Origin of the sequence: Oleidesulfovibrio alaskensis DSM 16109 (assembly GCF_000482745.1) — a bacterium.
Classification (GTDB): Bacteria; Desulfobacterota; Desulfovibrionia; order Desulfovibrionales; family Desulfovibrionaceae; genus Oleidesulfovibrio; species Oleidesulfovibrio alaskensis.
On the sequence record NZ_KI519494.1, the window covers coordinates 288,358 to 379,333 of the forward strand.

Below are 90,976 nucleotides of genomic sequence, written 5' to 3' on the forward strand. Positions count from 1 at the left end.
AGAGCCTCGGGCGCATCGAAAAGCTGGATGACGGTCTGGGTGATGCCGCCTGTGCTGCAGGCAGTCCGCAGCCGCGGCTGTTTTTTGTGCAGGCTCTGCTGGACAGGTGCAGAAGTAACGGTACCAGACCTTTTTCCGTTGTGGCGCGCTGCGCCTTTATTGCAGAAGCCCAGCTGCGGGGGCTGGTGCATTGCGGATGCCTTTCGGCCGGGCGTGCGGCGGCCTTCAGAGGTTCGGTTCGCACGGTGCTTTCGGCATTTCTGGATGATCTGGGCAGGTGTGCTTCCAGCCAGCTTTCCAGAGACGATTTCATGCGGCAGTACGGGCACCTGCGTCCCAGTTCGTACGATATTCTTTCGCTGCGTTATGATCAGCGCATTACACAGCTGACCCCTGCCGCAGCACCCGCGGCAGCCTGCACTCCTGCTGATTTTGTGCTTACGCCGCAGGAAGTCCGGTCTGTGGACGCCGTGCTGGAGGCACACGGCTACGGTTGCGACGCCGCCCGTCTCTTCAGCTTTATGCGACGCGCCATAGCCGGCAGGGAATATGCCAAGTTCCGTTTTTCAAAACACCTGAGCGATTCCATCGAGAGCATTGCGGCATGGGGTGAAAGCATGGGACTGACCCGCGACGAACTTGCTCATCTCGATATCCACGATTTGCTCCGGTGTCTTTCCGAAGTGCCCTGTGCAGAGTCAACAGAGGAATATCTGCGTGGCAGGGCTCAGGCCAATGCACAGGAATTCGAGGTGACGCAGGCTCTCAGAATGCCTTTTCTGGTGACATCCCCTTCGGACATCGATGTGGTTCCGCTGCTTAAATCACGCCCCAACTTCATCACCACAAGGTATGTGCAGGCCAAAGTCATCCTGCTGACAGGACAGGAGATAAGCGCGCGCAACCTGCACGGCAGAATAGTGCTCATCGAGGGTGCCGACCCCGGGTTCGACTGGATTTTTGCACACAATATCGCGGGGCTGATCACAAAATACGGCGGAGCGAATTCACATATGGCCATACGTTGCGCGGAAATGGACCTGCCCGCCGCCATAGGATGCGGCGAGCAGCTGTTCGATGCGTTTTCGCAGGCGGCCGAGCTGAAACTTGACTGTGCTTCCGAACACATAACCGTCCTGTAGGTACGCGTATGGTGATATGGATTATCGGGCTGTCCGGAGCGGGCAAAACAACGCTGGCGCAGGAAACCGTGAGGCTTATGCGGCGGCAGATGGATAATGTGGTGTTGCTGGACGGCGACGCGGTGCGCAGCATGCTCGGAGATGATCTGGGGCATACGCTGGCGGACAGAAAGAAAAATGCCGACAGGCTGTGTCGCATGGGCCGGTTTCTGGACGCGCAGAATATTCATGTGGTCTGCGCCGTGCTGTCTGTTTTTGAGCAGTCGCGCCGCTGGAACAGGCAGAACATAGAAAATTATTACGAAGTATACATTGATGCTCCGCTGGACATGCTTGAGCAACGCGATCCCAAGGGGTTGTACGCGCGGGCGCGGCGGGGAGAGATAGCCGACTTTCCCGGTGTGTCCATGGAGTTTCCCGTGCCGCGTCACCCCGACCTTGTGATCAGCAATGACGGGACGCTGGAGGGACTGCTTTGTCATGCTCCGGCGCTGGCGGCTCTTGCCGGAGGTGCGCGCTGATGGAACTGTATCCTTACGCTTCTGAAGACCGCATGGCGGCACCACATACGTATATGTACACGCCGTTCGCGGGAAGCGGTTTTTTTGCGGCGTACGCCGCCAGCCGCGATATTGGTCTCGGTTTCTGCGCCGGCGCGGTGTCGCAGACGGCATGCTGCCTGACACCGCAGATGCTTGCTCTGTACCATGACTGTACCGCTGTACTGCAGCAGGCGCGTGCTCCGTTTGTTCCCGCGCATGTTCCCGCGCTGCCGGCGGCCTGTCCGGCGGTGTGTGCGCCGTTGCAGGAGCCGCTCCGGGGCCGGTTCGATACCGTGGAGTTTCTGCGGTCTCTGCTGCGGTGCGATCAAGACGCCGGAAAAGACAGGCTGCACCACTGGCTGGAGTGGTTTGTGCACCGGTTTGAGGTCAGCAAGGCGCTGAGGGTCAGCTATTGCCTGCCGGGCGGCGCTGCGGATGAAAAAGCTATGCAGGCGGCCCCCTATGCGCTTCTGGCGGCTTTGCTGGCCCGGTCCTGCGGCAGCGGAACCGATCTTAAGCACCTTAATGCCTTGCTCAAGCTTGGCGACCTGCTCTGCTCCGTGACCGGCAGTGTGCATTTTTCAGCTGAGGATGCCGTGCTGACGGCTTTTGCCCTTATGGTCGAGCGCAGAGTTGTTCACGATATGTGCGCAGAGAGGAACATACCATAATGCGGATTTTGAACGATATAGGCATGGTGCTGGGCGACACGTCGCGTTCGCGGGTATATCTGCAGGCGCTGGCTGCCCACGGCTTTGTGGTGGCTCATGCCTTTCTGCTGCCGGCCGGAGAAAAAGGCCGTCCGGGACAGCTGTGTGACCTGCAGGCTCAAACGCACGATACGCACGAGGCGCCGTGGGGCACGGTGGACCTGACTCTCGGCGTGCAGGGGCTGCTCCGGACGCAGGCGGCTGCCTGCACTGTTCTGCCTTCGGGTGATATCAATCATCCCGATGTGGTGGACATACTGGCGCAGGCCGCGCAGCCGGTGATGATCTATTCAGGCTTCGGGGGTGTTATTCTGCGGCAGGCGGTGCTGGGCTGCGGTAAGCGTTTTCTGCATGTGCATGGCGGGTACCTGCCGGACTATAAAGGCAGTACGGCAAATTATTACAGCTATCTGGCAGATGGCTGCTGCGGGGCGTCATCAATTTTCATGTCGGACAGGATAGATTCCGGACCGGTGCTGGTGCGGCAGCGTTTTCTGCCGCAGGGAAGCCTGCGGCAGGTGGACCATGTGCTTGATGCCTGCTACCGCGCGCAGGTGCTGTGCAGCACGCTGCAACTGTATCTTGAACACGGCAGCTGGCCGGATGCCGGATGCCGGGGCGAAGGGCGGGTGTATTACATAATGCACCCTGTGCTGCGCCATATAGCCGTATGCAGCAGCATGAAGGAGAACCATGCGTAAAACCTACCGCAGCGAAGACACCCGCAGCTACTGGCAACGCCGCTGGAGTGCCATTCCGGCAGATGCTCCCATGGAAAATGAATCCGCGTATCCTTTACGGTATGCGCTGGCGGCTTCGGCCATGGTCCGCGGCCGTATGCTGGAGGCAGGTTGCGGTGCAGGAAGATTGCTCCGGTATTTTTTCAATCGCGGGCATGACATTGTGGGCATGGATTACATCGCCGAGGCCGTGCAGAAGCTGAAGGAAACAGCCCCGTCCCTGCCCGTGGAAGTGGGGGATATCACCGGCATGCGGTTTGCGGACGGTGAATTTGACTGTGTGCTGGCATTCGGGCTGTATCATAATTTCGAGCCGCAGCAGCTGATGGCCGCTTTGCAGGAGACTGCGCGTGTCATGCGCGATGGCGGGGTGCTGTGTGCTTCGTTCCGCGCTGACAACCTGTGCAACAGAATCAACGACCGCCTTAAACAGCGCGGAACAGCCGGAGGGCGTGCTTTTCACAAACTTAATCTGCGTGAAGACGAGTTCCGCCTGATGCTTGAGGCGGCAGGATTCTGCGTGGAGCGCTTTGAATATGTGGAAAACATGTCGCTGTTGTACAAATTTCCCGTCTGGCGGGCAGCCGGAGGCAAGGTGATGAACGAGAATGCGGCGCGTTCTGGCGGATATCGCCTCAATGCGGCAGGGCGGTTTATACAGGCTGCGCTGATGCGGTTTTTCTCCGCTTCGTTTGCAATTTCTATGTGGCCACCGCCCGGCTGCGGAGTTGATTTATGACGGTCCAGACGGTGCTTATAGCCATTTCGCAACGGGTGGAGCATGTTGCCGGACGTGCGGAAGTGCGCGACTGTCTGGACAGGTCCTGGTCGCTTTTTATGGATCGCTGCGGGTGTGCGCTGTTTCCTGTGCCCTCGCATACGGCAGATGTCGGGGCTGCGCTTGATGCAGCCGGTGTGTCCGGAGTGATTCTGTCCGGAGGAAATTCGCTGTCGTGCACCGGAGCTCCGGATGCCGATATGGTTCGCGACAGGCTGGAGGCCGGATTGATCGGTTATGCGCAGGCGCGCGGGCTGCCCGTTGCCGGTGTGTGCCGCGGTATGCAGATGCTTTGCCGGCATCTGAGCGGGGTGGTGCCCGTTCCTGTGACCGGACATGCCGGCACACGGCATGCCCTGCTGTGCTCGCCGCAGGCGTTGCGGCACGGCATACACCGGACCGAGGTCGCTTCGTACCATGACTACGGCATACCGTCCGCGGCGCTGGCTGGGCATTTTCATGTACTGGCGCAGTCGCAGGACGGCATGGCCGAGGCGGTGCTGTCGTTGTGCGGCGGCATGCTGGGTATCATGTGGCATCCGGAACGCGGACAGCCTTTTGACGAGGGCGATGTGGAGCTTTTCAGCAACTTATTCAACGCAGGCGGAGTGCGATAGATGAAAGCTGTTATTCTGGCCGCCGGTAGCGGCACACGACTGCGTCCGTATACGCAGGACAGGCCGAAATGCATGGTACAGCTGTGCGGTGCGCCCATGCTGCATACGCAGATACAGGTGCTTCGTTCCTGCGGGATAGACGATATAACAGTGGTTGGCGGTTACCTTGCAGACCGTCTGGACCCGTGCGGCAGCCGCGTGGTTGTGAACGGGGACTACGCGGCCACCAATATGGTCTGGACACTGAAGTGTGTTGCCCGGGAACTGGGCGACGACGTGATCGTTTCTTACGGAGACATACTGTACCACCCCGATATTCTGGCAGGCATATGTGCCGGCGACGCTTCTGTGGCGGTGGCTGTCGACGCCGCCTGGCACGGATACTGGCAGCAGCGCTTTGATGATGTGCTGGCTGACGCCGAAACCCTGCGTCTTGAAGGTGACCGCATTACGGAGATCGGCCGCAGGCCGCAATCACTGGCCGACATTCAGGGGCAGTATATAGGTCTGATGCGTTTTTCCGCAGATGGCGCACAGCTATTGCGCGATACGTTGTGCGGTCTTGCAGGCGATTCACCCGTTGCCGGAAAACCGGCCCGCAGCGCCTACATGACTGATCTGCTGCAGTCGTTCATCGATGACGGGCACCCCTGCACCGCCGTGCCTTTCACCGGCAGCTGGTGCGAGGTGGACACCGTGCGTGATCTTTCCGTCGCAGAGGGCAGAGTGTGCCCGTGGGTGCGCGGACTGGCAGAACGGGGGGGTGCCTAGTGTGCGGCATATGCGGCATGTTCAATGCGCCGGCGACGTCGCGCCGCGTTCTGGAAAGAATGCTTGAGGCTCTGGAACACCGGGGACCGGACTCCTGCGGCGTGTACAGTGACGGCAGCTATCTGGCGGGAATGCGGCGGCTGGCCATCAACGATGTGGCAGGCGGCGGGCAACCGCTGTTCAATGCTTCGGGCAGCGTGGCTTTGCTGTACAACGGCGAGATTTATAATTCTCCCTCGCTGCGCCGGATGCTGCAGAAAGAAGGCGTTGTTTTTGCCACCAGCTCCGACGGCGAGGTGATCTGTCATTTATATGACCGGCACGGCGAGGCGGCGTTTCAGATGCTTGACGGCATGTTCGCCTGTGCTCTCTGGGATTCGGAAAAATGCCGTCTTGTCCTTGCCCGCGATATTCCCGGAGAAAAGCCGCTGTACTACGCCCGTACCCGCAGCGGCGGGGTTGTTTTTGCCTCGGAGATAAAAAGCCTTGTGCGGCACCCTGATGTCAGCCGGGAGCTTGATTATCAGGCGCTCTGGGATTTTCCTACTTTTTTGTGGATTCCCGAACCGCGGACAGTACTGCGTGATGTGCGCGCTGTGGAGCGTGGCAGCATACTGGTGTTTGACGGGCAGACCATGCGCAGCACGGCCATTGCCAACACATTCGGTCCTGCAGAGGATATGGCCGCTCTTTCGGATGATGATGCGGCGGGGCTGGTGCGTACCACCGTGGAAGATGCCATCCGCACGCGGCTGCTTTCGGATGTGCCGGTGGGCAGTTTTCTGAGCAGCGGGCTGGACAGTTCCATAATATGTGCCGTGGCGTCGCGCGAGCTGCCTTCGTTGTCCACGTTTACCATCGGGTTCGAGCAGTGCGCGGATCCCTACCACGGTATGGCCGATGAATCGGCAGGGGCGGAAGAATTCGCCGCGCTGCTGGGCACCCGGCATACAACCATCCGGGTTACGGCTGAAACGTTCCGCCGGAGTTTGCATGAATTTTGCTTGTATGGAGATCAGCCCTTTGCCGTTTCTTCGGGGCTGGGTGTTTTTGCCGTTTCCAGAGCTGCCCGCGAACAGGGCATAAAAGTACTGCTTACCGGCGACGGCGCCGACGAGGCTTTCGGCGGGTATTCATGGTACGCCCATCTGCAGGGGATTGACTCTCTGGCTGCGCAGACTGCGGGAGAAGCAAGCGTTTCCTTTCAGAATACAGGCATGCCGGTCGAGCAGCGTCTGCGGGTGCTGGCGGGGTACGGGGCGGCGCAACGGGCATGGGCCTGGCACTACTATGCCTCGGAACAGGAAAAAACAGCGCTGTTCGCCGCGGCACCATTTGAAAATGTTCGTCCGTCACTGCGTTTTTTTGAAAGATTTTTTACCCGACGCCCGCAGCCCGAAGATTACATACGGCAGGACAGAGCATTTTATTTTCCGTTTGAGATGCTTCGCAAAGCCGACAGGATGACTATGGCGAATTCTGTGGAGGGGCGGGTGCCTTTTGCCGCTCCTGCGGTGCAGCAGCTGGCCGAAGGGCTTTCACTGCGGCAGATGGTGCACGGAACGGAGCTTAAATGGCTGCTGCGCAAAGCCTTTGCCGATGTATTGCCACCTCAGGTGGCGCGGCGGCCCAAGCACGGCTTCAATGTGCCGGTGGACAGGTGGCTGCGCGGAGAATGGGCAGACATGGTGTCAGATACGTTCCGCTCGGGTTCGCGTCTGGCAGAGACGCGGTTGCTGGCACCGGATGCTGCTGCGCGGGCACGACTTATGCTGGAAGACCCGCAGAGGCTCAATGGTCATACGCTGTTTTGTTACATTATGCTTAACCTGTGGCTTGAGGAGTTTGCATCATGGAACTGATTGTGGAGATAGGGCAGAACCACAACGGAGATATGAATCTTGCGCTGGATATGGTGCGCATTGCCGCCGAAGCCGGTGCCGATGTGGCTAAATTTCAGGTGTATGATGCCAGGGCGTTGTTTCCGCGTGAAGGTAACCCGTGGTTCGAATACAACTGCGCCACAGAGCTTTCGCGCGACGATGTGGCCCTGCTGGCTGATGCATGCCGCAGGTACGGCATTGAATTCATGGCTTCTGTGTTCGACGAGGAACGTGTGGAGTGGCTGGAAGATCTGGGTGTGCGGCGTTACAAGGTTGCCTCCCGTTCCGTAACCGAAACTCCGCTGCTGCGGCGTCTCGCGGCCACGGGCAAGCCGTTGCTTGTATCGCTGGGTATGTGGCGGGGAGACGGCTTTCCGCAGATTGCCGGTGCAGACCGTGTGGAATATCTTTACTGCGTTTCGGAATATCCGACACCGCTGGAGCACCTGCATCTGCAGCACTGCGATTTTAACGCCTATGCAGGATTCAGCGATCACAGCATAGGTCTTACCGCGGCCATGGCTGCTCTTTCCCGCGGGGCGCGCATCATCGAAAAGCATTTTACCATCGACAAAACCATGTACGGGCCGGACCACGAAGGCAGCATGGATGCAGAGGAACTGCGCAGGCTGGTCCGGTTCAGGGATGAGCTAGCGCTATGCCTGAAGTAGCACCGAAAGTAACGGTATACATATCGTCGCACAACTACGGAGAGTATCTGGAGCAGGCTGTGGAAAGCGTGCTGCGTCAGAATTTCGACCGGTGGGAGTTGTTTCTTGTCGACGATAATTCTTCGGATAACACCCGCGACATTCTGCAGTACTACAGGGGAGCCGGACGTATCCGTATTCTGCAGGGTGAAGGGCGGGGGCTTATCCCCGTGGCTAACACGGTTCTTGAGCTTGCCCGCGGAGAATACATCATCCGGCTGGATGCCGATGATGTGTTTGACGAAAATATTCTGCTGGTGCTTTCCAACTACCTTGACCGCAATCCGGATGTGGCCATGGTATTCCCCGATTACTATCTGATGGATCAGGACGGGGTGCTGTATTCTTCGTTCCGCAAGGAATCACTGGCGGGCAATGACAATGTGCAGGACATGCCCCCTCACGGTGCCTGCACCATGATACGCACCTCGGTGCTCCGTGAAATAGGCGGCTATGACGCATCGCTGCCCGCGCAGGACGGCTTTTATGTATGGAGCCGCATACGCGATAAATACGGGGTGCATAACATCAATCTGCCGTTGTTCTGCTACCGCCAGCACGGCTATAACCTGACCCGCAATGCAGCTCGTATAACACTGGCCCGGCAGGCTGTGAAAAAAAGTGTCTGCGACGGCATGGGCACCTGTGAGCAGCCGGTGGTGGCGGTCATCCCCTGCCGCAGTTGCTACGACTTTGTGCCCGATGTGTGGAAAGAGCGCATCGGCGGGCTGTCCCTGCTGGATATGGCCGTGGGGAAATGCGTCGATTCCGCCTTGTTCAGCAGTATTGTGGTTACTTCCGATACCACCGAGGTGCTGGATACGATTGGCGGTGTCAGTGACCCGCGACTGCGTTTTCTGCCGCGTGAGCATGCTTCGACCTACAGGTCGCGTCCCATGACGGATACGCTCAAAAGTGTGGCGGCTCAGCTTGCTTTACCGGATTCTGCCATTATGCTGCTGTGTTACCCTCAGGCACCGTTTACCACAGTGGAAACACTGGAAGAGGCCGTGCATACACTGCTGATGTTTGATGCGGACAGTGTATTTACGGCGATACCCGTGGACAAGCCGCTGTACCGGAGGGGCCCCAACGGTATGACCTGCATCAATCCGTCCACATTTTCGACCAGTGATTTCAATACAATTTTTCAGGAATCGCGCAACGTGTTCGCCCTTAAGGTTGGTAATCTGAAAAAGGGCAGCATGACCGGCAATAAAAGCATCTGCTATCCCATTGCCGGTGAGGAGGTGCTGTACATCAACAGTGCGCAGGACCTTGCAGCGGCACGTTCCTTTTTACCCTAGCTGCGGAAAAGTGCATGAAAACGTATTATTCAAAATCACTCAGCGCCACCTTCGGACGTCAGGCATCTTTTCTGGCAAAAAACGATGAGCTGGTGGCCCGTGCCGCACAGGCCACTGCCGCCCTGTGCGCCATGCCGGCAAGAACCCACTGCCCCCTTTGTGCCGGTACCGCACCGCAGGCACAGGATTTTGTGCACCGTGGTGCGGCATATTTCCGTTGCCCCCGTTGCGGACATATTGTTTCCTGCAACGACCCTTCTTTTCTGGAGCAGGACGAAGAACAGTTTGCCAAGGTGTATCCTGCATTGCGGGGAGAGGAACGCGAAGCCCGCAGACTGAATGTTTATCAGCCCAAGCTCGACTGGGTTCTGGAATCGTGCCGCCGCGAACTGGGCCGCGACAGGCAGCATATGCTGGCCTGTCAGTGGCTTGAGATAGGCTGCGGTGAAGGTTTTTTTCTGGAGGCGCTGCAGCGCAGCGGAGCGGAGCATGTGAGCGGGGTGGAAGCTGACACCATCATGGCAGGACGCTGTGCCGGTCTGCTGGGGGCTGACTGCGTGGATATTTCCCACCGTCCGTTAGCCTGCGAGATCAGGGAGCGGCGTTTTGATGTTCTGGCTGCATGGTATGTGCTGGAGCATGTGCCTGACCTGCATTCAGTGGCTCAGGCTCTGGCTTCGGTGCCGGCCGGTACGCTGTTTTGCTTCGCGGTGCCCATGTTCAGCCTGTCGGTTGTGCTGGAAAGCGCCTGCCACGGGCACTTTGCACGCACGCTGGATAACGACATCCACACACAGCTTTTTACCGATGATTCCATTGATTATTTTCTGCATAGTGCGGGGTTTGAAAAAGTGTCCCACTGGGTTTTCGGGCAGGATGTCATCGACCTTGGCCGGATTATCAGAAACGGTATAGCCGGAAGCTACTCAGAAGATATGGCCGCCGGCGTGTGCTCCATGCTTTCGGAAGCGTATGAAGAACTGCAGGGTGTTGTGGACAGGCATTTGATGTCCGACTCGCGCCATGTGCTTGCCGTGAAAAGGTAGTGCCATGAAATACTGCTCGAGATGCCTGTATCCTGCCAACCATCCGCTGCACATCATATTTGACGGGCAGGGGGTGTGCAGCGGGTGCAGGGTGCATGAAGAAAAAGATACCCTGGACTGGGCGGAACGCTTTGCCCGTCTTGAGCGCCTTGTGGCACCGTACAGAAGCCGCAGCGGCAGGTTTCACGACTGCGTGGTTCCTGTTTCCGGTGCGGGTGATTCCTATTTCATAGTGGATGTGGTGCGTAACAGGCTGCGCATGAATCCTCTGCTTGTTTCGTACAACCAGCAGTACAATACCCGGACGGGCATCCGCAATCTTGCGTATCTGCGTACTTTTTTTGACTGCGACTATTTTCAGCAGACGGTTTCTCCCGCATCGGTGAAAAAAGTCACCCGTGCCACTTTGCGGCTTATGGGCAGCATGCACTGGCACTGCATTGCCGGGGGCACTGCTTTTCCGGTGCAGGTGGCTACACGGTTCAAGATTCCGCTTATTATCTGGGGGGCACATCAGGGGCTGGAACAGGTGGGCATGTTTTCGCACCTTGACGAAGTTGAGATGTCGCGCAGGTACCGGCACGAGCACGACCTTATGGGATACGAGGCCGAAGACCTGCTGGCGGCGGATGCCGGCCTGAGTGAAAGGGATGTGGCTCCCTATATGTATCCGCATGAGTGTGATGTGGCCGGCGCGGGGGTGCGGGGTATCTATCTGGGCAATTACATACGGTGGGATACCAAAGCCCAGCATGAGGCCATGATTGACAGATACGGCTATGAAACAGCTCCGCAGCAGCGCACCTTTGATGCCTATAATCATGTGGATAACTGGCATTATGCCGGTGTGCACGATCTGATAAAATATCTGAAGTTCGGATACTCCAAGGTTGTTGACCATGTATGCCGTGAAATCAGATTCGGCAGACTTTCCCGCGAGAAAGGGCTAGGGGTTGTGCGTGCGTACCAGCAGGTGGTTCCCGGCGACCTGCCGTTGCTTCTGGAATGGCTGGATATGAGCGAAGCGGATTTTTTTGCCTGCATTGACGCGCATCGCGACCCCGCCGCGTGGGAAAAGCGCGACGGCGTATGGGTGTGCAGGTCGGAACTGTATGCCGGCGGCGATACCGCGGGCGGCGTTCCGCCTGCGTGCGGGTATGCAGATGACAGCTCGCGGTGCGGTGAACAGGCAGAAACCGGGGGATACACGCTTATGGGACGCGGATGGGTGGATGCATGGCACAGAAATCCGTGATTTCCGGTCAGGCGGCGCGTCTGGCTGAGAACTTCCAGACATTGAACAGCCGTCTGAACCTGATTTTTGTCTTCGACCATGTGGGCAGATCGGGTAACGGCTTTGTGCTGGGCATTTTTGATCAGCATCCGCAGGTGGCCACAAGCCACTGGGTACATTATGTATATTCGTATCTGATCACGGAATTCGGTGATGATCCGGAGCTTGACTCGGAACGCGCTTGTGAATTCATCATGCGCAACAGCTACTTCCGGTATGTGTTCAGCGATCTGGATGACGAGATCGCGGCCCATATATACAAAGCCGGCGGCGATCCGGACACGCAGTATGACAGGCGGCTGTGTCGCGATGTTTTCCGGGCCATTGTGCTTGCAGGGCCGGTCATATCACGCCGCGATCTTGTGGCGGCAGCTTATTACGCAACTCTGGCGGGTATGGGACGCGATACGGCTGAACTGCGCTACATTATGGTGGCCGATTCGGTAAGCCTGCGCACAGAACATGTGCTGCAAGGTTTCAGCGGAAAAGTGATGCAAGCCGCACTGCATGATTTTCCGCAGATGAAGGCAGTCAGCCTTGTGCGTGACCCGCGGGCCATGTTTGCATCCAACCGGCACCAGTTTGTCAACGTGCTGGGTAATATGTACGCCGTGACGCCTGCCAGCGCATGCCGCAGACTGCGTGAATTGTGGCGTTGTGATTTTCGCATGTATTCCACTGTATGGCCTTTCTGGCTGACATACGGCGCCGCCACCACCCGCTGTATTTACCGGCTTCGGCGGCAGTACGGCGCGTATTTCCGTGTATTGCGCAATGAAGATCTCAATCTGCACTTTGTGCCCACCATGGAGCGGGTTGCCGGCTGGCTGGGCATTGACATGCTTCCGCAATGGCATGCAGCTTCATATGTGCCCACTTCCATGGGGATGCCGTGGAAAGGCACAGGAGCCTATAACAGCCGGTATCAGCCCCGTACCAACGGCATGCTGGCCAATGACCCGCAGCATGTGGCGGAAGGCTCTGCGGGGCCGAACAGCCATGTAACCACCCGTTGGCGCAGCAAGCTTGCTCCGCATGAGATACGTCTGCTGGAATTGCTGTTTGCAGAGGAACTGGAAGAGCTGGGATACGATTCCGCCTGCGGGAAAGCGGCCCGCCTGTCTGTTCGCAGCTGCCTGCTGCGGCCTTTCCGCGGTGAGCTTCCCTCGGCGTCATGGATAGTGAGGGGGCTGCGCGAAAGCCTTGCCGAAGGCGGACGACGTCTGTTTTATGCCGTTGTCTTTCCGGTGTATTATGCTGTGGCCCGCGTGGCGGTCTGGCGGTTGTACCGCAAGGGTTTTTTCAGTGACATCTCAGGCGGCGAAGTGCGTGAACGGCTCAGTCTTTTTCTTTCTCCGGTACACAGGACAAAGCCATGATGCGTTATTGTACAAAGTGTGTGCAGCCGGACACCCGTCCGGGCATAGTTTTTAATGAGCAGGGTGTATGCCCCGCGTGTACTTTTATGGAGCAGGCCCCTGCGGTGGACTGGGAGCAGCGCAGGCGCGAACTTGAAGCCATAGCGGAATACGGGCGCAGTCACAGCTCGCACGGGTATGACTGCCTTGTGGGGGTCAGCGGGGGCAAAGACAGCACCCGGCAGGCCATGTATGTGCGTGATGAACTTAATCTCAATCCTTTGCTGGTCAACTGCGGGTATCCGCCGGAGCAGCTTGTGGACAGGGGCGCGGAGAATATAGCGAACCTTGTGGAACTGGGGTTCGATATGATCAGCTACTGCCCTGCGCCGCAGACCTGGAAGCGGTTGCAGTGGGAGGGATTGCAGCGATACGGCAATTTTTTAAAATCGTCCGAGATGGCGCTGTATGCCAGCGCTCCGCGTGTATCGCTTGCCTACCAGATTCCTTTGGTGTTTCTGGGAGAAAATCCGGCAGTCACAGTGGGTGAACTGTGCATAGGCACCACTGACGGCAATGCCAACATGGTTAAAAACGGCAATACCATAGCCGGCGGCCCTGATACTGTGATGCCGCCGGACATGCCGGTGAACAAGACAATTCTCTACAGATTCCCTTCAGATGAGGAAACCGAGAACTCTCTGATGCGCATCGTGTATCTTGGCTATTATATAGAAGATTTCGGAAAGGTGAAAAACGCGGAATTTTCTATGGCCCACGGCATGAAAGTGCGTACGGACCCGCCGGAAGATATCGGTGATATCACCGGGCACGAAGCGCTGGACGAAGATTTTGTCATCGTGAACCAGATGTTCAAGTACATCAAACTGGGTTTCGGCAAGGTTGTGGATCAGGTGAGCGAAGAGGTACGCCGCGGCACCATGACGCGCGATGAAGCAGTGCGTCTTGCCCGCCTGTATGACGGAAAATGCGCCCGGCGCTACGTGGACAGTTTTTGCCGCTATTTTAAAATTTCGCACGAAGAATTTGACAGTATCGTGGAGCGGTTCCGCAACAGGGATATCTGGAAAAAAAAGAACGGTCAGTGGTGTCTGGCCGTGGATTTTGACAATACGCCCATCATATAGGACACGGTGATGAATGCTGCCATAATAACGGCGCGGATGGGGTCTTCCCGTCTGCCGGGCAAAGTGATGCTTGATCTGGCCGGAGCGCCCATGCTGCAACGCATGGTCGAGCGGGTACGCCGCGCTGAACTTGTGGATAAGGTGGTTGTGGCAACCACCGGGCATCCTGCCGACGACATCATTGCAGACCTGTGCCGGCGCATGGGGTGCGGCTGCTTCCGCGGGGCGGAGCATGATGTTATGGACAGGGTGCTGCGTGCCGCCCAAGAGGCAGAGGCTGCGGAGGTTGTGCATCTGACCGGTGACTGCCCGTTTGCAGATGCTGAACTGATAGACGCCACTGTGGCTTTTTTTCGTGCAAACAGTTTTGATTATGTGGGCAACAACCTGAACGGAACGTTTCCCATCGGGCTTGATGTAAGAATGTTTGCAACGCAGGCTCTGCGTGATGCTGCGGCGCGGACCAGTAATCCCGTGGACAGAGTTCATGTCACTTACTACCTGTACATGCATCCGGAGCGGTATGCCGTGGGCGGCTGGGATGCCCCGCAGGGAATGCACGCCGGTTACAGGCTGACGGTGGACGAGTTTGCGGACTACCGTCTTGCCCTGACTGTTTTCCGGGCGTTGAGCAGGCAAAGCGCCGCGTTCCCCTCGTTTTCCGTCAGCGAGCTTATGGCTTTTCTGAAGGATAATCCCGCCATCGCGGCTTTGAATGCCCATGTGCGGCAGAAAGCCCCGGAAGAAGGCTGATGGTGGAGTTGCCCCGTAAGCTTCCCCGGCTAAACCGGACACTCGGCGGTTGGTAACAGACGGATAAATTCTCTTTGCGAGCACATCCGCAATCCTTTATGCGGGGCGTTCCCGTTGCAGCCTTCGATCCACGCGGAGACGTTTTTCATAACTGTCGGGTGTCGGGGCAGACTCTGCAGCCGACATAATCACACTTGAAGGTTTTGACGGAGGCCTCCGCCATGCCGTTGCTGTCCGGACTGCGTACGGGCCAGTTTTTTCCGGCAGCAACGTGACGGCCTCCGCCTGCGTGCAACAAGAAAAGCCCTCTGCATACATGTATGCAGAGGGCTTTTCTTACAAGTGGAGCTCTCAAGCAGAATTGAACTGCTGACCTCATCCTTACCAAGGATGCGCTCTACCTACTGAGCTATGAGAGCACCGTATATGCTTTGGCTATCTTTAGCGTTAGCGCCGTATATTTCCGGCACGCTCAACCTGCCACGGCCTTTAAGCCGGCGGGAGCTTCGTCGAAAGCCTTAGCGACGGATACCGTCGGTCGGGTGCTGTGCGGCACGGCCGCAGCAGACTAAAAACCAGCCCCCCGAATTTTCATTCGAGGGGCTGAGGGGTTTAGGCGATAATGGTCGGGATGAAAGGATTTGAACCTTCGACCCCTTGAACCCCATTCAAGTGCGCTCCCAAACTGCGCTACATCCCGACGTCGCGAGAACAGGTGTTTACGTCGGGAGCGTTCCGGTGTCAACATAAAAAATGAAAAAAAGATATTTTTGTCTGCGCACCTGACATGGACGGGCAAATAAGGCGCTGTTACTGTATGCGGCAGGTGTGCCGGTGCAGCGCAGTGCTACAGCGCATCGCAATTCATAACCGGCCGGCAACGGCCGCAACCTGTCGGAGAAACAATGCATTCACAGGAAATAAGAGCTGCGAGGGTATCTGCAGAGGGGTTGCGGCAGCTTATGGCCCGTCGCCGCGAAGGCGAGTACACCATTGTGGACGTGCGCAGTGCCGACGAGTACCGTCAGGGGCATATTCCGGGTGCGGTGCATATTGCCGTTACCGAGCTTGAACAGCGCATCGGCGAGCTGGATGCCGCTCAGGAGCACGTCTTTTACTGCCACAGCGGCAGCAGGTCTGCCGCGGCAGCGGTGCTGGCGGCAGAAAGCGGCAGGCTGCGGGGGGCGCTGTACAATCTGGACGGCGGCATACTGGCATGGGAAGGCGCATCCGTGGCGGATGTGCCCCGCATTGCGGTATTTGACGACGTGAAAGATATGCGGGGGCTGCTGCTGCGTGCCATGGACATGGAGAAAGCGGCGTTTCTGCTGTACTCCCGCGTACGCGGCGCGGTAGCCCATGCCGGAGTGTGTTCGCTTATGGACAGGCTGGTGAATATGGAAGAAACCCATGCGCGGGTGGTGTACAGCTATCTGAAACGTCAGTGGGATGACATTCCTGATTTTAAGGAACTTTTTGAAAGCCTTGAGGGGCGGGTTCTTGAGGGCGGGCTGACCATGGACGAGCTGGAGCCGTGGATCCGAGGTGCCGGTACCGGTGACTGCACGGAAATAGCCGATCTGGCGCTGGAGGTTGAAGCCAACGCGCTTGACCTGTACCGCACTCTGGCGCACAGAGCCGGCCGCGGCGGACAGGATGGCGGCACTGCATCGGATGAAGCGGTCAGCGCTTTTACCGATCTGGCACAGCAGGAAAAGCAGCACGCCCGCCTTATACTGCAGCATATGGAGGCATTCGGCGGGCAGGATTGAGGCTGCGCCGGATGCGGAGACACGACTCAATGACATTTAGTGCAAAGAATGCAGCCGGAGAAACCACCGGCGGAGTTTTTACTGTGGCGCTGGACCGCTGTGCCGCATACGGGCGTGCGTCATCGGGGACGGTTTGCGGTTCGCTGCTGGAATCTGCGGGCTGGCGTCCTGCCGCAGGCAGCAGAGTGCTGGTAAAGCCCAACCTGCTGCGTGCCCAGCCGGACGGCCTGTGCTGCACACACCCTCAGGTGGTGCGGGCTGCGGTGGAGTATGCGCTGGACTGCGGTGCGGTTGTGACAGTGGGCGACTCTCCTGCCTTCGGTTCGGCGGAGCGCGTGGCGCAGGCAGTGGGGCTGACGGACGCGTTGCAGGGGCTGGGCGTAAGGGTGGTTACACTGGATGATCCTGTGGACTGCCGGTTGCCTTCGGGGCTGCGTGTCGGGGTGGCCCGCGCGGCGTTGGAAGCAGATGCCCTGCTTAATGTGCCCAGAGTCAAAGTGCATTGCCAGATGCGTCTCACACTGGCAGTGAAGAATCTTTTCGGCTGCGTTTGCGGTGTACGCAAGGCGGTTGCCCATACCCGCCACGGCGACAGGGGAAGCCGTTTTGAATCGCTTATCGTGGAACTGGCGGAGCGCCTGCCGCCTTCCGGTGTGCTGCTGGACGGCATAACCGCCATGCACCGCACCGGTCCTTCCGGCGGTGATCCCTACCTGCTGGGCCTTCTGGGGGCTTCATGTAGCAGCGTGGCCATGGATACCGCTGTCGGCACACTGCTGGGCGCGGCTCCTGAAACAATACCTTTGTGGGCTGAACTGAGGCGCAGAAAGCAGCCCGCAGCGTTTGTGGAAAACCTGCATTTTCCTGTACTGTCTCCCGCCGACTTCAGCCCGCAGGGCGTGACGCCCGACGGGTTCTGCATACCGCAGGTGCTGAAGCCGGTCAGTTTTCGCCCCGCAACGTTGCTCCGCAGTCTGGTGCGCCGGATGTGGCACCGCTACGGACCGTCCGCGTAACAGGCCCAAAGGCGGCAGACGCGGCATGCAGGGCACAGAACAAAGCGGCCACCCCGAGGTGGCCGCCTGAATTGTGCGGTGTGCAGGTGCGGACGGCTTCTGCTGCGGACAGCGCCGTACCGCCGTGTGCCTGACCGGTCCGGAAACAGGTTATTTTTTAAGCTCGTCCACAAGGCTGCGCAGCGTGACTGCCTGCTCGGCCAGCTGCCCGATGTCCTGCACCGATTCTGCGATCATACGCCCGTTGTCCTGGGCAAGGGTGTTCACTTCTTCCACACTGCGGGCTATTTCCTCGCTCGCTGCGGACTGTTCTTCGGCTGCGGTGGCAATGGACTGCACCTGACCTGCGGCATCCTGCGCCAGACGGACTATTTCTGAAAGCATTTCACCGGAAGATGCCGAACGGGCTACGGCCTTGTCGATGGCCTGAGAGGCTTCTGTCATGCCGTCCACGTTTGTTTTTGCCAGTTGCTGGATAGCCACAATGCTGTCACCCACTTCCTTGGTGGCATTCATGGTCTTTTCGGCCAGTTTTCTCACCTCGTCGGCCACCACGGCAAAACCGCGTCCGGCATCACCCGCGCGGGCGGCTTCAATGGCGGCGTTAAGCGCCAGCAGGTTGGTCTGGTCGGCTATGTCGTTGATCACACTCATCACATGGCCGATGGATTGCGACTGGTCGCCCAGACGGTGCATGTTTTCCTTCAGCCCGTCAGCGAGCGCTTTCAGGTCATTCATGGCATTGATGGTGGCAGATACCGCCTCGGCCCCTTCCTGCGCCTTTATGCGCGAAAGATCGGTCTGTTCCGCTGCCTCGGCGGCGTTGCGCGCCACTTCCATCACGGTGGCGTTCATTTCTTCCATGGCTGTGGCGGTTTCATTGATGCGCGCCATCTGCATGTCGGTGCCGTGGCTTATTTCGTTGCTGCGGGTGTCCAGGTCGCCCGTGGCGGTGGTAATGGCGGCCACCACACCCTCCAGACGCTGTGCCGCGGCATTCATGCCGTCGCGGGTGGCGGCCTCTGCGCGGGCCATGGCTTCCTTTGTCTGTTCGGTTGCCTGATGCGCGGCTTCGGCCTGACGGTTGGCTTCCGCTTCCTTCTGCTTCACAGTTTCTATGGTGGCCACAAGTTCGCGTACCATGCTGTTAAGCGAGCTTTGCAGACGCGCCACTTCATCTTTGCCGCTGTCGTCCAGCGTGATGTCCAGATTGCCCTGTGCAATCTGGTGCGCTGCCTCGGTGGCGCTGCGGATGGGTCTGACAATGCTGACAATGATAAGCGCGCACACAGGCAGCACCAGCAGTATCAGGGCTGCGGCTATGGACCCCGTCAGCGTGTAAACGGCGCTGCTGACCATGTCGCCCGTGGCTGTTTCCAGCCGTTCTCGTTCCGCGTCAATATTGTCTATGTATACTCCGGTCCCTATCCAGTACGGCGTACCGGAAATGGGGCGGGCGTAAGCCAGCTTGGGCTGCAGGCCCTGCCCGGGTTTGTCGAAGACATAGCGGACAAAACCGCCGCCCGAACCGGCGGCCTTGCTGAGCTCATGAACGTAACGCACTCCGTCACTGTCCGTGACCGAGCTCAGATCCTGCCCGATGACGGATTTTTTGATGGGCAGTGCGACTACCGTTGTCCCTTCGTACACAAAAAAGTAGCCGGACTTGTCATCCTCAAAGCGGACGTTTTCCACCGCGGTGCGGATGAATTCCAGCTGTTCTTCCTTGCTTGCGGAGTCACTCAGTATGTCGCCTATGGTTGTGGCTATGCTGTCCGTGGCGACTTTGAGTTTGGTCCGTTCGCCTCTGAGCATCACGGCTTCAGTTTCTTTGATGTTGTACGCAACGACTGAATCCTGCATTTTCAGCGAGGCTAAAAAAATGCCCACGATGCACAGCACCAGCAAGGCGACAAGAGCGATTACTCGCGTTCCTATAGAGTATTTTCTGAGCATAGGTCCTCCGCAGGGACTGTATGATAGTGTATGTAAGTGTTAACTAAAGAATATCTGCAGTGATTTCCAGTGTAAATAAAATAATAGGCCGGAAAATAATAAAAAAGGCCACTACACTGTAGTGGCCTTTGTATGTTTGGCAGTGACGCGACTATTTAAGCTTGTCTGCAAGCAGCTCGGCTACGTGGCGCACTTCAATGTCGCGGCCGGACGATTTGCAGCCGCCGCGCAGCTGCATGATGCAGCCGGGGCAGTCGGCGACCATTTTTTTGGCGCCGGTGGCTTCAATGTTGGTCAGCTTTTTGTCCAGCAGCTTTTCGGAAAGTTCGGGGAACTTGACCGAGAAGGTGCCGCCGAAACCGCAGCAGACCTCTTCTTCTTCCGCCTTGGCGTAATCGGCGGCCATGTTGATGAGGTTGCGGGGCTGTTCGGTGACATGCAGGCCGCGGCACAGGTGGCACGAAGCGTGGTAGGCCACTTTTTCGTCCGACTTGTTGAACTCTTCGGCCTTTACGCCCAGTACGTCATGCGCAAAGGAGCTGAAGTCGATGACGCGCTCGGAGAACTGCTTGGTGCGGATGGCCAGCTCGGGCTTGTCTGCCAGAATGTTGGGGTACGATTCCTTGAGCTGGGAGCCGCAGGAAGCGCACAGCGTGACGATGTAGTCATACTTGGCAGGATCGAACGCCATGACGTTCTGTGCGGCCACGTCAATGGTTGCCTGACGCTCACCCATCATCTGCACGGGCAGACCGCAGCAGCTCTGATCCATGGGGAAGTCCACATCCACTCCGTGTGCGGCGAAAAGCTTAACGGCGGCTTTCATCTGCTCGGGGTAGACAAAGTCCTGCACGCAGCCTGCAAACAGCGCCACGCGCAGCTTGGCGTTGGCCACTTTGGGCTTGATGGATTCAAACTCGTCGCGGAATGCCTTTTCGGCCACGGAGGGGAACCGGCGGAAGCCCTGATCCTTCATGAACATGAGGGGCAGGTGACGCAGGAAGGGACCGTCCTGCACCGGCTTCTGAGCCCACTTGCCGAAGCGCAGCAGGGTGTGGAAGAGCTTGCGGTTTTTCAGCACCTTGCCCAGCAGGGTGGTTTCGATGGGCATGTCGCCTTCTTCGTTCAGGCGTGCGCGGATGTCCTTGATCAGACGGGGCAGGTCGATGCCGCCGGCGCAGATGTTTTTGCAGGCTTCACAGTTGATGCAGTTGTGCACCAGGTTCTTTGCCTTGTCGGAGCCGTGGAAGAAGTAGGTGAGAATAAGACCGATGGCGCCGATGTAGATATGGCCCATTTTGTGTCCGCCGACCAGACGGTACACGGGACATACGTTGGCGCAGGCGCCGCAGCGCACGCAGCGCAGTACCTGCGAGTACAGCGGGTCGTCGGCCATGGCGCGGCGGCCGTTGTCCAGAAACACGATGTGCATTTCTTTTTTGCCGTCAGGGCCGGTGGCGCATTCGTTGGCACCTGTGATCCATGTGACGTACGAGGTGATGGCCTGACCCGTGGCGTTACGGGGCAGCACCTTGAGCGTGCGCAGAGCGTCGTGCATGGTGGGCACCAGCTTGTCCAGACCTGCCAGAGCCACATGTACGCGGGGCAGGGTGGAAACAAGGCGTGCGTTGCCTTCGTTTGTCACCAGACCGATGGTGCCGGTGGAAGCCACACAGAAGTTGGCGCCGGTGACGCCCATTTCGGCGGTGGCGTATTCTTTGCGCAGTTCGCGGCGGGCCACTTTGGTCAGCTTCTGCGGGTCGTTGTCCTGCTTCTGCTTGGTCACGTCGCTGAACAGATCGGCCACCTGATTACGCGAAAGGTGGATTGCGGGCATAACCATGTGAGTGGGACCTTCGTGGCGCAGCTGGATGATCCATTCGCCAAGGTCGGTTTCCACCACTTCAAACTCATTTTCAACCTGATGGTTGAACTGAGTTTCTTCACTGGTCATGGATTTGGATTTGACAATTTTTTTCACGCCGGCATCGCGTGCGATCTGGGCGATGATTTCGTTGGCTTCCTGAGCTGTCTTGGCCAGATGCACCTTGACGCCGCGTTTTTCAGCTTCGGCCTTGAACTGGGCGTACAGCTGATCCATCTGCTTTGCTGCGGCGTCTTTGGCGTCAGCCACTTCGGCGATGAGCGACTGCACGTCCATGCCCTTGAACGCATTGGCGCGGCCCACGGGGTAGGCAACGGCAAATTTGTCCATGGTGGAGCGCAGAAAATCGTTATCCAGCGATTCGCGCAGTTCGGCGCGGTATTCTTTCAGATTCTTCGCGTTCTGCATTGATTAATCCTCCAGCAGCAATACGTGCAGTTCAAGGGGACCGTGGGCGCCCAGTGCAAGGGTGCGTTCGATGTCTGCGGTACGGCTGGGACCGCTGATGAATGCGGTATAGGCCGGGCCCTGCATCAGTTCGGCCAGCAGCGGTTCTGCATCGTACGAGTCGGCCACAATGCGCGACTTGGGCAGAACAGCCACATGCACTTCGCTCACCATGGTGGCGAGACGCACTTCTTCGCTGTCGGATTTCAGAACGATGGTGCCGGTTTCGGCGATGCCTGCGTCACAGAACGTGAAGCCCACATCAATGCCGGCAAGGTGGTTGCGCATGCCTTCTTTGATCAGACGGATGCCGCGTTCTTCAGCCATGGCAGCCAGCTTGGCGAACTCGTCGTCAGCCAGCGCAGGGGCGGCCATGATTTTTTCCTGCTTGGTTTCGCACAGGGCTTCCGCCTCTGCCGAAAGATTCTGCTCGCAGCCGGAGATGAGCAGCTGGCATGCTTCTTTTTTGTCACACAGATCCACGGTGTAGGCATATGCCTCTTCGATGGATTTTACCTCTGCCACCGTGGCAGCCACCAGTTCGGCTTTCTCACGCATAAGCCGGGACAGGTCTTGGGACATGTGGTGTTCTCCTGAATTAGAAGCCGAGTTGAGCCTTCAATGCGGGGTAGTCCATGGTGTTATCCACCATCTGGGCGGCACGGCGGATTTTTACAAGTTCCCGCAGTTTCTGGCTGTTAAGGATTTCTTCCATTTTGCGGGCAACGGTGTATGTGTCTTCGCGGACAACGATAACCGGTACCCCGCGCGCCTCGGATCGGGTGCGGATGATTTCATCGGGGGTGATGTTGCCGGTCAGAATAAGGCAGGGACACTGGTCTTCCAGTGCCACCAGCTGCAGATCCGTCCGGTCGCCGCCCACGATGGTGGCCGAGTTTGCGTGCTGTTTGAAATGGGACATGAAGTTGTCCACCTGCATGGTGCCGATCAGGAAGTCTTCCACAATCCGGCCCGATTCCCTGTTGCCGGAAACTATCCTGCCGCCCAGCCGCCATGCCAGCTCCACCGCCTTGATGGCGTTGAGCAGCCTGTCACGCGGCACAATGCCGAGGGCCGGTATGCCGTGCTCGGAAAGATAAGGCACAAGCATTTCCTCTGCATCACGCAGGTAGTCTTCGGGAACATCGTTGAACAGCACGCCCGCAAGGGCGTCTCCGAGGACTTCACGGTATCCCAGCAGCGCGTCGTAGTGCAGCGCGCCGTCGTATCTGTCCACCACCAGAGCCTTAAGCCCCAGCCGGCGCACAAGTGCGGGACCGCTTATTCCGGCGTGTCTGCCGGAATGCAGGAATTCTCCGCAACCGCCCACGAGCATGATGTCCCGCCCCCGGGACAATGTCTCGTACGCTTCGCGGACGCGTTCCATTTCGTTTTTCCGGTCTGCCAGCGAGCAGGTGCGCAGGTTGGCAGGGGTGATGACGGGAGTGACCAGCGCGGGATCGTCTTCCAGCCCCAGCACCTCCTGTACGAAAAAGGCGTCTTCATCGCCGACTATTTCGTCCACGGTCTTGGGGCGGGCGCCCAGCGGTTTCATGTAGCCCACACGCAGACCTTCACGCTGCAGCCACAGCCCGACGGCCATGGCAGCAAGGTTTTTGCCCGCCCAGGGGCCTGTGGAACCGATGTACAATCCCTTCATATGTGTCTCTCTGCATCCGTTGCCGGAAGAAAAAAGGGGGCGGAGTTGCCGGAGCCCCGCCCCCGCGTCTATGTCATGCCTTGCGGCACAGGTCCGGTTGTTAGCCTTTGAGCACGTTCACAGCAGCCTGAGCAATTTCCAGCTCTTCGTTGGTGGGTACCACCAGCACGGCCACTTTGCTGTTTTCTGCGGCGATGTTGCGGGGTTCGCCGGAGCGGATCTTGTTCTTTTCCGCATCCAGAGCGATGCCGAACACGTCCATGTTTTCGCATACTTCGGCACGGACGATGTCGTCGTTTTCACCGATACCGGCGGTGAATACCACGGCATCCACACGGCCGAGGGCTGCATAAAAGGCACCGATGTATTTCTTGATGCGGTAGACAAACATGTCCAGCGCCAGTTTGGCTTTTTCGTCACCTTTTTCCACGGCGGCGTGTATGTCGCGCATATCATTCATGCCGCATACACCCTTAAGGCCGGACTGCTTGTTCATCAGCGTGTCGGCTTCTGCGGTGGTCAGACCTTTCTTTTCCATCAGGAAGGGCACGATGGCCGGGTCGATATCGCCGCAGCGGGTGCCCATCATCAGGCCTTCCAGCGGGGTGATGCCCATGGTGGTGTCTACGCACTTGCCGTTTTTAACGGCAGCCATGGAGCAGCCGTTGCCCAGATGGCAGGTGATGATATTCACTTCATCCAGCGGCTTGCCCAGAAATTCCGCTGTCTTTTTGGTGACGTAGCGGTGCGAGGTGCCGTGAAAGCCGTAGCGGCGGATTTTCATCTCTTCGTACAGTTCCAGCGGCAGGGGGTACAGGTATGCCTTGGCGGGCATGGTCTGATGGAATTCGGTGTCGAAAACGCCCACGGAAGGCACGCCGGGGAACAGTTCCTCGGCCACTTCGATACCGGCAAGGTTGGCAGGGTTGTGCAGGGGGCCCAGCGGAATGTAATCGCGGATGACGCCCTTTGCCCATTCGTCAATCTTGACGGATTCCTTGATTTCTTCGCCGCCCAGCAGCACGCGGTGGCCGATGGCGTAGATTTCGGACTTGTCTTTGATGACGCCCTTTTCAGGGTCGGTGATCAGCTCGACAACCTTTTTCATGGCTTCCACATGATTGGGGAAGGGCTGTTCCAGCACGATCTTTTCTTCGGAGTCGGTATCGGGGGCGATTTTGTGGGCCAGCTTGCCGGTGGCTTCGCCGATGCGTTCCACCAGACCGGCGCACAGCACGCCTTCGGATTCCATATTGATCAGCTGGTATTTGCACGAAGAGCTGCCAGCGTTGATAACCAGTACGTTCATTCTGCTATATCCTCTTTTACTCTATGAAATGGCCTAGCGAAGGCCTTTTTCCGCCTGAGCCTGAATGGCGGTGATGGCGACGGTGTTGACGATGTCAGGCACCAGACAACCGCGGGACAGGTCGTTGACGGGTTTGTTCAGGCCCTGCAGCACGGGGCCGATGGCCACGGCGCCTGCGGCGCGCTGAACCGCCTTGTAGGTGTTGTTGCCGGTGTTCAGGTCGGGGAAGATGAACACGGTGGCCTGACCTGCCACATTGCTGTCGGGCATTTTGGTGCGGGCCACATCGGCGTCGATGGCGGCGTCGTACTGCAAAGGCCCTTCAAGTGCAAGTTCCGGTGCGCGCTCTTTGGCGATGCGGGTGGCTTCGATGACCTTTTCCACATCTGCACCCTTGCCGGAAGAACCGGTGGAGTAAGAGAGCATGGCAACCTTGGGCTCGATGCCGAAAATGCGTGCCGTATCCGAAGAGTTGAGAGCAATCTCGGCCAGCTGTTCGGCAGACGGGTTGGGGTTGACCGCGCAGTCGCCGAACACGTGCACTCTGTCTTTGAGGCACATGAGGAACACGCTGGACACGATGGAAGCCGTGGGCTTGGTCTTGATGAATTCAAACGCGGGGCGGATGGTGTGCGCGGTGGTGTTGATGGCACCGGAAACCATGCCGTCTGCGTCGTTTTTATGCACCATCATGGTACCGTAGTAGGTGGGGTCGGACATGATGTCGCGGGCCTGTTCCATGCTGATGCCTTTTTTCTTGCGGGCTTCGTAGTACGTCTGCACATAGTCTTCGAAGTTGGGTGCAAGTTCAGGCTGGATGATGGTCACGCCGTCAAGGTCCAGTCCCAGATCGCCGATTTTTTTGCCTACTTCGTCGGCATTGCCCAGCAGAATCAGGTCTGCCACGCCGCGGCGCACGAGAATGTCGGCTGCACGCAGAATGCGTTCTTCGGCACCTTCGGGCAGCACGATGCGCATTTTGTGTTTTTTGGCCTGTTCGATGAGATTGTACTCGAACATTTTGGGCGTAATGCGCGAAGAGCGGCGGCTGATGATGCGGTTGCTTATTTCGGCGGTGTCCACGTTCTGTTCAAACACGCCGAGAGCCGTGGCTATCTTGCGGTCGTCTTCGGGGTCTATCTTGCCGTACAGATCGTTGAGTATCTGCGTGGTCAGGTAGGTGTGTTCCTTTGCGCACAGCACGGGCACGGGCACACCGGTCCAGCCTTCGATAAGGCGGTGCACATTGGCCGCAGGCTCCAGCCCGCCGGTCAGCAGAATGCCGGAAATGTCGGGGTAGGAGGAAGACAGGCGCGAGGCAAGGCTGGCCAGAATGATGTCGGACCGGTCGCCGGGAGTGATGATGAGGGTGCCCTGTCCCAGATAATCCAGGAAGTTGCCCACCTGCATGGCCGCAATGATGTAGTCGTCAACCAGCGTGTCAAGGCGGCCGTGGCCGTACAGCACAGAGGCTCCCAGCCACTTTTTCACGTCGCCCATGGTGGGTTTGCCGAGGGTGGGCTCTTCGGGCACCACGTACACGGCCAGCGGGTTGGCGCAGTTCACCTTGCACTCAAGGCTTTTGATGATGTTGTCTTTTTCAGCGGGGGTAACGCTGGCGCGGTTGACCACGGCGGCCACCACGTCAAGGCTCTTTTCGTCCAGCTGGTCGATGGTCAGCTGGGTGGAGCCGATGATTTCCTCGCTGTTTTTGTCCAGACCGTTGGCCACCACCAGCACAGGGCAGCCGAGGTTGGCGGCGATGTCGGCATTCAGGTCAAACTCGAATGCCGCGTCTTTGCCCAGAAAGTCGGTGCCTTCGCACAGTACGAAATCGTACTCTGCTTCAAGGGCTTTATACTTGTTGAGAATGTTCTCAAGCAGGGTGGCGTGCTGCCCGTTGTTGATCAGCTCTCTGGCTTCGTGAAGCGAGTAGGCGTAGGTCTTTTCGTAGGGAATATCCAGACCGAAACGCGTCAGAATCAGATTGATGTCGTGGTCGCGGACTTCCTTGCTGGTGTTGTTGATGATGGGGCGGAAAAACGCGACTTTGCGGACATCGCGAAGCAATAGCTGCATCATTCCCAGCACGATGGCGGACTTGCCGCTTTTGGACTCCGTCGCTGTGATGTACAGGTTTTTGGACACGTTGGACTCCTTGCATATCCATTTCATCTGCCCCGGGTCGGGCATCCGGGGAGTATACGGCCTGACGGAACCGCTCCGCCACAGCCCGAAAGGCCCGCCCAACGGGCGGGCCTTAAGATACGCTGTGCACGGCGCCGAGACGCCTGCAGTATATCTCTAGCCGAGGGTTTCAGCGTAGAGTTCGATGCAGTGACGCACCTGTACGCTGTCGTTGTTCTGCGACAGCAGGTCGGTCATCTGCATCATGCAGGCGGGGCAGCCGGTGGCTACAACCTGTGCGCCGGACGCGACGATATTGTCGCGCTTGCGCTGGCCGATCTTTTTGGAAAGATCGTAGTGGTAGAGGTTGAACGTACCGCCGCAGCCGCAGCAGCGGTCGGCTTCGCTCATTTCCACCAGTTCATAGTTTTTGTTCATGCGGATGAGGTCGCGGGGCTGCTTGAACACGCCCAGTGACTTCTTCAGGTGACATGAATCATGGAACGTCACCTTTTTACCGCCGGTGGAGACAGACTCGGGATTCACGCCCAGAACGTCCACCACAAATTCGCTGATGTCCATTGCCTTTTCAGCAAAAGAGGCGATTTTGCGCTTCAGTTCCTCGGGGTAGTCGTCTCCCATGTGGCCCCACAGCTCCTTGATGGTGGAGGTGCAGGAACCGCAAGGCGAGATGATGTAGTCGAACTCGCCCTTGCTGAACAGCTCCACATTGTACTTCACAAGTCTGTCGTAGGCTACCCTGTCGCCGGCAGAAAGTGCGGGTATGCCGCAACATGCCTGAGCGTCGGGCATGTACACGCCCACGCCGTGGTGTCTGAACACCTTGAGGCAGGCTTCCGCCATGGATGTGTACATCTTGTCACCCACGCAGCCGGGGTAGAACAGCACGCGGATGCCGCTCTTGCCGGTGGGGATATCCAGACTGCCGTACTTGCTGTGCAGCGACTTTTTGGCCAGCGGCGAGAAGTGCCGGTCACCGATGATGGGCGACATGATTTTGGAACACGAGGAACCAAGCAGTTCGTTGGCCTGAGAAGTGAACAGACCCTGAAACTTGGAACCGATGTCCAGAAGCATGTTGAACAGTCTGGGGTTTGCCACCATGCCGCGCAGGATTGCCTTTTTGGCAGGCGAAAGGCCCACATACGTGTTCACGATGACGCGCGCACGCAGGAATATGTCCATGATCTGCACGCCGGAAGGGCAGTTGGCGGCACACGAGCCGCACAGCAGACACTTGTTCACGCGTTCCTGCACGCTCTCGGGATCCTTGATCATTTCATGAGCAAGGTTTTCCAGCAGCGCAATCTTGCCGCGGGTCACGTCTGCTTCGCGCATGGTTTCGGCAAAGACGGGACACACAGCCTGACACATGCCGCATTTCATGCAGGCGACCATCTGGTCGTCCAGTTCCTGCAGCATTTTGGCAAGTTTATTCAGATCGGCCATTGCATTAGCCTCCGATGATCTTGCCGGGATTGAGAATGTTGTTGGGGTCGATGGCCCGCTTCATGTTCAGCGAGAAGTCAATGGTGGCTCTGGAAGTTTCCTTTTCCATCCATTTGGACTTGGCCATGCCGATGCCGTGTTCGCCGGACAGCGTACCCTTGAGCGACAGTGCCACGTCGAAGATTTCGTCCACGGCGTGTTCCACGCGTTCGAATTCCTTTTTGTCTCTGCGGTCGCACAGAATGGTGGGGTGCAGGTTGCCGTCGCCGGCATGGCCGAAGGTACCGATGTTGATCTGGTACTTGGCGGCGATGTCGTTGATGGCCTTGACCATGGCAGGAATCTGCGACCGCGGCACGGTGGCGTCTTCGAGTACGGTGGTCGGTTTGGCACGGGCGAGGGCGGGCAGCGCATTGCGGCGTGCTTCCCACAGCTTGAACTTTTCTTCGGCGTCCTTGGCCACCTGAATTTCGGCACCGGTGCTCTTGAGCACCTGTTCCACGCGGGCGGCGTCGTCTTCCACCTGACCGGGGTGACCGTCCACCTCGATGAGCAGGATGGCTTCGGCGTGTACGGGCAGTCCGGCCTTGGTGTAGTCTTCCACGTAGCGGATGCTGGCCTGGTCCATGAACTCAAGGGTGCAGGGCACAACGTGCGCGGCAATGATGCCGGCAACGGCTTCGGATGCTTTGTTGATGTCGTCGAAAACAGCCATCATGGCCTTGGAGGCGCGTGGCGGCGGAACCAGCTTCAGAATGATTTCGCTGAACACGCCCAGGGTGCCTTCGGAGGCAGCCATCAGGCCCGCAAGGTTGTAGCCGGTGACGCACTTTACAGTGCGGGAACCGGTTTTCACCAGACCGCCGTTTACATCGTAGAATTCGATGCCCATGACGTAGTCTTTGGTCACGCCGTACTTCAGACCGCGCAGACCGCCGGCATTTTCCGCCACGTTACCGGCGATGGTGGAAACAGCCTGCGAACCCGGGTCGGGCGGGTAGAAAAGGCCGCGTTTGGCCACTTCGGCAGCAAACTTGGCGGTGACCACACCGGGCTGAACAACGGCGTACAGGTCCTGCTCGTTGATTTCCAGAATTTTGGTCAGGCCGTTGGTCAGTACAACCACGCCGTCGCGCGGGTCGGGAATGGTGCCGCCGGACAGGTTGGTACCTGCGCCGCGCACGGTGATGGGCAGACCGTTTTCGTTGCACAGCTTGACCACCTGACCGATCTGAGTGGTCTCGGTCGGGCGCACAACCAGTGCAGGGACAACGGCGTCAAGCACGGCAGAGTCGTACGAATAGCACTGGCGGTCTGCTTCGTTGTCGAAAACGTTCTCGTCACCGACGATGGTTTTAAATTCCTTGATAAGGGATTCACTGAGCATGGAGATGCTTCCTCCGAAAGGGGTTTCTTCCTCTGCACCGGGGCGGCGTGACCCGCGCCCTGTGAGACAAAAAACGGAGCAGGTACCGTAGTTCGCTCCGTCGCCTATATGGTTTCATGCCGCAAAAAAGGGGGCGGAATTCGCGCATTCCGCCCCCTTGGTGCGGGTTAGAACAAGTTGGGGAACATCACGAAGGTGAGGACGGAGGCAACAACGCCCACCACCAGACCGTACAGCAGGAAAGGCCATGCGGTACGCTTCAGGATTGTTCCTTCCATGCCGGACAGGCCGACAACTGCGCAGGCTGCCACGATGTTGTGGATGCAGACCATGTTACCCATGGCGCCGCCCACAACCTGTGCTGCGACAATGATCTGACGCGGCATATCAAGCTGCTGTGCCACGCCCCACTGGAATTCTGCAAAGAGCAGGTCGGAAACAGTGTTGGAGCCGGTGATGAACGACCCGAGGCCACCCACGAACGATGCGAACATGGGCCATGCGTTGCCGGTGATGGCGGCCACTGTTTTGGCCATGGCCAGCGGCATGGAGGGGTAGCTGTTGGGGTTCAGTGCGGCATCAACAATGCCGGAACCGCGGAAGATGGAAACCAGACCAACGGCAAAGAACAGCGCGATGGCGGGGTTTTTCATCTTGGCGATGGATTCGGTCCAGGCGCGCTTGGCTGCGTCGCCCTTCATGCCGTGAATGAAAATGGTCAGCACGGCGATGAGTACAAAGGGAATGGTACCGGGCAGGTACAGGTAGGCGATGCTGGCGTTGACGCTCTTGTAGCCGAGGATTTCAGTGAAGGAAATCTTCTGGCCGGCCAGCAGTCCCTTGAGGCCCAGTTCGGGAATACGGGTGATAACAAGGATGGCGCCGATAAGGATGTAGGGCAGCCATGCCTTGAACTGGCTCATGTGAGCCTTGAATTCCGTGGACTGTCCGCCCTTGATTTCACCGGTCCACTCAGGATCCCACTTTTCAGGATCGCCGAAGTCCCAGCTCTTTTCAGGTACGCAGAAACCGCGCTTGGCGCCTGCCACAACGATGCCCAGACCAACCAGACCACCGATCAGCGAGGGGAACTCGGGACCGACGTACCATGCAAAGATCAGGTAGGGGATGGTGAAGGACACGGCAGCGAAGATGCAGAACTTCCATGCGGCGAAACCTTCGGACCAGCTGCGGTTGGGGCCGAAGAAACGGGTGATGAAGCCCAGCATGAAAATGGGCAGCACGAAGATCATGATGAGGTGCATCACGGTGGCCCACTGACCGATAACCAGGTTGAACGTGTCAAAGCTGGTGAAGTTCAGTGCGGCGCCGTTGGTGGCTATGGCTTTTTCCACCAGCCCCTTGAGCGGGGTCATGCCCAGTACGATGGGGGTACCCACAGCACCGAAGGACACGGGAAAAGAGTTGAACACAAGGCAGAGCACGGCGGCTGCCAGCGGGGGAAAGCCCAGCGAAAGCAGCAGCGGGGCGGCCAGAGCAGCGGGCGTGCCGAAGCCGGCGGCACCTTCGATGAACGCCGCGAACAGGTAGCCGATGATGATGGCCTGAACGCGGCGGTCACGTGAAATATTCTGCATGCCGTACTGGATGGTTTCCATACCGCCCGAGTACTGCAGCGTGTAGAGGATGATGATGGCACCGAACACGATGATCAGAATGCCGATGGCCGTAATGAAGCCCTGCAGCGTAAGAGCTGCCACATAGGAGGCAGGCAGCTGCCATGCGAACATTGCGCCCAGCGCGCAGACAAGCCATGCAAGGGGCATGGCCTTGGTGGCGGGCCAGCGCAGGCCTACCATCAGAACAAGAGCTACCAGAATCGGCAGGAGGGCAACAAGTGCCAACAGTTCCACAGACATACAACGCTCCTCTGAGTTTGCGGTGTTGCAGCGGCGAACCACATGCCGCTGCGGTTAGCGGTTATGGGGTGCCGGAAGGGCTTCCGCTCCCTTCCGGCACCCCGGCTATGCACAGGCCGGAGGCTTATTTGCCGTTACGGCCGTCGTTGCAGGCTTCACCCGCGGCAGCATCATGTGCGTGCTCGGGGGTTGCGGTCACTTCGCAGGCATCGCCGGCGTCGGGACCTGCAGGCACGGGTGCGGATGCTTCGGCCTTGAAGCCGGGCATTTCAGCCAGTGCCTTCATGTATTCATACCGCTCCTTGTATTCTTCCTCGATCTGCATGCGCAGACGCTTGGATTCTTCGGGAGCCATCTTTTCGAGCAGGGCGTAACGGTTTTCACCGGAGAGGAACTCCTGGATTTCGCCGTTGGGAGCCTTGGATTCGAAGATGAAGGGGTTTTTGCCTTCATCAGCCAGCTCGGGGTTGAAGCGGTACAGAGGCCAGTAGCCGGTTTCCACGGCCAGCTTGCCTTCTTCCATGGACTTGCCCATGCCCTTGCGGATGCCCTGGTTGATGCAGGGTGCGTAGGCAATGATCAGCGAGGGGCCCTTGTAAGCTTCAGCTTCCTTGAAGGCCTTGAGTACCTGCTGCTTGTTGGCGCCCATGGAAACGCTTGCCACGTAGACGTATCCGTAGGTCATGGCCATGCGGCCCAGATCCTTTTTGGACGTCTTTTTGCCGGATGCGGCAAACTTGGCAATGGAACCGAGGGGGGTAGCCTTGGAAGACTGACCGCCGGTGTTGGAGTACACTTCGGTGTCCATGACCAGAATGTTGATGTCTTCGCCGGAAGCGAGCACATGGTCCACGCCGCCGAAGCCGATGTCGTATGCCCAGCCGTCACCGCCGAAGATCCAGACGGACTTCTTGGTGAACATGTCGTGCATGCCGTAGACTTCGTCCACCAGCGGGCTGTCGCCCAGCTCGTCGATGTAGGCCAGCACTTCTTCGCCGAACTTTCTGGACAGTTCTGCGTCGTCCTTGTTTTCCAGCCAGCCCTTCAGAGCGGCCTTCAGTTCTGCGGATTCAGCAGCCTGCAGAGCTTCTTCGCACAGCTGAGCCAGTCTGTTGCGGCGCTGTACGTAAGCCATGTTCATGCCGTAGCCGAATTCGGCTGCGTCTTCGAACAGCGAGTTGCCCCAGGTGGGACCGTGGCCGTCCTTATTGACGGTGTAAGGCGTGGTCGGAGCGGATGCACCCCAGATGGAGGAGCAGCCGGTTGCGTTGGCAACAACCATGCGTTCGCCGAACAGCTGGGTAAGCAGCTTGACGTAGGGGGTTTCGCCGCAACCTGCGCAGGCGCCGGAGAATTCCATGAGGGGCTGATGGAACTGCGAACCCTTCAGGGAGTCGCGGCTCATCACGTTGTCCTTCACGGAGATGTTTTCTTCGGCAAAGGCAAGGTTGGGCACCTGTGCTGCCAGCTGGGTTTCGATGGGCTTCATCACCAGCGCCTTGTTCTTGGCGGGGCAGACGTCTGCGCACGAACCGCAGCCGAGGCAGTCCTGAGAGTAAACCTGCATGCGGTACTTCAGGCCCTTGAGTTCCTTGCCCTTGGCGTCCACGGTCACAAAGGACTCGGGTGCGCCTTCCAGTTCTTCTTCGGTGGCCAGCACGGGGCGGATGGCCGCGTGGGGGCACACATAGGAGCACTGGTTGCACTGGATGCAGTTTTCAGGCAGCCACTCGGGCACGTTGATGGCAACGCCGCGCTTTTCAAAAGCTGCGGTGCCCACGGGGAACAGACCGTCCGGTTCAAAAGCGGAAACGGGCAGCTTGTCACCCTGCTGCGACAGGATGGGACGGACCACATCCTTGATGAAAGAAGGCACGTCGTGACCGTTGCAGCAGCAGCCTGCGTCGGCGGCTTCTGCCCACGATGCGGGGTACTGCACTTCGGTCAGAGCGTCCATGGCCTTGTCAACGGCGGCAACGTTCATGTTGACGATCTTGTCGCCCTTCTTGCCGTATGCCTTTTTGATGGAGTCTTTCAGCAGGGCAATGGCCTGCTCAAAGGGCATCACGTTGGCCAGCTTGAAGAACGCGGTCTGCATCACCATGTTGATGCGGCCGCCGAGGCCTACTTCGCCGGCAATCTTGACGGCGTCGATGTTGTAGAATTTCAGCTTTTTGGAAGCGATGGTGCGCTTCATGGAAGCCGGCAGTTCCTTTTCCATGTCTTCAAGCGACCAGTGCGAGTTCAGCACGAACACGCCGCCGTCCTTGATGCCTTCCAGCACGTCGTACTGGTTGACGTATGCGGACTTGTGGCAGGCCACGTAGTCGGCACGGTTGACAAGGTAGGTGGACTGGATGGGGGACTTGCCGAAACGCAGGTGCGATACGGTGAAGCCGCCGGACTTCTTGGAGTCGTACGCAAAGTAGCCCTGAGCGTACATGTCGGTGTTGTCACCGATGATCTTGATGGCCTGCTTGTTGGCGCCCACGGTGCCGTCTGCGCCCAGACCGAAGAACTTGCACTGAACGGTGCCTTCGGGAACGGTGTCCAGAGCGGCGCCCACTTCCAGAGAAGTATTGGAAACGTCGTCAATGATGCCCACGGTGAAGTGGTTCTTGGGACCTGCCACCTTCATGTTGTCGTATACGGCAACAACGTCGGCGGGGGTGAATTCCTTGGAACCGAGACCGTAGCGGCCGCCGAGGATGGTCGGGGCTTCGCCGTGTTCCATGAAGGCGGTGCACACGTCGAGGTACAGAGGATCGCCCAGCGCGCCGGGTTCCTTGGTACGGTCGAGCACGGTGATGGTGTGCGCGGTGGCGGGCAGTGCTGCCAGCATGTGTTCGGTGGAGAAGGGACGGAACAGGCGGACCTTGATCAGACCCACGCGCTCACCCTGCTTCACAAGGTGGTTGACCACTTCTTCAATGGTTTCACAGGCGGAGCCCATGGCGATGATGACGCGCTCGGCTTCGGAGTGACCCACATAGTCAAACAGCTTGTACTTGCGGCCGGTTACGCCTTCAACCTTCTTCATTGCAGCCAGAACCTGCGTGGGAACCTGCTCGTAGAAGGGGTTGCAGGCTTCGCGGGCCTGGAAGTAGATGTCGGGGTTCTGGGCAGTACCGCGGATGTGCGGGTGCTCGGGGTTCATGGAATTCTGGCGGAAAGCTTCCACCTTTTCCATGTTCACCAGACCCTTGATGTCTTCGTAATCGATGACTTCAATCTTCTGCAGTTCGTGCGAAGTACGGAAGCCGTCGAAGAAGTGACAGAAAGGCACGCTGGTTTCAATGGCGGCCAGATGAGCCACCAGAGCCATGTCCATTGCTTCCTGAACGGAGTTGGAAGCGAGGAAGGCAAAGCCGGTCTGACGGCAGGCCATCACGTCCTGATGGTCGCCGAAGATGGACAGTGCGTGGGAAGCAAGGGCGCGTGCGGAAACATGGAAAACACCGGGAAGCAGTTCACCGGCGATTTTGTACATGTTGGGAATCATCAGCAGCAGGCCCTGCGACGCCGTGAAGGTGGCGGTCAGCGCGCCTGCGGCCAGCGAACCGTGCACAGCACCGGCGGCGCCTGCTTCGGACTGAAGCTGACGCACGGAGACGGTCTGGCCGAAAATGTTCTTTTTACCGGCGGCGGCCCAGTCGTCGGCCACTTCGCCCATGTTGGAGGAGGGGGTGATGGGGTAGATGGCGGCGGTGTCGCTCAGCGCGTACGCGATGTACGCGGCGGCGGTGTTACCGTCCATCGTCTTCATCTGCTTGGCCATGAGTATAAACTCCTTTTTCTAACCTTGAAGCATGATGTTATTGAGTGATCGTCAAAGCGGATTCGGGCGTCCGTGACAACCTCATGCGCTGAAGAATGACCGTGCGGCCTGCGGCCCTGAGCGGTCTGCTTCAGCCCCTTTGTTAAACAAAAAGTATGCCATGTGTGTCTTGTGGTTCAAAGCATGTGTTTACAGCCGGTTACCTCCTTCTCCGGATATGGTGCGTGTCCGGAGGATCGTACAGTGTCTGAAAAAAAGGACAGCGGCGGAGCCTGAATGCAGCGCCTCTGTCTGGAAAACGTGTGCGTGAACGTGATGAAACTGGCTTGCGGCGGGCGGTTGCAGTGTCTGAAAAAGCGGACTGGTGTCGTGTCTGAAAAACAGGACAGCGCATGTTCACGGGAACGTCCGTCAGGTACAGCATACAACAGCATGGCGCCAACAATCAAAGCACAATGTTGTTCTTTTTCAGCAACGCATAAAAATGCGAACGGGACAGGCCGGAAGTCTCCAGAATCGCGGGCAGATCACCTTTGTGGCGCGCTATGACGCTTTCCAGATATTTTCGTTCCATCATGTGCTTGAACGACCGCATGTCCGGCAGCGGACAGGGCAGCCCGTCGGCATCCTGCTGATTGCGGGCGCAGCCGGTCTGTCCGCGGGCGGGCAGTTCGTCCGGCTGTTCGCGCAGCAGGTGCGCCTTGGCCGCCTTGATGCGCAGGTCCTGCGGCAGATGCATGGCGTACAGCATGCTTTCCAGCCCGGAAGCCACAAACGCCCGCTCCAGCACGTTGAAAAGCTCGCGGACGTTGCCCGGCCAGTCATGGCGTGCAAGCAGGGTGAAAAAGTCGGAGCTGAAACCCTTGTTGGGCACGTTGTACTGCTCGCACAGTTTGTCGATGTAGTACATGGCAAGGGGTTTCAGGTCGGTCAGGCGCTGTCGCAGCGGGGGCAGCACCACGTGCAGCGTCTTGAGCCGGAAAAGCAGGTCCTTGCGGAACTCTCCGCGTTCCACCATGGCATCCAGATCTCTGTTGGTGGCCGAAATAAGCCTGAAGTCGCTTTTCACTTCCTGTGTGCCGCCCACCGGTCTGAAGGTGCGTTCCTGCAGAAAACGCAGAAAGGACCGTTGCAGCGAAAGGGGCATTTCCCCTACTTCGTCCAGAAAAAGAGTGCCGCCGTCGGCCAGTTTGGCCAGCCCTTCCTGATCAGCTTCGGCCCCTGTGAAAGCGCCTTTTTTATGCCCGAACAGTGTTGATTCGATGAGGGTTTCCGTCAGTGACGCGCAGTCCACCACCACGAAAGGGCCGCCGGCACGTCCGCAGTTTCTGTGTATGGTGCGGGCGAAAAGCTCTTTGCCGGTGCCTGTTTCGCCGGTGATAAGCACATTGGTGTCAGTGGATGCGGCACGCGCCACAATGTCGAACGATTCGCGGATGCGTTCGCTGCTGCCCACCACGCCGTCCAGATTAAGCGCCACGGGCGGCGCCGCCTGCTTGTTCAGTTTTTCCTGCCGGTACTGCAGCGCCCTGTTCAGGGTAAGGGTGGTCTGCTTGATGGGCGTGGGTTTGACCAGATAGTCCCACACGCCGCCCTGTATGGCCAGCTCCGCTCCGTCGGGGTCGCCTTCGCCGGTCAGTATTATTACTTCCGGGCTGTTTTCGTGACTGCGGATTCGCGGCAGGGCTTCCAGTCCGTTACCGTCGGGCAGGCGCACGTCCAGAAACACCACGTCAAATTCTTCCGCGGCAAGCAGCTGCAGACCCTGTTCCAGCGTATGGGCCGAGCGGCTTTGGTACTGCAGGCGCGAAAGCAGGCTTTCGATGGTTTCGCAAACGATGGTGTCGTCGTCTATGACCAGTATTCTGGGCATGGTGCGTTCCGTTGATTACCCGAGAACCTTGCGGATGGTTTCGGAAAGGATGTTGCGGTTGTACGGCTTGGGAACAATGGCTTTGATGTTGGGAAATGCCAGCGCGCCTTCTGCGGCCACGTCGCGGCCGGAGACCATGATGACGGGAACTCGGGGGGCAATATCGCCGATTTCGTCCGCCAGTTCAAGGCCGTTGGTTTCCGGCATGTCAAAGTCGGTTATGACCAGATCGTAGGCCGAAGGATTTTCGCGCAGCAGCTGTGCGGCATGCGAGGGGCTTTTCAGCGCGCGCACGGTGAACCCCAGCGATTCGAGCACACGGGGTATGGTGTGCAGCTGGTCGTCGTCGTCTTCCACAAACAGAATGCGTTCATCGCCCCCGCGCAGGTCTCCCGCGTCGGAAATGGGCAGCGGGGCACCTTCGGCGTCAAGCATGGGCAGCCAGACCTCGAATGCAGTGCGCCGGAAGGGGTCGGAGCTGACGCGCACAGCGCCGCGGTGCGCTTTGACAATGCCGTGCACCACGGCCAGTCCCAGACCTGTTCCTTCGGTTTTGCCTTTGGTGGTGAAAAACGGATCAAAAATTTTATCCAGAATTACCTGCGGGATGCCGGGGCCGTTGTCGCTGACAGTAAGCTTGAGGTAGTTGCCCGCTGATATGGCCAGTTCCTGCGCCGTTTCTTCCGGTACCGGTTCCTGTTCCAGATTGATGTCCATGGCGCCGCCTGTTTCGCGCAATGCCTGAAACGAGTTGGTGCACAGATTCATGATAACCTGATGTATCTGTGTGGGGTCGGCATGGATAAACGAGGGGCGGGGCGGTACCGCGAGGCGTATTTCTATGTTGCGGGGCAGTGATGCCTTGATCAGCCCCACGGCTTCGTTCAGGGCTTCGTTGATGTCGGTGGTCACAAAACCTTCCACAGACGGGCGGCTGAACGTGAGAATCTGTTTGACCAGATGGCTGCCGCGCTGTGCGGCCTTCAGGGCACGCATCAGGTCGTTGAATGTGATGGAAGCCGCCTCGACATCACTCAGTGCCAGTTCAACGGAGTTGATGATCGAAGTCAGTATATTGTTGAAGTCATGGGATATGCCGCCTGCAAGCGTACCTATGGCTTCCATTTTCTGCGACTGCAGCAGCTGGCGTTCCAGATTTATCTTCTGGGTTACGTCTTCCGCCGTGGTCAGCAGGCCCACCACATGGCCCTGTTCGTCATGCAGCGGCACGCGGTTGGTTTCCAGCCATACACTTTTTCCGTCGGCCGCCGTGGTGGACCATTTATAGCGGTAACGGGGCGTGTTGCTGCGGATGACTTCCTCGTCCTCTTCACGCAGACGCAGCGCCTGCGCTTCATCGGGCAGAATTTCCACGTCGGTGCGGCCTATGGCGTCTTCCAGTTCGGCAATGCCGAAAAACTGGGCAAAGGAACGGTTTGCGCCGATGTACCGCAGCGAGGCGTCTTTCCAGCTTACCAGCTGGGGAATGTTATCAAGCACCAGCTGCAGCATGCGCTGTGATTCGCTGAGGGCCTGTTCCGCCAGTTTCCGCTGGGTGACGTTTTCGGCGTATCCTTCCAGCAGCACGATATCGCCGTTGCGGTCGCGTGCCACACGCAGGGTTATGTGGGCGGTTATGGCTGTGCCGTCGCCTCTGGTGAACGTGTGTTCAAAGTCTATCACATCGCCGGAAGATGAGCTTGTGGCGGCCATCTGCTCCAGCAGCCGGTCGATATCCTGCGGCAGGGTCTGCACAAGCTGGTCCGGATTTTCAAACCCGGCCATGCGCGCCAGCGCAGGGTTGAGATCGATGAAGCTGTCTCTGGGGCGGATGCGGAAAATACCCAGCGGCGAGCCTTCAAAGATGGAACGGTATTTTTCTTCCGCGGCACGCAGGCTGTCTTCGGCACGCCGCCGGGCCGTGTAGTCAAAAACCACTCCCACCAGTCCCACCACTTCGCCGCGGGCGTTGTTGTGCGTCGCCTTGTGCAGGATGATGTTGCGCGGCAGGCCGTCGGGGCCTTCGATGGTCTTGTCGTAGATTTCCACGCTGGGTCTGCGCAGCATGTCCACGTCCACAGGATCGGTCAGAGCGCGTACCGCCAGATTGTCCGGATTGCCGGCAAGGCCCAGCAGGCTCTGGTGGTCCACCCCGAAAAAGTCTTCAAACGCTTTGTTGCACTGCAGAAAACTGCCCGTGGTGTCCTTGGTGAAGATGGGCAGGGGAATGGTATCCATAAGCAGCCGCAGAAAAGACAGCTGATCTTTGATTTTCTGCTCCACACGGCGCTTTTCCAGTATGTTCATCACCAGCACCACCAGAATGACGGAAAGCAGCACCATGGAGATGATGATGGTCCAGAAAACCTGCTTGTTCAGCTCGTAGAAGCGGCTGGGCTCGTTGATCAGACGTGCGCCTGCGGGCAGCTGTTCCTGCGTGATGAACAGACGGCGCAGCTCATTGTAGTCAAAGATAAATGCTTCGCTGTCTGCGGCTTCGGGGTCGGACATGATGGGAATGTCGTCCACCGGTGTGCCGTCCAGCACCTGCATGGCCATGCGCGCGGCCACCATGCCGTGGCGCACGCCGGAAATCAGCTTGCCGCCCACAATGCCGTGGCCCAGCAGAAATTCCCAGTTGGAATAAAGGGGCGCGTCGGAATTGGCATGAACTTTTTCCAGCAGTTCCTGCGCGGAATAAAACTGGCCGTCGATGTCGCGGTACATGGGGATGAAGTAGAAAAATGTGTCCGGCCCCTGATGACGCACTTTGTTCAGCATGTCTTCCAGCCGGTACTCGTACCAGAATTCAACTTCCAGCTTGTCCTGCACCACGGGCAGTGCTTTTTTGATCTGGTTGCTGATGGCCACGCCGGTTACCGACGTATCGCCGATGACGACCATGCGTTTCATCTGCGGGTGCAGCCGCATGGCCAGCTCAAGGTTGGCGGCCACGTCGTATTCTTCTGTAACGCCGGAATATCCTTTAAGAGACAGCCCTTCGCGGTGGAAGTCGTTCAGTCCGCTGAAAATCACGGGAACCCCGGGAAAGAGCGTGTCGCGGAACTGCTGCAGAAAGTTGAATGAGATATTGTCGGAAGATATTATGACATCAAAATGCTTGCCGCGGAATTTATCGCGGTACAATCTGAAGAGGGTCTGCACGGTGTCTTCATAATGAAACTTTTTCGAGTCCATGTATTCGACCTGCAGCACGATGTTGTATCTGTCCTGCGCAGCAAAGACATCCTTGACCCCTTCCAGAATCTTGTCCGACCACGAATACCCGTTGTGGTATGAATTGAGAAAAAGAACGTTGCGCCGTCTGTCCTGCTGGGCACAGGCGGTGGAGACCCAGAATACGGTAACAAGCAGGAACAGCACAAACACCGCCGTTGCGCAGACTGCACGGCGCGGCGTGGCCGGCTGGCATGGTGCGTGCCGGAAAACATGGTTTGCGGTTCTGGTCATATGGAAAAATATGCTGCATGCCGCAGGCGTTCTGGGGTATTGAGTGGGGAACCAATCTACGTGCGGGCGGGTTTCCCGTCAAGCACAGCAAAAAAGGTCACTTGCAACCGGTGATGATATTCCTGTAGGAACTGGGTTATGTTTGGAAAAAACTCTTCCGATGTCTTTCCTGCGGCCATCAATGTGCTGGATATCGACCCCGATGCCGACTCCATCCGGCAGGAGTACGAGTACATGCTGAGCGTGCTGGAAACAGGCGCAGAGGTGTGGAAAAGCCTGCAGGGGCAGTTTGCCGTGCTTAACCAGCGGACACAGTCGGTGTTTGCCATCGGGGCGCTGCTTATTTCGGTGACGGGCTTTTCGGGCCATCGCATGGTGGCGGCCGGAGTGCTGAGCGGCATTCCCCTTATCATCGGATTACTGTTTGTGCTGGCCAGTCTGGGCACGGCGTTGTTCGGGGTGACGCGCCTGCACTGGATATCGGCCATGCGACGCGGCACCCGTGCGGAAAGCATGCGGCTGGTCATTGCCATGCGTAACAGAAAAACACTGCTTTTTCTGCGTTCGCTCAAATGTATGCTCATCGGCATGGTCTGGTATGTCTGCGCGGTCATCAACTATCTGTATCAGGCTTCAGCGGGCACAATGCCCCTTTTGTAACGAACTGCCCACGCACGGAGATCAGCGTGAACGAAACCACACACTCTCTGGAATATGAGGCTTTTATCGAGGAAGCGCGTCATGTGGTGGAGGCCCGTTTCGGCCACACGGGGACAACCGGCGAGGTGCCCCGTCTGCTGCTGCGTCACGGCACGGTGCGCATGGCCAGAGACATGGCCCGCGGAATACGTCCCTGTCAGGTGAAGATGCCTGATGTTTCCGGCCTGCAGTACGGCGATTTTGCCCCGCTGGACCCGCTGGCGCTGCTGCGTGACGAGGTTAAACTGCCGTCGCTGCCGGCGGTGGTTGCCGAACTGCGCGATGTGCTTTCCAGCCCGAACAGTTCCGCGGCTGACGTGGCGCGGGTGATCAGCCGCGATGCGGGGCTGTCGGCATTTCTGCTGCGCATGGTCAACAGCGCTTTTTACAGCTTTCCTTCGCGTATAGACACGGTATCGCGTGCCGTGGCGCTGGTGGGGCGGCAGCAGCTGTCAACACTGGCGCTGGGTGTCATGGTCATAGGGGCCATGCGCGATCTGCCCGTGGCGCATCTTGATCTGTCGCTTTTCTGGCAGCACAGCATCGCCTGTGCCGTGGTGGCCGGCCAGCTGGCAGAGGCTGCGGGCATGGAGGAGCCGGAACGCTTTTTTGTGGCCGGTCTGCTGCACGATATAGGCAGACTTGCGGTGTTCAGCCTGTTACCCGACCGTGCGGCGGCCATTCTTTCCATGTGCAGCGATTACGGTATGCCGGCGCAGGACGCCGAACTGCGGGTGCTGGGTTTTGACCATGCCACGCTGGGAGGCATGTTGCTGCGCAAGTGGAATTTTCCCATGTCGCTGGTTTTTTCCACCCTGCATCATCATGTGCCGGAACGGAGTGTCCGCCATGTGGAGCCTGCGGTGGTTCATGTGGCGGATGTGGTGGTGAAGGGACTGGGCATAGGTGTAAGCGGCATGCACCAGCTGCCGGGATTCAAGGAAGATGCATGGCAGCGTCTGGGGGTCTCTGTGGCGGTGCTGGAACAGCTTATTGACGGGCTGGAAGAGCGTCTGCGCGATACTTCGTCGCTGCTGCTCGAATAGGCGTCGGTTTTCCGGCACATGGTGAAGGGTCTTTTTGTTACTGCGCTGTAAATATTGAATTAAATTGAATGGCAGAACCTTTGCATAGCAACGGGTACGAATACAATACTGTACCCGCCGCTGCGGCAGAAGCGGAACGCGGCGGTGTGAAGGAGGCCTTTCATGTTGTTTCTGCTTGGCGGTAATGAAAAAAAGAGCAAAAAGCCCGAGCCGCGCTGTGTCGAAAACGTCGAGGTTGTCAAGGAACTGTTCCGCAACGGGCGTTTTCCCGTGGTGACCACGGAAAGTATGGAAGGCCGGACCATCGGCAAGGTGCTGGGATTGGTGGCCTGCCGCGCCTATGACTCCGAAGAGGCTTTTTTCGGTATGGCTGCGCGTGCCGTGAACAAAGGAGCTCAGGCCATTGTGGGCTATCAGGAAAACGTGGCCTTTCATCCCGACGGCAGCAAATTTTTTTCCTGTTACGGCACTGCGGTACAGTTTGAAAAAGGCAGAAGAGCCTAGCGGGTATGTGCGCCGCAACGCGGGGCGACATGCCGGTGCCGGAGTTTCTGCCGGAATTTTTGCCGGTGCCCCACGCGGCATAAAAGCCGCCGGTCAGATGACCGGCGGCTTTTTTTTTATATCATTCCGTGGTGCGTTCACCGGCTGTTTTTCCGGACGCGTATCCGGCCGCAGGTTCTGCGCCAGCTGCCGCAGGATTTATGCGGTATGGGCGCTGCCGACCACGGTTGTCAGACACGCTTCGGAAATAATATGGCCTTCCATGGCGCGTACCAGCTGCCCCCGCGCAATGCCCGCCTTCAGCGAAAGGCGGCTGTCAAGCGCATACAGCCTGTAGTATACCCGTCTGGGATGACAGGATGGCTGCGGGGCATCGTATCTACAGTTGCCTCTGGTGTTGATACCGTGAGCGGCCCCTTTGAGCGGGGCAAAATCGTCGGCGATGCCGGCCTCAAGCGACCGCAGGTCTGCGGGCAGATTATACAGCATCCACAGCGTGGCCGTGCCGCCGTCGGCATCGGGGTCGTCGCACAGCAGCACAAAAGATGCCGTGCCTTCCGGCACATCTTCCCACGCAAGAGGCGGTGATTCTCCGCCGTGTTGCGGGTTGGCCGCGGGCAGCAGTTCACCTTGTTCGAATATGGGACTTTTCAGTTTCATCTGCCGTGTTCTCCCAGTGCGGTACCGGCCTGCATGACCTGTCCGGTGAGTGTTGTCTCGTATCCGCCCAGCGCTTCTATGCGTGCCAGAAAAGCGGGCGAGCCCAGCAGCTGCATGACGGCCATGACGCGCGGGTCTTCCATGAACTGTTCGGGGATAAGCAGGTCGTAGCGTTCGCGCGCCAGCGGAACAAAATCCAGCCCCAGCGCTTTGGCGGCGGCCCGTATGCCCAGCCCGCAGTCGGCACTGCCGGTCAGCACATTGGCTGCCACGGCCATGTGGGTGTATTCTTCCTTGCCGTAGCCGCGGATTGCATCGGACTGCAGCCCGCATTGCTTCAGGTGCCAGTCAAAAAGTATGCGGGTACCTGCGCCGCGCTGTCTGTTGATGAAGCGCAGCCCTTGCCGGGCCACGTCTTCTATGCCGCGGATGTTGTGGGGGTTGCCCGCCGGTACGATGAAACCCTGATGCCGTATGGCAAGATTGATCAGTACGGCGGGTGTTTCCGGCAGGTATTTGCGGATGAACGGCATATTGTAGTCGCCCGAATCGGGGTCGAACAGATGCACTCCGGCCATGTGGCACGAGCCGTTTTTGACCGCCATGATGCCGCCCATGCTGCCCACATGGCTGGAGGCGAGACGGCATGGGGTGTCCAGTCCCATCAGTTCATCGGCCAGCGCGTCCAGCGTGTTGTCGTGGCTGCCCACACATACCAGAGTACGTTCCAGCGCCGTGCGCGATACCATAAGCTCGGCAGGTACGGACTGCCCCTGTTCGAGACCTTCGGCGTTGGCGGGTATGCGTGTGACGGCCTGTGCCCGCGACAGCGTGGTGATGCAGCCTGCCCCGCGTCCCAGCGGAGTGGCCATGTATTTGTGTCCTACGCGTCCCACGGAAAGGCGCAGAAATTCTTCCACTCCCAGCTTGGAGGGGACTTTGCGCGTCATTTCCACGGTGACGCTTTCGCGGCGGGGTGCCTCGCCGCGTCCCAGCCAGGCTATGAGCGGGGCGAGCAGTTCTTCAAAACAGATGACCGAGCTTACAGGATAGCCCGGTGCACCTGCCACCAGCCGTCCCTTGCACAGCCCCAGCAGTGAAGGTTTGCCGGGCATGGCGGCTATGCCGTGCACCAGCACTTCACCCAGTGCCGCAATGGTGGCGCGTGTGTAATCCTTGCTGCCTGCCGACGAACCGGCACAGATGACCGTCAGGTGCACGTTGTCGTCCAGCGAAGCGGTAACCGCCTGCCGGATGACTTCGGGAACGTCGGGCACCGGTGCCACCCTTTCCACTTCGCAGCCCAGGCCGCGCGCCAGAGTGGCCAGCACCTGTGAATTGCTTTCAATGACCTGCCCGGGACCGGGTTCCGGACGTGCCGTGAAGTCCAGCACTTCGTCTCCGGTGGGGATAATGCGGACTCTGATGCGTTCATACACCCGTACTTCCCATATGCCGCCGGAAAGCAGCGTGCCCACGTCGTATGCGGTCAGGGTGTGCCCCTGCGGAAAAAGCAGTTCCGTCGCCACGATGTCTTCACCGATGCGGCGTACATGCTGCCACGGAAAGGCGGGTGCTTCTATGGAGATGCTTTGCGGGGCGGTGCTGTCGGGCAGGGCGGCAACCACATTTTCAATCATGATAACGGCATCGGCACCTTCGGGCAGCGGGTGTCCCGTGTTGACCGCCACGGCGTGTCCGGCCTGCAGCGGCCCTTCGGTCCGGGCGGTCTGCACCTGCAGCGTCACCGCCGCATCTTCGCGCGCGGCAAAGGTGTCGTCGGCGCGCACGGCAAAACCGTCCATGGCTGCGCTGTGAAATGTGGGGGAGGAAAAACGGGCGTACACGGCTTCGGCAGTCACCCTGCCCGCGGCCTCGTGCGAGGCGACGCGCTGTGTGCGTACGAGCGATTCGCGGTCGAGCGCCCCGCGTACGGTTTCCACAGCCTGCGGTATGGGAACTGTCTTCAGGTAGACATTGCGCTTGAAGGAAGACATGGCATTACTCGCTTGTGTGCTGTTGTGTGCGTGTTTACATCCTTACGGGTCAGCGACAATATCCTGTTTATGTTTGCGGAACAACCCGCGAAACTGGTGGTAGGTCAGGCCCAGCAGCTCTGCGGCCTGCCGCTGATTGTGGCGTGTGCGTTCCAGCGCGGCGCGCAGGTATTCCTGCTCCAGTGCATGGGCGGCCCGCTGCAGCGGTATGGAAAGATCGGGCACGGAAGAAGGAAAGGGCGCGGTGTCCCCTTGCGGGCAGGGCGCCTGCGGACGTTGTGAAGGAGGGTCCGGATTTTCTGTGCCGTGGTGTTCCGGATATGGTGCCGCAAGCCCCTGCCGCCAGGGAGAGACAAAAGGGTCTGTTTCTATGGTATCTATGAGAGCGCCGTCAGAGTGAAACACGGCGCGCTCGACTGTGTTTTTCAGTTCGCGCACGTTGCCGGGCCAGCTGTGATTTTTCAGGGCGGCTTCGGCGTGCGGGGTAAACCGCGGCGTTTCCGGTCTGCCCAGTTCCGCGGCCATGGAAGCGGCAAAACGCCGTGCCAGCAGCATGATGTCTTCACCCCGTTCCCGCAGCGGGGGCAGCGTGAGCACCTCAAATGCCAGCCTGTCCAGCAGATCCCGTTTGAACCGGCCTGCATCGGCCATGCGCGCCAGATCAACATTGGTGGCGGCCACTATGCGCACGTCTGTCTCCACGGCGTGTGAACCGCCGACGCGCTCGAAAACGCCGTATTCGACAACGCGCAGAATTTTTTCCTGCATGGCCGGCGGCATGTTGCCTATCTCGTCCAGAAACAGGGTGCCGCCGTGCGCCTGCTCGAATCTGCCCCGGCGCTGTCTTTCGGCGCCGGTGAAGGCACCGCTTTCGTGGCCGAAGAGTTCCGATTCTATGAGGGCAGGTGATATGGCCGCACAGTTCAATGTGACCAGCGGCCCCTGCCAGCGCGACGAAAGGTAGTGCAGCCGGGTGGCGGCCAGTTCCTTGCCGGTGCCGCGTTCGCCCAGCAGCAGCACGGGCCTTTCCACCTTTGCCGCACGGGATACATGTTCCTGAAATGCCAGAAACACATCGGAACTGCCCAGTGCTTCCACGTGGGCGGCATGTGGCTGTGTACGCCTGCTCATGGTTTTTTATGCCATAATATGGTTTAAAATGCTACTAAATGGTTTTGCATACCACATTGCGTGTTCGTGCCCGATATAAAATAAACTGTAAAAACAGAATGATGTGTCAGTTGAGCGCCTCTGGCACAGAAGGTGCTTATTTACTGCCAACCAACCAAGGAGGATGCCATGGGTATTTTTTCCCGGTTCAAGGATATCGTGAGTGCCAACATGAGCGCCATGCTGGACAAGGCAGAAGATCCTGAAAAACTGATCAGGCTTATGATTCGCGAGATGGAAGAAACGCTGGTCGAGCTGAAGGCCAACTGCGCCGGTACGATGGCTGAAGCCACTCGTGTCGGACGCGAGCTTGACGTGGTGGAAAAGGCCAGAGAGCGCTGGGCACAGCGGGCTGAACTGGCTGTCAGCCGCGGGCGCGAAGATCTGGCGCGCGAAGCGCTGCTGGAAAAACGGCGCGAACAGGAACGTGCGGATGCGTTGCTGCGCGAGATGGCCGGCTGTGAGGCTCTGGTGGCCGAGGCGCGCAACGATATAGCCACGCTGGAAGAAAAGCTGGCATCGGCACGTGAAAAGCAGCGCCTGCTCATGCAGCGCCATGCGCATGCCAGAGTGCGTACGCAGGCTCGGCGTGATGTGAACCGCGCTGTTTCGCTGGACGCCATGCGCCGTTTTGACGAGCTGGAACAGCGGGTCGAGTTTATGGAAGCCGAAGCCGAGATTGAAGTCCCGCAGCGCAAGCCCGACCTTGAGGACCGGTTTGCCCAGCTGGAAGGTGCGGATGAAATAGAGCGTGAACTGGATGCCCTGCGCCGCAAGGTGAATCCTTCCGCGTAAAAAAACGGGCAGGGCGTGCGGGGGCTGGTGGTTGTATGCCGCGCCGTGCTGGGGTAGCATGGCTGGCCTGTATGTTGCCACCCGCTGCCGCGGCTTTGTCTGCCGTTTTTCAGATAACAGGGAGTCTACGTCACCATGTTTCCGCACACTGCTTCTTTTGGCATGTTCTGGTTTATGATACTGCCGCTTATAGCCATAGCCGTTGTACTGGTGCTGCTGCTGCGCCTGCTGCGCGACAGACGCCCCGGTGCCGATGCGGACGCCGCCACGGATGAAGCCCGTATGATTCAGGAATTGTACAGGGGCATGAACCGTATGGAACAGCGGGTTGAAGCATTGGAAACGCTGCTGCTGGAGCGTGATGCGCGGTCCGCCCGCAGGGAGGATGAGCGATGAGAAGATTTGGTCCTGCAGGCTGCCGCGGCGGCCGCAATCACAATTCCTGTCCGCCGCCGGAAGGCAGAACGCTGTACCGCGCGCGTGACGGAAAGATAATGGGTGTGTGCAAGGGGCTGGCCGAATATTTTGAAGTCGAGCCGGTCTGGATACGCCTGTTTACCATTCTCGGTGCGCTGGCGACAGGTATCTGGCCTGCGCTGGGAATTTATATTCTGGCCGGGCTGCTGATGAAGCCTAAGCCCGTCATGCCGGTGCGCGATATCCACGAGGGAGAATTCTATTCTTCGTATGTATCTTCGCGCAAGGCGGCACTGGCGCGGCTTAAGGAACAGTTTGCACGTCTTGACAGGCGTATCCGCCGTATGGAGGATGCTGTGACCAGCCGCGATTTTGACTGGCAGCGGCGGTTTGACGACAGACGCTGACCGCCCGGCGCGGTGTGGCGTCTTTTCGTCCGCAAAAGTGTTTTTCCGTGATTTCTCAGCGTTGTCCGGCGGTGCCTGCATGCTGCGCGGGCAATACCTGCTGCCGTCAGCCGGCAGATGAATTTTGTATGCAGCAGAAGGTGCGGCCGTAAGGCCGCATTTTTTTCCGGCCGGTCGTCCTGCGTGCGGCGCCTGTCTGGTCCGTCGTTTCCGGCCTACAGGCCGGAGGCCTGAACACGGCGGGGGGCAGGGGGCCGCGGCAGATTGGCGATGGCGTTGGGAGTAAGCCCGTACCGCAGCCGGATGCGGTCGTAGCAACCGTCGCGGTGCATGATGGCCAGCCCTTCTTCCAGCGCGGCAAGCAGCTGCGTGCTTCTGTCATTGGTGGCAAGCAATGCTGCAAAGACAGGGCGAGAAGCAAAAGGCGGACAAAGCAGACGTATACCCTGCTGTTCAACGGCGGAAAGTCTGTTCAGCGATTCCAGCAGGGTGGCCTCGGTGTCCAGAATGGCGTCCACACGGCCGGTGAGCAGCTTTTTCATGTTGCTGTCTTCATCGGGAGCCTGTTCCACGCGGGAAAAACCTCTACGCAGTAATTCCGGGCCGAACATGCTGTCTTTCACCACTCCCAGCGTATGCGCGGCTGTGGGGCCGGGCGCACCGGCCGGCGAACCGGCAAGCACGGCAAACATGCTGTCGATGCGCAGCAGGCCTGATGAGAGCGTGTAGCGTTCGCGGTTGCGGGGTGAATCGTACACGGCCAGCAGCACATCCATGGAGCCGTCAGTCACTTTGCTGACGGCCCGCTGCCACGGCAGCACACAGGTGTGCGCGACATAGCCGGCATGCTCGTAAGCCTGTGTGATGATATCAATAAGAATGCCGGAACCGGCAGCGGAAATATACGGGGGCCATTCGCCGGCGGCTATGCGCACTTCGCGCGGCGGTTCCTGCGACATTGCCGGAGGCCCCCATGCTGTGAAGCATGCGGCCAGAGAAAGAAAAATAACGGCAGCTCGCATAGATACCTCCGGTGTCGGCCCGATGGTACACTCACTGCCCCACCAAGTCCATAGCGCCCGTGCCCCGTTGGCGGGACACGGGCTGCGGGTCGTCAGATGCGTTCGTTGACAAGGTTGCCCATGGTGTTGCATCCCACCAGCGTGCCGCCCTGATCCATTATGTCACCGGTGCGGTAGCCGGCTTTAAGTACCTGTTGCACGGCGCCTTCGACGGCTTCTGCTTCTTTTTCCAGCCCGAAGCTGTGGCGCAGCATCATGGCTGTGGAAAGAATGGTAGCCAGCGGGTTGGCTTTGTTCTGCCCGGCGATGTCGGGGGCGGAGCCGTGGATGGGTTCGAACAGTCCGGGCCCTCCGGCACCCAGCGAAGCCGATGGCAGCATGCCAATGGAACCGGTGATGACCGAAGCTTCATCCGAAAGAATGTCGCCGAACAGGTTGCCGGTCACGATGACGTCAAACTGCGATGGGTCGCGCACCAGCTGCATGGCCGCGTTGTCAACATACATGTGCGAAAGCTCCACGTCGGGGAATTCATCGGCGTGGGTGGCTGTGACTATCTCGCGCCACAGACGCGACACGGCCAGCACGTTGGCCTTGTCCACCGAGCAGACCCTGCCGGAGCGCTTGCGGGCGGCTTCAAAAGCCACGCGGGCGATGCGGCGGACTTCTTCTTCGTTGTACACCATGGTGTTAAAGGCGGTCCGCAGGCCGTCACGGGTTTCTTCACCGGCCGGAGTGCCGAAATAAATGCCGCCGGTCAGTTCGCGTACCACCATGACATCAATGCCGTTGGCAACTATGTCGGGCCGCAGAAAGCAGGCGCTTGCCAGTTCGGGAAAAAGTTTTGCGGGGCGCAGATTGGCAAACAGGCCGAGAGCTTTGCGGATGCCGAGCAGACCGGCTTCGGGTCGTTCGGCGCCGGTCAGGTTGTCCCAGCGGGGGCCGCCCACAGCACCCAGCAGCACGGCATGGGCCGCTTTGCAGGCTTCCACGGTTTCCTGCGGCAGGGGATCGCCTGTTTTGTCAATGGCCGCTCCGCCGATAAGCGCATCGGTAAATTCCATGTCGTGGCCGAATTTTCCGGCCACGGTTTCCAGCACCCGCACGCCCTGTTCCATTATCTCCGGCCCTATGCCGTCACCGGCAAGCAGGCATATGCGCATTTCCATGATATGGTCTCCTTGACCCTGTCCGTACCGGAGAGTTCCGGCTTACGGTTGTTGAAGCAAAAACATCGAGGTGCCCTGCGGCACGTCCAGCATCTGTGCCACCACGGCGCATTTGGCCTTGAACGCGAACCATACGGGTCGCAGGTGGCCCCGCAGGCCTTCAAAATTGCCCTGCCCTTTGGCCAGCACCACATCTGCCTGCATCAGGGTGTGTGTGAATCCGGCGGAAAGCGATTCCGGATATGCTCCGGGGCTGTCCGCGCCGGAATCAACCACACGGCACAGCTGTGTCATGCCGCAGCCAAGAGCGTCTTCCATGGTGGCGTCGTTGAGCACCGGTGCCCCGCGCACCGCGTAGGTCACGTCAAGACCCAGTGCGTTCAGCTGTTCCACCAGCAGGGTGTCCAGCACTATTTCGCCGCAGTTGTCGCCCAGTATGACCACCGTGCGTGCGGTCTGCAGGGCCGTGCGGAAGGAAGGATACCAGCGGGCGGACCAGTCTGCCCGGTTTTCGGTTTCCAGCGCGCCTTCCCAGTCGAATTCTATGCCTGTGCCCGCATCCATGTAATTGCCTATGATGGCAATGTTCAGGGCGGTATGCAGCGGATCGGCCGCTGCCGAAACCCTGCTGCGCAGACCGGGCAGCAACTGCGCCGCCCGCCTGTTGGCGTGTTGTTTTACCTGTGCAAAAGGGTCTGCGGTGCCTGTAAGCCGCGGCACTGCGGCATACAGCGGACGCAGCATGGCCGGCGGACTGCCGGTCAGGCCGTGCCGTGCCACATGGTCTGCAAACACCCTGACCACGTTCTGCTGCACGGCTTCATCGTCCGGGGCGGCCAGCCGGGCTACCCTTACAGCCTGCGCCATCATGCAGGGCAGGCACTCCATGGCGGCCTGCATTTATGCGTCTCCGGCGGCCAGACGTTCGCGCACGTAGGGCACCAGTCCGCCTTTGTCCAGAATGTCGTGCATAAAGGGCGGCAGAGGCGGGCAGCTGATCACATCGCCCGTGGTGTGATTGGTGATGCGCCCGTTTTCCACATCCACGCTCAGAACGTCGCCGTCGTGTATTCTGTCCGCGTCGTCGCCGATTTCTATGAGGATGAGTCCCATGTTGAAGCCGTTGCGGTAGAATATGCGTGCAAAGCTGTGCGCCACCACAACAGGCATGCCCGCACCGAGTATGGCAATGGGGGCATGCTCGCGCGACGAACCGCAGCCGAAGTTTTTGCCGCCCACCATAATGTCACCCTGCTGCACGCGGGACACCCACCCGTGTTCAAGGCCTTCCATGCAGTTGGCGCCCAGCTGCGCGGGGTCTGTGGTAACCAGAAACCGTGCGGGAATGATTGCGTCTGTGTCTATGTGGTCGCCCACCTTGCGGGCGGTGCCGTTGTATTGCATCGTTGTCTCCTTGCTGCTACAGGCCGCGCGGGTCGGCTATTTCGCCTGCCACGGCGGAAGCCGCGGCCACGGACGGGTTGGAAAGATACACCTCTGATTCGAGGCTGCCCATGCGGCCGCGGAAGTTGCGGTTGGTGGTGGCTATGGCGCGTTCTCCGTCGGCAAGAATCCCCATGTGCCCGCCCAGACAGGGGCCGCAGGTGGCGGGGCCCACTATGCAGCCTGCATCCATGAAGGTTTCGATAAGCCCTTCGCGCAGGGCCTGCTTCCAGATGCCCGGGGTGGCAGGCAGCACGATGCAGCGTACGCTTTTGTGCACCTTGCGCCCGCGCAGCACGGCTGCCGCCTCGCGCAGGTCGCTTATGCGGCCGTTGGTGCACGAGCCGATGACAGCCTGATGTATCTGCACGCCCTGCACTTCGGTAACCGGGCGAACATTTTCGGGCAGGTGAGGGCAGGCTATCTGCGGTGCAAGGTCTGAAACGTCGAATGACAGACTGCGTTCGTATACGGCGTCCTGATCGGCGCTCAGCTTTTCGTCGTTGCGGCCTCTGGCGGCGGTGTAGGCCAGCGTCAGGTCATCGGAGGGAAACAGCCCGCATTTGCCGCCGGCTTCAATGGCCATATTGGCAATGGTCATGCGGCCTTCCACGCTCATGGCGTCCACCACGGGGCCGTCAAATTCCAGCGCCTTGTACAGCGCTCCGTCAACGCCGATATGCCCGATGAGCTGCAACACAAGGTCTTTTGCTCCCACGTGGGCAGGCATGGTGCCGCGGTAGGAAACGCGTATGCTCGGCGGCACCTTGAACCAGGTTTCGCCCAGCGCCATGGCTCCGGCCACGTCGGTGGAGCCGAGACCGGTGGCAAATGCGCCCAGCCCGCCGTAAGTGCAGGTGTGGCTGTCTGCGCCCACCACAATATCGCCCGGACCCACAAGGCCGAGTTCGGGCAGCAGGGCATGTTCCACACCGGCCTCGCCGCCTTCGTAATAATGGGTTATGCCCATCTGCGCGGCAAATTCGCGCGTGTTTTTTACCTGAATGGCCGAATCGATATCTTTCTGCGGGGTGAAGTGGTCCATGACAAGGGCCACTCTGTCTTTGTCAAACACCTTGCCGGCACCCATTGCCCTGAAGGACTTGATGGCCAGCGGAGCGGTGATGTCGTTGGCCAGCGCCATGGAAACGCGGCAGCGCACTATCTGCCCTGCTTCGCCCACCTGCTGGTCTGTGTGCTTCTGCAGTATCTTCTGCGCAAGCGTATGAGCCATCTATTTGTCCTCCTGTTCTTTTTTGGCAAGTCTGTTCAGCGCATTGAGATACGCTTTTGCACTGGCTGTGATGATATCAGCATCGGCACCGCGGCCTACCGCGGCACTGCCGTTTTCCTGCAGCTTGACTGTTACCTCGCCCTGCGCGTCGGTGCCGCCGGTGATGGCGTTGACCGAATAATGCCGCAGCTGCGGGGCACGTCCCACTATCTGTGATATGGCATTGAATACCGCGTCAATGGGACCCACGCCGAAGGTGGTGTGCTGACGGCGTTCGCCGCCCACTTCCATGACAATGGCGGCGGAAGGGGGAACTCCCGTATCGCTGGCCTGCACGCTGAGGTGCACAAGCCGGAACATGTCGGGTATGCGGAACACCTCTTCAAGCACCAGCGCTTCCATATCTTCGTCGTAGATCTGTTTTTTTCTGTCGGCGAGCTTCTTTACGGCATCGAACACCAGCTGGGTCTGTTCCGGAGTCAGGCGGTAGCCGAGCTCTTCAAGCTTGCCGTTGATGGCGTTGCGGCCCGAGTGCTTGCCCAGAACGATTTCCGTCTTGGTGCGACCCACGGATTCCGGCGTCATTATTTCGTATGTCTCGCGGTTTTTCAGCATGCCGTCCTGATGGATGCCTGACTCGTGCGCAAAGGCGTTGGCCCCTACAATGGCTTTGTTGGCGGGTATGGGCTGCCCGATGATCATGGAAAGCAAGCGGCAGGCAGGGAAAAGCTGCTCTGACTTTATTCCTGTTTCCATGTCGTAGTAAGCATGCCGTGTCCGCAGGGACATGACAAGTTCTTCCAGCGCGGCGTTGCCGGCACGTTCGCCTATGCCTGATACGGTGACCTCTGCCTGCCGTGCACCTGCTTTGAGCGCGGCCAGCGTGTTGGCCACCGCCAGACCGAGGTCGTTGTGGCAGTGGACGGAAAAGACGGCCTTGTGGCTGTTGCGCGCGTTTTCCATGACATAACGCACCAGTGCGCCGAATTCGTCCGGTTGCGCATAGCCCACGGTGTCGGGAATGTTGATGGTGGTGGCACCGGCGTCAATGGCGGTTTCCACAACGCGGGTAAGAAAATCCCAGTCGGAACGCGATGCGTCTTCGGCGCTGAATTCCACATTGGAGCACAGGCCTGCGGCATACCGCACTGCGTCGCGCGCCATTTCCAGCACCTGTTCGGGCGATTTGCGCAGTTTGTACTGCATATGCACCGGCGAGGTGGCGATAAAGGTGTGAATACGCGGATGTGCTGCGTTTCTGATGGCTGCCCATGCGTGGTCGATGTCGGGCTGCACGGCGCGGCACAGACCGGCGACCTGTGCATTTTTCACGGTGGCGGCTATGGTTTTCACAGCTTCAAAGTCGCCTTTGCTGGCAGCCGGAAAGCCGGCCTCCATAATGTCCACACCGACCATTTCCAGCTGGCGGGCCAGCTGCACCTTTTCATGAATGTTCATGGTGGCGCCGGGCGACTGTTCGCCGTCGCGCAACGTGGTGTCGAAAATGTACAATCTGTCAGCCATGGGATACTCCTACGGCTATGCGGCTTTATGTGCCGCTATTTCAGGGCTTGGAGGAGTCGGGTTCGTCTTCCCTGCATCACGTGGCCTGCGGGCTTATGATGCGCGTAGAGTCCCGGGAAGACTCCGCTTCCGGGTATCTGACGATGCGCTTGCTATCGGACAATCCTGATTAGGATAGGTCGCGTAGCAGCTTGGGATGACGGCGGGGTAGGATAATGAGAGTGTATACGGGGCCGGAAATGAGATAGCCCGCGAATACGAGGAACCCGAGGAGTTTGGGATCCGAAATAATGAGAACGAACAGCAGAATGGCCGAAACCATGGAGCTGAACGGATGAGCCTTGATAAGGCCGTATTCTTTGAATGATGCGTACCGGAACCGGCTGACCATCAGGAAGCCGAGAACGAACGTGATGCCGAGGCAGAATGCGGGGAACGCAGCTGCAAAGGTCTCGGGCACGTAGATGCTGAAGAATACCAGCGAGGAAAGGGTGCATCCGGCTGCGGGTATGGGCAGCCCGATGAAGAATTTTTTGGGTGTGACAGCCGTGGAAATATTGAAACGGGCAAGGCGCAGCGCACCGCAGGCCGCAAAAAGAAACGCCACGGCAATGCCGAGCCGTCCGTACGCGTGCAGCTGCCATGAGTACATCATGAACGCGGGCGTGACCCCGAAAGCCACAAGGTCTGCCAGCGAGTCGAACTGCACGCCGAATTCACTGGCGCTGTTGGTCAGGCGGGCAACCTTGCCGTCCAGCCCGTCCATAAGGGCGCTGAAGAGAATGGCCAGAGCACACATTTCCACACGTCCTTCCGCAGCCCACAGAATACCGAGGAAGCCGGCGAACAGGCTTGCCGTGGTAAACAGGTTGGGAAGAATGTACACCCCTCTGCGGGTGGGAGTGGTCTGTGTGTCCATTGTCTCGTTATTCCTTGCGGGGTGTTGTCCGGCGCATTATTCCGCCGGTTGCTCCTTTTTTGCGGCCAGTACTGTCTGCCCTGCAAAAACGGTTTCACCCACTGTGACCTTTGGTTCATACTCTTCCGGCAGGTAAACGTCAACCCGCGAACCGAACCTGATCATGCCGCAGCGTTCGCCGCGTCTGAGCGTGTCGCCTTCTTCCACCCTGCATACTATGCGTCTGGCGATGAGTCCGGCTATCTGCACCATGCTCCAGCGCAGGCCGTCGGCGTCCACTATGTCATAGGCGCAGCGTTCATTGTCAGTCGAAGCTTTGTCCCACGACGCATTGAAGTACTTGCCCGGATGGTAGGCAATGCTCTGCACGGTGCCGCTGACCGGAAAGCGGTTTACATGCACGTTGAAGACATTCATGAAAATGCAGACGCACATGCGCGGTTCTCCGGTGAAAGGGTCGGGCATGGGCTGCACTTTTATGATGCGGCCGTCTGCGGGGCTTACCCCTGCGCCGGGGGCCGAAGGCACCACCCTTTCCGGATCGCGGAAAAAATGCACGCTGAACCAGCACAGCAGCAGAAACACAACGGCCATGAACCAGCAGTCGATGATGGCGAAGACCAGTGCGGCAAGCGCGGTCAGACCGATGACGGGAAAACCTTCAGGCGTTATGGAATGGGTAGCTTTCTGCATGATGATGTTCCTGCCGGAACCTGTCTCCGGCACAGCTGTGTGAGGTTGAACGGTAGCAATCGGTATGTCAAAACGCGGCAAAAGGCAATGCGTTATCGTGCGCAGGCTTCCAGCCGCAGTTCCGGTATATGTGCGGTAAGCCCTTTGTAAAACGCCTCGTAGCTGGTATACAGCAGGGTGTTGAGCCCGCGTGATGCCGCTCTGCCGATGTGCCCTGCGTTGTCGTCGATAAAGAGCGCGCGGTCCGGCCGTACACCGGTGCGCTGGCAGATGAAGTCGAAAAAATCTGTGCTGCGCTTGTTCATGCCCACACGGTATGAATTGAATACCAGATCGAACTGTGCGTAGATGCGGTGTGCGGCGTCCAGTTCTTCCAGCCAGTTTGTCTGGTCGCTGGCGATGACGGCGCGTATGCCCGCGCAGCGCACTGCGTTGACGGCATCAAGCATGTACAGGCGGATGAGAAACCGCGAGAGTATGGCCTCGCGCAGCTCTTCGTCCGGTGCTTCAATTCCGGTGCGGCGGCGCAGTTCCTGCCAGAATCCGGCCTCTGTCATCTTGCCGTTGACGTAGCCGCCGTTGTAGCAGATGTCCGTGGCATGGGCGAGCAGCTCTCCGGAGGCTATTCCGAAACGGTTTTCCAGCGCATGCAGGCCGTTGACGAAACCCTCTTCGGCAATGACGCCCCCGAAGTCGAAAAATACAACATCAAGGCCGTGGCGGGTGGTATGGTCTGCGCACATGGTGCATGATCTCCGCTTGCTGGTGGTTTTGCCCCAGTATAACCCATAGCAGGAAAAGCGCAACATGACTGAACGCATACGCATCGGTATCAGTTCGTGCCTTCTGGGCAACAAGGTCCGGCACGACGGCGGACATAAGTTCGACTCGTACATAGTGAACGTGCTGGGGCGGTATCTTGATTTTGTTCCCGTGTGTCCCGAGGTGGAATGCGGGCTGCCCACCCCGCGTGAACCCATGCGGCTGGCCGGTGATGTGCACAGTCCGCGTCTGATGACCAGCAAGACATGGCAGGACAAGACGGAACAGATGCAGACCTGGGCGGACAGCAAGGTGCGCGAACTGGAAGAACAGGGCCTGTGCGGATTCATATTCAAACGCGGCTCGCCTTCTTCCGGCATGGAGCGGGTCAAGGTGTATCCTTTCACCGACCCGCGTGAGGTAAAGAACGTGGGCGCGCCCGTGCTCAAAGGCTCGGGGCTGTTTGCCAGAACGTTCATGGAGCATTTTCCGCTGCTGCCCGTGGAAGAGGAAGGCCGGCTGAACGACCCCGTGCTGCGTGAAAACTTCATAGAACGGCTGTTTGTGGTGCGCCGCTGGTACGACCTGCTGGAATCAGGCATGGCACCCGGTGCGGTGGTGGAGTTTCATACACGCCATAAACTGCTTCTGCTGGCACATTCCACACAGAAATACCGCGAAATGGGCAGGCTGGTTGCCGCCGTGCGCGAATACAGCCCGGAGCAGTTCCGCACGGAATACCGCAGGCTGCTTATGGAAGCTCTTTCGGTACGTGCCACCGCGGGCAGGCATGCCAATGTGCAGCAACATATAATGGGCTATTTCCGCAGGCAGCTTACAACAGATGAAAAGCAGGAACTGGTCGAAATCATAGACCGGTACCGTAACGGTCTTGTACCGTTGATAGTGCCTGTAACCATGCTGAATCATTATGTGCGTAAATACGGTGACGAGTATCTTGCCGGGCAGTACTATCTTAACCCGCATCCGGTGGAACTGAAGCTGCGTAACCACATCTGACGGGTGCCGGAAAAAAAATGCACCGGAACGCTTATAGTTTCACTATCCTTCTTGTCATGAATACTTGAACCATGTATGTAGTTTATAGTGGTACTTGCGGTAATTGACTCTTAGGAGGAACCTTGTGAACAAGAGCGAACTGGTAAAGACACTGGCTGAGGACTACAACCTGTCTCAAGATGAGGCCGTGGCGGTGGTCAACACCTTTTTCGACTCCGTGCGCGAAGCACTGGTAGCCGGAGACAGGGTTGAAATCCGCGGCTTCGGTTCCTTCAAGGTCAAGGAATACAAGGGCTATGTGGGGCGCAACCCCAAAACGGGAGACAGCGTGAAGGTGTCGCCCAAGCGTCTGCCCGTATTCCGTGCCGGTAAAGAAATGAAGGAACTGGTCAACCCCTGATTCCGGCCTTACTCCGCGCGCCTGCCGTTTTGCGGTGCGTGCCGTGTCTGTCCGGTCCGGTATCGGGAAAGGGCTTCCTGTCATGTCCGGATACAGTGCGGAACAGCGCGCCGCCATGCAGTGCATGTCGCTGGCCCGTCATGGTTTACCCCATGCGCTGGCCGACTGCGGACTGCCTCATGTACATCTGAAGATAGGCGAGGGCATCGTCACGCGGCGGGCATTGCTTATCTCCACTGTGCTGGGGTCTTGTGTTTCGGTCACGTTTTTTAGCCGCAGACTGCAGCTGGCGGGCATCTTTCATGCAATGCTGCCGGTGATCACGCAAAGCTACCGGCCCTGTAACGAGCCGTGCCGGTTTGTTGATTCGGCCATAGAGGCGGTGTACGGCAACTTTGAAAAGCGCGGCCTGCATCCCGAAGAGGTGGAGGTGAAGCTGTTCGGCGGCGCCTTCAGCATGGGGCTGCGCGAAGAACATCCTGACCGGTGCATGATAGATGTGGGCGGGCGTAATGTGCTGACCGCGCGTGAGGTTCTGGCCGCCAAAGGGCTGGAGATACGCAGCGAACAGGTGCAGGGCACGCGTGGCCGCAAGCTGCTTTTCAATACGCGTACGGGCGAAGTGTGGGTGAAGCTGCTGAACAACGCGGCCAACCAGCTTGCCCGCAGGCAGGAAGAACAGGCCAGAGCGCAGAGCGCCCGCGGATGTTCTCTGGACTGACGTGCGGCTGGCGCGCGTATTATGCGACAGAAATACGAAAGCCCGTCCGGAGTTTCCGGACGGGCTTTTTGTGTACGGCAGCGGGCATTGCCGGAGGTTCGGGTATGCAGAAACCGGCCGTGTACCGGTGCTGCGCCGCAGGCGGGGACTGCCTGTTCTGCCTGCGGGCGTATGTCACCGGTAGCGGGCGGAATGATTTTACGGGTGGTTGTTGTATTTGTCCTGTGTGTGTTCGCTGCCGGAGTGGCAGGGAGCACAGTCCATCTTGCCTTTCACTATGGGCGATTCTTTGCCGGCACCGTGGCAGCTGCCGCAGTATTCCACCGATTCAGGTGTCTTATGCTCGACCACAAATGCGCCTGTCTGTTTGGCGTTCATTATTTCAACTGCTTTTTTGGCCACGTCGGCAGTTATGCGTGCACAGCGTTCGCTGCGCTCTTTGCTCTTTTCGGCTATGCCGGTTTCGTAGCACCATTTGCTCACAGAAACGTGGCACAGCGGCGAATGGGCTATGCTGGTGGGCAGGTCGCCGGCAAAGCCTTTGGCTGCGGTGCCGGGGTTGTAAATGGGGAACGCGGTCTGCTCGTACCAGCGGTACAGTTCGGTCACCATGGGGTCGCGTTCCTTGCGTCCCCAGAACAGAGCGTATGCGCTGGCACCGCCCAGAAGGGCGCCGCAGATGGTTGCCCATCCTGAAATTCCGCTTTTGCCCACTTCGAGCATGCTGAAGGGGAACTGGTTATACGGTGCGCCGTATTTTTCGGCCATCATGCCTACAATGCCGTAGAACACGCCGTAACCGCAGCCGAAACCTTTGTGCCAGTAACCGTCGTACGCGGCAACGGCGCATTCTTCAGGGTCAAGAATGTGCGGCTGCCACGAAAACGGCTGTTCCTCGAACTGAAACCGTGCCGCGGTGCCGGGTGCCGCCGCATGCGCCTGTCCGGTCATGCCGCCTGCCACCAGCGTTCCGCCTGCCACTGCACCAGCCATCAGGCTGCCGCCGACTACACCAAGAGCCTGTCGTCTGCTTATTTTGGTCATGTTGAGTCTCCCTTTGCTCTGAATCAGCTTCCGGCGGGCACCGGAAGGTAGTGATTTGTGCAAGGGAATGTGCAACGTGCGTGCCAGCTTGTGAAAAATGTGAACAAGCACGGTATTTCATGCGGTTAGCGTATATTCTTCGATACAGAGGCGTTTTCCGGTGCCGTGTTGCCTGCATAGTCAGTATGACACATGTAAACAGTTGTTTGCATTTCAGGGGTGAAGCCGTGGTATAATCATCATAAATGGTGCTGTTTTCTGTCGTAGAGAGGAAAAGAGGCAGGAGTTGAATCATTGTGCAACGAATATGTGCAATCTTGTGTTTGCAGTGTGTGCTTTTTTCGCCGCATGTGCTTGTGAAAAAGGTAAAGATCGGTACGCTGAATTGGGGGCGGCGCCATTATATCCGGCAGGCGGACGGGGCGGTCCGGTCCGGAAATAGCGCATGGCGGTCAGACGGGGGCTGCGCCGGTTCCGGCTGCTGATGCGGCGCGGCATGCCGCACCGCATCAGCGGAAGTTATTCATGGCAGGACGGAGTATCCGGCAATACCGGTAAAGGTCAGAAGGTAAGCTGCTTCCAGTCAGACTGAAGCATGTGCGTCACCGCTTCTCCCACATACAGTACGTCCAGTCCCAGAGTTTCCAGCCTTCCTGCTATTCCGTAGCTTTCTGCGCAGGCGCGGCAGGCCCACAGTTCTACTCCCGCATCCTGCAGACGCGGCAGTTCTGCCTGCACGGAAGGGTCTTCCGCCAGCAGGCGGGCACTGGGGCCCCAGGCTATGAGACGCACGTGGTCCCACCAGCCTTTGCGCAGACTGTTGACCGCGTACATAAAGACAAGATTGTGAGCTGTTTCCGCATTGCAGCTGCTCCAGATGATAAAAAGTTTTCTGCCGGTATCCATGTGTTCTCCCTGTGGGTGCGACATGCTGCCTGTTGTGCTGTCCGGCGGCTGTGCATGGCCTTTTTGTCCTGCCGCATGGCCGCCGGAGCCGCGGAAAGAGTATGCGGTCAGCAGGTGCTGTCGGCGGATGTGTCCGGGGCTGCGTCGCGCGGAGTAAGGCGTGTGCCGTCCAGCGCCATGTCAAAGTGGTAGATGTCTTCATCAAAGTCTTTGGTGACGGTAAAACCGAGAGCCCGCGCCAGTTCCGTCATGCCTTTGTTGTCCGCCAGCGCTTCGCCCACTATGCGGCCTGTGCCCCGGCTGTGCAGATAGCGGATGATTTTATCCATCAGCAGCCTGCCCAGCCCTGCGCGCTTCAGGTCGGAACGTACGGCCACTGCGAATTCGGCGCGGGAGTTGTCGGGGGCTATCATGGCACGGGCCACTCCCAGAGTTTTCAGCCCGCCTTCCGGCGCCTGTCCTCTGGCAATGAATGCCATTTCACGGTCGTAGTCTATCTGTGTCAGCTTGACCATCTCGGAACGGGGCAGGGTGCCCACGTTACCGAAAAAGCGGAACCTTCTGTCCTGCGGGCTCATATGTTCAATGAATTCCCAGTGGTCAGGTTCATCTTCCGGCCGGATGGGCCGCAGGTCGACCACCGAGCCGTCCTTGAGACGGGCACACTCCTCCAGTTCGCGGGGGTACGGGCGGATGGCCAGCTGTTCGGTGCCTGTGGCGGTAGACCAGGCTATGCGCACATGCGCATCCAGCGCCACCACGCCGTCTTCATCTGCAAACAGCGGGTTGATTTCCATTTCAAATATTTCGGGTATGTCGATGATGAGCTGCGAAACCTTGACCAGTACAAGGTGCACGGCATCAACATCGACAAGCGGACGGCCGGCGGCATCGTGCAGACGGGCGGCCACTCTGGTGCGCGAAACCGCCTCGCGTGCCAGATTCATGTTGAGCGGCGGCAGAGCGGTGCTGACATCCTGTGCCAGATCGGCGCCTGCGCCGCCCTGACCGAAGCGGACCACCGGTCCGAATACGGGGTCGGTGGCGGTTTCGACCATCAGCTCAAGGGCGGTGGCCCTGCGGCACATGCGCTGCACCGTGTAGCCGGTGATGCGTGCGGCGGGCATCTGGGTTTTCAGCCGCTGCATCATGGCCGAAGCAGCCTCCAGCACATCACCGTCGGACTCCAGATCAAGCGCAACGCCGCCGGCCAGTGTCTTGCGGCGGATGTCCGGCGATTCCACCTTGAGCGCAACGGGATAGCCCATCTCTTCCGCGGCACGCACTGCGGCGTGTACGTCGGGCACGGTGCGTGTTTCCGGTATGTTTATGCCATACGCTTTCAGAATGCCGGTAGTTTCGGCTACTGTCAGTACCTGACGCTGCTGGTCCAGAGCTTCGTTGACCACCAGACGCGCGCGTGAAACGTCAGGCTGGAATGTGTCGGGCAGAGAAGGAGGCGCTTCCACAAGCAGGTCCTGGTTGCGGCGGTACTGTACCAGATTGAGAAACGCACGCACGGCGTTGTCGGGCGTGAAAAACGAAGGCAGCCCCGCCTTGCGGAAGGTGCTGCGGGCCCCTGCTGCATCATCTATTCCCAGCCAGCTGGTGAGCACGGCTTTTTTGGTTCTGCGGCACGCGCGCACAACGCCTTCGGCCACCTGTCCGCTGTCGGCGTAAATGCTTGGCACGTGCATGACCAGCACTGCATCCAGACTTTTGTCATCCAGCAGCACTTTAAGGGTGCGGGCGTACATGTCGGCGTCGGCGCCGCTTTTGATGACCAGCGGGTTCCAGTACGACCAGTCACCTTTCAGTTCGTTGTCCAGTGTCTGACAGGTTTCTTCGCTCAGTTCCGCCAGACGCCCTCCGCCAGCCAGCAGTGCGTCGGTGGCCAGAAATCCGGGCCCGCCCCCGTTGGTCAGTATGGCCAGCCTGTCACCTTTCAGCGGTGCCGCACGGGCCAGTGTCTCCACGGTGTCAAACAGGCTGTCGATGTCGAACACGCGCAGCATGCCCGCTCGGCGGAAAGCGGTGTCGTATACATCGTCCGAGCCGGGAGGCATGCCGGAATGTGCGGCGGCCGCAGTGGCTGACGCTTCCGATTTGCCCGACTTCATCACCAGCACGGGCTTGTTGCGGGCCAGCGCTCTGGCGGCGGACATGAAACGGCGCGCTCCCGATATGGTTTCAAGATACAGCAGAACGGCACGGGTGCCGGGATCGTTGTTCAGGTAGTCGAGAATATCCGCGAAGTTGATGTCGTACCTGTCTCCCAGTGAAATGAAATGTGAAAAACCGACGCCTTTCGAGGTCGCCCAGTCCAGCACCGAGGTGAACAGAGAATCGGATTGCGAGACAAAAGCTATTCTGCCGGGCAGCGCTTCGCGGTGGGCCAGACTGGCGTTGACGCCTACGGAAGGGTTGATGAAGCCCAGACAGTTGGGGCCCAGAATGCGCATGCCGTGAGCCTGCGCAATATCCATGACGGTGGCGCGCTGCACCTCGCGTCTGTCTCTGTCGAAACGGAAATACCCGTGCGAAAGCAGTACGGCAGCCTGTGTGCCGCGTTTGCCGAGCTCCGCAAGATAAAAAGGCGTGCTGTCTGCGTCTGTGCAGATGATGGCCAGATCGGGGGTGATGGGCAGCGTGTCTATTTCGCTGTAGCTTTCCAGCCCCATGACCGGCTCGCGGGTTTCATTGACAGGCAGCACCGGTCCCAGAAAAGCCCCTTTGAGCAGGTTTTCCATGACAATGCGGCCGGGCTGTCCGGGAGTGTCTGTGGCGCCGATGACAGCAATGGATGTGGGCTTGAACATCTGCTCCAGAACGGAAGAATTCACATCTCACCCCGCGTGCGTAGAAGGTTGCGCCGCCGGCTGCGGCGTAAGGACCATTCACGGGCCATATTTTCACGGTGAAAGGCATAAAGTCAATTTGAACGGGCGTAATCGACCGTTCACCGAAAAGAGGGTCTGTCAGTCTTCGCACACAAGCACAGGCGGTGTATACGTTGAGCCAGCGGTATGTTTTTTTTGCCGTAAGAAAAACCCCGAATACATAGTCAGGCAGAAGGAGACCCGTATGAGCCAGACCAATATTGAAAGCATGCTGGATGAAAAAAGAGTGTTCGAACCGCCTTTTGCCCGACGCGACAACGCGCACGTACGCAGCATGGAACAGTACCGCGAACTGTGCAGCAGGGCCGACGAAGATCCCGAAGGCTTCTGGGCCGAAAGAGCGGTGAAGCTGCTGGACTGGTTCCGGCCGTTTGATTCGGTGCTGGACGCCGACATGCAGCAGGCGGACATACGGTGGTTTTCCGGCGGCAGGCTTAATGTGGCATACAACTGCATTGACAGGCACCTGACACGCGGCAGACGCAACAAGGCGGCAATCATCTGGCAGGGCGAGCCGGAAGAGGACGTGCGTGTGTACACGTATCAGATGCTGCATGATGAAGTATGCCGTTTTGCAGCGGTGCTGCGTTCTCTGGGGGTTAAAAAGGGCGACAGGGTGTCGCTGTATATGCCCATGATTCCCGAACTGGCCTTTGCCATGCTGGCCTGTACGCGTATCGGGGCAGTGCATTCTGTGGTGTTTGCCGGGTTTTCGGCCGTCAGTCTGCAGAACCGCATTCAGGACTGCGAGGCGAAAGTGCTGGTTACGGCCGATGCCGTGCTGCGTGCCGGACGTCGTATTCCGCTGAAAAACAATGTGGACGAAGCCCTGCGCCAATGTCCCAGCGTGGAAAAATGCATTGTGGTACGCCGTGCGGGTGTTGATATTCCCATGGAGGCAGGCCGCGACCTGTGGTGGGACGAACTGGCTGCCGACCCCGAACTGGATGCCGTGTGTCCCTGTGAAGAGATGGAATCGGAAGACCCGCTGTTCATTCTGTACACCAGCGGTTCCACGGGACGGCCCAAGGGGGTTGTGCACACCACCGGCGGGTATCTGACCTATGCCGCCCACACCACGCAGTGGGTGTTCGACCTGCAGGATGACGATGTTTACTGGTGCACGGCGGATGCCGGCTGGATTACCGGACATTCCTACATTGTGTACGGGCCGCTGGCGCTGGGCGGCACGTCGCTGATGTTCGAAGGCGTACCCACATGGCCGTCACCGGACCGTTTCTGGCATATCGTGCAGAAATTCCGCGTCAATATTTTTTATACCGCTCCTACAGTTGTACGCTCGCTCATGCGGGAAGGCGTGGAGTGGACACAGAAGCATGATCTTTCATCGCTGCGTGTGCTCGGCTCGGTGGGCGAGCCCATCAACCCCGAGGCATGGATGTGGTACCACAACTATATCGGCGGCGGAAAACTGCCCATTGTGGATACCTGGTGGCAGACAGAGACGGGCGGCATCATGATTTCCGCTCTGCCTTACGCCACGCCGCTCAAACCGGGGTCTGCCACGTTTCCCCTGCCGGGCATTGACGCCGCGGTGGTGGATGCCGAAGGCAATGCCGTGGAAGCCAATCAGGGCGGCTATCTGGTTGTCCGCAGACCGTGGCCCGGCATGCTGCGCGGCGTGTACGGCGATCCGGAACGCTTCAGACAGACATATTTCGAGCGTTTTGCAGGCATGTATGAATCAGGCGACGGTGCACGGGTTGATGAAGATGGCTACATATGGGTCATGGGCCGCCTTGATGACGTGATCAATGTGTCCGGTCACCGTATGGGAACGGCAGAGGTCGAGTCCGCTCTTGTGGCGCATCCCGCCGTGGCGGAGGCAGCTGTGGTGGGCATGCCGCATGCTGTGAAGGGCGAAAGCATCTATGCCTATGTCACTCTTGCGGCTGACGAGGATGAGTCTGAAGAACTGCGCGCCGAACTGCGTACATGGGTGCGCAAGGAAATAGGTCCCATCGCCACGCCGGAGGTCATTCAGTTTGCCGACGGGCTGCCCAAAACGCGCAGCGGCAAGATCATGCGGCGTATCCTGCGCAAGATCGCTTCCGGTGAAACCAGTGAATTCGGCGATACTTCCACGCTTTCGGATCCCGGTGTCATCACCGACCTCATCGACGGACGTCTTGAACTGACGGGACGCTGATGTGGTATGCCGCCGGCAGACGGCGGTCCGGCACTGCACATATCAGGGCCCGCGGCAACATTGCCGCGGGCCTTCTTTTGCCGCTTGCGGTCTGTATTGTGCTGTGGCGCTGTGATATGCTGGTGTCACGGTCACAGACCGGGGTGCCGAAAAGGAAGGAGGATTCCCGTGCTGCCTGCCAACCCGCTTTTTGTGGAGACCATTCTGACACGTATGCCCGTGGGCCTGATGATTCTGGACGGTGACGGAAACATAGCCCGCACCAATCCGGCGCTTTCCGCCATGCTGGGCATCGCACCGCATGAACTGCAGGGCCGCGGCTGGGCGGAAGTGTTCATGGCGGAGGGCAATAATCTGGAATTCAATCAGGTCATAGTGGACGTGGTGCACAATGAACTGGAATTTCTCAGCCGGTCTGTGCCGTTTGTCGATCCGGCGGGCAGTCGCCGCGAGCTTGGAGTGCTTTCCTGTTTCATCAGACAACAGGATAGTGTTGCCGGTATTGTCCTGCTTTTTCAGGATATGACCGAACTTGCGCGCATGCATGATGCCGAACGGCGCATTTATCGGGAAAAGCTGCGGCTGGAGCGCGAGCGCGAGGAAGCCCTGCGCCTGCTGGCTCAGGCTGTGGCGCATCAGGTGCGCAATCCGGCCACGGTCATAGGGGGCGTTGCGGGTATGCTCATCCGTCAGCATTCCGGCGAGCCTGCACTGGGCAGAATGCTGGATGTCATCCGGGAAGAAACTCTGCGGCTGGAAGCCATGGTGGCGGAAGTTTCCTCTTTTGCGGCAATCTCCGCCGGAGTGTTGCACCGCGTCGACTGGCATGCCCTGCTGCATGGCTGGGCGGCGGACAGGCTGGCAGAAGCGGACGAGGCGGACATTGTGCTGCATGCCTGTACAGGCATGGGCGTTGTGTATCCCGATCTTGTGCGCCTGCTGCTGGACGAGCTGTATGACAACGCCCGCCGGTTTGCGCACACGGACAGGGCGCTCAAGGTGACGGTGTCCGTAAGCCACGAAGACGGATGGACGCGGCTGGTCATGCAGGACAACGGCAGGGGTATGGGGCGGGACTCGCTGCCGTATGTGTTTGATCCGTTTTTCACCTCGCGCAGCGACGGAGTGGGAATGGGCCTGTGCAAGGTGAAACGCTGCATGATGCTGCACGGCGGAACTGCCGCGGCGGAAAATGTTCACGGCGGCGGGGCGCGGTTCATCATGCGCTTTCCTCCGCGCAGCGCTTCGGCGGAAAACGGCGATGTGCCGCCGCCCGAAAACGGGCTGCGCTGACGGCCTCCATTCCCGCACGGGCTCCATGCTCCGGCGGATGGCGCACCGCGGGCTGATGCGCGTTACTGCCGGAGCAGCTTTTCTGCCCGGCTGGCGTTTGTTTTCCGGCAGTTCCTGTGCTGTCCGGTATGCCTGCGTGCTTTTCTGTATCAGGTGCGTGCGGGCATAAAAAAACGCCCCGCGGTGCGGGGCGTTCTGTTGTTTAAAGGTGCCGGACTAGTAGGCGTGGGGCGATTCCAGATCCTTGTCGGTGATCTTGAAAGAGAACACCGAGAACACCCATGCCTGATAGCCTATGACCACAGGTACACAGGTCAGCGAAACACCCAGCATGATCTTGAGCGTCAGCGGACTGGATGCCGCATTGGCTATGGTCACGCTGTAAGCCGGATCAAGGCTGGACGGAATGAGTGCGGGGTACATGCCCAGCACACCGAACAGCGTCACGCACACTATAGTCACAGAACTGCATATCCATGCCATTCCGGCCGATTCTCCGTGGATGAAGAAGCGGGTGGTGAGCATCATGCCCACGGCGAGGAAAAGCACCACCAGCAGCGGCGGGAAGCTGAGGTAGTTGCTGTACAGGTCGGTGTATACGGCCGTGGCGGCCAGAAAGGCCACCGCAGCGATGAGCAGATAGGGCCACAGACCCCGTGCGGCGGCGATGGCGCGGTCATGAATCATGCCGGTGGACTTGATGGCCAGCCACAGTGCGCCGTGTACGGCAAACATAAGCACAAACAGCACGCCGCCCAGCAGTCCGTAAGGATTAAGCAGCGTGAACAGTGTGCCGTGGTACACGCCGTCCGCATCCACGGGAATGCCCATGAACAGGTTGGCAAAGGCCACGCCCAGCAGCAGGGCGGGTACGACGCTGCCGAGGAACTGGAACACGTCCCATACCTTGCGCCAGCCGTCGGAATCTATCTTGTTGCGGAACTCAAACGAGACTGCGCGGAAGATAAGTGCGAAAAGCAGAATGAACAGCGGGGCATACAGCGCGCTGAACATCACCGCATACGCTTTGGGAAATGCGGCGAAGGTAACCCCGCCGGCCGTGATCAGCCACACTTCGTTGCCGTCCCAGAAAGGACCGGCCGCATTGTAGATGGTGCGCCGTTCAGTTTCATTTTTTGTGATAAAGGGCAGCAGCGTACCCATGCCGAGATCGAACCCGTCCAGCATGAAGTAGATGGCCCAGAGAACACCCCAGATAACAAACCATGTGGTTTCCAACATATTCTAATTCCTCTGGTGTACTGGTTCTTCAGGTTATCCCTTCCGCCTAGGCGGGCTGGGGGCCTTTCCTGGCGTATTTCTTCAACAGATAAATGTCGAGAATGCCGAGGAATGAATAGATGATCACCATGGCGATGACGGATGTGGCCACTGAAGCGGCAGGTACCGGCGACACCGCGTCTGATGTGCGCATCATGCCGTAGACAATCCACGGCTGGCGGCCCACCTCTGCCACGTTCCAGCCTGCCATGATGGTGATGTACGGCAGCGGAATGGTGTAGATGAGGGCTTTGAGCAGCCATGTCTTCTGTTCCAGTTTGTTGCGCCACAGCCATGCAAGACCGGCCAGAATGGGGAACAGCGTACCCAGACCGACCATAAGCCGGAACGAAAGGAAGGTCAGCAGCACGGGCGGACGGTCTTCCTTGGGGAATTCCTTCAGCCCCAGCACTTCGGCATTGGGATCATTGAATGCCAGCAGCGAGAGCACATTGGGAATGCCAAAGGCTTCGATGGCGTTCTTTTCGTTTTCCTGATCGGGCAGTACCAGCAGGTACATGGGAGCGCCTGCCTTGGTTTCCCAGTGCGATTCCATGGCTGCCAGTTTGGCCGGCTGCAGTCTGGCCACGGTGTTGCCGTGGTTGTGGCCCTGTACAGCCACCAGCACGGCGAACAGCAGGGCAAACACTGCGCCCAGCCGGAAGGAGCGGTTAAAGAAATCAAGCTCGTTCTTGCGCATGATGTGCCATGCGGAAACACCCAGCACAAAGAAACCGGCAAGCATCCATGAGGCGAAAATGGTGTGGAAGTACTGGCCCCACGCAAATACGTTGGTCAGCACTTCGTAGAAGCTGTCCAGTTCTGCACGGCCGTTGCGCAGCACATAGCCCACGGGGTTCTGCATCCAGCCGTTGGCAAGGATGATCCACAGGGCGGATATGTTGCTGGCAATGGCCACGGCCCAGATGGCGAACAGGTGAACTTTTTTGGATACTTTTTCCCACCCGAAGTGCCATACGGCAAGAAAGGTGGATTCAAGGAAGAAAGCGACGGTCGCCTCGATGGCCAGCAGCGAACCGAAAATGTCGCCGACATATTCGGAATAGCGCGACCAGTTGGTGCCGAACTGGAATTCCAGCGTGATGCCGGTGACAACTCCCAGTGCAAAGTTGATGATGAACAGCTTGCCCCAGAACTTGGCCATACGTTTGTACACTTCATTGCCGCTGCGCACGTACATGGTTTCCATGATGGCAAGCATCACGGAAAGGCCCAGAGTAAGCGGCACGAAAATGAAGTGGAAAAAAACGGCTATGGCAAATTGCAGCCGTGACAACAGGACGACATCCATACGAGCCCCCTTTGCGGTTTGCGGGTCGTGGCGTAAAGCCGCAGCCGCCAAGGTTAAAGGTGAAAAAAACAGCTCCATGAAGAGCAGGCAAACTTTTATTAAAATGAGTTATTATTAGCAAATAACTTCTGTTGCAAGCTCTTTCGGAGAAATTCCGGATATTCCCGCACAAAGAAAGGAATAACTTTTGTAGTTATAACAAGTTTTCTGAAAAGTGCTAATAAAAAAAGTGGCCGCAAGGGCCACTTATGATCAGAGGATAACAGGCAGAAGAGAAGGGATTAATGGTCGCAGGTGTTTGCTCCGGCAGTCAGCGAGCCCTGCATCCATGCGCTGACCACCTCATGGGGCGAGCCGCCGCTGATGCCGGTAACCACGTTGATGCCCTGTCCGGTGAACAGTGACTGGGCGCGGGCGCCCATGCCGCCGGCCAGCACCACGTTGACGCCCTGTTCGGCAAGAAAACGCGGCAGTACGCCCGGTTCGTGCGGGGGCGGGGTGATGTTTTCGGTACCCAGCACGGTTTTTGCCGTGGTGTCAGCCGTAACAATGGCAAACTGTTCGCAGTGGCCGAAATGCTGGCACAGGCTGCCGTTGGCCAGCGGCAGAGCCACCTTTACGGTGCCTTCGGCCTGCGGTGCCGGCACTGCGCCTTCGCGTTCATGCAGGGTGCCCGCGTGCGCCAGCAGCGGTTTGACAATGCGGCCTATGGCCTCGGCCACGGGATTTTCGGGCTGTGCCTGCACAAATACCAGACCCTTGTCGCCGCAGCGGCTCATAAGAGATGTGGCAGGCACAGCCCCCAGGAACGGAACATTGGTTTCTTTTGCCAGCGCTTCGCCGCCCCCCTGCCCGAACAGCGGTTCCACATGGTCGCACTGCGGGCAGGCAAAGCCGCTCATATTTTCGACAACACCGGCAATGGGGTTGCCCAGCTCGCGGCAGAAGCCGATGGAGCGGCGCACGTCGTCCACGGCCACCGCCTGCGGGGTGGTCACAATAACGGCGCGGGCGTCGGTGCCCAGCAGCTGCAGCACGCTCAGCGGTTCGTCGCCGGTGCCGGGAGGGCAGTCGACAACCAGAAAGTCGAGATCGCCCCACGCAACTTCTGAAAGCATCTGTTTGATGAAGCCCATTTTGACGGGGCCGCGCCAGATGACAGCCTGCTGCGGGTCGGGAATCATGAAGCCCACAGACATGACGGACAGGTTGGCGTTCCACGGCACGGGCAGCAGCGAGCGTTCTTCCATGCGAATTTCGGCTTTATCCAGACCGAGCAGACGCGGAATGCTGGGGCCGTGTACGTCCACGTCCAGCAGGCCCACCTTCTGACCGGCCAGAGCCAGCGAGACGGCAATGTTTGCGGCAATGGTGCTTTTGCCCACGCCGCCCTTGCCGGACATGACCACAACTTTGTTGCGGATGCGCGACACCGAGCTTTCCAGCCTCAGATCTTCAGGCGATTTGTTTTCATGGCATCCGCCGGAGGAGCAGTTTCCACCGGCGGAGCAACCGCAAGATTCACTCATGGGTTTCTCCTTGGAGTAATGAATACGCAAGCCGGATGTCTAGCCCGCCACCCGCTGCATGACGGGGATGTGCGTCTCTGCGCGGGGGGCCGGATTTTCAAGCATATCCAGCATGGTTGTCCACAGATTTTCAAACACCGGCCGCCATCGGTCGGGGTCGGTTTCGGTTATGCTTCTGCCCTGCAGCTGCGCCTGCGTCACGGCGGTGTCGTAGGGCAGTTCGGCCAGTACGGGCACTTTGTGTTCCAGACAGAAAGCCCGTACCTCATCGGCCGTTTGCCGGTGCACGTCGCTTTTGTTGAGCACGCAGGCGCATGGAAGCGAAAAATGCCGCGCAAGCTGCACCGCGCGTTCAAGATCGTGCAGTGCCGAAACAGAAGGTTCCGTCACCAGCAGGGCCATGTCGGCATTGCTCATGCAGGCAATGACCGGACATCCTATGCCGGGAGGTCCGTCGGTCAGCAGTACCTGAGCGCCTTCCTTGTGCGCCATGGCGGCGGATTCGCGGCGTACGGTGGTGACCAGTTTGCCGGAATTTTCCTGCCCGATACCCAGTGCCGCGTGCACCATGACCCCGTGCCGCGTGTCCGAAACGAACCACTGCCCGCATTTGCGGTCGTTCATGGTGACCGCCTGCGCGGGGCAGACGTGCAGGCATACCGCACAGCCTTCGCAGAATTCGGGCCGTATCTGCCATTTGCCGTCGGCTGCCACCGTTACGGCATCAAAGCGGCAGTGGTCGGCGCACGACCCGCAGCCGATGCACAGCAGAGGGTCAACGGAAGCCAGCTGTCCGGCATAAAAATCGACAGTGCGCCGCACTTCGGGCTGCAGAATCAGATGCAGGTCTGCGGCGTCCACATCGCAGTCGGCCAGTACTTTGACCGGCCCGGTGGCGGCCAGCGCCGCGGTGACGGATGTTTTTCCTGTGCCGCCCTTGCCGCTGATGACTATTATTTCCTTCATGCGGTCTTCTCCTGTCCGTGCTGCGCCGCGTTGTGTGCATGCCGCAGCACGGTATGCAGCAGTCTGTCAAAGCAGCCTGTCATGCCGTCCACGGCATCAATGAGCAGCCTGCCCGAAGAAACAGCCTGTGCCGCCTGTGGCGAGTGAGGTACGGTGCCCAGCAGGGGAATGCGGTGCCTGTCCAGATATTCGCGCACGCGGCCGTCGCCCATGCCGTCGCGGTTTATGACCACGCCGAAGGGTCTGCCGAGCGTGTGCAGCGTTTCCACCGCAAGGCGCAGGTCGTGCAGTCCGAAAGGCGTCGGTTCGGTCACCAGCACGCTGTAGTCGGCGTTTTCCACGGTGGATATCATGGGGCAGGATGTGCCGGGAGGGCTGTCCCAGAAAGTGAGTCCGTTGGGGGTGCCGGCAGAAACGGCGTGGGCCTGCTGCTTTACTTCGCGTATGAGCGGCGGTGCCATGGCTTCTGAAATTCTCATTCTGCCGGAAACCAGCGTAAGGGCGGCCGCACCGGCGGAGGCACCGGCGGGTACGGGCAGCTGCGGTGTGCGTATTTCCACGGTGCCCACGGGGCGTGTGGTTTCCGTGATGGCGCCGGAAGGGCATATCATCATGCACAGCCCGCAACCGTGACACAGTTCTGAAAAGGCCATGACACCCTTCATCCATGTAAGAGCCTTGAACCGGCACTCTTCGACACACTTGCGGCAGCTGTCGCCAAGGCATTTGGCCTTGTCCACGGCGGGTACCGGCAGCGAATGCGTCAGTGTCATCACAGGTTCGCCCGGCATGAAAAGGTGAGCGTTGGGTTCTTCCACATCGCAGTCGGCCAGAACCGTGGGGTGACCGCTGCGGGCGGCGTGCACGGCCAGATTGACCGCAAGGGTTGTCTTGCCGGTGCCGCCTTTGCCGCTGGCTATGGCGATATGCATACTTTTCCTCGTCATGGCCCCGCCGGCGGAAATGCGGGGCCGTATTGTGTCTGATGTGCGGAACGGCTTCATGGCTGTTCCGTGTGTTTCATTCCGGCATGCGGCATGCGCCGGATGTCCGCCGGTGTCGTGCCGGTTCAGCCTGCATCGTAAAATGGCGGCTGGCGGCGTTGCATGCTTCCCTGTGCAGAACGGTTCTGCCTGCCGTATCCGTTGCGGCACATGCCGCCGCGGCCGTTGCCGGCAAAACGCCCTCTGCCGTATCCCATGCCGCATCCTGTGCCGCCGGCACCCCGGCAGCCGGGCTGCAACGGGGCGGCTGTTTCCTGCTGCATGCCGTCCTGAGCGTACAGACCTCTGCGGCCCATACCGCGGCCCATGCCGCGTGCGTCAATGATGGTTGTCATGATGACCTCCTTGCGGCGGCCGTGCGACCGCCGGTTACCAGTGGCCCTGTTTGTCGGCCTGATCGGCGGGGCGGAGCATACCCTGCCGGAAAGCCTCCAGAGCATCATGCACGGTGGGGCTGTCGGTCAGGTACACCGCCACGTTGCCCTGCTGCAGAGCCTGAAATGCCTTGGGGCCCACATGGCCGGTGATGACAGCCGAAGCTCCGGCATCGGCCACGTTCATGGCGGCCTGAATGCCTGCTCCCTGCGGGGCGTTCAGATTCTGGGTGTTGTCCTTGTAGCTGAACTGTCCGGTTTCGCTGTTAAACAGCACAAACCCTGCGGCTCTGCCGAAACGGGGATCCAGTCCGCTTTCCGGAGACTGTCCGGAAGCGCTGATGGCAATGATCATGTGGTGCTCCTTTTTACGGTTTGTTTTGTCTGCCCCTGTCTGGCGCGGCAGCGCGGCTGCTGGATGCGCGGGCAGCCGGGCATGATGTGCGGCCCTAGATTGTCATGCATCCATGCGCGTATGATGTCCTGCACGCCGCCGCACAGCCACGGCACAACGATGATGCCAGCCTGCGAAAGCTGCCTGCGGTGACAGCCGCATATGCCTCCGCACAGCAGGTGGGTAACATCTGCCCCGGCCAGAATGGAGGCACGTTGGAGCATGTCCTGCGCGGGCAATGGAAGCATTCCGGCCGGAGTGCAGATGTCACCTTGAGGGAGGAACAGGGCACACTCGGGTGCCGATTCGAACAATGCGGCCAGACGGGGGCCATATACAGCGAGTGCAATCATAACCAGTACGGGCGCATAGGGCTGCAGCGTCATTGCCGCAGGTGCTGGCGCCTGCACTGTATTAGGCAGGAATGATGCCGACTTGTTATAGTTGTTTTATAACAGCAGCTTGTGTGTTTGTGTGGAAGGCGGCAGCAGATTTTCGGGCGCGAAACGCGCCCTGTGATGGCGTATAATACGCCCCATGCGGAGCGCTTCAGGCGCGTTTTACGCCTTGTCAGGCTGGTTCAGAATGCGGCGCAGCGTGTCTTTGCTGATATCAAGGTCGCGGCAGGCGGCCATGCGCCGTCCTCCGTGCCGTGCCAGCGCCTGCAGCACAGCCTGCTTTTTTATGTCCCGCATGGTCATGGTCCGGTCAGCGGCGTTCTGCGGTGTAAGCGCCTCCTGCGGGACGGATGGCGGGAAGGCCGCATGCCGGTGCGCGCCGTTTACACTGTCGGGAGCGGATGCAGCGGGGGGCAGCGAGCTTGTCGTGCCGGGGGTACGCGGGGCGGGGTGTGCCGCGCTGTCAGGCCCGATACCGCCCGAAGCCGCGGTGCCGTGCTGCAGGTAATCAGGCAGGTGCTCCATCTGGATGAATCCGGAGGAGCAGAGAATGAATGCGTATTCGATAATGTTTTCCAGCTCGCGTACGTTGCCGGAAAATTCGTGCCGCATGAGGGTGGCCAGAACGTCTTCGGACAGTCCCTGAACCTGTTTGTTCTGCAGGGTATTGAACCGCTGCACGAAATGGGCGGCCAGAAGGGGGATATCGCTGCGCCGTTCACGCAGGGCGGGCAGTTCCATGCGCACTACATTCAGCCTGAAATACAGGTCACGCCGGAAGCCGCCCTGTTCAACAAGTTGTTCCATATTGCTGTTGGTGGCGGCGATTATGCGAACGTCGGCTTCTTCCGGTGCAATGCCCCCCAGAGGATCAAATTTTTTCTCCTGCAGCACGCGCAGCAGTTTTGCCTGCAGCGGCAGAGGCATGTCTCCTATTTCATCCAGAAAAAGCGTTCCGCCGTGTGCCAGCGCCAGCCTGCCGGGTTTGTCCTTGCGCGCATCGGTAAATGCGCCTTTTTTGTAGCCGAACAGTTCAGATTCGAGCAACGCCGGAGGCAGTGCCGCGCAGTTTACCGCAATGAAGGGCTGCTGTGCCCGTTCGCTGTGGTTGTGCAGTGCGCGGGCGAACAGTTCTTTGCCGGTGCCGGATTCTCCGGTCAGCAGCACGCTGCTGCCGCTGCGTGCCACGGGGGGCAGAATGGCAAAAATCCGCGAAAGTGCCGGACTTTTGCCTACTATGTCCTCAATGCCGTACTGGCTCTGCATTTCCTTGCGCAGCAGAGTCACTTCAGAAAGATCGCGGAATGTTTCTACCCCGCCGATAAGTTCTCCCTGCGGGTCGCGCAGCGGGGCGGCACTGATGGATATGGGCACACGGGTACCGTCGCTGCGGACGATGAAAATGGACTTGCCCGACACGTTGACATTGCGGTGCATGCAGGCATCAAGCGCACATTGCCCGTCGCACAGGCTGGAGCGCAGAACTTCCCAGCATTTACGGCCCACGGCCTCCTGCGCGCGGATACCGGTTATGGATTCCGCTGCGGAATTGAAAAAAGTGATGTTCCACTGAAGATCAACCGTGAAAACACCGTCCGCAATGGACTGCATGATGGTTTCGCACGGTATGGTGAGCGGGGCGGTCACGGGTATGGTCCTTGGCCGGTGCGGCGGTATGAAGTCAGCGATTGCTGACAATGGTACGCCAACTGTGCGCGGGGGTAAAGTGGCTGCGCAGCCTGCACGCTGACAGCCCGTGACGGTGCGTGCTGTCTGCCTGCACGCAAGGGCGGTGCAGGCCGACACATGATCTGAACGTGCGTGTGATGCGCTGATGCGGTGGCGCCGGCGGTGCGGGCAGGCTAAGGGCTGGCGTTTGAGAGACGAGACCCCGCCTCCGGGCCTTCTGTTATCTGGCGGCCTGCACGGCCTGCAGATGCGGTACCGGAGGCTGCGGGGCTTTGAGGTAAAAAAGTAAAGAAAAACGCCCCTGCAGGGCAGGGGCGTCAGGGCCGGTCTAGGCTTCGCACTTGGCCTTGAGCGCCTGAGCGACTGCCTTGCCAAGATTGTAGCATTCTTCATACGTTTCGTGCTTGGGCACATGTTTGCACTTCACGCCTTCAGCGGGCACTTCAAAGCCCATGTCTTCCAGCCATCCGGTGATGTTTTTGACGGATTCACCGGACCAGCCGAACGAACCGAACGCTGCGGCCACCTTGTTCTGCGGACGCAGCCCTTTCATGTAGGTGAGCATTTTTGCCACGTTGGGCATAATGCCGTTGTTGTGGGTGGGCGAGCCGACAATTACGGCGCCGCAGTCTGCCAGTTCTGTCATCACGGCGCTGTGGTGGTTGGCCTTCAGCCACATCAGGCGGGCAGGCACTCCTTCGGCTTCCAGCCCGTCGGCAATGGCGCGGGCCATTTTCTCGGTGGAATGCCACATGGTGTCAAATACGATTACAGCCCGTTTGCGGGGCTTCTGCTGGGCAAAGCTGCGGTACGAGTCCAGTGCATACTGCACGTCTTCGCCGCGGAAAATAAGACCGTGGTCGGGGGCCAGCATGTCTATGTCCAGCTTCAGTTCGGCCAGCAGGTCCAGTGTCTTGATGACAATGGGCGAGAAAGGCAGCACGATGTTGTGGTAATATTCCTTCATGGCATGGGCCAGATGGGCACGGTCGATTTCATCGGCGAACCGTTCGGTGCAGGCTATGTTCTGGCCGAAGGCGTCGTTGCAGATGAGCAGCTTGTCCTGCGGAATGTAGGACACCATGGAATCAGGCCAGTGCAGCATGCGGGTTTCCACAAACTGGATGTCACGCTTGCCGATATTGATGGAATCGCCTGTTTTAACCACTTCCACGGGCCAGCCGGTGGTGTCGAAGTGCGCTTCCATGGAACGTTTGCCCATGGGCGAGCAGTAAATTTTTTCGGGCTTGCAGCGTTCGATGAGTTCGGGCAGGCAACCGGCATGGTCGGGCTCAAGGTGGTTGCAGACAATGTAGTCTATCTTTTCCAGCTCGGTCACCTGAGACAGGCGGCACAGCATGGTGGGCAGAAAGCCTTCTTTCACGTTGTCGAAAAGAACGGTTTTTTCGTCTTTAACCACGTAGGCATTGTATGTGGTGCCCTGCGGCGACAGCGAATATCCGTGAAAGTCGCGGCTGTCGTAATCCACCGCGCCTACCCAGAACACGTCCTTTTTTATTTCCAGTGCTTTCATTGTTTCGTCCTGTGTATGTGTTTTGCTGCTGATAATGCGTGCAGCTTGCATAATTTCCTGAGGCCGTCATAAAAAAAAAAGGCAGCACGGGCAAGGGCGCTGCGGCGTTCTGCTATGCGGGAGGCCGTAAAACGCCCCTCCCGCCGTATGCGGGAGGGGCGCAAAAGAACCTTATGCAGGTTCGAATTCGCTTTTGGGCGCGCCACACACGGGGCACAGCCAGTCAGAAGGAACATCTTCCCATGCGGTGCCGGGAGCTACGCCGTTGTCGGGATCGCCTTCGGCGGGGTCGTATTCGTAGCCGCAGATGTTGCAAACGTATTTCTGCATTGTTCTCATCCTTTACACGTGTTGAGTGGTATTACAGTTCGGTTTTCCAGTGGCCGTGCAGGTTGCAGTACTCGCGTGCGGTCACTTTGTCAGCCTTGATACAGAATTCGGCTTCGGGGGTTTCGCCGGGGTTCAGGAATTTGGTGTAGCTGCGGCCGTCGGCGATCAGCTCTATCCACTGAATCCAGTGCTTGTCTGTCATGGGATGCTCGACGGCGCCCACTTTCACAAGGAAGCCGTTCGCGGTCTTTTCAATGACGGGGACGTGCTTTTCCTTGGCGGCGTCAACGGTGCCTTCCACCTGCAGTTCCATTTCTTCGCCACAGCAGACCAGCGGTGCGCCGCCGCCTGCCATAACTTCAACCATGTTGCCGCAGTGATTGCACTTGTAGATTTCGAGCATGTTAGGCATTTGGGCCTCCCGTTAATTTTGGTGCTTATTACCGTGTACTTCAGGATCATCAGGCAACGCGGACATTCCGGTGCGGAGCACGGGCCCGCGTTACCGGCTATACGTGACATTACCTGTAACAGTACTCGTTTCCGAACATCAGTTCAAGCCCCTTTCTGACTTTTTAGTGATAAGTCCTCTGTGAATTTTGTCCAGAAGAAAAAGATGTTGCGTTGTGTTGCGGCAGCCGCACCGCAGCAGCCGCGGGCGTGCGCGCGGCAGGCACCGTACTGCCGTGCACCCGAAAAAGGACGGCCGCCTTTTTGCCGTTGAGTACAAAAAGGCGGCCGCCGGAAAGACGCAACACCGCGGTACCGCGGCGGTGCCTGAATACTAGAAGTTCAGCGTGCCTTTAAAGCTGCGCGCCAGTTCTTCCACAGGTTCGGCAAGCAGTACGGAGTCTCCGGAGAGCACGCGCAGGGAATCGTGTGCGGTCACCTGTCCGATACGGGTGCAGTGCTGACCTTTGAACATCTGCTCAAAGGCGTTCTGCTGTGCTGCTGGCACGGTGACCAGCAGGCGCGATGCCGATTCGGAGTAGAGCACTTCAGCCTTGTTCAGGCTGCCTGCAAGAGCCACTGCGTTCAGGTTGACATCGGCGCCCGTGCGTCCTGCCAGAGCCATTTCGGCCACAGCCACAGCCAGACCGCCGTCGGACAGGTCGTGACAGCCGGAAACAAGTCCGGCACCGATGGCTTTGTACAGCGTGCGGTAGCGCAGGAGTGCCGGAACGGCGTCCACATGCGGCACATCGGCGGAAAGAATGCCCAGCTCGTCTGCCAGTTCCGATCCGCCCAGTTCGCGGCGGGTGACACCCAGCAGGTATATGCCGTCTCCGGCTTGTTTGAAGTCGGAAGTGACTGTTTTGTTCACATCGGGGATGACCCCCAGAACGGAGAACAGCACCGTGGGCGGAATGGATATTTTGGTACCGCCGCCGGTGTAGTCATTTTTCATGGAATCTTTGCCGGATATGCAGGGTACGCCGTAGGCCTGACAGAAATGGGCCAGAGCTTTGTTGGCGCGTACCAGCTGCGCCAGCTTGTACCGGCCGTCGGGAGTTTTTTCCGACTGCACGGGGTCGCACCAGCAGAAGTTGTCCACACCGGCCATATGATCAATGTTGCCGCCCACTGCAACCGCGTTGCGCACCGCTTCGTCAATGGCGTTGGCCATCATCCAGTAGGTGTCGATATCGCTGAATTTGGGGCAGATGCCGTGCGAGAGCACTATGCCTGCCTCGTTTTCCAGCAGGGGGCGCATGACGCCCGCATCGGCGGGGCCGTCACGCAGAACGCCCACCAGCGGTTTGACGACGCTGCCGCCCTTTACTTCGTGGTCGTACTGGCGGATGACGTACTCTTTGGAGCAGATGTTCAGCCGTCCCAGCATTGTTTTAAGCAGGCTGCCCTGATGGGCGTCGTCCACGTCTATGGCCGGTGCCGACAGCTGCGGGCGTTCCCACACGGCGTCAAGCTGCATCTGCGGAACACCGTCATGCAGGAACTCCATGGAAAGGTAGGCCACCGGCTTTTCGCCGTAGGTCACATGAAAGTAGCCGGAGTCAGTGAATTCGCCCAGTGCTGTGGCCTCAACGTCCATTTCGCGTGCAAGGGCAAGAAACTCTTCTATTTTTGCAGGCGGTACGGCCAGCGTCATCCGTTCCTGCGCTTCGGAAAGCAGGATTTCCCACGGGCGCAGTCCGTCATATTTGAGCGGTGCGCGCGAAACGTCTATGCGGCAGCCGCCGGTGTCTTCGGCCATTTCGCCCACGGAAGAGGAAAGCCCTCCGGCACCGTTGTCTGTAATGGCGTTGTACAGGCCTTTGTCCCGTGCGCGCATGATGAAATCATACGTTTTGCGCTGTGTGATGGGGTCACCGATCTGTACTGCCGTGGCGGGAGAGCCTTCGTGCAGTTCCTCGGACGAGAACGTGGCGCCGTGGATGCCGTCCTTGCCTATGCGTCCGCCGGCCATCACCACGATATCGCCCGGCAGAGCCTTTTTTTCGTGACCGGGTCTGCCCGCCACCGTGGCCGGAATCATGCCCACTGTACCGCAGTAGACCAGCGGTTTTCCCAGGTACCTGTCGTGGAACACAATGGAGCCGTTTACCGTGGGAACACCGGATTTGTTGCCGCCGTGCTCCACACCTTCGCGCACGCCTTCAAGCACGCGGCGCGGATGCAGCAGGCGGGGGGGCAGTTTTTCTTCATAAAAGGGCGAGGCAAAACAGAACACATCGGTGTTGCACACCATGTTGGCGCCCATGCCGGTGCCCATGGGGTCGCGGTTTACGCCCACAATGCCGGTAAGCGCTCCGCCGTAGGGGTCAAGCGCCGAGGGCGAGTTGTGGGTTTCCACCTTTATGCAGACGCTGTGCGTGTCCGTAAAGGATATGACACCTGCGTTGTCCTTGAAAACGGAAAGGCAGAAGTCTTTTTTGCCCATGCGTTTGCGCAGCAGGCTTGTGGAACCCTGAATACAGGTTTTGTACAGGCTGTTGATGGTCTCGCCGGTGCCGGTTTCTTCGTTGCGGTACCGGATGCGTGCAGAGAAAATCTTATGCTTGCAGTGTTCGGACCATGTCTGGGCAAGCGCTTCCACTTCGGCATCGGTGGGACGTGCGGGCAGGCCCATTTTTTCGCGGGCGGCTTTTACGTCCGGTTGCGCGTAATGGTCGCGTATGCAGTGCATTTCTTCCAGACTGAGAGCCAGCGTGTTGTCGCGGCTGAAAGCGGCCATGGCCGCGTCGTCCATGGTGTCCAGCGGGATAAAGGCCACTTCGTCGCAGGCCTGTCCCAGTACCTGCGCGGCAGCGGCGGGAAAGCCCGGCTCGGCTTGCCACTGGGCGCGGCTTTTGACGGAAAAGCGCTGGATGAGTTCGTTGGCAAGCAGATCGCGTCCTATGCGTTCCACATCATCGCGCGAAAGATCGCCGCTGATGCGGTACTGGTTGGCCACATACACGTTGACCGAGCGACGGTCGCTGATGCCCAGCACAATGGCAATGGTTTCGCGGGCGGTGCGGCCTTCGTTGTCCGTCACGCCCGGGCGCAGGCCCACTTCCAGATACCAGTCGGCATCGCCCGCGGCGGGGGCGGCAGATGCCTCCTGCAGAACGGGGTCGTGCAGAGCTCCCTGTTTCAGCACTTCGTCAAGCTGCTGCTCCGAAAGCCCGTCAATGGTGAACACTTTGACTATCTGCACGGACTCGGGAGTGATATCCAGAGATTCGGCAATTTTGTTGCAGACCTTGCGGCCCACGGTGTCCGCGACATGGGGTCGCAGACCAACTTCAATGCGGCGTAGCATGAAAGACTCCTGCGGTATTGCGGTGGTCGGGTTGGGCTTTCCTTAATGGCAAACGCGGCGTTTGCAAAGGGTAAAAACAGAATGTTGCGCCGCGGGGCACTGCGGCCCTGCGGACAAAAAAAGAGGCGCAGCCCCGTGCGGGGGGTGGGCGGCGCTGTGTTCTGTCATGCGGAACCGGGATGCAGGGGGGCTTGAGCAACCTGCCGTCCTCCGGCTTTTTTTGCGGCGTAGCTTGCGGTGTCGGCCCGCTGGACAAGACTTTCCGCAGAATCCTGCGATTGCAGAAGGGCAACCCCCACACTGGCGCTTACAGCACCTGATGTGCCCGATTCAATGGCGTCCAGTATGCGGGCGGACATGGCGGGTAGCGCGTCTTCTTTGAATTCCGTCACGATGACGGTAAATTCGTCGCCGCCGTAGCGGCAGGCAAAATCAGTTCCTTTGCGTATGCAGGAGCGCAGGGCGTTGGAAACCTGACGCAGTATTCTGTCGCCTTCGCGGTGCCCTTGCGTGTCGTTGATGGCTTTGAACCCGTCCAGATCAAGGAAGATAAGTGCCAGAGGATGCCGTGTGCGATGGCAGCGGGCTATTTCTCTGTCGAGCAGCATGTGAAAATGCGTATGATTGAAAAGCCCTGTGAGGCCGTCAAACACTGCCTGCATGCGCATTTTTTCTTCCATGCGCCGGATGCTGGTCAGATCGCGCCCCACGATGATCCAGCGCGCTGTTTCCGCCCGCGTTTTGAGCGGCGAGACTGAAAGCTCGTACAGTGCGCTGCTGCCGTCGGGCAGTTTTATGGCGACTTCCACCGGTACGGGCGTCTGTTTTTCCTGCGGGTGTGCCGTCTGCTGTTCCGCAGTGTCCGCCTGCCGCTGCACAGGCAGATGATCGGCCCCCCACGCGGCACCGGGCGTTGTGGCGGCGGCGATGTCAAACAGCATGGTACCGGCCTGCAGCAGCATGTCCGAGCTGGTCCACAGCACTCTGCCGGTGGCGTCGACGGTGAATACAACCTCCTGCATGGCCTCCATGAGGCTGCTCAGAAAGTCATTTTGTTCCAGCACTTCGGCTTCCAGTGCGGAAACCTGTGTTATGTCTTCGATACGTACCAGAAATGCCCCCTGCTCAGGCAGGTTGCGGAAGATGCTGAGCAGAGCGCAGGTACGGGCTGCTCCCTGCGTGGTGCAGTATGTAAAAATTTTGTTTGCGGCATTGTTTTGTGTTTCCGCCGTGATCTGCCGCCATACTGATTCGGTCTCAATGCCGTATGCATTGCGCAGCACGTCGCTTAAAGCATGCCCGCGCGGGTCGCTGTCCTGCCCGGCAAGTGCAAGAAAGGCCGTGTTGGCTTCGCGTATGATGCCTGTGGCGTCCACCTGCGCCACCATGTTGGGCAGCGAATCAAGCAGACGGGCTTTACTGCGCAGTCCGCTCTGTTCCGTATAGAATATTTCCAGCCCTTTTGAGAGAAATCTGGCGTATACGGCCAGGCTGCCTTCTTCCTGCAGTCTGGTTTTGCTGCGCGGCACGTTCATGCTGCCGTACACGTCACCCTCGGCAGCCAGCGGCAGGCGCACACCGCCTCTGCTCCACGGCAGGGCGTCAACCTCGGCACTGCTGGCAACGGGCTGCACACCCTGTTCGGGCACAGGACGGAAAAGCACATATCTGTTTACGGAAGGATCGCGCAGAGCCACTTCCCATTTCTTCATGTTCCACAGCCAGTGCAGCTGTCTGCCGGTCATTTTGACGGCTTCTTCGTACGAGGCGGCGCGCTGCAGTTCTGTGCTCAGAAAATGAAAGCGCTGAATGTCTTCAAGCGTCTGGGTGTAGAGTCTGTCGGAAAGCGGGGCGTCTTCTATGCCCAGAGAGCTGAGCAGAACGCGGAAGCGGGTGGCACAGTCGGCGCGCAGCGCTTCCATACCCGGCCCGTCAAGCTGCAGCAGCCCGGCCATCAGCATTTCATGGCGGATGAGTTCCGCATGATCGCCCTGTCCGGTCTGCAGCAGTTCGGCCCAGCGGGTGGCAAGCGCGACGCACAACGTGAAGGGGTCCAGCCCGTTAAGCGCCGGGGCATGATGGTGGCGCACCGCGTCGACAAAGCGTTGCGGCATGTTCCATGTGCTGAACAGTTCTGCGGAAAGCTCCTGATGCTCTTTGCCCCAGTGGACCTGTTCGGATGTGGCGTGGGCGCGGGAATATTCCGTCAGATAACGGCGGCGGGCAAGCACGGGGTCTGAACTGCGGGTGCACTGTCTGATAAAAATTCCCAGATCTTTGAGCAGTGCGGCAAGATAGGCCAGAGCCTCGTCGCCGGGTGCCAGCTGGGCCGACAGTTTTTCTGCGGCAATGGCGCTCCACAGTGCCATGCGCCAGTCGGGAAAAAGTTCGGTTGGTTTGCGGTGCAGTGCGCCGGTCACGCGCTGCTGGTAGGCTATGGACAGGGCTATTTTGAGAATTTCCCGCGAGCCGAGTACCACTACGGCCCGCTGCATGTCGGACACGGGATTGCGCTGCCCGTAGTAGGGTGAGTTGACCAGTTCCAGAATGGTGGCCGCAAGAACCGGATCCATGGCCAGCAGCTCGGCGATGACAGAAAAATCGGGCTCCGGCTGGGCAAGCGCCTGCAGCAGTTTGACCATCACAGGGGGAAACGTGAGCTGAAGACACTCGGAGTACCACTCCATGGTCTTACTGCGGTCAGCTGCTTCTTGCGTGGTCATGGGCCTTCCTACCTGCTGCGGTTTTTCACATAATCCACCGTTTGCCTGAGCACGGTTTTTTCCCTGCTTTCGTCCAGCATGTGCAGTGCCTCTGCGGCTTTTTTCAGATAGGTGTCGGCAAGGTCTCTGGTGGCTTTGTCCAGCCCCTGTCCGCGCACCGCTCTTGCCACGTTGTCCACATCGGCATCGGAAAAGGTGCCGGTGGTGAATTTGTGCAGAAACTCCTGCCGGTCGGCGCCTTCCAGCCTTTCCAGATACATGTGCAGCGGCGGGGTAAGCTTGCCTTCGCGCAGGTCGCCGGCCACCGGCTTGCCGGTTTCTCCGGCAGAAGGTGAAAAGTCCAGCGCATCATCCACTATCTGGAAGGCTATGCCCAGATTCATGCCGAAGTCGCAGGCTGCCTGCTCCTGCTGCTCCGTGGCACCGGCCGCAATGGCACCCAGCTGACAGGAAGCCTGAATCATCCACGCGGTTTTGCCTTTGATAATTTCTATATATGTTTCCTGCGGGTGGCCTGTGCTGCGCAGGTATTCGATTTCGGCAATTTCACCGGTGGCTGTTTCAATGATGGCCCGTGCGATGCATTCGGTAAGCCTCGTATCACCATAACGCGAAACAATGAGGTTGGCGAGGGCCAGCAGCGCATCGCCTGCAAGGATGGTTCTGGTGCTGCCGAAAAGTGTGTGCGCGGCGGGCAGACCACGGCGCAGCGCGGCGTCGTCTATGATGTCGTCGTGCAGCAGTGTGGCCGAGTGCAGCAGCTCGACGGAACAGGCCAGCGGGTATATATCGTCGCCGCCGCGGCCCAGGGCACGGGCAAAAAGTATGGCCAGCAGCGGCCGCAGGCGTTTGCCGCCGGCGCTCAGCACATGAGTGGCCACAGGTTGCACCATGGTGTTCAGAGTGCCGGTTTCCGCGGCCAGAGTCTCATTCACTTTGGGCTGGATGGCGCCCAGATATTCCAGAAGTTCTTGCATGAGCCGTATTGTTCCGTTTTTCAAGCCGCTAGGCAAGTGTATCTTTGTCAGACAAACAGGGCGCGGGCGGCCTGCCCCAGCGAGGCGAATGCATCGTCCACGGCCCAGTCATGCGCTGCGCGCGAACCGACCACATTGGAAACCGTGCGCAGTTCCAGAAAAGGCACACCCTGCCGCAGACAGCCGAGCGCCAGCGCAAAGCCTTCCATATTTTCTGTCAGGGCATGATGCGTCTGCCGCATGGCGCAGGCGCGTTCCGCCGTACCGCTGGCGGCGGCCACCGTCAGGCTGCCGCCCGTGCGGCAAAGGGGCGGCGGGGTCAGCTGCAGCACGGCCAGTACCGGCGCGGGGTTCAGCTCTATACTGTTCCAGACCGGATTGACGGCATCGTCCGTCTGGCCGAACCCGATTCCCATGGGGTCGACCCCCTGTGCCGTATACAGGCCGTAATCGGCCCATGTTTCACGCGTGGCCAGCACAGTGCTGCCCAGCGGGGCGGCATCCGGGTCAAATGTGCCTGCTATACCCAGCGAGATAACCCCGTCGATGTTGCGGTGTTCGCCCAGCAGCCGGCCCAGTGTAAAGGCCGCATTCACCGGTCCCACACCGGTCACGGCCAGCAGACACTGACGTTCGTTGACGGGCGATGCGCATACTTCACCCTGACGGGGCAGCACGCAGCCTACGCGGCCCCTGCCGTTGAACCCTTTAAGGACGGCTTCCATTTCTCTGGTGGTGGCGGTGGTAATAATCAGCGTCATCTGGTGGTAGGTATAACGGGTTGCAGTTCCGGTGCTTTTATAGTGCACCGCCCCTCCTGTAAAGCGAAGGGGCGGTGTGCGGGGGCATATGCGCCGCAAACAAAACGGTGCCGTTACAGGCGCCAGTAGTCAAAACCGGCGTCAGTGAACGCGGCGGGCGACTTTGCGCCTTTGATATCCAGCAGCAGGGCTTTTTGCGGATCGCGGAACCAGCCGCGGATATCCTGTGCCTGCAGTGCGTCGTATTCCGCGTGCGGTACGGCCAGAATAACAGCATCCAGCTCGCGCAGGGTGTCCAGACCGGTCAGGGTCAGGCCGTATTCTTCGTGGGCTTCCGCGGGGTCGGCCTGCGGGTCGTGCACCAGCACATGCACGCCGTAGTCGCGCAGTTCGTCAATCACGTCCACCACGCGGGTGTTGCGCAGGTCGGGTACGTTTTCCTTGAAGGTAAGCCCCAGCACGCCCACGCGGGAACCGGCCACCACGTTGCCTTTGCGGATCATTTTTTTCACGCAGGTTTCGGCCACGAATTTGCCCATGCCGTCATTGATGCGGCGTCCGGCAAGAATGACCTGCGGGTGGTGTCCCAGCGCTTCGGCCTTGAAGGTGAGATAGTACGGGTCGACGCCGATGCAGTGGCCGCCCACGAGACCGGGACGGAACGGCAGGAAATTCCATTTTGTGCCGGCTGCTTCAAGCACTTCCAGCGTGTCGATGTCCATGCGGTCGAACAGCAGCGCCAGTTCGTTCATAAGGGCGATGTTCAGGTCTCTCTGGGTGTTTTCGATGACCTTTGCTGCCTCGGCAACGCGGATGCTGGATGCGCGGAATGTTCCGGCGGTGACCACTGTGCCGTACATGCGCTGCAGCAGGTCCGCCGTGGCTTCATCGCTGCCGGAAACAACCTTGACGATGGTTTCGAGGGTGTGAACTTTGTCGCCCGGATTGATGCGCTCGGGCGAATAGCCCACGGTGAAGTCGGTGCCGAATTTCATGCCCGATTCTTTTTCAAGAATGGGCACGCAGATTTCTTCGGTAAGGCCGGGGTATACCGTGGATTCGTATACCACCACGCAGCCTTTTTTCATGGTGCGGCCCACAGTGCGCGAGGCGCTTTCCACCGGAAAAAGATCGGGCCGGCGATTGCCGTCGATGGGCGTGGGCACGGCCACGATGACAATGTCCGCCTGACCGATGCGCGCGGGGTCTGCGGTAAATTCTGCCTTGCACGCCGCCAGCCGGGAATTTTCCACTTCGCCTGTGGCGTCTTCACCTTTGATGAGGGCATCCACGCGGCGTTGCGAAATGTCAAAGCCGATCACGCGGAAGTGTTCGCTTAAGGCCACGGCAAGAGGCAGCCCAACATAGCCGAGACCCACAACGGCCACGGCGGCATTTGCGTCGGTAAGTTCTTCAAACCTGATCATTGCGGTTTTCTCCGAAAAAAAAGCATTGTCCGGTCGGGGTGTTCAGAGTCTGTCCTGCACTGCCGCGCGGGAATGTCCGTGCAGCCCGTGCTGGACATGGACGGCGCGGTATGAAAAAGAACGCCCTTATGGAATTCACAAAACAGTTACTTTCTGCTGCGGTCGGCCTGTGGCTTTTTGCCGAAGGCATTACTTTTTTTCTTGGCGCCGAGCGCCTGAAGCCGGTGCTGCGCGCCCTTGCGGAAACCAGAACCGCCCATCTGCGCATTACCGGTCTGGTCATGATGCTGCTGGGCGTCGGGGCTGTGGCGCTGGCCCGTTATTATTTCATTTCCGGTTAGCCTTCTGCGCCACATGCAGCTGGACTATGCCCGAAGTAAGCGGCCGGTGAAGCACCCGTGCAAAACCGGCGTCACGCATTTCCTGCGCCAGTTCCCGCGCATCGGGAAAGGCGATGATGGTGTCGGCCAGATAGCGGTACGCGCTGTCGTCGCCTGAAAAAATTTTGCCGATGCGGGGCAGGGCGTGTTGCAGGTAAAAATTGTACAGCCCTTTCCACACCTTGTTTTTGCCTGAACCGAATTCCAGTACACAAAGCCTGCCGCCGGGTACCAGCACCCGCAGAATTTCGCGGAAGGCCTCTTCACGGGGAATGATGTTGCGTATGCCGAAGGCTATGGTGGCGCAGTCTACGCTGTTGTCCGCGAGTGGCAGATGCCTGCCGTCGCCCTGTGCGGGATAGACTCCGGCGCCTTTGAGACCGCGCAGCTTTTTTTTGCCCGTGGTCAGCATGGGCAGGCAGTAATCCAGCGCGGCAACCCGCATGTGCGGGTACTGTCGTCTTATTTCCAGCGAAACGTCGTACGTGCCCGCGGCCAGATCAAGCACCCGCCCCCTGGGGCCGGGTATTATCTGACGCACGAGTTCGTAACGCCACCAGTAGTCCATGCCGACGCTCAGAAAATGATTGAGAAAATCGTAGCAGCCTGCAATGCGGCCGAACATGCCTGAAACATTGCAGGCGTGTTCCTGACTGTCTGTGTGCTTCATCGACGGATTATTCCGCGCTTTCGCGCTGGGGCTGGCTGCTGCCGGCGCAGATGGTTTCAAAGACCACGTTGTATACAGCGGGGAACATTTCTCCGAAGTTGTTGGGAGAAACGCGGCCTGTCTCAATGAATTTGACCATGATCTCTTTAGCTACCTGCAGGGCTTCTTTCTGCATTTTTTCCATCGGAACCTCCACAGCGATGTGCTCGGCGTGAAAAATCAAAAAAACCCGCCCGTGGGGGATGGTCTTGACCTACGAGGTGAAAACCGGGCGGGGAAAAGAGGAAGAAACCGATAAGCCACTCCCTGTTTTTCGCGGCTTCTATAGCATTATGCGGTATGAACGTCGAGGAGAAACAGCGACGCCCCGCGCATACAATAACGCGGAACCGGCAGAGCCGGTTCCGCGTCGGGATATCTGTGTTGCCGCCCTTATTCCAGTTCTCTGGCAAGCGCTGCTATTTCTTCGCGCAGAACCTTGGCGGCGGCTTCGCTGGCAGTGGCTTCCAGCTGTGCCGAAAGCTGTTCGGAAACCGTGTGCACTATGGCTTCGGTGTCGGGCCGGCCGGCAAGTTCGATTTCATCCAGTCGCGCGGCGAATGCTGCGTCGTCTTTGTCCATGCGGGCCAGCTGCTCTTCAAGCGCGGCCAGACGTTCTTCGTAAAGCGGGCGGACAGCGGCCACGGCGCTTTCCGTTGCCGCGGCAAGCAGACTGCGGAAAACAGGACTGTCTTCGCCCAGCAGACGCTCCACGACGTCCTGCACGGGTTCCTGCACTTCCGGCTCTGCCGCGGCTGTTTCCAGCGCGGCTATGCGTTCTTCAAGCAGCATGAGCTGGGGCAGAGGGGCTGCGGCGGGAGAGGCGGCCTCATGTCCGGCCGTCTGCTCTGGCTCCGGTTCCTCGGCTTCAGCCGCGGGGGGCTGACGGGTTTCGCCTGCTGTTTCGCCATGTCCTGCGGCAGAACCAGCATCATGAGCAGGGGTATCATCCTTTGCTGCTCCGGTGGCTTCATCCTGTGGCAACACTTCGTCTGATGCGGTTTCTTCAGGCGGCGAATCCTGCGGCTGCAAATTTTCGGGCTGCATGTCTTCGGAACCGGCGGTGCCGGGCATTCCTGTTTCGGGCATTTCTGTGTCGGGCACTACGGCTTCAGGCATCACTTCTTCGGGCAGCTCCGTGTCCGTTGTCACGGTGCCTGCCGGTTCCGCGCCGGCCTCTTCTGTTCCCGACTCTTCTGTTCTCGACTCTTGCGGGCCAGCCTCTTCCGTTCCGGACGGCATTTCTGCTGTTGCGTTATGCTGTTCAGCTGCAGGCTGTGCGGGGGCGGCGTCCCCTTCTTCCTCTGCCGCAACGGTTGCCTGCGGGGCTGCGTCGTGTGCGCTGCCCATTACCTGATCAAGCACATCGTCCAGATCGTCCAGCGGCATTTCCTGCTTGCCGGCGGCAGCTTCCTGCGCTGCAGATTGGGCGGGCTGGGTGTCGGGCGGCTGTATATCGTCTATCAATGCACCTATTTCATCAAGATGTGCGGTATCTTCAGGTTCTTCGACACCGGCGGAAGCCTGCCCGATAAGCGCATCCAGATCGTCGATGTCGGGCGCACCGGCATCGTCGTCAGCCCCGCCGCCGTTAGCGGCGTCTTCTGCTTCGGGAGCCGCCGCGTTCTGCTGCGTTCCGGCGGAAGCCTGTTCCAGCAGGGCGTCGATGTCGTCGGC

General features: G+C 59.0%; 76 protein-coding genes, 2 tRNA genes and 1 pseudogene (1 of these 79 cut by a window edge). 29 read left to right on the top strand and 50 right to left on the bottom strand.

Going from position 1 to position 90,976, the window contains the following annotated elements:
- The 15 genes in view from H586_RS0113335 to H586_RS0113405 are tightly spaced (at most 14 nt apart) and all read left to right on the top strand, a layout consistent with a single transcriptional unit that may run on beyond the window.
- Positions 1–1,142 carry the final stretch of a PEP/pyruvate-binding domain-containing protein gene (locus H586_RS0113335; protein ID WP_027182307.1) on the top strand. Its footprint begins 1,237 nt before the window's first position, so 1,142 of the gene's 2,379 nt are visible here — the last part of the coding sequence; the start codon falls outside the window, past its left edge; its stop codon occupies positions 1,140–1,142.
- A gap of 8 nt (positions 1,143–1,150) precedes the next feature.
- Positions 1,151–1,663, top strand: a complete 513-nt coding sequence (gene cysC / locus H586_RS0113340) for an adenylyl-sulfate kinase (protein WP_027182308.1) — start codon at positions 1,151–1,153, stop codon at positions 1,661–1,663.
- Positions 1,663–2,355, top strand: coding sequence for a hypothetical protein (locus H586_RS0113345; protein WP_027182309.1), 693 nt, complete (start codon positions 1,663–1,665; stop codon positions 2,353–2,355). Before cysC ends, H586_RS0113345 begins: the two co-directional genes overlap by 1 nt.
- Positions 2,355–3,095, top strand: coding sequence for a formyltransferase family protein (locus H586_RS0113350; protein WP_027182310.1), 741 nt, complete (start codon positions 2,355–2,357; stop codon positions 3,093–3,095). Before H586_RS0113345 ends, H586_RS0113350 begins: the two co-directional genes overlap by 1 nt.
- Positions 3,088–3,873 (top strand): class I SAM-dependent methyltransferase, encoded by a 786-nt coding sequence (locus H586_RS19300; protein ID WP_081701855.1) that lies wholly within the window; start codon positions 3,088–3,090, stop codon positions 3,871–3,873. Before H586_RS0113350 ends, H586_RS19300 begins: the two co-directional genes overlap by 8 nt.
- A complete protein-coding gene (locus tag H586_RS19305; RefSeq protein WP_034619303.1) occupies positions 3,870–4,529 on the top strand; it encodes a gamma-glutamyl-gamma-aminobutyrate hydrolase family protein in 660 nt (219 codons plus the stop codon). Before H586_RS19300 ends, H586_RS19305 begins: the two co-directional genes overlap by 4 nt.
- The gene (locus H586_RS19310) at positions 4,530–5,300 is read left to right on the top strand and encodes a phosphocholine cytidylyltransferase family protein (protein ID WP_081701856.1); all 771 of its coding nucleotides are present in this window, start codon (positions 4,530–4,532) and stop codon (positions 5,298–5,300) included.
- Positions 5,300–7,162, top strand: coding sequence for an asparagine synthase (glutamine-hydrolyzing) (gene asnB / locus H586_RS0113370; RefSeq protein ID WP_027182311.1), 1,863 nt, complete (start codon positions 5,300–5,302; stop codon positions 7,160–7,162). The genes H586_RS19310 and asnB overlap by 1 nt, the downstream gene beginning before the upstream one ends.
- Positions 7,153–7,854: an N-acetylneuraminate synthase family protein gene (locus H586_RS0113375; RefSeq protein ID WP_027182312.1), complete on the top strand. Its 702-nt coding sequence runs from the start codon at positions 7,153–7,155 to the stop codon at positions 7,852–7,854. Before asnB ends, H586_RS0113375 begins: the two co-directional genes overlap by 10 nt.
- Positions 7,842–9,200 (top strand): glycosyltransferase family 2 protein, encoded by a 1,359-nt coding sequence (locus tag H586_RS20240; protein ID WP_051364024.1) that lies wholly within the window; start codon positions 7,842–7,844, stop codon positions 9,198–9,200. Before H586_RS0113375 ends, H586_RS20240 begins: the two co-directional genes overlap by 13 nt.
- A 14-nt stretch (positions 9,201–9,214) precedes the next feature.
- Positions 9,215–10,246 (top strand): class I SAM-dependent methyltransferase, encoded by a 1,032-nt coding sequence (locus tag H586_RS0113385; RefSeq protein WP_027182313.1) that lies wholly within the window; start codon positions 9,215–9,217, stop codon positions 10,244–10,246.
- Positions 10,247–10,250: 4 nt separating this feature from the next.
- On the top strand, positions 10,251–11,501 hold the full coding sequence (locus H586_RS19320; RefSeq protein WP_051364025.1) for an N-acetyl sugar amidotransferase: 1,251 nt from the start codon (positions 10,251–10,253) through the stop codon (positions 11,499–11,501).
- Positions 11,483–12,919, top strand: a complete 1,437-nt coding sequence (locus tag H586_RS0113395) for a hypothetical protein (RefSeq protein WP_027182314.1) — start codon at positions 11,483–11,485, stop codon at positions 12,917–12,919. Before H586_RS19320 ends, H586_RS0113395 begins: the two co-directional genes overlap by 19 nt.
- Entirely contained in the window at positions 12,916–14,046 is a 1,131-nt protein-coding gene (locus H586_RS19325; protein WP_051364026.1) for an N-acetyl sugar amidotransferase, read from the top strand. The genes H586_RS0113395 and H586_RS19325 overlap by 4 nt, the downstream gene beginning before the upstream one ends.
- A 9-nt stretch (positions 14,047–14,055) precedes the next feature.
- Positions 14,056–14,799 (top strand): cytidylyltransferase domain-containing protein, encoded by a 744-nt coding sequence (locus tag H586_RS0113405; RefSeq protein ID WP_027182315.1) that lies wholly within the window; start codon positions 14,056–14,058, stop codon positions 14,797–14,799.
- Between the two features lie 29 nt (positions 14,800–14,828).
- On the opposite strand, the pseudogene H586_RS21080 reads toward H586_RS0113405, so the two are convergent.
- From H586_RS21080 to H586_RS0113415, 3 genes and pseudogenes are all read right to left on the bottom strand, one after another.
- Positions 14,829–15,049 (bottom strand): annotated as a pseudogene (locus tag H586_RS21080) (IS3 family transposase); the annotation flags it as partial.
- 93 nt (positions 15,050–15,142) lie between these two features.
- Positions 15,143–15,218: transfer RNA gene (locus tag H586_RS0113410), tRNA-Thr, on the bottom strand.
- 204 nt (positions 15,219–15,422) lie between these two features.
- A tRNA-Pro gene (locus H586_RS0113415) sits at positions 15,423–15,499 on the bottom strand.
- A 205-nt stretch (positions 15,500–15,704) separates the two neighbouring features.
- Between H586_RS0113415 and H586_RS0113420 the strand changes: the two genes are divergently transcribed.
- Positions 15,705–16,571, top strand: coding sequence for a rhodanese-like domain-containing protein (locus tag H586_RS0113420; RefSeq protein WP_027182316.1), 867 nt, complete (start codon positions 15,705–15,707; stop codon positions 16,569–16,571).
- Positions 16,572–16,600: 29 nt separating this feature from the next.
- Entirely contained in the window at positions 16,601–17,587 is a 987-nt protein-coding gene (locus H586_RS0113425; protein ID WP_027182317.1) for a DUF362 domain-containing protein, read from the top strand.
- Between the two features lie 150 nt (positions 17,588–17,737).
- Here the strand turns inward: H586_RS0113425 and H586_RS0113430 are convergent, their stop codons facing one another.
- The 12 genes from H586_RS0113430 to H586_RS0113490 form a co-directional block, all read right to left on the bottom strand.
- Positions 17,738–19,543 carry a methyl-accepting chemotaxis protein gene (locus tag H586_RS0113430; RefSeq protein ID WP_027182318.1) on the bottom strand — a complete coding sequence of 602 codons (1,806 nt, stop codon included), beginning with the start codon at positions 19,541–19,543 and terminating at the stop codon, positions 17,738–17,740.
- 151 nt (positions 19,544–19,694) lie between these two features.
- On the bottom strand, positions 19,695–21,836 hold the full coding sequence (ldhH, locus tag H586_RS0113435; RefSeq protein ID WP_027182319.1) for an L-lactate dehydrogenase (quinone) large subunit LdhH: 2,142 nt from the start codon (positions 21,834–21,836) through the stop codon (positions 19,695–19,697).
- Between the two features lie 3 nt (positions 21,837–21,839).
- Positions 21,840–22,457, bottom strand: coding sequence for a LutC/YkgG family protein (locus H586_RS0113440; RefSeq protein ID WP_011368987.1), 618 nt, complete (start codon positions 22,455–22,457; stop codon positions 21,840–21,842).
- A 16-nt stretch (positions 22,458–22,473) separates the two neighbouring features.
- Entirely contained in the window at positions 22,474–23,535 is a 1,062-nt protein-coding gene (locus H586_RS0113445) for a DRTGG domain-containing protein (protein WP_027182320.1), read from the bottom strand.
- Positions 23,536–23,635: 100 nt separating this feature from the next.
- Positions 23,636–24,844, bottom strand: a complete 1,209-nt coding sequence (locus H586_RS0113450) for an acetate kinase (protein ID WP_011368985.1) — start codon at positions 24,842–24,844, stop codon at positions 23,636–23,638.
- Between the two features lie 33 nt (positions 24,845–24,877).
- Entirely contained in the window at positions 24,878–26,992 is a 2,115-nt protein-coding gene (gene pta / locus H586_RS0113455) for a phosphate acetyltransferase (RefSeq protein ID WP_011368984.1), read from the bottom strand.
- Between the two features lie 156 nt (positions 26,993–27,148).
- Positions 27,149–28,441, bottom strand: a complete 1,293-nt coding sequence (locus H586_RS0113460; protein ID WP_011368983.1) for a (Fe-S)-binding protein — start codon at positions 28,439–28,441, stop codon at positions 27,149–27,151.
- Positions 28,442–28,445: 4 nt separating this feature from the next.
- Positions 28,446–29,828, bottom strand: a complete 1,383-nt coding sequence (locus H586_RS0113465; RefSeq protein ID WP_011368982.1) for an FAD-linked oxidase C-terminal domain-containing protein — start codon at positions 29,826–29,828, stop codon at positions 28,446–28,448.
- Between the two features lie 167 nt (positions 29,829–29,995).
- Positions 29,996–31,708 carry an L-lactate permease gene (locus H586_RS0113470; RefSeq protein ID WP_011368981.1) on the bottom strand — a complete coding sequence of 571 codons (1,713 nt, stop codon included), beginning with the start codon at positions 31,706–31,708 and terminating at the stop codon, positions 29,996–29,998.
- 124 nt (positions 31,709–31,832) lie between these two features.
- Complete coding sequence (nifJ, locus tag H586_RS0113475; RefSeq protein WP_011368980.1) at positions 31,833–35,486, bottom strand: pyruvate:ferredoxin (flavodoxin) oxidoreductase; 3,654 nt, start codon at positions 35,484–35,486, stop codon at positions 31,833–31,835.
- Positions 35,487–35,931: 445 nt separating this feature from the next.
- Complete coding sequence (locus H586_RS0113485) at positions 35,932–37,359, bottom strand: sigma-54-dependent transcriptional regulator (protein ID WP_011368979.1); 1,428 nt, start codon at positions 37,357–37,359, stop codon at positions 35,932–35,934.
- A gap of 15 nt (positions 37,360–37,374) precedes the next feature.
- Positions 37,375–40,830, bottom strand: a complete 3,456-nt coding sequence (locus H586_RS0113490) for a hybrid sensor histidine kinase/response regulator (protein WP_027182322.1) — start codon at positions 40,828–40,830, stop codon at positions 37,375–37,377.
- A gap of 138 nt (positions 40,831–40,968) precedes the next feature.
- Between H586_RS0113490 and H586_RS19330 the strand changes: the two genes are divergently transcribed.
- The 3 genes from H586_RS19330 to H586_RS0113505 all read left to right on the top strand — a co-directional run bounded on the left by H586_RS19330 (position 40,969) and on the right by H586_RS0113505 (position 43,079).
- Complete coding sequence (locus H586_RS19330; RefSeq protein ID WP_051364027.1) at positions 40,969–41,490, top strand: hypothetical protein; 522 nt, start codon at positions 40,969–40,971, stop codon at positions 41,488–41,490.
- Between the two features lie 26 nt (positions 41,491–41,516).
- Positions 41,517–42,575, top strand: coding sequence for an HDOD domain-containing protein (locus H586_RS0113500; RefSeq protein ID WP_051364028.1), 1,059 nt, complete (start codon positions 41,517–41,519; stop codon positions 42,573–42,575).
- 162 nt (positions 42,576–42,737) lie between these two features.
- The gene (locus H586_RS0113505) at positions 42,738–43,079 is read left to right on the top strand and encodes a YbjQ family protein (RefSeq protein ID WP_027182324.1); all 342 of its coding nucleotides are present in this window, start codon (positions 42,738–42,740) and stop codon (positions 43,077–43,079) included.
- A gap of 198 nt (positions 43,080–43,277) precedes the next feature.
- Here the strand turns inward: H586_RS0113505 and H586_RS0113510 are convergent, their stop codons facing one another.
- Genes H586_RS0113510 through pspF form a run of 3 tightly spaced genes read right to left on the bottom strand, consistent with a single transcriptional unit; the run spans position 43,278 to position 46,867 of the window.
- On the bottom strand, positions 43,278–43,739 hold the full coding sequence (locus tag H586_RS0113510; RefSeq protein WP_027182325.1) for a YbhB/YbcL family Raf kinase inhibitor-like protein: 462 nt from the start codon (positions 43,737–43,739) through the stop codon (positions 43,278–43,280).
- Positions 43,736–45,736: a molybdopterin biosynthesis protein gene (locus H586_RS0113515; protein ID WP_027182326.1), complete on the bottom strand. Its 2,001-nt coding sequence runs from the start codon at positions 45,734–45,736 to the stop codon at positions 43,736–43,738. The genes H586_RS0113510 and H586_RS0113515 overlap by 4 nt, the downstream gene beginning before the upstream one ends.
- A 42-nt stretch (positions 45,737–45,778) precedes the next feature.
- Complete coding sequence (gene pspF / locus H586_RS0113520; RefSeq protein WP_027182327.1) at positions 45,779–46,867, bottom strand: phage shock protein operon transcriptional activator; 1,089 nt, start codon at positions 46,865–46,867, stop codon at positions 45,779–45,781.
- Between the two features lie 168 nt (positions 46,868–47,035).
- On the opposite strand from pspF, the gene pspA reads away from it, so the two are divergent.
- The 3 genes from pspA (at position 47,036) to pspC (ending at position 48,525) form a co-directional block, all read left to right on the top strand.
- Positions 47,036–47,701, top strand: a complete 666-nt coding sequence (gene pspA / locus H586_RS0113525; protein ID WP_011368971.1) for a phage shock protein PspA — start codon at positions 47,036–47,038, stop codon at positions 47,699–47,701.
- 135 nt (positions 47,702–47,836) lie between these two features.
- On the top strand, positions 47,837–48,097 hold the full coding sequence (pspB, locus tag H586_RS19335; protein WP_011368970.1) for an envelope stress response membrane protein PspB: 261 nt from the start codon (positions 47,837–47,839) through the stop codon (positions 48,095–48,097).
- Positions 48,094–48,525, top strand: coding sequence for an envelope stress response membrane protein PspC (gene pspC, locus H586_RS0113535; RefSeq protein ID WP_027182328.1), 432 nt, complete (start codon positions 48,094–48,096; stop codon positions 48,523–48,525). The genes pspB and pspC overlap by 4 nt, the downstream gene beginning before the upstream one ends.
- A 215-nt stretch (positions 48,526–48,740) precedes the next feature.
- Here the strand turns inward: pspC and H586_RS0113540 are convergent, their stop codons facing one another.
- The 9 genes from H586_RS0113540 to H586_RS0113580 form a co-directional block, all read right to left on the bottom strand.
- On the bottom strand, positions 48,741–49,547 hold the full coding sequence (locus H586_RS0113540; protein WP_011368968.1) for a substrate-binding periplasmic protein: 807 nt from the start codon (positions 49,545–49,547) through the stop codon (positions 48,741–48,743).
- A 92-nt stretch (positions 49,548–49,639) separates the two neighbouring features.
- A complete protein-coding gene (gene leuB / locus H586_RS0113545; RefSeq protein ID WP_027182329.1) occupies positions 49,640–50,716 on the bottom strand; it encodes a 3-isopropylmalate dehydrogenase in 1,077 nt (358 codons plus the stop codon).
- Between the two features lie 42 nt (positions 50,717–50,758).
- On the bottom strand, positions 50,759–51,616 hold the full coding sequence (locus H586_RS0113550) for a damage-control phosphatase ARMT1 family protein (protein ID WP_027182330.1): 858 nt from the start codon (positions 51,614–51,616) through the stop codon (positions 50,759–50,761).
- A complete protein-coding gene (locus H586_RS0113555; RefSeq protein ID WP_011368965.1) occupies positions 51,617–52,120 on the bottom strand; it encodes a 3-isopropylmalate dehydratase small subunit in 504 nt (167 codons plus the stop codon). It lies immediately after the preceding gene.
- Between the two features lie 16 nt (positions 52,121–52,136).
- Positions 52,137–53,393, bottom strand: a complete 1,257-nt coding sequence (gene leuC / locus H586_RS0113560; RefSeq protein ID WP_011368964.1) for a 3-isopropylmalate dehydratase large subunit — start codon at positions 53,391–53,393, stop codon at positions 52,137–52,139.
- Complete coding sequence (locus H586_RS0113565) at positions 53,394–54,917, bottom strand: 2-isopropylmalate synthase (RefSeq protein WP_027182331.1); 1,524 nt, start codon at positions 54,915–54,917, stop codon at positions 53,394–53,396. It abuts the gene before it with no gap.
- A gap of 169 nt (positions 54,918–55,086) precedes the next feature.
- Positions 55,087–55,836, bottom strand: coding sequence for a CDP-diacylglycerol--serine O-phosphatidyltransferase (gene pssA / locus H586_RS0113570; RefSeq protein ID WP_011368962.1), 750 nt, complete (start codon positions 55,834–55,836; stop codon positions 55,087–55,089).
- Positions 55,837–55,872: 36 nt separating this feature from the next.
- On the bottom strand, positions 55,873–56,529 hold the full coding sequence (locus tag H586_RS0113575; RefSeq protein ID WP_011368961.1) for a phosphatidylserine decarboxylase family protein: 657 nt from the start codon (positions 56,527–56,529) through the stop codon (positions 55,873–55,875).
- Positions 56,530–56,621: 92 nt separating this feature from the next.
- The gene (locus H586_RS0113580) at positions 56,622–57,272 is read right to left on the bottom strand and encodes an HAD family hydrolase (protein WP_027182332.1); all 651 of its coding nucleotides are present in this window, start codon (positions 57,270–57,272) and stop codon (positions 56,622–56,624) included.
- 64 nt (positions 57,273–57,336) lie between these two features.
- On the opposite strand from H586_RS0113580, the gene H586_RS0113585 reads away from it, so the two are divergent.
- The 3 genes from H586_RS0113585 to H586_RS19340 all read left to right on the top strand — a co-directional run bounded on the left by H586_RS0113585 (position 57,337) and on the right by H586_RS19340 (position 59,432).
- A complete protein-coding gene (locus H586_RS0113585) occupies positions 57,337–58,311 on the top strand; it encodes a YbgA family protein (protein WP_027182333.1) in 975 nt (324 codons plus the stop codon).
- Between the two features lie 124 nt (positions 58,312–58,435).
- Positions 58,436–58,711, top strand: coding sequence for an HU family DNA-binding protein (locus H586_RS0113590; RefSeq protein WP_011368958.1), 276 nt, complete (start codon positions 58,436–58,438; stop codon positions 58,709–58,711).
- An 82-nt stretch (positions 58,712–58,793) separates the two neighbouring features.
- Entirely contained in the window at positions 58,794–59,432 is a 639-nt protein-coding gene (locus tag H586_RS19340) for a chemotaxis protein CheD (protein WP_011368957.1), read from the top strand.
- Between the two features lie 198 nt (positions 59,433–59,630).
- Here H586_RS19340 and H586_RS0113600 read toward each other — a convergent pair whose 3' ends face one another.
- The 3 genes from H586_RS0113600 to H586_RS0113615 form a co-directional block, all read right to left on the bottom strand.
- Positions 59,631–60,476, bottom strand: coding sequence for a split-Soret cytochrome c (locus tag H586_RS0113600; RefSeq protein WP_027182334.1), 846 nt, complete (start codon positions 60,474–60,476; stop codon positions 59,631–59,633).
- Positions 60,477–61,037: 561 nt separating this feature from the next.
- The gene (locus H586_RS0113610; protein WP_011368955.1) at positions 61,038–61,382 is read right to left on the bottom strand and encodes a DsrE family protein; all 345 of its coding nucleotides are present in this window, start codon (positions 61,380–61,382) and stop codon (positions 61,038–61,040) included.
- Between the two features lie 107 nt (positions 61,383–61,489).
- Complete coding sequence (locus H586_RS0113615; protein ID WP_027182335.1) at positions 61,490–64,225, bottom strand: bifunctional acetate--CoA ligase family protein/GNAT family N-acetyltransferase; 2,736 nt, start codon at positions 64,223–64,225, stop codon at positions 61,490–61,492.
- 241 nt (positions 64,226–64,466) lie between these two features.
- Here H586_RS0113615 and acs point away from each other — a divergent pair, with 241 nt between their 5' ends.
- Together acs and H586_RS0113625 are read left to right on the top strand one after the other, a co-directional pair.
- The gene (gene acs / locus H586_RS0113620; RefSeq protein WP_011368953.1) at positions 64,467–66,452 is read left to right on the top strand and encodes an acetate--CoA ligase; all 1,986 of its coding nucleotides are present in this window, start codon (positions 64,467–64,469) and stop codon (positions 66,450–66,452) included.
- A 168-nt stretch (positions 66,453–66,620) separates the two neighbouring features.
- On the top strand, positions 66,621–67,745 hold the full coding sequence (locus H586_RS0113625) for a sensor histidine kinase (RefSeq protein WP_027182336.1): 1,125 nt from the start codon (positions 66,621–66,623) through the stop codon (positions 67,743–67,745).
- Between the two features lie 216 nt (positions 67,746–67,961).
- Here the strand turns inward: H586_RS0113625 and cydB are convergent, their stop codons facing one another.
- The 17 genes from cydB to H586_RS0113720 all read right to left on the bottom strand — a co-directional run bounded on the left by cydB (position 67,962) and on the right by H586_RS0113720 (position 88,210).
- Complete coding sequence (gene cydB / locus H586_RS0113635; protein WP_011368951.1) at positions 67,962–68,987, bottom strand: cytochrome d ubiquinol oxidase subunit II; 1,026 nt, start codon at positions 68,985–68,987, stop codon at positions 67,962–67,964.
- 46 nt (positions 68,988–69,033) lie between these two features.
- Positions 69,034–70,338: a cytochrome ubiquinol oxidase subunit I gene (locus H586_RS0113640; RefSeq protein ID WP_011368950.1), complete on the bottom strand. Its 1,305-nt coding sequence runs from the start codon at positions 70,336–70,338 to the stop codon at positions 69,034–69,036.
- Between the two features lie 281 nt (positions 70,339–70,619).
- Positions 70,620–71,867, bottom strand: coding sequence for an iron-sulfur cluster carrier protein MrpORP (locus H586_RS0113645; RefSeq protein ID WP_011368949.1), 1,248 nt, complete (start codon positions 71,865–71,867; stop codon positions 70,620–70,622).
- A 39-nt stretch (positions 71,868–71,906) separates the two neighbouring features.
- Positions 71,907–72,833 carry an ATP-binding protein gene (locus H586_RS0113650; RefSeq protein WP_011368948.1) on the bottom strand — a complete coding sequence of 309 codons (927 nt, stop codon included), beginning with the start codon at positions 72,831–72,833 and terminating at the stop codon, positions 71,907–71,909.
- A complete protein-coding gene (locus H586_RS0113655) occupies positions 72,830–73,780 on the bottom strand; it encodes a nucleotide-binding protein (protein ID WP_234702968.1) in 951 nt (316 codons plus the stop codon). Before H586_RS0113655 ends, H586_RS0113650 begins: the two co-directional genes overlap by 4 nt.
- A gap of 122 nt (positions 73,781–73,902) precedes the next feature.
- Complete coding sequence (locus tag H586_RS0113660) at positions 73,903–74,172, bottom strand: hypothetical protein (protein ID WP_027182338.1); 270 nt, start codon at positions 74,170–74,172, stop codon at positions 73,903–73,905.
- Positions 74,173–74,206: 34 nt separating this feature from the next.
- Entirely contained in the window at positions 74,207–74,566 is a 360-nt protein-coding gene (locus H586_RS0113665; protein WP_011368945.1) for a NifB/NifX family molybdenum-iron cluster-binding protein, read from the bottom strand.
- Complete coding sequence (locus H586_RS20710) at positions 74,563–74,829, bottom strand: NifB/NifX family molybdenum-iron cluster-binding protein (protein WP_155891402.1); 267 nt, start codon at positions 74,827–74,829, stop codon at positions 74,563–74,565. The genes H586_RS0113665 and H586_RS20710 overlap by 4 nt, the downstream gene beginning before the upstream one ends.
- Before the next feature lie 336 nt (positions 74,830–75,165).
- On the bottom strand, positions 75,166–76,650 hold the full coding sequence (locus H586_RS0113675; protein ID WP_027182339.1) for a sigma-54 interaction domain-containing protein: 1,485 nt from the start codon (positions 76,648–76,650) through the stop codon (positions 75,166–75,168).
- A 370-nt stretch (positions 76,651–77,020) separates the two neighbouring features.
- A complete protein-coding gene (locus H586_RS0113680) occupies positions 77,021–78,226 on the bottom strand; it encodes an FprA family A-type flavoprotein (RefSeq protein ID WP_011368942.1) in 1,206 nt (401 codons plus the stop codon).
- 171 nt (positions 78,227–78,397) lie between these two features.
- A complete protein-coding gene (rd, locus tag H586_RS0113685; RefSeq protein WP_011368941.1) occupies positions 78,398–78,556 on the bottom strand; it encodes a rubredoxin in 159 nt (52 codons plus the stop codon).
- A gap of 31 nt (positions 78,557–78,587) precedes the next feature.
- Positions 78,588–78,968, bottom strand: coding sequence for a desulfoferrodoxin (locus tag H586_RS0113690; RefSeq protein ID WP_011368940.1), 381 nt, complete (start codon positions 78,966–78,968; stop codon positions 78,588–78,590).
- 372 nt (positions 78,969–79,340) lie between these two features.
- Entirely contained in the window at positions 79,341–82,322 is a 2,982-nt protein-coding gene (locus H586_RS0113700) for an AIR synthase-related protein (protein WP_027182340.1), read from the bottom strand.
- Between the two features lie 164 nt (positions 82,323–82,486).
- Positions 82,487–85,045, bottom strand: a complete 2,559-nt coding sequence (locus H586_RS0113705) for an HDOD domain-containing protein (protein WP_051364029.1) — start codon at positions 85,043–85,045, stop codon at positions 82,487–82,489.
- Positions 85,046–85,053: 8 nt separating this feature from the next.
- Entirely contained in the window at positions 85,054–86,022 is a 969-nt protein-coding gene (locus H586_RS0113710; RefSeq protein WP_027182342.1) for a polyprenyl synthetase family protein, read from the bottom strand.
- Positions 86,023–86,069: 47 nt separating this feature from the next.
- Positions 86,070–86,831 (bottom strand): futalosine hydrolase, encoded by a 762-nt coding sequence (mqnB, locus tag H586_RS0113715; RefSeq protein WP_234702969.1) that lies wholly within the window; start codon positions 86,829–86,831, stop codon positions 86,070–86,072.
- Positions 86,832–86,896: 65 nt separating this feature from the next.
- Entirely contained in the window at positions 86,897–88,210 is a 1,314-nt protein-coding gene (locus H586_RS0113720) for a nucleotide sugar dehydrogenase (protein WP_011368935.1), read from the bottom strand.
- 110 nt (positions 88,211–88,320) lie between these two features.
- Here H586_RS0113720 and H586_RS0113725 point away from each other — a divergent pair, with 110 nt between their 5' ends.
- Positions 88,321–88,551 (top strand): DUF2065 domain-containing protein, encoded by a 231-nt coding sequence (locus H586_RS0113725; RefSeq protein WP_011368934.1) that lies wholly within the window; start codon positions 88,321–88,323, stop codon positions 88,549–88,551.
- Here the strand turns inward: H586_RS0113725 and H586_RS0113730 are convergent.
- The 3 genes from H586_RS0113730 to H586_RS20850 form a co-directional block, all read right to left on the bottom strand.
- Positions 88,538–89,260 carry a ubiquinone/menaquinone biosynthesis methyltransferase gene (locus tag H586_RS0113730; RefSeq protein WP_027182345.1) on the bottom strand — a complete coding sequence of 241 codons (723 nt, stop codon included), beginning with the start codon at positions 89,258–89,260 and terminating at the stop codon, positions 88,538–88,540. The genes H586_RS0113725 and H586_RS0113730 overlap by 14 nt on opposite strands.
- 7 nt (positions 89,261–89,267) lie before the next feature.
- Positions 89,268–89,444 (bottom strand): hypothetical protein, encoded by a 177-nt coding sequence (locus H586_RS20905; protein WP_011368932.1) that lies wholly within the window; start codon positions 89,442–89,444, stop codon positions 89,268–89,270.
- A 248-nt stretch (positions 89,445–89,692) separates the two neighbouring features.
- Positions 89,693–90,976, bottom strand: a 1,284-nt coding sequence (locus H586_RS20850; RefSeq protein ID WP_027182346.1) for a hypothetical protein, incomplete at its 5' end; no start/stop codon positions are given.

Coding starts and splice junctions, on each gene's coding strand:
- cysC (WP_027182308.1), top strand. CDS start 1,151: ATGGTGATATGGATTATCGGGCTGTCCGGAGCGGGCAAAACAACGCTG.
- H586_RS0113345 (WP_027182309.1), top strand. CDS start 1,663: ATGGAACTGTATCCTTACGCTTCTGAAGACCGCATGGCGGCACCACAT.
- H586_RS0113350 (WP_027182310.1), top strand. CDS start 2,355: ATGCGGATTTTGAACGATATAGGCATGGTGCTGGGCGACACGTCGCGT.
- H586_RS19300 (WP_081701855.1), top strand. CDS start 3,088: ATGCGTAAAACCTACCGCAGCGAAGACACCCGCAGCTACTGGCAACGC.
- H586_RS19305 (WP_034619303.1), top strand. CDS start 3,870: ATGACGGTCCAGACGGTGCTTATAGCCATTTCGCAACGGGTGGAGCAT.
- H586_RS19310 (WP_081701856.1), top strand. CDS start 4,530: ATGAAAGCTGTTATTCTGGCCGCCGGTAGCGGCACACGACTGCGTCCG.
- H586_RS0113375 (WP_027182312.1), top strand. CDS start 7,153: ATGGAACTGATTGTGGAGATAGGGCAGAACCACAACGGAGATATGAAT.
- H586_RS20240 (WP_051364024.1), top strand. CDS start 7,842: ATGCCTGAAGTAGCACCGAAAGTAACGGTATACATATCGTCGCACAAC.
- H586_RS0113385 (WP_027182313.1), top strand. CDS start 9,215: ATGAAAACGTATTATTCAAAATCACTCAGCGCCACCTTCGGACGTCAG.
- H586_RS19320 (WP_051364025.1), top strand. CDS start 10,251: ATGAAATACTGCTCGAGATGCCTGTATCCTGCCAACCATCCGCTGCAC.
- H586_RS0113395 (WP_027182314.1), top strand. CDS start 11,483: ATGGCACAGAAATCCGTGATTTCCGGTCAGGCGGCGCGTCTGGCTGAG.
- H586_RS19325 (WP_051364026.1), top strand. CDS start 12,916: ATGATGCGTTATTGTACAAAGTGTGTGCAGCCGGACACCCGTCCGGGC.
- H586_RS0113405 (WP_027182315.1), top strand. CDS start 14,056: ATGAATGCTGCCATAATAACGGCGCGGATGGGGTCTTCCCGTCTGCCG.
- H586_RS0113420 (WP_027182316.1), top strand. CDS start 15,705: ATGCATTCACAGGAAATAAGAGCTGCGAGGGTATCTGCAGAGGGGTTG.
- H586_RS0113425 (WP_027182317.1), top strand. CDS start 16,601: ATGACATTTAGTGCAAAGAATGCAGCCGGAGAAACCACCGGCGGAGTT.
- H586_RS0113430 (WP_027182318.1), bottom strand. CDS start 19,543: ATGCTCAGAAAATACTCTATAGGAACGCGAGTAATCGCTCTTGTCGCC.
- ldhH (WP_027182319.1), bottom strand. CDS start 21,836: ATGCAGAACGCGAAGAATCTGAAAGAATACCGCGCCGAACTGCGCGAA.
- H586_RS0113440 (WP_011368987.1), bottom strand. CDS start 22,457: ATGTCCCAAGACCTGTCCCGGCTTATGCGTGAGAAAGCCGAACTGGTG.
- H586_RS0113445 (WP_027182320.1), bottom strand. CDS start 23,535: ATGAAGGGATTGTACATCGGTTCCACAGGCCCCTGGGCGGGCAAAAAC.
- H586_RS0113450 (WP_011368985.1), bottom strand. CDS start 24,844: ATGAACGTACTGGTTATCAACGCTGGCAGCTCTTCGTGCAAATACCAG.
- H586_RS0113460 (WP_011368983.1), bottom strand. CDS start 28,441: ATGGCCGATCTGAATAAACTTGCCAAAATGCTGCAGGAACTGGACGAC.
- H586_RS0113465 (WP_011368982.1), bottom strand. CDS start 29,828: ATGCTCAGTGAATCCCTTATCAAGGAATTTAAAACCATCGTCGGTGAC.
- H586_RS0113470 (WP_011368981.1), bottom strand. CDS start 31,708: ATGTCTGTGGAACTGTTGGCACTTGTTGCCCTCCTGCCGATTCTGGTA.
- nifJ (WP_011368980.1), bottom strand. CDS start 35,486: ATGGCCAAGCAGATGAAGACGATGGACGGTAACACCGCCGCCGCGTAC.
- H586_RS0113485 (WP_011368979.1), bottom strand. CDS start 37,359: ATGCCCAGAATACTGGTCATAGACGACGACACCATCGTTTGCGAAACC.
- H586_RS0113490 (WP_027182322.1), bottom strand. CDS start 40,830: ATGACCAGAACCGCAAACCATGTTTTCCGGCACGCACCATGCCAGCCG.
- H586_RS19330 (WP_051364027.1), top strand. CDS start 40,969: ATGTTTGGAAAAAACTCTTCCGATGTCTTTCCTGCGGCCATCAATGTG.
- H586_RS0113505 (WP_027182324.1), top strand. CDS start 42,738: ATGTTGTTTCTGCTTGGCGGTAATGAAAAAAAGAGCAAAAAGCCCGAG.
- H586_RS0113510 (WP_027182325.1), bottom strand. CDS start 43,739: ATGAAACTGAAAAGTCCCATATTCGAACAAGGTGAACTGCTGCCCGCG.
- H586_RS0113515 (WP_027182326.1), bottom strand. CDS start 45,736: ATGTCTTCCTTCAAGCGCAATGTCTACCTGAAGACAGTTCCCATACCG.
- pspF (WP_027182327.1), bottom strand. CDS start 46,867: ATGAGCAGGCGTACACAGCCACATGCCGCCCACGTGGAAGCACTGGGC.
- pspA (WP_011368971.1), top strand. CDS start 47,036: ATGGGTATTTTTTCCCGGTTCAAGGATATCGTGAGTGCCAACATGAGC.
- pspB (WP_011368970.1), top strand. CDS start 47,837: ATGTTTCCGCACACTGCTTCTTTTGGCATGTTCTGGTTTATGATACTG.
- pspC (WP_027182328.1), top strand. CDS start 48,094: ATGAGAAGATTTGGTCCTGCAGGCTGCCGCGGCGGCCGCAATCACAAT.
- H586_RS0113540 (WP_011368968.1), bottom strand. CDS start 49,547: ATGCGAGCTGCCGTTATTTTTCTTTCTCTGGCCGCATGCTTCACAGCA.
- leuB (WP_027182329.1), bottom strand. CDS start 50,716: ATGGAAATGCGCATATGCCTGCTTGCCGGTGACGGCATAGGGCCGGAG.
- H586_RS0113550 (WP_027182330.1), bottom strand. CDS start 51,616: ATGCAGGCCGCCATGGAGTGCCTGCCCTGCATGATGGCGCAGGCTGTA.
- H586_RS0113555 (WP_011368965.1), bottom strand. CDS start 52,120: ATGCAATACAACGGCACCGCCCGCAAGGTGGGCGACCACATAGACACA.
- leuC (WP_011368964.1), bottom strand. CDS start 53,393: ATGGCTCATACGCTTGCGCAGAAGATACTGCAGAAGCACACAGACCAG.
- H586_RS0113565 (WP_027182331.1), bottom strand. CDS start 54,917: ATGGCTGACAGATTGTACATTTTCGACACCACGTTGCGCGACGGCGAA.
- pssA (WP_011368962.1), bottom strand. CDS start 55,836: ATGGACACACAGACCACTCCCACCCGCAGAGGGGTGTACATTCTTCCC.
- H586_RS0113575 (WP_011368961.1), bottom strand. CDS start 56,529: ATGCAGAAAGCTACCCATTCCATAACGCCTGAAGGTTTTCCCGTCATC.
- H586_RS0113580 (WP_027182332.1), bottom strand. CDS start 57,272: ATGTGCGCAGACCATACCACCCGCCACGGCCTTGATGTTGTATTTTTC.
- H586_RS0113585 (WP_027182333.1), top strand. CDS start 57,337: ATGACTGAACGCATACGCATCGGTATCAGTTCGTGCCTTCTGGGCAAC.
- H586_RS19340 (WP_011368957.1), top strand. CDS start 58,794: ATGTCCGGATACAGTGCGGAACAGCGCGCCGCCATGCAGTGCATGTCG.
- H586_RS0113600 (WP_027182334.1), bottom strand. CDS start 60,476: ATGACCAAAATAAGCAGACGACAGGCTCTTGGTGTAGTCGGCGGCAGC.
- H586_RS0113610 (WP_011368955.1), bottom strand. CDS start 61,382: ATGGATACCGGCAGAAAACTTTTTATCATCTGGAGCAGCTGCAATGCG.
- acs (WP_011368953.1), top strand. CDS start 64,467: ATGAGCCAGACCAATATTGAAAGCATGCTGGATGAAAAAAGAGTGTTC.
- cydB (WP_011368951.1), bottom strand. CDS start 68,987: ATGTTGGAAACCACATGGTTTGTTATCTGGGGTGTTCTCTGGGCCATC.
- H586_RS0113640 (WP_011368950.1), bottom strand. CDS start 70,338: ATGGATGTCGTCCTGTTGTCACGGCTGCAATTTGCCATAGCCGTTTTT.
- H586_RS0113645 (WP_011368949.1), bottom strand. CDS start 71,867: ATGAGTGAATCTTGCGGTTGCTCCGCCGGTGGAAACTGCTCCTCCGGC.
- H586_RS0113650 (WP_011368948.1), bottom strand. CDS start 72,833: ATGAAGGAAATAATAGTCATCAGCGGCAAGGGCGGCACAGGAAAAACA.
- H586_RS0113655 (WP_234702968.1), bottom strand. CDS start 73,780: ATGACGAGGAAAAGTATGCATATCGCCATAGCCAGCGGCAAAGGCGGC.
- H586_RS0113660 (WP_027182338.1), bottom strand. CDS start 74,172: ATGACAACCATCATTGACGCACGCGGCATGGGCCGCGGTATGGGCCGC.
- H586_RS0113665 (WP_011368945.1), bottom strand. CDS start 74,566: ATGATCATTGCCATCAGCGCTTCCGGACAGTCTCCGGAAAGCGGACTG.
- H586_RS20710 (WP_155891402.1), bottom strand. CDS start 74,829: ATGCTCCAACGTGCCTCCATTCTGGCCGGGGCAGATGTTACCCACCTG.
- H586_RS0113680 (WP_011368942.1), bottom strand. CDS start 78,226: ATGAAAGCACTGGAAATAAAAAAGGACGTGTTCTGGGTAGGCGCGGTG.
- rd (WP_011368941.1), bottom strand. CDS start 78,556: ATGCAGAAATACGTTTGCAACATCTGCGGCTACGAATACGACCCCGCC.
- H586_RS0113690 (WP_011368940.1), bottom strand. CDS start 78,968: ATGCCTAACATGCTCGAAATCTACAAGTGCAATCACTGCGGCAACATG.
- H586_RS0113700 (WP_027182340.1), bottom strand. CDS start 82,322: ATGCTACGCCGCATTGAAGTTGGTCTGCGACCCCATGTCGCGGACACC.
- H586_RS0113705 (WP_051364029.1), bottom strand. CDS start 85,045: ATGACCACGCAAGAAGCAGCTGACCGCAGTAAGACCATGGAGTGGTAC.
- H586_RS0113710 (WP_027182342.1), bottom strand. CDS start 86,022: ATGCAAGAACTTCTGGAATATCTGGGCGCCATCCAGCCCAAAGTGAAT.
- H586_RS0113720 (WP_011368935.1), bottom strand. CDS start 88,210: ATGATCAGGTTTGAAGAACTTACCGACGCAAATGCCGCCGTGGCCGTT.
- H586_RS0113725 (WP_011368934.1), top strand. CDS start 88,321: ATGAAAAAGAACGCCCTTATGGAATTCACAAAACAGTTACTTTCTGCT.
- H586_RS0113730 (WP_027182345.1), bottom strand. CDS start 89,260: ATGAAGCACACAGACAGTCAGGAACACGCCTGCAATGTTTCAGGCATG.
- H586_RS20905 (WP_011368932.1), bottom strand. CDS start 89,444: ATGGAAAAAATGCAGAAAGAAGCCCTGCAGGTAGCTAAAGAGATCATG.